The organism is Mesorhizobium sp. DCY119, assembly GCF_003590645.1.
GTDB lineage: Bacteria > Pseudomonadota > Alphaproteobacteria > Rhizobiales > Rhizobiaceae > Mesorhizobium_M.
Window position 1 is genome coordinate 2,769,866 of record NZ_CP031834.1, and the last position, 112,965, is coordinate 2,882,830.

Genomic DNA, 112,965 nt, shown 5'->3' on the forward strand with positions numbered 1-112,965 from the left:
AAGATGGTCAAGGTCTTCGTGGCCGTGAAGCGCAAGATGCAGCCCGGCGACAAGATGGCCGGCCGTCACGGCAACAAGGGTGTCGTGTCGCGTATCGTTCCGGTCGAGGACATGCCGTTCCTCGAGGACGGCACGCATGCGGATATCGTGCTCAACCCGCTGGGTGTGCCGAGCCGCATGAATGTCGGCCAGATTCTGGAAACGCATCTGGGCTGGGCTTGCGCCGGCATGGGCAGGAAGATCGGCGAACTGATCGAGGCCTACAAGGCTGGTGGCAATACCGACATCAAGCCGCTGCGGGACGAGATCGAGCACCTGATCCCGGACAACGACCGCAACGAGCCGGTTCGCCAGTTCGACGACGAGTCCATCGTTCGCCTCGGCGAGCAGATGAGGCGCGGCGTCTCCATTGCGACCCCGGTGTTCGACGGCGCGCATGAAGTCCACATCAACGAGATGCTGGAAACTGCGGGCCTTCACTCAAGCGGTCAGTCGCAGCTCTATGACGGGCGTACCGGCGAGCCGTTCGATCGCAAGGTGACGATGGGCTATATCTATATGCTCAAGCTTCACCATCTCGTGGACGACAAGATCCACGCGCGTTCGATCGGACCGTACTCGCTCGTTACCCAGCAGCCGCTGGGCGGCAAGGCGCAGTTCGGTGGCCAGCGCTTCGGCGAAATGGAGGTCTGGGCGCTCGAAGCTTACGGCGCCGCCTACACGCTGCAGGAAATGCTGACCGTGAAGTCGGACGACGTGGCAGGCCGTACCAAGGTCTACGAGGCGATCGTGCGTGGCGACGACTCCTTCGAGGCAGGCATTCCGGAGAGCTTCAACGTTCTCGTCAAGGAAATGCGCTCGCTGGGTCTCAATGTCGAACTGGAAAACACCAGGATCGACGAGCAGCCGACGCGTCTGCCTGACGCTGCCGAATAGGCGAATAAGGCGAACCGCGGAGCGCGATTGCTCTCTGCGGTTCGCCGATAAATTCATGCGGCCGCACGATCGGCCGCTCGTACGGATCCGGTGACGCCAGCGAAGCGGCGGCGATCGAGCGGATCACCCAAGGGGCTAAATCGCCCGGTAATATTCGAATAGGGGCCTTCGGTCCCGAGAAGGAGAACGGCATGAACCAAGAGGTCATGAATCTCTTCAACAACAACGCCCCGGCGCAGGTGTTCGATTCCATCCGGATTTCGCTCGCCAGCCCGGAAAAGATCCTGTCCTGGTCGTTCGGCGAGATCAAGAAGCCGGAGACGATCAACTACCGTACGTTCAAGCCGGAACGCGACGGGTTGTTCTGCGCGCGCATCTTCGGGCCGATCAAGGACTATGAGTGCCTGTGCGGCAAGTACAAGCGCATGAAGTACAAGGGCGTCATCTGCGAAAAGTGCGGCGTGGAAGTCACGCTGTCGCGCGTTCGCCGCGAGCGCATGGGCCATATCGAGCTCGCAGCACCCGTCGCCCACATCTGGTTCCTGAAGTCGCTGCCTTCGCGCATCGGCACGCTGCTCGACATGACGCTCAAGGATATCGAGCGCGTTCTCTATTTCGAGAACTACATCGTCACCGAGCCGGGCCTGACCGCGCTTAAGGAAAACCAGCTTCTTTCCGAAGAAGAATACATGATCGCCGTCGACGAGTATGGCGAGGACCAGTTCACCGCCATGATCGGCGCTGAGGCCATTCATGACCTTCTGGCCGGAATGGACCTGGAGAAGATCGCGGGCGACCTGCGCTCCGAGCTTGCCTCGACCACGTCGGAACTGAAGCAGAAGAAGTATCTCAAGCGCCTGAAGGTGGTCGAGAACTTCATGGAATCCGGCAACCGTCCGGAATGGATGATCATGAAGGTCGTTCCGGTCATCCCGCCGGACCTGCGCCCGCTGGTGCCGCTGGATGGCGGCCGCTTCGCGACGTCCGACCTGAACGATCTCTATCGCCGCGTCATCAACCGTAACAACCGCCTGAAGCGCCTGATCGAGCTTCGCGCGCCGGGCATCATCATCCGCAACGAAAAGCGCATGCTTCAGGAAGCGGTCGATGCATTGTTCGACAACGGCCGCCGCGGCCGTGTCATCACGGGTGCCAACAAGCGTCCGCTGAAGTCGCTGTCCGACATGCTCAAGGGCAAGCAGGGCCGGTTCCGCCAGAACCTGCTCGGCAAGCGCGTCGACTATTCCGGCCGTTCGGTCATCGTGACCGGTCCGGAGCTCAAGCTGCACCAGTGCGGCCTGCCGAAGAAGATGGCGCTCGAGCTGTTCAAGCCGTTCATCTACGCCCGCCTCGACGCCAAGGGTTACTCCTCGACCGTCAAGCAGGCCAAGAAGCTGGTCGAAAAGGAAAAGCCGGAAGTCTGGGATATCCTCGACGAGGTCATCCGCGAGCATCCGGTTCTGCTCAACCGCGCTCCGACGCTTCACCGCCTCGGCATCCAGGCGTTTGAGCCGATCCTGATCGAGGGCAAGGCGATCCAGCTTCACCCGCTGGTCTGCACGGCCTTCAACGCCGACTTCGACGGTGACCAGATGGCCGTTCACGTGCCGCTGTCGCTTGAAGCCCAGCTTGAAGCCCGCGTCCTGATGATGTCGACCAACAACATCCTGCACCCGGCCTCCGGCGCACCGATCATCGTGCCGTCGCAGGACATGGTGCTGGGCCTGTACTACCTGTCGATCGTCAACCAGAACGAGCCGGGCGAGGGCATGGTGTTTGCCGACATGGGCGAACTCCAGCACGCGCTCGAGACCAAGGCTGTTACGCTGCATGCCAAGATCCGTGGCCGTTTCCGTACGGTCGATGCGGAAGGCAACGTCGTGTCGAAGATCCATGACACGACGCCCGGCCGCATGATCATCGGCGAGCTTCTGCCGAAGAACGTCAATGTGCCTTATGAGACCGCCAACCAGGAGATGACCAAGAAGAACATCTCCAAGATGATCGACACGGTCTACCGCCACTGCGGTCAGAAAGAGACGGTCATTTTCTGCGATCGCATCATGGCTCTCGGTTTTGCCCATGCCTGCCGCGCCGGCATTTCGTTCGGCAAGGACGACATGCTGATCCCGGACGCCAAGGAAAAGCTGGTCGCCGACACCGAGGCGCTCGCGAAGGAATATGAGCAGCAGTACAATGACGGCCTGATCACTCAGGGCGAAAAGTACAACAAGGTCGTCGACGCCTGGGCCAAGTGCTCGGAAAAGGTCGCCGACGAGATGATGGCCCGCATCAAGGCCGTCGAGTTCGAGGACAATGGCCGTCAGAAGCCGATGAACTCGATCTATATGATGTCGCATTCGGGTGCGCGTGGTTCGCCCACCCAGATGCGTCAGCTCGCCGGCATGCGCGGCCTGATGGCCAAGCCTTCGGGCGAGATCATCGAAACTCCGATCATCTCGAACTTCAAGGAAGGTCTGACCGTTCTTGAATACTTCAACTCGACCCACGGCGCCCGCAAGGGTCTGGCCGACACCGCGTTGAAGACGGCAAACTCCGGCTACCTGACCCGTCGTCTCGTCGACGTGGCGCAGGATTGCATCGTCAACTCCGTCGACTGCGGCACTGACAAGGGCCTCACCATGCAGCCGATCGTCGATGCCGGCCAGGTTGTTGCTTCGCTCGGACAGCGTGTTCTCGGACGCACGGCGCTCGACGACATCAATCACCCGCTTACGGGTGACCTGATCGTCAAGGCCGGCACTCTGATGGACGAGCGTGACGTCGAGCAGATCGAAAAGGCTGCGATCCAGTCGATCCGCATCCGCTCGGCGCTGACCTGCGAAGTCAAGACCGGCGTCTGCGCCGTCTGCTACGGACGTGACCTTGCCCGCGGTACCCCGGTCAACCAGGGTGAAGCGGTTGGCGTCATCGCCGCGCAGTCGATCGGTGAGCCGGGCACGCAGCTTACCATGCGTACCTTCCACATGGGCGGTACGGCGCAGGTGGTGGACAGCTCGTTCCTTGAAGCCTCGTATGAGGGCAAGGTCGAGATCCGCAACCGCAACGTGGTTCGCAACTCCGACGGCCAGCTCATGGTCATGGGCCGCAACATGGCGGTCCTGATCCTGGACGAAGCCGGCAAGGAACGCGCCACGCACCGCGTCACCTATGGTTCGCGTATCTTCGTGGACGATGGCGACAAGGTGAAGCGCGGCCAGCGTATCGCCGAGTGGGACCCATACACCCGCCCGATCCTCACCGAAATCGAGGGCAGGGTGGTGTTCGAGGATCTGGTCGACGGCATCTCCGTTCAGGAAACGGCCGACGAATCGACCGGCATCACCAAGCGTGAAGTCATCGACTGGCGTTCGACCCCGCGCGGTTCGGACCTCAAGCCGGCGCTCGCGATCCATGATGCCAAGGGCAAGGTCGGCAAGCTCGCCAAGGGCGGCGATGCACGCTTCCTGCTCTCGGTCGAGGCGATCCTTTCGGTCGAACCAGGTTCCATGGTTCGTCCGGGCGACGTGATTGCGCGTATCCCGATGGAAAGCGCGAAGACGAAGGACATCACCGGCGGTCTGCCGCGTGTTGCCGAACTCTTCGAGGCTCGCCGTCCGAAGGATCACGCCATCATCGCCGAGATCGACGGTACGATCCGCTTCGGGCGCGACTACAAGAACAAGCGCCGCATCATCATCGAGCCGCATGACTCGACAATGGAGCCGGTCGAATACCTGATCCCGAAGGGCAAGCCGTTCCATCTTCAGGACGGTGATGCGATCGAAAAGGGCGACTACATCCTCGACGGCAATCCGGCGCCGCACGACATTCTGGCGATCAAGGGCGTGGAGGCTCTGGCCTCGTATCTCGTCAATGAAATCCAGGAAGTCTACCGGTTGCAGGGCGTGTTGATCAACGACAAGCACATCGAGGTGATCGTTCGCCAGATGCTGCAGAAGGTCGAGATCACGGCACAGGGCGACTCGATCTACATCCCGGGCGACCATGTCGACGTGATCGAGTTCGACGAGATCAACGACCGTCTGATCGAGGAAGGCAAGAAGCCTGCAGAAGGCCAGCCGGTGCTGCTCGGCATCACCAAGGCTTCGCTGCAGACGCCGTCCTTCATCTCGGCCGCCTCCTTCCAGGAGACGACCCGCGTGCTCACCGAAGCAGCCGTTGCCGGCAAGACCGACATGCTGCAGGGCCTGAAGGAAAACGTCATCGTCGGCCGTCTCATCCCGGCCGGCACAGGTGGCCAGATGAGCCAGATCCGTCGCATCGCGACGCATCGCGACGAACTTATCCTCGACGAGCGTCGCAAGACGTCCGGCGTGGAAGTCGCCGACCCGATGCTGACCGACATGGTCAACGCAGCTCAGTAAGCTTTTGGGCTGTTGGTAAAGAAATGCCGCCGGGGCGACCCGGCGGCATTTTTGTTTGAGCCCCGATGTCTGTGCGTTGCCGGACACTCCCATATGGGGGGTGACAGCGCATCAGCCGGAAGACGATACTAGCCGGAACGATTGCCGACGGTCGCAGATTCGGGCGGGAAGCCTGCGGCCAGAGTGATCCGAGTGGTTGATCCGTTCGCGGGATCTTGATGCAACAGAGGCAGTCCACTTATTCTGCCTCGGGGACACCGCCAATCTCTGTCCGGGGGCATGGCCGACAACAGGAGAGATGGCTGGGTGTGTTTCGACAATGTCGAACTGCATCGTCTCGTGTGTGACGGTTCCTTGCGCTGCATGGTTTTAGCGCGCAAGCTCGAGGGGGAAGGTTGAGAGATCAGTTTCAGACTACGCGGCTTCGATTGGAGGTCTAACCTCCATCTCCGCGCTTTGGCCGTCCGGCTGTGCCCCATCCGGACGGCCTTTTTGATTCTCGAATCAAGCGCCGAACGGCGCAGAGCCCCTTTCCAGGAACTCAGTTCGCTTCGTTGAAGGTCACGATGGACACATCACCTTCCAGCGCGCCCTGGAAAGCGGACAGATGCGGCTCGTCGTCGGGCTCGCCCTCCATATCGCCGATCTGGTCGAGCTCGGCTTCGGCATAGCCTTCCTTCGCCAGTGCCTCCAAAGCCCGGCGCACCGCCGAATCATCGTCCGGCGCGACCAGCATCACGTGGACACCTTCTGATTTTCCGCCTTTTCTGCGCCAGACTCGGCCTGTGATGATGGTTACGGGGCGTTCTTCGTTGTCGTTCATCAGTGATTCCATTATTCAGGCAGCTATTGTCGTTCTTGAGCGGTTTTTCGCATGAAGATCGGGCAGGGGACAGACAAAAGCGTGTCACTTTCTTTTTCGCAATTGCGAAATCACGAAAGAAAATGTCGCCGACCGCGCCAGAGCCGTTCAAGTCGCGGTTTTGTTAAGATATTTGGGCGGTCGGGCTTGACGATGTTCGAGGTAGCGCGTATTAGCCGCCTCGTCTGAACCCATGTGAGGTCTGGCTTTCCGGCGCGACACGCTCTGGAGTTTGCCTCAAACAAGGTTCGTTTTACGAGCGACTACACATTTCCGGCGTGCATGAGGCGGGTTCCGCTTCCTCTGCTTTTGTTCGGGCGCACCGCGAATTCGCGGTTTGTGGCCCGAATTTGCGTATGGAAATACCGCTTGAAGCCGCCCGTGAATGGGCCCGAGACACGGAATTTGAGAGACAAGAGGGTTTAATGCCTACCGTCAACCAGCTGATCCGCAAGCCGCGCATTGCGCCGGTAAAGCGCAATAAGGTTCCGGCCATGCAGGCCAATCCGCAGAAGCGGGGCGTCTGCACGCGCGTCTATACGACGACGCCGAAGAAGCCGAACTCCGCGCTCCGTAAGGTCGCGAAAATCCGCCTGACCAATGGCTTCGAAGTGATTGGCTACATTCCTGGTGAAGGTCACAACCTTCAGGAGCACTCCGTGGTCATGATCCGCGGCGGCCGCGTGAAGGATCTTCCGGGTGTGCGTTACCACATCATCCGCGGCGTGCTCGACACGCAGGGCGTGAAGAACCGCAAGCAGCGCCGCTCGAAGTACGGCGCCAAGCGTCCGAAATAAGGTTTACCGGCTCAGGCGCCTTTGTTGCCGAGCCTCGAAGTTGAGAGACGAGAACCATGTCCCGACGCCATAGTGCAGAGAAGCGTGAGATCAACCCGGACCCCAAGTTCGGCGATCTGATCGTTACGAAATTCATGAACGCCGTCATGTATGACGGCAAGAAGTCGGTCGCCGAGACGATCGTCTACGGTGCCCTTGATCAGGTTCAGGCCAAGACCAAGCAGGAGCCGGTGACGGTTTTCCATCAGGCGCTCGACAATGTCGCGCCGCACGTCGAGGTTCGTTCGCGCCGCGTCGGTGGTGCAACCTATCAGGTTCCGGTCGACGTCCGTCCGGAGCGCCGTCAGGCGCTTGCCATTCGCTGGCTGATCACTGCTGCTCGCAACCGTAACGAGACGACCATGGTCGACCGTCTGTCGGGCGAACTGATGGATGCTGCCAACAACCGTGGCACCGCCGTCAAGAAGCGTGAAGACACCCATAAGATGGCTGAAGCCAACCGCGCGTTCGCGCACTACCGCTGGTAACGGCGCGAACGGACTTACAGGAAGGCATCCATCATGGCCCGCGAATATAAAATCGAAGACTACCGCAATTTCGGCATCATGGCGCATATCGACGCCGGCAAGACGACGACGACCGAGCGCGTCCTCTATTACACGGGCAAGTCGCACAAGATCGGCGAAGTCCATGACGGCGCTGCTACCATGGACTGGATGGAGCAGGAGCAGGAGCGTGGTATCACCATCACCTCCGCTGCTACGACGACCTACTGGAAGGGTCGCGACGGCAAGATGCGCCGCTTCAACATCATCGACACGCCCGGCCACGTCGATTTCACCATTGAAGTCGAGCGCTCGCTGCGCGTTCTCGACGGCGCGATCGCTCTTCTGGATGCGAACGCCGGTGTCGAGCCGCAGACGGAAACCGTCTGGCGCCAGGCTGACAAGTATCATGTCCCGCGCATGATTTTCTGCAACAAGATGGACAAGATCGGCGCCGATTTCTATCGCTCGGCCGAAATGATCAAGACCCGTCTTGGCGCCACCGCCATTGTCATGCAGTTGCCGATCGGCGCTGAGACCGAATTCAAGGGCGTTGTCGATCTGATCGAGATGAACGCGCTGGTCTGGCGCGATGAGAGCCTGGGCGCTGCCTGGGACGTCGTCGAAATCCCGGCCGATCTCAAGGACCGTGCTGAAGAGTACCGCGAGCGTATGATCGAGACGGCCGTCGAAATGGACGAGACCGCGCTTGAGAACTACCTCGATGGCAAGATGCCGACGAATGACGAACTGCGCGCTCTGATCCGCAAGGGCACGATCGCCGTCAAGTTCTTCCCGATGTTCTGCGGCTCGGCCTTCAAGAACAAGGGCGTTCAGCCGCTGCTCGACGCTGTTGTCGAGTTCCTGCCTTCGCCGATCGACGTTCCGGCGATCAAGGGTATCGATCCCAAGACCGAAGCCGACATGGTTCGCCTGCCGAACGATGAAGAGCCTCTGTCGATGCTGGCCTTCAAGGTCATGAACGACCCGTTCGTTGGCTCGCTGACTTTCTGCCGCATCTACTCCGGCAAGGTCGCCAAGGGCGCTTCGCTCGAGAACACCGTCAAGGGCAAGAAAGAGCGCATCGGCCGCATGCTGCAGATGCATTCCAACTCGCGCTCCGACATCGAAGAGGCCTACGCCGGCGACATCGTCGCTCTGGCTGGTCTCAAGGAGACGACCACTGGCGATACGCTTTGCGATCCGCTGAAGCCGGTTATCCTTGAGCGCATGGAATTCCCCGAGCCGGTCATCCAGATCGCGATCGAGCCGAAGACCAAGGGCGACCAGGAAAAGATGGGCCTCGCGCTGCATCGCCTGGCTGCCGAGGATCCGTCCTTCCGCGTCAAGACTGACGAAGAGTCGGGCCAGACCATCATCGCCGGCATGGGCGAGCTTCACCTCGACATCATCGTCGATCGCATGAAGCGCGAATACAAGGTCGAGGCCAATGTCGGCGCGCCGCAGGTTGCGTATCGCGAAACCATCACGCGTACTCACGAGCAGGACTACACCCACAAGAAGCAGTCGGGTGGTACCGGTCAGTTCGCCCGCGTCAAGATCGTGTTCGAGCCGAACCCCGAAGGCGAAGATTTCGTGTTCGAGTCCAAGATCGTTGGCGGTGCGGTTCCCAAGGAATACGTACCGGGTGTCGAAAAGGGCATTCGCAGCGTTCTGTCGTCCGGTCCTTTCGCAGGCTTCCCGATGATCGCCGTCAAGGCGACCCTCATCGACGGTGCCTTCCACGATGTCGACTCCTCGGTTCTGGCGTTCGAAATCGCTGGTCGTGCGTGTCTTCGCGAAGCTGCCCCGAAGCTCGGCGTTCAGCTGCTCGAGCCGGTCATGAAGGTCGAAGTCGTGACGCCGGAAGACTATGTCGGCAGCGTTATCGGCGATCTGAACAGCCGTCGTGGCCAGATCCAGGGCCAGGAAAGCCGTGGTGTCGCCGTGGTCGTCAATGCGATGGTCCCGCTGGCCAACATGTTCAAATATGTGGACAGCCTGCGCTCGATGTCGCAGGGCCGCGCCCAGTACTCGATGACTTTCGACCACTACGAAGCGGTTCCGACTGCAGTGGCTCAGGAAGTTCAGAAGAAATACGCGTAATTCCGAGGAATTGCGTCTGTAAGTTAATTCAACGCCCTAACGGGCTGCAAGGAATGGAGACTTCACATGGCTAAGAGTAAATTTGAGCGCAACAAGCCGCATGTGAACATTGGCACGATTGGTCACGTTGACCATGGCAAGACGTCATTGACGGCTGCGATTACGAAGTATTTTGGCGAGTTCAAGGCGTATGACCAGATCGACGCTGCACCTGAAGAGAAGGCGCGCGGCATCACGATCTCGACGGCGCATGTCGAGTACGAGACGCCGAACCGTCACTACGCTCACGTCGACTGCCCCGGCCACGCCGACTATGTGAAGAACATGATCACCGGTGCTGCCCAGATGGACGGCGCGATCCTGGTTGTTTCGGCAGCTGACGGCCCGATGCCGCAGACCCGCGAGCACATCCTGCTCGCCCGTCAGGTCGGCGTGCCTTCGATCGTCGTGTTCCTGAACAAGGTCGACCAGGTCGACGACGCCGAGCTGCTCGAGCTGGTCGAGCTGGAAGTTCGCGAGCTTCTGTCGAAGAACGAATTCCCGGGCGACGACATTCCGATCGTCAAGGGTTCGGCTCTGGCTGCTCTTGAAGATTCCGACAAGAAGATCGGCGAAGACGCGATCCGCGAACTGATGGCAGCTGTCGACGCTTACATCCCGACGCCTGAGCGTCCGATCGACCAGCCGTTCCTGATGCCGATCGAAGACGTGTTCTCGATCTCGGGCCGTGGCACGGTTGTGACCGGCCGCGTCGAGCGCGGCATCGTCAAGGTTGGCGAAGAACTCGAGATCGTCGGCATCCGCGCGACGTCGAAGACGACCTGCACGGGCGTCGAGATGTTCCGCAAGCTGCTCGACCAGGGTCAGGCCGGCGACAACATCGGCGCGTTGCTGCGCGGCGTTGATCGCGAAGGCGTGGAGCGCGGCCAGGTTCTGGCCAAGCCGGGTTCGGTCAAGCCGCACAAGAAGTTCAAGGCCGAAGCCTACATCCTGACGAAGGAAGAGGGTGGCCGTCATACGCCGTTCTTCACCAACTACCGTCCGCAGTTCTATTTCCGTACGACGGACGTGACGGGCATCGTGCAGTTGGCCGAAGGCACCGAAATGGTGATGCCGGGCGACAATGTGACGGTCGATGTCGAACTGATCGTGCCGATCGCGATGGAAGAGAAGCTCCGCTTCGCCATCCGTGAAGGCGGCCGCACCGTCGGTGCCGGCGTCGTCGTCACCATCGTCGAATAAGTAATTAACCGATCTGTCGCGGGCGCGGTAAAAGCCCGCGCCGCGCCAGAACAAGGAAGTGACGCATGAACGGACAGAATATCCGCATCCGCCTGAAGGCGTTTGATCATCGGGTGCTCGACGCCTCGACGCGCGAAATCGTGTCGACGGCAAAGCGCACCGGCGCCAATGTTCGCGGGCCCATTCCGCTGCCGACCCGGATCGAGAAGTTCACTGTGAACCGCTCGCCCCACGTCGACAAGAAGAGCCGCGAGCAGTTCGAGATGCGCACGCACAAGCGTCTGCTGGACATCGTCGATCCGACCCCGCAGACCGTCGATGCTCTGATGAAGCTCGACCTCGCCGCAGGTGTCGACGTCGAAATCAAGCTCTAAGAGCTAACATGAGCCGGGCGAGCAGACCCAAACGGCTCCTCTGAAGGAAAACGAACCGATGCGTTCAGGTGTTATCGCACAGAAGTTGGGCATGACCCGCATCTATAATGATGCTGGCGAGCATGTGCCCGTTACGGTTCTCCGCATGGAGAACTGCCAGGTCGTGGCTCAGCGCACGAAAGAGAAGAATGGCTACACGGCCGTTCAGCTCGGCGTTGGTCTGGCCAAGGTCAAGAACACGTCGAAGGCGATGCGCGGTCATTTCGCTGCCGCCTCCGTCGAGCCGAAGTCGAAGGTTGCCGAATTCCGCGTGTCGGACGACAACATGCTTGACGTCGGCGTCGAAATCACCGTTGAGCATTACGTCCCCGGCCAGAAGGTCGACGTGACGGGCACCTCGACGGGTAAGGGTTTCCAGGGTGTCATGAAGCGCCACAACTTCGGTGGTGGCCGCGCGACCCACGGTAACTCGGTTTCGCACCGTGCACACGGTTCGACCGGTCAGCGTCAGGACCCGGGCAAGGTGTTCAAGGGTAAGAAGATGGCCGGTCACATGGGTGCTACCCGCGTGACCACGCAGAACGTCGAGGTCGTTTCGACCGACACGGACCGCGGCCTGATCCTGATCCGCGGCGCCGTTCCCGGCACCAAGGGCGCCTGGATCCTGGTTCGCGACGCCGCCAAGGAAGCACTGCCGGAAAACGCTCCGAAGCCGGCTGGCATTCGTGCCGGGCAGAAGACTGAAGCTTCCGCCAAAGAAGGAGCTGAATAATGGATCTCAAGATTTCAACGCTTGGCGGCGAAGATGCCGGCAAGGTGAAACTCTCCGAGGAGATTTTCGGCCTTGATCCGCGCGAAGACATTTTGCAGCGCGTCGTGCGCTGGCAGCTTGCCAAGAAGCAGCAGGGCACGCACAAGGCCAAGGGCCGCGCCGAAATCGCGCGTACCGGTGCCAAGATGTACAAGCAGAAGGGTACGGGCCGCGCTCGTCACCATTCGGCTCGCGCTCCGCAGTTCCGCGGCGGCGGCAAGGCCCACGGCCCGGTTGTCCGCAGCCATGAGCACGACCTTCCCAAGAAGGTCCGCGCTCTCGGCCTGAAGCACGCTCTTTCGGCCAAGCTGAAGGCGTCCAACCTGATCATCGTCGATGATCTGGCGATGTCCGAAGCCAAGACGAAGGCCCTGGTGACGAACTTCGCCAAGCTCGGCCTGACCAACGCACTGGTGATCGGCGGTGCCGAGCTTGACGTGAACTTCAAGCGCGCTGCGTCGAACATTCCGAACATCGACGTGCTGCCCATCCAGGGCATCAACGTCTACGACATTCTGCGCCGCGGCACGCTGGTCCTTTCGAAGGCCGCCGTCGAGGCCCTCGAGGAGCGCTTCAAATGACGGATCTCCGCCACTACGACGTGATCGTCTCGCCGGCGATCACCGAAAAGTCGACCATGGCTTCCGAACAGAACCAGGTCGTCTTCAATGTCGCCAAGAAGGCGACGAAGCCGGAAATCAAGGCTGCGATCGAAGCGCTGTTCAGCGTCAAGGTCACGGCGGTCAACACGCTGGTCCGCAAGGGCAAGGTGAAGCGTTTCCGCGGCACGATTGGCCGTCAGAGCGACGTGAAGAAGGCGATTGTGACGCTGGCCGACGGCCAGTCGATCGACGTCGCGACGGGTCTCTGACAGGCGCGAGGACAGAACAATGGCACTCAAGAAATTCAAGCCGGTAACGCCAAGCCTTCGCCAACTGGTCATCGTCGACCGCTCGGCGCTGTACAAGGGCAAGCCGGTCAAGGGTCTGACCGAAGGCCTGACCAAGTCGGGCGGCCGCAACAACTACGGTCGTATCACGGCTCGCTTCATCGGCGGCGGTCATAAGCGTTCGTATCGCATCATCGACTTCAAGCGTCGCAAGTTCGACGTGTCGGCGACTGTGGAACGCCTCGAGTACGATCCGAACCGCACGGCTTTCATCGCGCTGATCAAGTATGACGATGGCGAGCTGAACTACATCCTGGCGCCGCAGCGCCTCGCCGTTGGCGACAAGGTCATCGCCGGCGAGAGCGTCGACGTGAAGCCGGGCAATGCGATGCCACTGGGTTCGATGCCGGTTGGCACGATCGTCCACAATGTCGAGCTGAAGCCCGGCAAGGGCGGCCAGATCGCACGTTCGGCAGGTGCCTATGCACAGCTCGTCGGCCGCGATCAGGGCATGGCTATCCTTCGCCTGAACTCTGGTGAACAGCGCGTCGTGCACGGTTCGTGCATCGCGACTGTCGGAGCGGTCTCCAATCCGGACCACTCCAACATCAACGACGGCAAGGCAGGTCGCACTGTCTGGCGCGGCAAGCGCCCGCATAACCGCGGCGTCACCATGAACCCGGTCGACCATCCGCACGGCGGTGGTGAAGGCCGCACCTCTGGTGGTCGTAACCCGGTTACCCCGTGGGGCAAGCCGACCAAGGGCAAGAAGACGCGGTCCAACAAGGCGACCGACAAGTTCATCCTGCGCTCGCGCCATCAGCGCAAGAGCTAAAGAGAGGTAGTCTGACGTGACCCGTTCAGTTTGGAAAGGCCCGTTCATCGACGGCTTTCTTCTCAAGAAAGCCGAGAAGGTGCGCGAGGGCGGCCGTAGTGAAGTGATCAAGACCTGGAGCCGTCGCTCCACGGTTCTGCCGCAGTTCGTCGGCTTGACCTTCGGTGTCTACAACGGCCAGAAGCATATCCCGGTCTCCGTGTCTGAAGACATGGTCGGCCACAAGTTGGGCGAATTCGCCCCGACGCGGACCTATTACGGTCACGGCGCGGACAAGAAAGCGAAGAGGAAGTAACATGGGCAAGGCCAAAGCTCCGCGCAGGCTTGCTGACAACGAGGCGCGTGCGGTCCTCCGCACCATCCGCGTCAGCCCGCAGAAGCTGAACCTGGTTGCCGCGCTCATCCGCGGCAAGAAGGTCGCGACCGCGCTTTCGGATCTGGAATTCTCGCGCAAGCGCATCTCCGACACCGTCAAGAAGACGCTGGAGTCGGCGATCGCCAACGCGGAAAACAATCACGACCTCGACGTCGATGCGCTGATCGTTGCTGAAGCCTATGTCGGCAAGTCGATCGTCATGAAGCGCTTCCACGCCCGTGGCCGCGGCCGTGCAAGCCGCATCGAGAAGCCATTTTCGCACCTCACGATCGTTGTTCGTGAAGTCGAAGAGAAAGGGGAGGCCGCCTGATGGGTCAGAAAATCAATCCGATCGGTTTCCGCCTCGGCATTAACCGCACCTGGGACTCCCGCTGGTACGCAAACACCGGCGAGTACGGCCAGCTGCTGCATGAAGACATCAAGATCCGCGAGTATCTTAAGGAAGAGCTCAAGCAGGCTGCGATCTCGAAGGTCGTCATCGAGCGTCCGCACAAGAAGTGCCGCGTCACGATCCACGCTGCCCGTCCTGGCCTGATCATCGGCAAGAAGGGCGCGGACATCGAGAAGCTTCGCAAGAAGCTGATGGAGATGACCAAGTCGGAAACGCACCTCAACATCGTCGAGGTTCGCAAGCCCGAGATCGACGCGACCCTGGTCGCGCAGTCGATCGCACAGCAGCTCGAGCGCCGTATCGCGTTCCGCCGTGCGATGAAGCGCGCTGTCCAGTCGGCCATGCGTCTCGGCGCCGAAGGCATCCGCATCAACTGCTCGGGCCGTCTCGGCGGCGCTGAAATCGCACGTATGGAATGGTATCGCGAAGGTCGCGTGCCGCTGCACACGCTGCGCGCTGACGTTGACTACGGCACGGCCGAAGCCAAGACGGCTTACGGCATCTGCGGCGTCAAGGTCTGGGTGTTCAAGGGCGAAATCCTCGAGCACGACCCGATGGCTTCGGAGCGCCGCGCGACGGAAGGCGAGCACGCACATGCAGGCGAGCGTAACGACCGTGGCGGCCGCCGCCGCGAGAACGCCTGAGAAGCATAGGAATTTGGAGTAAGAACGATGCTGCAGCCAAAGCGCACAAAGTTCCGCAAGCAGTTCAAGGGCCGCATCCACGGCGCCGCCAAGGGCGGCACCGACCTGGATTTTGGTGGCTTCGGACTGAAGGCGCTGGAGCCTAACCGCGTCACCGCACGCGAGATCGAAGCGGCCCGCCGCGCGATCACGCGTGAAATGAAGCGCCAGGGCCGTGTGTGGATCCGTATTTTCCCGGACGTTCCGGTGACCTCGAAGCCTACCGAAGTCCGCATGGGCAAGGGCAAGGGCGCGGTCGACTACTGGGCGTGCCGTATCAAGCCGGGCCGTGTGATGTTCGAGATCGACGGCGTGTCCGAAGAAGTGGCGCGTGAAGCGCTGCGTCTCGGCGCTGCCAAGCTCTCCGTCAGAACGCGTTTCGTACAGCGTATAGCTGAATAGAAAGGTCACGAGTCATGAAAGCCGCAGAAGCACGGTCCAAGACCGCCGACCAGTTGAATGACGATCTGGCCTCGCTGAAGAAGGAGCAGTTCAACCTGCGCTTCCAGAAGGCGACAGGCCAGCTCGAGAAGACAGCCCGCGTGAAGGAAGTCCGCAGGGACATCGCGCGCATCAAGACCATCGCCGCCGAAAAATCTTCGGCCAAGAAGGCATAAGGACGAAAATCATGCCAAAGCGCATTCTGCAGGGCACCGTCGTCAGCGACAAGAACGAGAAGACGGTCGTCGTCAAGGTCGAACGGCGCTTCACGCATCCGGTCATGAAGAAGACCGTGCGTATGTCGAAGAAGTACAAGGCGCACGACGAAAACAACGCGTGCAAGGTCGGCGATCAGGTCTTCATCCAGGAGTCGGCGCCGATCTCCAAGGATAAGCGCTGGGTCGTCATCACAGACGCCCAGGCGTCGCAGTAAGTAAATTTTTGGACAGACCGGGTAGGGCGAGGGCTCTTCCCAGGAATGAAGAAGGCGGTCAGTCATGATTCAGATGCAAACAAACCTCGACGTCGCGGACAATTCCGGCGCTCGTCGTGTCATGTGCATCAAGGTGCTGGGCGGCTCGAAGCGGAAATACGCTTCCGTCGGTGACATCATCGTGGTGTCGATCAAGGAAGCCATTCCGCGCGGCCGCGTCAAGAAGGGCGATGTGATGAAGGCGGTCGTGGTTCGCACGGCCAAGGACATTCGTCGTCCGGACGGCAGCGTGATCCGTTTCGACAAGAACGCAGCCGTTCTCGTCGACAACAAGAAAGAGCCGATCGGCACGCGTATCTTTGGACCGGTTCCGCGCGAACTCCGCGCCAAGAACCACATGAAGATCATCTCGCTCGCGCCTGAAGTGCTGTAAGGAGCCGGAAAAATGCAAAAGATTCGCAAAGGCGACAAGGTCGTCGTTCTGGCCGGCAAGGACAAGGGCCGTTCGGGTGAAGTCGTCCGGGTCATGCCCAAGGACGACAAGGCAGTCGTTCGCGGCGTGAACATGATCCGCCGTCATCAGAAGCAGTCCCAGTCCCAAGAGGGCGGGATCATTACCAAGGAAGCGCCGATCCATTTGTCGAACATCGCGCTGGTCGACCCCAAGGACGGAAAGCCGACCCGCGTCGGTTTCCAGGTCCAGAAGGACGGGACCAAGGTGCGCGTGGCAAAGCGCTCGGGAGAAGTGATCAATGGCTAAGGCAGAATATCAGGCCCGCTTGCGCTCGGTCTATGACGAGACCATCCGCAAGGCGCTGCTCGAAGAATTCAAATACGACAACGAGATGGAAGTACCCCGTCTCGACAAGATCGTCCTGAACATGGGTGTCGGTGAAGCGACGTCGGACTCGAAGAAGCCTTCGGTTGCCGCCGCCGATCTGGCGCTGATCGCCGGCCAGAAGCCGGTCATCACCTATGCGCGCAATTCGATCGCCGGCTTCAAGGTCCGCGAGAAGATGCCGCTCGGCGCAAAGGTTACCCTGCGCAAGGACCGCATGTACGAGTTCCTGGACCGTCTGGTCACGATCGCGCTGCCGCGCGTCCGCGACTTCCGCGGCCTGAACCCGAAGAGCTTCGATGGCCGTGGCAACTACGCCATGGGCATCAAGGAACATATCATTTTCCCAGAGATCGCCTATGACAAGGTCGACCAGATCTGGGGTATGGACATCATCGTTTGTACGACTGCGAAGACGGACGACGAAGCCCGGGCACTGCTCAAGGCTTTCAACTTCCCCTTCCGCCAGTAACGGCAGCGAGAAAAGGAAAAATCTGAAATGGCAAAGACCAGCTCAGTCGAGAAAAACAACAGGCGTCGTAAGCTTGTCGAGCAGAGCGCTGCAAAGCGTAAGGCTCTCAAGGCGACGATCATGGACAAGAGCCTTCCGATCGAAGATCGTTTCCGGGCGCAGCTGAAGCTTGCGGCAATGCCGCGCAACACGTCCAAGACCCGCATTCGCAACCGTTGCGAGATCACCGGCCGTCCGCGCGCCTATTATCGCAAACTGAAGATGTCGCGTATTGCATTGCGCGAACTTGGCTCGCTGGGCGCTGTCCCGGGCCTGGTCAAGTCGAGCTGGTAAGGAGCACACGACATGTCACTAAGTGATCCTCTCGGCGATATGCTGACCCGCATCCGCAACGCCTATGGCCGTAAGAAGTCGAAGGTTTCGACGCCGGCCTCGCGTCTGCGTGCCCGTGTCCTCGACGTTCTGAAGGCGGAAGGCTACATCCGCGACTACAGCCAGGTCGACTATGACAATGGCAAGTCGGAAATCGAGATCGAACTGAAGTATTTCGACGGCGCACCGGTGATCCGTGAGATCGCCCGCGTGTCGAAGCCCGGCCGCCGCGTTTACGTGTCGGTCAAGTCGATCCCGCAGGTGGCCAACGGCCTCGGCATTTCGATCCTGTCGACGCCGAAGGGCGTGATGGCGGACCATGAAGCGCGCGAACAGAATGTCGGCGGGGAAATCCTCTGCCAGATATTCTGATCGGGCGAGCATAAGACAGAAAGAACGAGGACAACAACATGTCTCGTATTGGCAAGAAACCCGTTCCGTTGCCCCAGGGCGTGACCGCTTCCGTCGACGGCCAGACCGTCACGGCAAAGGGCCCCAAGGGCGAACTGAAGTTCGTGGTCAACGACGAAGTGCTGGTCAAGTTCGAGGACGGCCAGATCGCCGTTCAGCCGCGCGACCAGTCGAAGGTCGCCCGCTCCAAGTGGGGCATGTCGCGCACGCAGATCGTCAACATCCTCAACGGTGTTAAGGATGGCTTCGAGAAGAAGCTCGAGATCAGCGGCGTCGGCTATCGTGCGGCCCTGCAGGGCAAGAACCTGCAGCTCGCGCTCGGCTTCAGCCATGACGTGGTCTACCAGACGCCGGAAGGCATCACGATTACCGTGCCGAAGCCGACCGAAATCGTCGTCACCGGCATCGACAAGCAGGCGGTTGGCCAGGTTGCGGCCGAGATTCGCAAGTATCGCGAACCTGAGCCCTACAAGGGCAAGGGCGTGAAATATGCTGGCGAGAAGATCGTCCGCAAAGAAGGCAAGAAGAAGTAATTATAACGCCGCGGTGCGCGGTCGCGGGAGGCGCATTCGCCTACCGCACATGGCCGCACCCGTCCAAGAAGGCAAGGAACAGACATTATGGCTTCCAAGGAAACCACCCAGCGCCGCGCCGCGCGCGTTCGCCGTCAGATCAAGAAGGTCTCCGGCGACCGTCTGCGTCTGTCGGTCTACCGCTCGTCGAAGAACATCCATGCGCAGATCATCGACGATTCGAAGGGCCACACGGTTGCTGCCGCTTCGACCCTCGAAAAGGACATCAAGGGCTCGCTGAAGACCGGCGCCGATGTCGCCGCTGCTGCCGCCGTCGGCAAGCTGCTTGCCGAACGCGCCTCCAAGGCCGGCGTCAAGGAAGTCGTCTTCGACCGTGGCCCGTACATCTATCACGGCCGCGTCAAGGCGCTTGCCGAAGCCGCCCGCGAGGCCGGCCTGAGCTTCTGATCCGATTTGTTGCGAGGCGCGTGGCGCCTCGTCGCATGATCGACAGTTGAAATAAGTCCGGCTCTGTTATAGACGCCGGACTTCAGTTTTTAACCCCCGTGCTTCCGGAAAAAAACAAGGAACAGGATATGGCACAAGAACGTAGGGATGACCGCAACCGCGGCGGTCGTGACCGTGAAGAGCGCGACAGCGAATTTGTCGACAAGCTCGTCCACATCAACCGCGTCGCCAAGGTCGTCAAGGGCGGCCGGCGCTTCGGTTTTGCGGCACTCGTCGTCGTCGGCGACCAGAAGGGCCGCGTCGGCTTTGGTCACGGCAAGGCGCGCGAAGTGCCTGAGGCTATCCGCAAGGCAACCGAATCGGCAAAGCGCGACCTGATTTTCGTGCCGCTGCGTTCGGGCCGTACGCTTCACCACGACGTCGAAGGCCGCCATGGTGCTGGCCGCGTCCTGCTGCGCTCCGCCAAGGCTGGTACCGGTATCATCGCCGGTGGTCCGATGCGCGCCGTTTTCGAGACGCTCGGCATGCATGACGTCGTCGCCAAGTCGATGGGTTCGTCGAACCCGTACAACATGGTGCGCGCGACGTTCGATGCGCTGAAGAACCAGATGCATCCCAAGGATGTGGCTGCTCAGCGCGGCATCAAGTATTCGACCCTTCAGGCGCGTCGCGGCTCTGCCGTCGCCGCCGAAGAATAGTCGGACGGGCAAGGATTACGACCATGGCTAAGAAAGCTACCAAGACGATCACGGTCGAGCAGATCGGCAGCCCGATCCGCCGCCCGAAGGAACAGCGCGCAACGCTGGTCGGCCTCGGCCTCAACAAGATGCATCGCCAGCGTACCCTCGAGGATACCCCCTCGGTGCGTGGCATGATCGCCGCAGTGCAGCATCTCGTCCGCGTCGTGGACGAGAAATAAGCAGGGCGCAGGAGAAAGATCATGAAACTCAACGAACTGCGTGACAAGGACGGCGCAACCCATTCGAAGAAGCGTCTCGGACGCGGCATCGGCTCGGGTTCGGGCAAGACCGGCGGTCGCGGCGTGAAGGGTCAGAAGGCTCGTTCGGGCGTCGCCATCAACGGCTTCGAGGGTGGTCAGATGCCGCTTTACCGGCGTCTGCCGAAGCGCGGCTTCAACAACATCTTCGCAAAGAGCTTTGCGACGGTGTCGCTGGCCCGCATCCAGACTGCGATCGATGCCAAGAAGCTCGATGCCAAGGAAACCATTACGGCCGACGTGCTGGTCAAGGCCGGCGTTATCCGCCGCGCCAAGGACGGCGTGCGCCTGCTCAGCGATGGTGAACTGAAGAGCAAGGTCTCCTTCGATCTCGCCGGCGCCTCCAAGGCTGCCATCGAGAAGGTCGAAAAGGCCGGTGGCTCGGTGAAGGTGCCTGTAAAGGCAGCCGAGGCTGAGTAACAATATCGGATCAAGCGGCTGCCATCATCGGTGGCCGCTTGCATCTTTGCCGTCCGGAGCCTATCTCGTGGCTTCGTCGACACGTGCCGCCCGGCGCGGGCTTTCGAGCGTGACCAAGCGGAGACTTTTGCATGGCATCGGCTGCTGAACAACTTGCATCGAACCTGAATTTCGCAGCCTTCGCCAAGGCCGAGGATCTCAAGAAACGCATCTGGTTTACCCTGGGCGCGTTGCTGGTCTACCGGCTCGGCACCTACATTCCGCTTCCCGGAATCAATCCCGACGCATTCGCCCAGGCGTTCAATTCGCAGTCCGGCGGCGTTCTTGGCATGTTCAACATGTTTGCCGGTGGCGCAGTCAGCCGCATGGCGATCTTTGCGCTCGGCATCATGCCGTATATTTCCGCCTCCATCATCATGCAGCTCATGACGTCGGTCATTCCGTCGCTCGAAGCGCTGAAGAAGGAAGGCGAGCAGGGCCGCAAGGTCATCAATCAGTACACCCGCTACGGCACCGTGCTTCTCGCTCTCGTCCAGGCCTATGGTATTTCGGTCGGACTTGAGGGCGGCAACGGCATCGTCGCCGATCCGGGCCTGTTCTTCCGCGCCTCGACCGTCATTACGCTGGTCGGCGGCACCATGTTCCTGATGTGGCTCGGCGAGCAGATCACCGCGCGCGGCATCGGCAACGGCATTTCGCTCATCATCTTCGCCGGCATCGTCGCAGGCCTTCCGCATGCCATCAGCGGTACGCTGGAACTTGGCCGCACCGGCGCTCTGTCGACCGGCCTGATTCTGGCGATCATCATTCTGGCTATCGTCGTCATCGCGCTGATCGTCTTCTTCGAGCGTGCCCAGCGCCGCCTGCTGATCCAATATCCGAAGCGCCAGGTCGGGAATCGTATGTTCCAGGGCGATACGTCGCACCTGCCGCTGAAGCTCAACACGGCCGGCGTTATTCCGCCGATCTTCGCCTCGTCGCTGCTGCTCCTGCCGGCGACGGTTGCAGGCTTCTCGGCCACGACCAACATGCCTGCCTGGGCAAGCACGATCCTGGCCGCTCTTGGACACGGACAGCCGCTTTACATGGCTTTCTATGCCGCAATGATCGTGTTTTTCGCCTTTTTCTACACCGCGATCGTCTTCAATCCGAAGGATACGGCCGACCAGCTCAAGAAGCATTCCGGCTTCATTCCGGGCTATCGCCCAGGCGAGCGCACGGCTGAATATATCGACTACGTGCTGACCCGCATCACGGTCATCGGCGCCGTCTACCTCGTGCTTGTCTGCCTATTGCCCGAATTCCTGATTTCGGCCACTGGCGTTCCATTCTATCTTGGTGGAACATCGCTGCTCATCGTCGTCAGCGTCACGCTCGACACGGTTGCGCAGATCCAGGGTCATTTGATCGCCCATCAGTACGAAGGGCTGATCAAGAAATCCAAGCTTCGGGGAGGGAAGAGAACTAAATGAGGTTGATATTGCTTGGGCCGCCGGGAGCGGGCAAGGGGACACAGGCACAGAGGCTGGTCGAGAAGCACGGCATACCTCAACTTTCCACTGGCGATATGCTGCGAGCAGCAGTGCAGGCCGGCACCGAAGTCGGCAAGCGCGCCAAGGCTGTGATGGATGCCGGCGAACTCGTCTCCGACGCGATCGTCAACGCAATCGTCGCCGAGCGTATCGATCAGGCCGATTGCGCAACAGGTTTCATTCTCGACGGCTATCCGCGCACGCTGGCTCAGGCCGATGCGGTTCAGTCGATGCTGTCGGATCGTGGCCTGGCGCTGAATGCGGTGATCGAGCTTGTCGTCGACGACAAGGCGTTGGTCGGCCGCATTGTAAAGCGCGCTGAAGATGCCAAGGCCGCCGGCCAGCCGGTGCGCAAGGACGACAACCCGGAAGTGTTCGAAGAGCGCCTGCGGGAATATTACAAGAAGACAGCACCGCTCATTGGCTACTATTATGCCAAGGGCATGCTGAAGTCGGTCGACGGCATGGCGGAAGTCGAAACCGTCACTTCGCAGATCGAATCTATCCTTTCCGAAACGGTGAAGAGAAATAAAGTCAGTCAACCTGTTGACTGATTGACTCTTCTGGACTATAGCGGCCCGTCTCCCATTCAGGCGTCAGGTTGGCTTGTCCGTTAGGATGAGGCGCTCGCATTGAACCAGGAACACCCGCAAGGGCCGGTCTCCACCGGACGCGGGTCAACAATAACGCCGGCTTGACCGGCCCACATGGAGAAGAAAATGGCCCGTATAGCTGGCGTCAATATTCCGACCAACAAGCGCGTGATCATTGCGCTGCAGTACATCCACGGCATCGGCAAGAAGTTCGCCGCCGAGATCGTCGAGAAGGTCGGCATCCCGGCCGAGCGCCGCGTCAATCAGCTCACCGATGCTGAGGTTCTGGCGATCCGCGAAACCATCGACCGCGACTATCAGGTCGAGGGCGATCTGCGCCGCGAAGTTTCGATGAACATCAAGCGCCTGATGGACCTCGGCTGCTACCGCGGCCTGCGCCATCGCCGTTCTCTTCCGGTTCGTGGCCAGCGCACGCATACCAATGCGCGCACCCGCAAGGGTCCGGCCAAGGCAATTGCCGGCAAGAAGAAGTAATTTAGGGGATTAAGGGATAGGGGAGTGAGGCGGTAGGTTTTGGGTTCGTCCCTATTCCCTACAGCCTTATTCCCTTACTCCCCTCTCTCCTGGTGTAGCCGCTGGTATTACGGCGGTGACGAGATCAACTGAAAGGACCATCATGGCCAAGGAAGCCGCACGAGTTCGCCGCCGCGAACGCAAGAATATCTCGTCGGGTGTCGCTCACGTCAACTCGACCTTCAACAACACGATGATCACCATCACCGACGCGCAGGGCAACACCATTGCCTGGTCGTCGGCCGGTGCTCAGGGCTTCAAGGGCTCGCGCAAGTCTACGCCGTTCGCCGCCCAGATGGCTGCCGAAGACGTCGCCAAGAAGGCGCAGGAACACGGCATGCGCATGCTCGAAGTCGAAGTCTGCGGCCCGGGTTCGGGTCGTGAATCGGCTCTTCGCGCGCTGCAGGCCGGCGGCTTCACCATCACCTCGATCCGTGATGTGACGCCGATCCCGCACAATGGCTGCCGCCCGCGCAAGAAGCGTCGCGTCTAGTTTGTGATTTCATCGCCGCATAAGCGCATTGGGCGCTTGTGCGGTTTTTCCAGATCGCCCGCCACGATTGGATGGTGGCGGGGAACCGGAAGGAAGACAAAATGATCCAGAAAAATTGGCAGGAACTGATCAAGCCGAACAAGATCGAGTTCTCGTCGAAGAAAAAGACTTTGACCACTCTGGTTGCAGAGCCGCTCGAGCGGGGCTTTGGCCTGACGCTCGGTAACGCGCTGCGTCGCGTGCTTCTGTCGTCGCTGCGTGGCGCTGCCGTCACTGCAGTGCAGATCGACGGCGTCCTGCACGAGTTCTCCTCGATCGCCGGTGTGCGCGAGGACGTGACCGACATCGTGCTCAACATCAAGGAAATCGCCATCCGCATGGAAGGCGATGGCCCCAAGCGCATGGTTGTGCGCAAGCAGGGTCCGGGCGCTGTTCTGGCTGGCGACATCCAGACCGTGGGCGACGTCGAGATCCTCAACCCCGACCACGTCATCTGCACGCTGGACGAAGGCGCTGAAATCCGCATGGAATTCACCGTCGACACCGGCAAGGGTTACGTGCCGGCAGACCGCAACCGCGCCGAAGACGCGCCGATCGGCCTCATTCCGGTCGACAGCCTGTACTCGCCGGTCAAGAAGGTCTCCTACAAGGTCGAGAACACCCGCGAGGGCCAGGTTCTCGACTATGACAAGCTGACCATGACGATCGAGACCAACGGCTCGGTTACCGGCGAAGATGCCGTGGCTTTCGCTGCACGCATCCTGCAGGACCAGCTTGGCCTGTTCGTCAACTTCGACGAGCCGCAGAAGGAAGTTGCCGCCGAGCAGGTTACCGAACTGGCGTTCAACCCGGCGCTGCTCAAGAAGGTCGACGAACTCGAGCTTTCGGTGCGTTCGGCCAACTGCCTGAAGAACGACAACATCGTCTATATCGGCGACCTGATCCAGAAGACCGAAGCCGAGATGCTGCGCACCCCGAACTTCGGCCGCAAGTCGCTGAACGAGATCAAGGAAGTTCTGGCCGCGATGGGTCTCCATCTCGGCATGGAAGTGGCCGACTGGCCGCCAGAGAACATCGAAGATCTCGCCAAGCGTTACGAAGATCAGTATTGAGGCGTAGGCCTCGTGAACCAGGATTTGAAGGAGTAGGGCCATGCGCCATGGATTCGCCGGACGCCGGCTGGGCCGCAGCTCAAGCCACCGCCAAGCGATGTTTGCCAATCTGGCAGTTTCGCTGATCGAGCATGAGCAGATTACAACGACGCTTCCCAAGGCGAAGGACCTGCGTCCTATCGTCGAGAAGCTGGTGACACTGGGCAAGCGCGGCGACCTGCACGCTCGCCGTCAGGTCATCGCACAGATCGGCAACGAAGCCGTCGTCAAGCGTCTCTTCGACACGCTTGCGCCGCGCTATGCCACCCGCAACGGCGGCTATCTGCGCATCATGAAGGCTGGCTTCCGCCACGGCGACAACGCCGCGATGGCAGTGATCGAGTTCGTCGATCGCGACACCTCGGCCAAGGGTGCAGGCGACCGCGCCCGCGTCGAGGCTGAAGAAGCCAATTCGGAATCCGAAGCCGCATAATCGGCTTTTGCATCACCGAATTTTGCGAAGGGGCCTTGCGGCCCCTTTTGCTTTTTGGCGGGTTGCAGCGTTATCCTTGCCTATGACGATAAGATCGATTGCACCGGCCACAGTATCGATTGCTGCCTGCGTGATTGCCGTGATCGCAGCACTCATGATTTCGGTCGGCGCTTTGGCCGCGGGGGAGAGGGACGAGATGCTTTTGGAAGCTGCCGCTGCCGGCCAGGCCGATGAAGTACGCACACTTCTGGCGGAGGGCGCAAAGATCGATGGACGGGATCGTGCTGCGCGGACGCCTCTGTTGCTGGCAACACATGCAAACCACGTCGATGTCGCCAAGGCGCTCATCGAAGCAGGTGCGGATGTGAACGCCAAGGACGTCATCAAGGACACGCCGTTGCTCTATGCGGGTGCGGAAGGTCGCAATGAAATCCTGAAGGCGATACTTGCAAGCGGAAAGGCCAACCTGAAGGACACCAACCGCTACGGCGGCGTCGCCCTTATTCCGGCATCGCACCATGGCTATCCGGAAACAGTGCGCATTCTGCTCGAAACCGACATCGACATCGACCACGTCAACAATCTCGGCTGGACGGCGCTGCTGGAGGCGGTGATCCTCGGCGACGGCGGCCCTATATATCAGGAGATCGTCGGTCTGCTGGTTGATGCCGGCGCAAAAGGCATTCCCGATCGCGACGGAAAGACGCCGCTCGATCATGCGCGTGCGAGCGGTTTTCAGGAAATAGCGGCAAGGATTGAAGCTGGTCCGCGTAAATAAGGCTCTACGGTCGATTTAGATGCTTAAGCCTTTCATTTTGCACATTCATCGTGACAATGGCGCGCGCTTGCCCTGGAGGATTCGTATGGTCGCCAAAAGATTGCCGCTCGCCCTGATTGCCACCTGGCTGTCCGTTGCTTCCGCGTTCGGAGTCGGGACTGTCATGGCGCAGGAAGCACCGGCCCCGCAGGCTGCCCCTGCGCCGCAGGCAGAGCCCGCGCCGGCGCAACCGCCGGCAGCCCAGGCGCCCGAGACAAAGCAGCCGGAGCAGCCGGGCCTGAAGGAAGTGCTGAATGAGCTTCTGAAGAGCGTGGAGGAGCCGGCACCGCCGCCTGCACCGCAAGGACGCCGGCTGCCGTTCGGCCGCCCCGAAATCCAGCTTTCCTTCGCGCCGCTGGTCAAGGACACCGCGCCGGCCGTGGTCAATGTCTATGCCTCGCAGCAGGTACGTGTGCGCTCGCCCTTCGCCGGCGACCCGTTCTTCGAACAGTTCTTTGGCGGCCAGTTTGGCGGTCAGGCGCCTCAGCGCATGCAGTCTTCGCTGGGCTCGGGCGTTCTGGTCGATCCGAGCGGTATAGTGGTCACCAACAACCACGTCATCAACAACGCCGACGAGGTCAAGGTCGCGACATCCGACGGCCGCGAATTCACCAGCAAGGTGCTGCTCAAGGACGAGTCGCTCGATCTTGCCGTGTTGAAGATTGACGACAGCAAGCCCTTCCCATCCATTCCGATCGGCGATTCCGATGCACTGGAAATCGGCGATCTGGTGCTCGCCATCGGCAACCCGTTCGGCGTCGGCCAGACCACGACCAGCGGCATCGTTTCGGCGCTGGCCCGCTCGCACATCGGCGTGTCGGATTTCGGCTTCTTCATCCAGACCGATGCCGCCATCAATCCCGGCAATTCGGGCGGCGGGCTCATCAACATGACCGGCCAGCTTGTCGGCATCAACACCGCCATCTACAGCCGCAGCGGCGGCTCGATCGGCATCGGCTTTGCCATTCCCTCCAACATGGTGCGGGCGGTCGTCGAATCGGCCAAGCAGGGCAGGGACTATTTCGAGCGGCCCTTCATTGGTGCTGCCTTCGAGCCGGTCACGGCAGCGATTGCCGAGTCGCTCGGCATGCCCAAGCCGACCGGCGCGCTCGTTTCCTCGGTGATCCCCGATGGGCCTGCCGCCAAGGCCGGCCTGAAGCCTGGTGACGTGGTTCTGTCGCTCAATGGTGTTGCCATCGAGCATGTCGATGCGCTGGGCTATCGCCTCGCGACGATCGCCATCGACGCTCCCGCCAAGCTCAGCGTTCTGAGCCAGGGTGCCGAAAAGACAGTGGATATCACGCCCGTGCGGCCACCGGCAGACGCGACGCCGGCGCAGGTCACCATTGGTGGCCGCAGTCCTTTTTCGGGCACCAAGGTAGCTTCGCTATCGCCGCGGCTGGCACAGCAGCTCGGCCTTCGCGCTGAAACGACGGGGGTCTCGGTCGTTGATATCGACCGCAATTCGCCGGCAGCGCGTTTCGGCCTGCAGCCGCGCGATATCATCCGCGAGGTCAATGGCGAGGTCATAGACACGCCGCAGAAGCTGAAGCAGGTCGCGGAGCAGGACGCGCGCTGGTGGCGTTTCACGATCGAGCGTGACGGGCAGCTGCTGCGCCAGATGCTGCGTTACTGACGAGCACCCCATGGCCGACCTGTTCAAGGCCGACGAACCCGAAAAAGCGCCACCGGGGCGGCCGCTTGCCGACCGCCTGCGTCCGGCAAGTCTCGGCGAAGTCGTTGGCCAGGAACATCTGACCGGCGAAGATGGCGCGCTGACGCGCATGATCCGCTCCGGCTCACTCGGGTCGATGATCTTCTGGGGGCCGCCGGGAACCGGCAAGACGACCGTTGCGCGGCTGCTTGCCGGCGAGACCGGACTGGCTTTCGAGCAGATATCGGCGATCTTTTCAGGCGTCGCCGATCTGAAAAAGGTGTTCGAGACGGCAAGACTGCGTCGCACCAATGGCCGCCAGACCTTGCTCTTCGTTGACGAGATCCATCGCTTCAACCGGGCCCAGCAGGATTCCTTTCTGCCCGTCATGGAAGACGGAACGGTCATCCTCGTCGGCGCAACGACGGAAAATCCGTCCTTCGAGTTGAATGCGGCCCTTCTGTCGCGCGCGCGGGTGCTGGTGTTCCACTCGCTCGGCGAGGAGAGTATCGCGAAACTGCTTCTGCGGGCCGAGGAGGCCGAAGGCAAGGCTTTGCCGCTCGATGATGAGGCGAGGGCCGTGCTGATGCGCATGGCCGATGGCGACGGCCGTGCAGCGCTTACACTTGCCGAGGAAGTCTGGCGCGCCGCCAGGCCGGGCGAGGTTTTCGACGCCGAGGGCTTGCAGCGCATAGTCCAGCGCCGCGCGCCGATCTACGACAAGGGCCAGGACGGCCACTACAACCTGATCTCTGCCTTGCACAAATCGGTGCGCGGCTCCGATCCGGACGCCGCGCTATATTATCTCGCGCGCATGTTCGATGCTGGCGAAGACCCGCTCTATCTCGGCCGCCGCCTGGTAAGGATGGCTGTCGAGGATATCGGCCTTGCTGACCCGCAGGCGCTGGTCATCGCCAATGCCGCGAAGGACGCCTACGACTATCTCGGCTCGCCTGAAGGCGAACTGGCCTTCGCGCAGGCCTGCGTCTATCTCGCCACCGCGCCAAAATCCAACGCCGTCTACACGGCTTTCAAGGCAGCAACGCGCGCGGCCAAGGAACATGGTTCGCTTCTGCCGCCCAAGCACATTTTGAATGCGCCAACCAAGCTGATGAAGAGCGAGGATTACGGCGCGGGCTACCGTTACGATCACGACGAGCCCGAGGCCTTTTCCGGCCAGGATTATTTTCCGGAAAAGATGGGCCGGCAGACTTTTTACGATCCGCCCGAGCGCGGCTTCGAGCGCGATATCAGAAAGCGGCTCGACTATTGGGCGAAACTTCGGCGGGAAAAATCGGGTCGCGGCGATTGATCGTAATTTTGCCAAAGATTCGGCGCTGCGATGGCGCCGGTTGATCGGCAGGGTTTCAACGACTCGTCATCGACAGGTGCTTTGACAGGCTGATTTCTTAGATACTGCGCGCAATTTTTTTTTCGGTAAGACTCATGAACAAGAAGTCTCTCAAGACCGCTCGCAAGATCGGCATAGCCGTGCTCATTCTGGCAGTGGCTTTCTATTTCATCCCGATTATCACGGGTTTGTTCCTGCTTTGCGGGCTGATCGACGTGTTGCGCAACGATCGCAAGAACCAGAGATTGTTCAGCCTCTATTTTCTTGGCAACGGCATGTTCACCTGGCTGCTTTCGCCCTTCAACCTCTTCGTGGACCTGTTATCCTATAAGAACTGGGGCGTGTGGAAGCTGGAGCAGTTTCCGGATGATTATCGCCGCGAGGTGGATCAGGTTCTGGACGTCTTCAAGAGCCGGCAGGCCGAGATCATCGCCGATATCGACGCGAATTTCGAAAGCGGGCGTCGCGGCATGTATGTCTACCAGTGGTACGGCAAGCAGCACATCGACAACGTTCCCGAATTTACCCAGAAATTCAAATATATCAGGACGATAGCGGTGTCCGTTTTCTCGGGACGTGAATCGACCTCATACCATTTCGGTCCGCTGCGGCTGACCTTGCGCGTGCTCTACAATCTGGTTCCGGCAAAGACCGACCAGATCTTCATCGAATGCGGTGACGTCAAGCAGCTCTGGTATCAGAACCCGCTGTTCATCTTCGACGACACGTTGCTGCACCGCTCGGTCAACGAGCATGACGGCCGCCGCTATTGCGTGTTCATGGACATCATCCGCCCGTCTCCGGTTCCGGGCTTCCTGTCGGCAATGCTGTCGGTGATCTCGATCAGCGTCGATCGCATGAAGGCGATGTTCTACAAGAACTGGAAGATGATCGGTTCGCGCAAGCCAAAGGCAGCGGTGCCGGTGAAGTAGCGGTATCTTTCACAGCCGAACCCGATCCGCTATCAAGTCTGCCATGTATAATCTGGTCCTCGTCGCGATAGGCGGCGCCATCGGCGCGTCGCTTCGCCACCTCGTCAATCTCGCTGCGCTGAGGCTGGTGGGGATGACGTTTCCATGGGGCACCATGGCCATAAACATCGCCGGCTCCTTCGCGATGGGCGTGTTCATAGAGCTTCTGGCGCGGCGCTTCGATGCGTCGAACGAGATCAGACTGTTCGTGGCGACGGGCATTCTCGGCGGCTTCACGACATTCTCGGCATTTTCGCTCGATTTTGCCGTGCTTTGGGAGCGCGGAGCGGCACTTCCGGCGCTTGCATACGTGCTTGTGAGCGTTATCGGCGCTATTCTTGCCCTGTTTCTGGGATTGTGGCTCGTAAGAAGCGTCGGCTGATGCTATTGCGCCGGATTGAAACGGACATGGCACAATGGCAGGCGTAGAGCAGATCAAGGTCGAGGACGGCGAAACGGGCATGAGGCTCGATCGCTGGTTCAAGAACCACTTCCCCGGGCTTGGCTTCGGTCACCTTCAGAAACTGTTGCGCTCGGGCCAGGTTCGTATCGATGGCGGGCGGGCGAAGGCCGACACGCGCGTCGAGCCGGGCCAGATGATCCGCATCCCGCCGCTCGATGTTGACAAGAAGGGCGGCGAGGGCATGCTGACCGGCCACTCCATCCGCAACCAGGATGATGGAGACGTGCTGGCGCAGATGCTGCTTTACGAGGACCCGAAGGTTTTCGTCTTCAACAAGCCGGCGGGCCTGGCAGTGCAGGGCGGCTCGGGCGTTTCGCGGCATGTCGACGACATGCTGGAGGCCTGGCGCAGCAAGAAGGGCGAAAAGCCGCGCCTCGTTCACCGTCTCGACCGCGACACTTCAGGTGTTCTGGTGGTCGCGCGCACGCGGCTCGCCGCCATGAAACTGGCCGAGGCGTTCCGTGGCCGGGACGCGAAGAAGACCTATTGGGCGCTGGTCAAGGGCGTGCCGAAGAAGCGCGAAGACAAGATCTCGACCTGGCTGATCAAGGAACCGACGCCGGACGGTGACCGCGTGCGCGTCGCCCAGCATGGCGAGCGCGGCGCTGATCACGCCGTCTCCTACTATCGTGTGCTGGAACAGGCAGCGCAGAGCCTGGCATGGCTTGAGATGGAGCCGCATACCGGCCGCACGCACCAATTGCGCGTGCACGCCGCCTATATCGGCTGCCCGATCATCGGCGATCCCAAATATTTCGAGGCCGACACCAACTGGGATTTCCCGGGCGGCATGCAGAACCGGCTGCATCTTCACGCGCGCCGCATCCGCATTCCACATCCCGACAAGGGCGTAATTGACGTCACCGCGCCGATGCCGCCGCATATGCGCCAAAGCTGGAACCTGCTCGGCTTCGACGATGCGAATGGTGAAGAAGGCTAGTCATGCCCGTTTCCCGCCGTCATCGATGCCGCCTGGCTGCTAGTTCCCGTCCTGCTGGTGCTATGGGTCATGCATATGCCCGCTAAGATCGGGATGCGGAGGCTTTTCCCGGAGGACAGCAAGGGCATTTCCCGAGCTGACGGAGAGCTGGCGGGAGAGATCGAATTGCTCCGCGAGAAATCAGAGCAGGATCGTTAGCATTCATGTCCAATCTCGCGATCGATCGCCGCGATGCCATCGACATGGCGGCGGCAGCCATCATGGTTGGGCTCACCTTTTCGTGGGGACTGAACAGTGTCGCCGCGAAAATATCCTATGCAGGCTATGATCCGGTCTTCCTGTCGATTGCCCGCGCGATTATCGGTGGCGCGCTCGTGCTGGCCTGGTGCCGCTGGCGCGGCATCGCGCTCTTCGAGAGGGACGGCACGCTCGCTGCCGGAATTCTTGTCGGCGTGCTTTTCGGCCTCGAATTCCTGTTTCTCTATATCGGCCTCGATCACACGACCGTTGCGCGCAATACGCTTCTGGTCAACACAATGCCATTCTGGGTTTTGGTTGGCGGGCACTTCCTTCTGGGCGAGCGCATCACCACGCGCAAGCTGATAGGGCTGGTGCTGGCCTTTGCGGGTCTTGTCGCGGTTTTTTCCGACAAGCTCGGGGCAGGCGGAACATTGATCGGCGATCTGATGAGCCTTGGAGCCGGCATTCTCTGGGCTTTGACCAATATCGTCATAAAGCGTTCGAAGCTGGCGGGTACGGGCGCCGAAAAGCTTCTGCTCTACCAACTTGCCGGCGCGGCCGTGGTCGGCGCGTTTGTGCTGCCTTTCGCCGGCCCGTCCGTTCGCGAGTTTGCGCTGGTGCCGACACTGGCACTGCTTTTCCAGGCCGTCTACGTCGTGGCATTCACCTACGTGCTTTGGTTCTGGCTGTTGAGGCGCTATCCCGCATCCGGCCTTTCGAGCTTTGCCTTCCTGACGCCGGCTTTTGGCGTATTATGCGGTGGTCTCATTCTCGGTGAACCGCTCACCGTCAGGATATTTCTGGCGCTCGGACTGATTGCTATCGGCCTGATCGTCGTCAACAGGCCGCCGCGACGGCTACCTCAGTGAGTGCAAGATGCGTGAAATTCTGAACGATCTCGAAACCAGCGACCTGCTGTCGGACCCCGATCCGATCCGCCGGGCGCAAAGCCAGCTGAAGCGGCAGTTGCCGAAGCGGTTCTATAAAGCCGTCACGGTTGCACCCGTCGAGGACGGTTTTGCCGTGCATCTCGACGGCAAGCCTGTCCGCACGCCCGCCAAGGCGATCCTGACACTGCCGACCGCCAAAGCGGCCGAACTGGTCGCAGCAGAATTTTCAGCGCAGGAGGAAAACATCGACCCGACGACCATGCCGGCAATGCGGCTGGTCAACACGGCGATCGATGGCGTGGCGACCGACCCGCAGGCGGTTCTGGAAGACATCCTGCGCTTTGCATCGTCCGACCTTCTCTGCTACCGCGCCGAGGCGCCGGAAAAGCTGGTCGAACGCCAGGCGGAAGCTTGGGACGGCGTGCTGGATTGGGCGCGTGCTTCGCTTGGCGCGCGTTTCGTTCTGACCGAGGGCGTCATCCATGTTGAGCAGCCACGCGAGGCGATCGGCGCGATCGGCATTCATCTGAGCCAGCGCGCGGAGCCACTGAAGCTTGCCTCGCTTCATGTGATGACGACGCTGACGGGATCTGCCCTGTTGGCGTTGGCGGTCGAGACCGGTGAGATAGACGCCGAGACGGGCTGGAATGCCGCGCATGTCGACGAGGACTGGCAGATCGAGCAGTGGGGCCAGGATTCCGAAGCGGTCGCCCGGCGCAATTATCGCAAGCGCGATTTCATGGCGGCAGTCGCATTGCTTGAAGCGTTGAAAGCTTAAGTCAGCGTTCCGGCGTACCGGAACGCGTTCAATCCCGGATCGGAGGTTCAGCTCTTCAGATCGCGATCTGCGTTCTGAACGGCTTCCTCATGATACCAGGCGCTGCCGCAAGCAATATTGGGCAAACGCTTCGATACGAGCTCTGTAACCGAGCCAGTCTTTCCATGAAAACTATCAGCCGTTGAACGAACCTTCGCTTTGAAGGTGTAAATCTTGGCCGATTCACGATGAATGCCAGTAGTAGTCATTGCCGTGTCTCTCCCTCGACGGCGCGATAGCCGCATCGGATAAAGAGAAGATAGGGCGTGCATCAGTTTTGTGCAATATGAACAGTAAAATATCTTGTTTTGCTCATTTTTTGGGCGATCTTATATTTGCCGGTTCATGCAGCATCTTCGCGTTGTGTGCACTGCGATAGATCGGATCGCATCTGCGTGTATGGCAGCCCAAAGCATCGCCAGTTTTCGCCTGAGACACCTGCATTTCATCGGCCATTTTGTCGCAAGGGCGGGCTTTTCGCAGGGATTTTGCACCGGATTTTACCAAGCCGGCGCAAGTGGCACGCTAATTGCTTTTTCTGCGGTGAGGTACTCGGCCCATGACGGCCGGGCGCATTTCAGCGTTCCCTCAAAGATTAAGCGAACTGGTTACGAGAGGCCGGCATGACAAAATACAAGCTCGAATATATCTGGCTGGACGGTTACACCCCGGTCCCCAATCTCCGCGGGAAGACCCAGATCAAGGAATTCGATTCGTTTCCGTCGCTCGAGCAACTTCCGCTGTGGGGTTTTGACGGCTCGTCCACCATGCAGGCCGAGGGCCATTCGTCCGACTGCGTGCTGAAGCCCGTCGCGATCTATCCCGACCCGGCCCGCACCAATGGCGCCCTGGTCATGTGCGAAGTCATGATGCCGGATGGCGTCACCCCGCATGCATCGAACAAGCGCGCCACCATCCTCGACGACGAGGGCGCATGGTTCGGCTTCGAGCAGGAATACTTCTTCTACAAGGACGGCCGCCCGCTCGGCTTCCCGGAATCCGGCTATCCTGCTCCGCAGGGCCCATACTACACCGGCGTCGGCTACAAGAATGTCGGCGACATCGCACGCCAGCTCGTCGAGGAACATCTCGACCTGTGCCTCGCTGCCGGTATCAACCATGAAGGCATCAATGCCGAGGTTGCCAAGGGTCAGTGGGAATTCCAGATTTTCGGCAAGGGCTCCAAGCGCGCCGCCGACCAGATCTGGATGGCACGCTACCTCCTGCTGCGCCTATGCGAAAAGTACGGCATCGACATCGAGTTCCACTGCAAGCCGCTGGGCGACACCGACTGGAACGGCTCGGGCATGCACTGCAACTTCTCGACCACCTATATGCGCGAAGTCGGCGGCAAGGAGTATTTCGAGGCGCTCATGGCAGCCTTCGACAAGAACCTGATGGACCACATCGCCGTCTACGGCCCGGACAACGACAAGCGTCTGACCGGCAAGCACGAGACCGCGCCATGGAACAAGTTCAGCTACGGCGTGGCTGATCGCGGTGCTTCGATCCGCGTTCCGCACTCCTTCGTCAACAATGGCTACAAGGGCTATCTGGAAGATCGCCGCCCGAACTCGCAGGGCGACCCCTACCAGATCGCTTCGCAGGTGCTGAAGACGATCGCTTCGGTTTCGGCGGAAGCCAAGAAGGCTGCAGCGTAACGGGTTTTACCTGGTTCAATGAAAAGCCCGGCGGGAAACCGCCGGGCTTTTTGTATCTTGCAGCTCGTCACTCACGTCCAGACGAACTCAGATGCGCGATCATGTCGCTTGCGATGGGCGAGAGCTCATCCTCCGATCGAAAGCATATTTTCAAGCGCCGCGTCGCCCAGGCTTCCGTCAAGCGCAGCGAGGCTATCGCCATCGGCCGTTGGCATCTGCGGGCCGTGGTTTCTGGCACGATACCGAGGCCGACGTTGTGGCCCGCCAGGCGGCAGATGCCCTCGAAGGTGCGCACCCGCATCCGGAACTTCAGTTTGGTTCCCGTTCGGGCGGCCTGCGCCTCGATGTAATCCTGCAAGGCGCTGCCTTCGGCCAATCCGACGAACTCGTGTTGCAGGATGTCCGCGAACGCGATTTTCCGGGCAGTTGCCAGGGGATGGCTGCGCGGAACAACGACGACCAGCCTGTCGACCGCGAATGGGCGGAGCTCCAATCCGCTTGAATCGACGGCATCGGAAATGATGCCGATATCTGCAAGGCCAGCCGAGATGGCCTTTACGATCTCCGAGCTCTGGCGCTCCTTCAGATCGACATCGATCCGGCGGTGGGCTGCTAGCCAGGGACCGAGCCTGTCAGGCAGAAACTCCGTAATCGCCGCGGTATTCGCCAGCAGGCGGATCGTTGCCCGGCTCCCGTTGGCGTATTCGCCGAGTTCGCCCTGCATGTGCTCCATCTGGCGAAGGATGAGCCGGGCATGATGAGCGAGCGCATCTCCTGCCTCGGTGGGCGCCACGCCTCTGCGCCCGCGCTCGAGCAGCTGACGCCGCCGGCCAGTTCCATGCCGCGCAGGCGTTCGCTGGCTGCCGGAAGGGACAGGTGAGCTTCGGCTGCGCCATGCGTGATGCTGCCCGCCTGAATGACGGCAAGGAACAGGCGCAGGTCTGTGAGGTCAAAATGCATGGTGGCATGTTAGCGCGCGGTTAGCCTTCGGGCCAGCCGAAGGCTGCCTGCGGATCATCCGCATTGTGACTGGCGAAAAAGATGGCAAGGATGAGCCATGATGGACTCTTCGACATGGCTCATCGGCACTGTTGCCGCGACCTTCTTTCTCGCCGGTATCGTCAAGGGCGTTACAGGAATGGGACTGCCGACGGTTGCCATGGGCGTGCTGGGTGCGCTGGTTTCGCCTGTGGCAGCTGCAACCCTTCTGATCGTGCCGTCATTCGTCACCAATGCCTGGCAACTCTTTACCGGTCCGAGCCTGTGGCCGCTGATCGTGCGATTCTGGCCCATGATGGCGGCGATCGTCGCTGGCACGGTCGCAGGATCGTCGCTGCTGACAAGCGGCGATACGCATCTTGCCACGAGCTCTCTTGGCGCGGCGCTGTTGGTTTATGCCGCTTACACGCTCATGGCTCGTCAGCTTGCAGTGCCGTCCCGACTGGAGCGATGGCTGTCGCCTTTGATCGGGGTGACCACCGGCGTCGTAACGGGCGGCACCGGTGTGTTTGTCATTCCGGCAGTACCCTATCTCCAGGCGCTCGGCCTCGAAAAAGACGATCTGATCCAGGCCCTGGGGCTTTCCTTCACCGTTTCGACCATTGCGCTTGCAGCCAGCCTTACCTGGCACGGGGCGTTCCAGTTGGGGAACGTTTGGATGTCGGCGCTCGCTGTAGCGCCGGCTCTTGCCGGCATGTGGGTGGGGCAGGCGGTGCGCAAGAAGGTGAGCCCGACGGCATTCCGCCGCTGGTTCCTGTGCGGCCTGCTTCTGCTCGGCGCCGACCTGCTGATCAGGCCGTTGCTTTGATGCCGTTCAAGGTGGCCAGTTCGTGATTATGCGGATTTCTGTATGGGCAACCGGCGTTGCCGGACAGGTGCGTCAGTCCTGATGCTTTCCACGCGGACCGGTCGGCCGACATGGAAGCCCTGAACCTGATCGATGCCGAGTTCGCGTATCAGTTCCATCTGGTCTTCGACCTCCACGCCCTCGACCAGGATTTTGGGCCCGCGGTTCCTGAGCAGGCCGACAATGTCCTGGAGCATCGCCATGCCACGTGGCGAATTGCAGTCATGCAGGAAAGAGCGGTCGATCTTGACCGTGTCGAAATCGATGAGGCGCAGCCATGACAGGCCGGCAAAACCGGTGCCGAAATCGTCGAGCCAGATCTTGATGCCCAAAAGCTTAAGGTCGGAGATGCAGCGCAGAACATCGGAGTGCATCTCCATCTCCAGCCCTTCGGTGATCTCGAAGGCGAGGCGGTTGCCTGCAATGCCCGTTTCGCCAAGTATCGCGGCGACCGAGGTTGCAAAGCCGGGCGCCTTGAGCTGGATGGGCGAGACATTGACGCTGACGATGCGCGTGTGGTCGTTGGAAAGATATTCGCGGCACACCGTCCTTATCGCCCAGCGGCCAAGCTCCAGAATAGCCCCTGTCCGTTCTGCGACAGGAATGAACAGGCTTGGCGGGACGGAGGTTCCGTCCAGCATGTTGAGGCGCATGAGGGCTTCCAGCGCTTCGACCCGGCCGGTCTTGACGTTCTGGATAGGCTGGTAAACGAGCGAGACGAGATCTTTCTCTATCGCGATCTTCAGGAGGGCCGCGATGTTCTCGCTTTCGTCGCTGCTTTGCGGGTCGTTGGGATCGAAGAGTTTTGCGCAATTGCGGCCGCTGGCCTTGGCCAGGTAGAGTGCGCGGTCTGCTTCGTGGATGATCTTTTCAAGCTTGGCGCCCGTCTGATGCCGGGTGAAAGCGGCGCCGATGCTCACCGTGACGATCTGCATCCCGTCGCGGCGCTGGTCGTGCCTGAGCGCAAGATTCTCGATCGTGCTGCGTATTTCCTCGGCGAAGGCTTCCACCTTTTCCTGCCTGTCGAGCGAGGTGATGACGATGAATTCCTCGCCACCATATCGGCCGATCGAGGCATTGTTCGCCTCGATCGTCTTGCTGAGCGCGTCGGCCACGAGGATAAGGCAGCGGTCGCCTTCCTGATGGCCGTAGCAGTCATTGTATCGCTTGAAGAAGTCGACATCGATCAGCAGCACGGCGAAGCGGCGGCCTTGCTGTTGCCATGCGCCCCAATGGTCGCGCAACCGCTCATCCACGGCACGGCGGTTCTCCAGACCCGTCAACGGGTCTGTTCGGGAAAGCTTCAGCAGCGCCTTGCCCCGTTCGGTCGCTTCCTTGTGCTGCATCTTCGCTTCGAGCGCATTCAGGAAGACGTGGTATCGCTCCCTGTTCAGTTTCCAGTTCACATAGGACGTGAAGATGAAGCAGGAGATATGAAATATGCCGAAGGAAAGCTGATAGATCCGGTTGTGCGGGAACAGATAGAAAAGCACGGACAAGGACGCCAGCAGCATGACGCCCGAGACGAGAATGGAGAACTGAAACCTGAAGCTGAAAAACAGGTTGGCGCTCATCATGAAGATGGCCCCGAATACCAGATAGTATGAAATCGTCTCCATATGTCGCGTGGTGATGGCCGCGAAGAGCCAGCCGACATAGGCAAGAACCAGGGCCACCGCACAGGTAAGGTCCATACGGGCTGCAGGCGCATTCTCGCGATATTGCAATTCCACCATTATCAATGTGCTGATGCCGATGGTGAAACGCGCTGCGATTGCCGGCAGGGCGGCGTCGGGAATGAGCAGAATATCCGTAATCGAAAAGAGCAGATAGACGAGGACTGCGGCCCATAGGCCCTGGCGGATACCCACACGCTGCATTTCTTCGGTGTCTTTGCGGTAAAGCGTCCGCAGAAGCGCAGGCGAGGGACGCTCTACTCGTCCTTGCAGATCGCTCTCGATCGGGTCGGCCATCGTTTGTGTCATGCGCTTTCCATCGAAATGCGATGCACCAACGCCCGCCGACTAGGCTGCCTGTTGAACAACGCCTTCGCTGCTTCGAACACTATCCGCAATGCGGGAACCTTCAGACTGCGGGTCATTTTCGCGTCAGGAACACAAGTTTCCGTTAAACGCTGCGCCAATTCCGCGGCAGCGTTAGCAAACCGTGAAGAAAATCACTTCAATGTTATTAACCATGCGGCGGGGTTTGGCTTGAGTTGCGCTCGCGGTCGCCTAACATAGGTTAACAAATCGTAAACGCGGGGGCGTAAATTGCATGAATGAACCGCAGCCGGTACTGGATGGCGAAAGCCTTATCACCCCAACAGCCATCGCAGCCGACATGGCGGCCCTCTATCCTTCCCAAAGCAGTAGCGACCATCTCGCAACTGCGACGGCGGAACTCGGCCTTGTCCTTCATTCGGCACGGCAGTGGTTCGAGGCTGGCAATGATCCCGCGCAGACGATGCGCTGGACCGTCGAGGCGCTGCACAAGATGCGGCGCAAGGTCGACCCCGGTGTCTGGCAGGCGCTGATACCGCTGGCACAGGAACATCCCGTTGCCGATTATTTTCACCAGGATCCGTTTACGCGCTGGTCGTTCGAGAAGCCTCGCGGATACTCGGGCGATGCCCGGCTGCTCGACTTTATCTACCAGCACGAGAATATCCGGGAGGATGTGGCAGATGCCTCTCCGATCGGCAGCGCGCTTTACGCCTATAGCAAATATTACCCCTCATGCGTGGCGGTGCGCGAGCGGCGCGATCTCCTGGCTCAGTATGTCGACGAGATTGCCGAGGAGAGGGGCGACGGAACGGAAGTGCTGGCGATCGCCTCGGGCCATCTGCGCGAGGCCGGCAGTTCGGTCGCCCTGGAGCAGGGGCGTATAGCCCGCTGGGTCGCGCTCGATCAGGATCCGCTGAGTGTTGGATCGGTCGCGCGCGACTATGCCGGAACGCCCGTCGAGGCCATCGACGGCTCCGTACGCGGCCTGCTGACGGACGCCTACAAGCTGGGCACCTTCGATTTCGTCTATTCCGCCGGCCTCTACGACTATCTCACCGACGCCGTGGCGATCAGGCTCAACAGGCGATGCCTGCGCATGCTCAAGCCCAAGGGCACCTTGCTGTTCGCCAACTTCTCGCCTGAGCTGACCGACGACGGCTACATGGAAACCTTCATGAACTGGGCGCTGCTGCTGCGTACCGAAGCCGATATGTGGAAGATCATCAACGCCAGCGTTGACCGCAACACAGTCGATGCGGAGGTGTTCTTCGGCGAAAACCGCAACATCGTCTACGGCGTCATCCGCAAAAAGGACTGATATTCGACGGCGTGGCTCTGCCGGAAGCCTGATCAGGCCGCCGGCATCGCAACAAGCCTGTCAAACAAAAAACCCCGGCGTTTCCGCCGGGGTTTTTGTTTTCAGCGAACTGAGTTCGCCTTACACCGAATAGTACATGTCGTATTCGACCGGGTGCGGGGTCATTTCGAAGCGCATCACTTCGGCCATCTTCAGTTCGATATAGGCGTCGATCTGGTCGTCGTCGAAGACGCCGCCGGCCTTGAGGAAGCCGCGGTCCTTGTCGAGGCTCTGCAGGGCTTCGCGCAACGAGCCGCAGACGGTCGGGATCTTCTTCAGTTCCTTTGCCGGCAGGTCGTAGAGATCCTTGTCCATCGGCTGGCCGGGGTGGATCTTGTTCTTGATGCCGTCGAGGCCGGCCATCAGCAGGGCTGCGAAAGCGAGGTAGGGGTTCGCGCCCGGATCGGGGAAGCGGATTTCGACGCGCTTCGACTTCGGCGACGAGCCGAAGGGGATGCGGCAGGAGGCCGAGCGGTTGCGCGCCGAATAGGCGAGCAGAACCGGCGCTTCATAGCCGGGAACCAGACGCTTGTAGGAGTTGGTCAGCGGGTTGGTGAAGGCGTTGATGGCCTTGGCGTGCTTGATGATGCCGCCGATGTAGTAGAGGCAGTTTTCCGACAGGCCGGCATATTCGTTGCCGGCGAAGGTCGGCTTGCCGTCCTTCCAGATCGACATATGGACGTGCATGCCCGAGCCGTTGTCGCCGAAGATCGGCTTCGGCATGAAGGTTGCCGTCTTGCCATAGGCGTTGGCGACCTGATGCACGACATACTTGTAAAGCAGCATCTTGTCGGCGTTGCGCACCAGCGCGTCGAACTTCACGCCAAGCTCGTGCTGGGCAGCAGCCACTTCGTGGTGGTGCTTTTCAACGCGCACGCCCATTTCGGTGAGCACGGTCAGCATTTCCGAGCGCATGTCCTGGCACGAATCGATCGGCGGAACCGGGAAGTAGCCGCCCTTGACGCGCGGACGGTGGCCGAGGTTGCCGGTCTCGTAGTCGGTGTCGTCGTTGGACGGCAGTTCGGTCGAGTCGAGCTTGAAGCCGGTGTTGTAAGGGTCGGCCTTGTACTTCACGTCGTCGAAGACGAAGAATTCGGCTTCCGGGCCGACGAAGATGGTGTCGCCGATGCCCTCGGCCTTCATGTAGGCTTCGGCCTTCTTGGCGGTGCCGCGCGGATCGCGATTGTAGGACTCGCCCGAGACCGGATCGAGAATGTCGCACAGGATGACCATGGTCGACTGCGCGAAGAACGGGTCCATGTGGACGGTTTCCGGATCGGGCATCAGGACCATGTCGGATTCGTTGATGGCCTTCCAGCCGGCGATGGACGAGCCGTCGAACATGACGCCATCGGCGAACATGTCTTCCTCGACCTCGGAGATATCCATCGTCACGTGCTGGAGCTTGCCCTTCGGGTCGGTGAAGCGCAGATCGACGAACTTTACGTCGTTGTCCTTGATCTGCTTGAGAATGTCCTTGGCTGTCGTCATGTCGCGTTTCCTGTGATTTTAATGATGGCGTTGAAACGAAATTCCGTCGGCTTAGCCGATCAGATGGCGTCGATGCCGGTTTCGCCGGTGCGGATGCGCACCACTTCCTCGATGTTGGAGACGAAGATCTTGCCGTCGCCGATACGGCCCGTCTGGGCCGCCTTGCGAATGGCCTCGATCGCCGCTTCGACGGATTCGTCGCCCAACACAACCTCGATCTTCACCTTGGGAAGGAAGTCCACGACGTATTCGGCGCCGCGATAAAGCTCGGTATGGCCCTTCTGGCGCCCAAAACCCTTTGCTTCGGTGACGGTAATGCCTTGCAGGCCTGCTTCCTGAAGCGCTTCCTTCACTTCGTCGAGCTTGAAAGGCTTGATGATCGCTTCGATCTTTTTCATAAAAAATGCGGCCTCCGCTAGGGACTGTACGGGTGTCGCCCCGCTTGCGCATCACAAAGCAGGAAGCGTGCCAGATGCCCGCAGGCGCAACAAACCTTCTTCGAATCCGCAAAGATCGAAAAAATTTGCGTTTTTCAGGCAAAGCGCAGGGCGCTTAAGCGATACCCTGAATATCGCTTATCGGAGTGCTTTTGCAACGGGGTAAAATCTGTGCAATTCGCCTAAACTTTAGGCATTTGCTTTTTGTTTGCGCCGGTTTTCACACGCTGCACTGAGCATCTATCTTGTCGTCTTGCATTTCGACGCGCCGGCGCGGTGTGCTAATCATAATCTCCCCAAGGGCCGGACGGGCTGCTCGCATGTCGCATGAAATCCTGACACCCGATGAAATGGCCAAGGCCGATCGCCTCGCGATCGAAGGCGGACCTCTCGATGGATATGCGCTGATGCGCAATGCCGGTGCTGCCGTCGCCGCGCTCGTTCTGGCACGATTTCCGTCTGCGTCACCTGTTCACGTCCTTTGCGGGCCGGGCAACAATGGCGGTGATGGCTATGTCATCGCCCGATTGCTGGCCGAGGCTGGATGCGCGGTGGCGTTGTGGACCGAAGGAACGCCGAAACCAGGGAGTGACGCTGCGCTGGCGGCCGCAGATTGTCCGGTAGTTCCAAAATCATTAGCCGGCTTTGAAGTTGAGCGGCCCGCGCTTGTGATCGACGCGCTTTACGGGGCGGGGCTGTCGAAACCGCTTTCCGGGGAGGCGGCACGAGCAGCGCAGGTCACCGCGGACATGAATGTCCCGGTCGTTTCGGTCGATCTGCCGTCAGGCGTTTCCGGTGACAGCGGCATAGCGCTCGGCGAGGCATTTCAGGCGACGGTTACGGTCACCTTCGCGCGCAAGAAGCCCGGCCATCTGCTTCAGCCGGGGCGCAACCTCTGCGGCGAGGTTGTCGTTGCCGATATCGGCATCAGCGACGAGGTGATTGGCGAAGTTTGCGCGCGCTGCTTCGAAAGCACGCCGGCACTTTGGCTGGATCAATTTCCGATGCCTGCGACGGACGCCTACAAATACAGTCGCGGCCATGTCGGCGTCTTTTCCGGCGGACCTTCGGCGACGGGTGCTGCCCGGCTGGCGGCCATGGCTGCGGCGCGAGCCGGGGCAGGGGCGGTCACCGTGCTGTCCCCGTCGCTATCGCTCTCCGTCAACGCCAGCCATCTGACGTCGATCATGCTGCGCAAGGCCGACACGCTGGAGGAAGTGTTCGGCTTCCTCGATGCGCGCCACCCGGAAGCACTCGTTTACGGGCCTGGATTGGGACCGGAGCCGGGCGTCGGAAATTTTCTTCTCGACCTGCTGGCGGCGGCGGAGAATTCGCCAAAAGGTCTCGTTCTGGACGCCGACGGGCTGACCTCGCTTGCTTCGCAGCCGGAGGCATTGTTTGCCGCCTTGCATCGCGCCGGCGCGCCGCATGCGATCCTAACGCCGCATGAAGGCGAGTTTCGCCGGCTGTTTCCCGGCATTGCCGGCGACGAAAAACTGTCGAAGCTGGAGAAGGCCCGTGCAGCGGCGGCACTTTCCAACGCCGGGGTCATCTACAAGGGACCGGACACAGTGATCGCAGCGCCTGATGGGCGAGCCGCGATCAACTCCAACGGCACACCTTTGCTTGCGACGGCAGGTTCAGGCGATGTGCTGGCGGGAATCTGCGCCGGCCTGCTGGCACAGGGCATGCCTGCATTCGAAGCCGCATGCGCCGCTGTCTGGATACACGCTGATGCTGCGCAGCGATTTGGACCGGGACTGATCGCCGAGGATCTGCCGGTGGCACTGCTTTCTGTGCTTCGGAATTTGCGGGAGCCCGGCGCATTGCCTGTACCACCAGGCTCCCTAGCTGCGGGGTAAACCCTGAGCTAACACCGGAAAATCCGCATGCGCGCCTCAACGCCGTGGGCGTTCTTTCGTTCCGCTGCCTATCAAGAAGGAGGGGCAACTCCTGGCGGGCGGCAATCGGGATTCGACCATTCCTCGCAAGGAGAGCCCGGATCTTCTCCATTATTGTGCTTGGCCAGTTTGGAGAAGGCAAACGCAAAGCCCGCCAGAAGCACAAGCACCAGTGTCAGGCGTATTGCCATCATTCATCCTGGTTGGGTGGTATCCCCGCCACTCACCGGTTCGCGGCAAGTCTAGACGTTGTGAGATGAATTAAAACCCCGAGCCGTACACTTTTGATGCCTGAAGTTCGCCGCGGTCTCTGCGCCGTTGGCCTTGTCGCGCGAAAAGCGACGTTTTCGGAATCAGGCGTTGGCGCCGCCATCGATGGTCAATGCGGCTCCTGTCATGAAGCGGCCTTGCGGGCCAGCCAGCCACGCGACCAATCCGGCGATGTCGTCCGGGGAGCCGTATTTCGGTATCGCCATCCGGCCGCGCTGGGCGTCGGCATGGTCGCTGTCGGCTGGGTTCATGTCGGTGCTAGTGGAGCCGGGATGCACGACATTGACGGTGATGCCGCGCGGGCCGAGATCGCGCGCCAGGCCCTTGGTCAGGCCGACGAGTGCCGCCTTGCTTGCCGAGTAGAGGCCGATGCCTGCATCCGGCACGCGTTCTGCAAGATTGCTGCCGATCGATATTATGCGTCCGCCTTCGGGCATGACAGCTGCGGCTGCCTTCGATGCGATGAACGGAGCGCGGAAATTGACCGCCATCGTTTCATCCAGCTGTTCCAGCGTTACCGTGTCCAGTGGGCCGGCGTGCCAGATGCCGGCGCTGTTGACGAGGATGTCGAGGCGTCCAAGCTGTTTGATGATGGTCGCCACGGATGCCTCGACCGCCTGCGCGTCGGTGTTGTCCGCCTGTATCGCCAGGCCACGCCGGCCGAGAGCTTCGATCTCCTTCACGACGGCTTCGGCTTTTTCGGCCGAGCGCACATAGGTCAGCGCGACATCGGCACCGGCGCGGGCCAACTGCCTTGCGATCGCGGCGCCAATGCCGCGGCTGCCGCCGGTCACCAGTGCGACCTTACCCTGGAGTTCGACCGTACTTTCGTAGGTAGACATTTTGTTCACTGCCTTTCTGTATCAATCAATACAGAATAGTTGTCAGGCTTGCCGGTGGCGGTCAAGTCATTTATGTATCGATCATAACAGAAAGGTATTCGATGTCTCAGAAGGGCCGGCCACGCAGCTTCGATCGCGATGCAGCCTTGCGCCAAGCGATGCGCGTGTTCTGGCAGAAGGGCTATGATGGTGCGTCGCTGTCGGACCTGACGGCAGCCATGGGCATCAACTCGCCCAGCCTTTATGCGGCCTTCGGATGCAAGGAGGCGCTGTTTCGCGAGGCGGCCGATCTCTACAGCGCAACCGAAGGCATCGATATCTGGAAAGCGTTCGAAAGCCCGAGCACGGCGCGGGAAGCGATGGCGAATTTCCTGCGCGCCTCGGCGATCGCGTTCAGCGAGCCCGGTGATCCGAAGGGATGCCTGATCGTGCTTGGCGCGCTCAATCCCAGCGACGGCAATCTGGAGGTCTTCCGCGATCTGAGCCACAGGCGGCAGGCCAACGTGGAAGACTTCAAGAATCGCCTGAAGCTTGCAATCGAACAGGGCGAACTGCCGGCAACGGTTGATTGCGAGGCGGTCGCCGTCTTCTATCTCGCCGTCCAGCAGGGCATGTCGATCCAGGCGCGCGACGGAGCTTCGCGCGAAAGGCTGCTTTCGATCGGCGAGGGAGCAATGGCTGCGTGGGACGGCCTGACGTCAGGCTCGGCCAGCCTTAGCCCTTCACACGCTCCATGAAAGCCATCGCGCCATGCGGCGCATGGACCTTGCCTGAAGTGATGAAATAAACGAACACGTCGCGCGGCTTGACCGGCGCTTCGCTGGCCGGGTCGGCGCGCGGCAGATCGGCAGGCACGCCGCCCTGCGCCCATACTTTTGCGCGCGCAAGCCATTCGTCCAGCGCCTTCGGCGCGTAGCAGGTCGGAATATCGTCGGAACCGGTTTGCAGCCGTGCATAGACGAAATCGCCGGTGACGTCGGCAATGGCCGGGTAGGTTTCATGATCGGCAAAGACGATCGCGACGTCGTGCTTGCGCGCCAGCGCGACGAATTCCGGCACGACGAAACTCGGATTGCGCACCTCGACGCAGTGGCGCAATTTCACGCCGTCCTGCTTTTCCGGCAGCAGTTTCAGGAACGCGCCGAAATCATCCTCGTCGAACTTCTTGAACGGTGCGAACTGCCACAGGATCGGCCCGAGTTTCTCGCCGAGTGCTGCAACGCCGGACTCGAGAAACCGCATCATGGATTCGCCGGCCTCACCGAGCACCTTGCGGTTGGTGACGAAGCGATTGCCCTTCAACGCGTAGACAAAGCCGTCCGGCGCCTCATTGGCCCATTTGACGAAGGTCGGCTCCTTGAAGCTGGAATAATAGGTGCCGTTGACCTCGATGGTCGGCACCTGCCGGGTGGCGAATTGCAGCTGCTTGGCCTTGGACAGTTTTTCCGGATAGAAGGATGTGTCCCACGGCTCGAACGTCCAGCCGCCCATGCCGGCGCGGATTTTTCCGGAACTGCTCATTGCTTCTCCTCCGTTTCTTCATTCGGTCAAGCGACGTCAGTCGCCTTGGCGGTGCATCTTATGTCGGCGCAACGAAGAGCTGCGAGATTTCCTGAAAAACCGGCAGCGCTTCCAGCCGATCGCAATGGCTTGAGAGTGCGGGAAATGCCTCGAGGCCGGCGAGCTCAGGGTGCGAGTCCCGCATGTGCCTTATGGACGCCGCAACCGCGATGTCGGCATGGCCGATGCGGTCGCCGAACCAGTATTCGCCGGCGCGCCCGGCGCGGTCTTTCTCCAAAGCCGCGAGCGTCCCCTGGATCTGCTTCAGGCAGCGCGCTTCCCACAGGGGGGAGACGGTTTCATGCAGGCGGCGCTCGTAGAACAGGCTGACGGCCTTGTCGGCGAGGCCAGCCGCCAGCGTCGATATCCTGAGAGAACGCCGGCGCGCGGGTTCCGTGCGCGGATGCAGTGCGCGCTCGTCCGGCATCAGGCCGTCGAGATAATCGAGTATGCTGACACTGTCGACGAGCACGTCGCCATCATCGAGCACAAGCGTTGGCACGCGGGTCAGCGGATTGTATTCGGCGATCTTGTCGGCATCGCCGAACACCGACCAGGGCCGATGCTCGAACGGCAAGTCGTAAAGCCTGAGCGCAATGCCGACGCGGCGTACAAAGGACGAGTCATACTGCCCGATCAGGATCATTTCATCGTCCTCAAACAGCCATAGCCTGTCCGGCATCTTCCGCCGGGGCGACGTCCTTCGCCATATCGACGACTATCCAGCCGGGCCGAACGGGATTTGGCCGGCGGCCCGTCTCGTGAAAACCATAAGCCAGGTAAAGCGCGATGTTTCGTTCCATCCTGGCATTGGTATAGAGCCGTATTTCCGGCACGTCCGCCGCGCGCGTTCTGTCTTCCAGCCAACGCAGCAAAGTGAGGCCGAGGCCCTTGCCCTGGAAAGCAGGGGAGACTGCGATGCTGAAGATCAGCAAATGGTCTTCATGCATTTCGAAGACGGCAAGCCCTGCCAGTTCTCCATCGCTTTCCAGCAGCCAGACCTCGCCGTTCTCGACCCGGGGCGCGTAGTCCTCGGTAACCGGGATCGGCGGTGCGCCAAGCAACGCCGTGTAAGGCGCGTAGGCCTGCTCGGTGAGCGCTACGACGGCCGATAAGTCGCCGGAAAGTGCTCTTCTGATCTGCATAGAGGCCCTTTCCGACTACTCGCTTGATACGCGTGTTCTATTCCGCCGCCTCAGCCTTCCGGCCCGGACGCCGCCCCAAAAGCTCCTTGAGAAAATGTCCGGTGTAGCTGCGCGGTTCTTCGGCGATATCTTCAGGACGGCCTGAGGCAACCAGTTCGCCGCCGCCGTCGCCGCCTTCGGGGCCGAGGTCGAGCACCCAGTCGGAGGTTTTTATGACTTCGAGATTGTGCTCGATGACGACGACCGTGTTGCCCTGGTCGACGAGCTCATGCAGCACTTCAAGAAGCTTTGCCACGTCATGGAAATGCAAGCCGGTTGTCGGCTCGTCGAGGATGTAGAGCGTCTTGCCGGTGGCCTTGCGCGACAGTTCCTTGGCGAGCTTGATGCGCTGCGCCTCGCCGCCGGACAGCGTGTTGGCCTGCTGGCCGACATGGATGTAGCCGAGGCCGACCTTGGCCAGCGTTTCCAGCTTGTCGCGCACGCCCGGCACGGCGGCAAAGAACTCGACCCCTTCCTCGACCGTCATTTCCAGCACGTCGGCGATCGACTTGCCCTTGAAGGTGACGTCCAGCGTCTCGCGATTGTAGCGCTTGCCGTGGCAGACGTCGCAGGTGACGTAGACGTCGGGCAGGAAGTGCATCTCGATCTTAATGACGCCGTCGCCCTGGCAGGCTTCGCAGCGGCCGCCCTTGACGTTGAAGGAGAAACGGCCGGGCGCATAGCCGCGCGCCTTGGCTTCCGGCAGGCCGGCAAACCAGTCGCGGATCGGCGTGAAGGCGCCGGTATAGGTCGCCGGGTTCGACCGCGGCGTGCGCCCGATCGGCGACTGGTCGATGTCGATGACCTTGTCGAGGAATTCCAGCCCCTCGATGCGGTCATGATCGGCCGGATGCTCGCGCGAACCCATGATGCGGCGCGAGGCGGCCTTGAACAGAGTCTCGATCAGGAAGGTCGACTTGCCGCCGCCCGAAACGCCGGTGACGGCGGTGAAGGTGCCGAGCGGGATTTCGGCGGTGACGTTCTTCAGATTGTTGCCGCGCGCGCCGACGATTTTTATGCGCCGGCCCTTCTTCATCTCGCGACGATGCCGCGGCATGGAGATTTCGAGCTCGCCGGTGAGATATTTGCCGGTGATCGAATTGGGGTTGGCCATGACTTCGGCCGGCGTGCCTTCGGCAATGACATTGCCGCCATGGATGCCGGCGGCAGGGCCGATATCGACGACATAATCGGCGGTCAGGATGGCGTCCTCGTCATGCTCGACGACGATGACCGTGTTGCCGAGGTCGCGCAGGTGCTTGAGCGTGTCGAGCAGGCGGGCATTGTCACGCTGGTGCAGGCCGATAGACGGCTCGTCGAGCACATAGAGCACGCCGGTGAGGCCCGAGCCGATCTGCGAGGCCAGGCGAATGCGCTGGCTTTCGCCGCCCGACAGCGTGCCCGAATTTCGTGCCATGGTCAGATAATCGAGGCCGACATCGTTGAGGAAGCGCAGGCGCTCGCGGATTTCCTTGAGGATGCGCACCGCGATTTCGTTCTGCTTGTCGTTGAGCGAGGCCGGAAGGTCCTCGAACCAGCCATTGGCCTTGCGGATCGACAGCGCCGTGACCTCGCCGATGTGCTTGCCGGCGATCTTCACCGCCAACGCTTCAGGCTTCAGGCGAAAGCCGTTGCAGGTCGGGCAGGGCGTGGCCGACATGAAGCGCTCGATCTCCTCGCGCATCCAGGCCGATTCCGTTTCCTTCCAGCGGCGCTCAAGGTTCGGGATGACGCCTTCAAAGGTTTTCGTCGTCTTGTAGGAGCGAAGCCCATCGTCATATGTGAAGGCGATTTCGCGCTCGCCGGTGCCGCGCAGGATCGCTTCCTGCGCTTCAGCCGTCAGGTCCTTGAACTTGTCGCCGAGCTTGAAGCCATAGACTTTGCCGAGCGCTTCCAGCGTCTGCGAATAATAGGGCGAGGTCGATTTAGCCCATGGGCTGACGGCGCCGTCGCGCAGCGAGACATTGTCGTCGGGCACGATCAGACTGGCGTCGATGGCGCGCTGGTTGCCCAGGCCGTCGCAGGCCTGGCAGGCGCCGAACGGATTGTTGAAGGAGAAAAGCCGCGGCTCGATCTCCGGAATGGTGAAGCCGGAAACCGGGCAGGCGAATTTTTCGGAGAACAGGATGCGCTCATGCGTCTCGTTCTTCGACTTGTTGACGGAATCCTCGCCGGTCTGGCTGGCGTCCAGCGGTTTGTCGGCGAATTCGGCGACGGCCAGCCCATCGGCGAGCTTCAGCGCCGTCTCGATGGAATCTGCCAGGCGCGTTGCCAGATCGCCGCGCACGACGACGCGGTCGACCACGACATCGATGTCGTGCTTGTACTTCTTGTCCAGTGCCGGAACATCGGCGATCTCGTAGAAGACGCCATCGACCTTGACGCGCTGAAAACCCTTCTTCAGCAGCTCGGCCAGTTCCTTGCGGTACTCGCCCTTACGGCCGCGCACCATCGGCGCCATGATGAACAGGCGCGTGCCTTCTTCCAGCGCCAGCACGCGGTCGACCATTTGCGAAACCGTCTGGCTCTCGATTGGCAGACCCGTCGCCGGCGAATAGGGAACGCCGACGCGCGCGAACAGCAGACGCATATAGTCGTAGATTTCGGTGACGGTTCCGACCGTCGAGCGCGGATTGCGCGAGGTCGTCTTCTGCTCGATCGAGATAGCTGGAGACAGACCGTCGATCTGGTCGACATCCGGCTTCTGCATCATCTCGAGGAACTGACGCGCATAGGCCGAAAGGCTCTCGACATAGCGGCGCTGGCCCTCGGCATAGATCGTGTCGAACGCCAGCGACGACTTGCCCGAGCCTGAGAGGCCGGTCATGACGATCAACGAATCCCGGGGAAGGTCGAGATCGATGTTTTTCAGATTGTGTTCGCGCGCACCGCGAATGGAAAGATATTTATGATCGGCCATGCCGGTCCGCCGCCTCAATTCAAGAAAACTGTTGGATTGGCCCGTCTGTCCGGCCATCCCGTCATGTAGGTATTTTTGCCGCTCTGTCGAGGGACGCCCAACCCTCTCCGTCAGCAGGGTTTAGCCGCCTTTGCCCGCGGGGAGCAAGCGAAAAGAACAAAGGCCGAACACGCTCCTGACATATTGTGCATAAGCCATATGGCTTTGTTACAGGCCGATCACATTTTTGCCGGCAAGGCTTCGCGCGGTTGACGCCGAAAAATCGAAGGAGCAGACTTCCTATGTCATCTGGAGCCGAGCATCCTTCGATGTTCTTCGCAGCCGGTAGGCGGTTTGCGAGACGCCGCAAACCAGCGAATAAGCGCTTTGGAAGACTTTGGAGAAACTGACAGAGGAGCGAGGTATGACCCCACCTGACAGTCCCAAATGGCTCTGCAAATGCGCGGAGCCGCGCCAGGCATAAGTGCCCGGGCTTGCCCGGCAGACTGTGACCTGCCGTCCCCAAAAAAGAAAATCAGAGACCACTAGTCGGATCGTTGGCTGAAGCCGCGTAGCATCCGAAAGCAAAGCCGGTAAAACACTCCCGGCAGTTGGCAAAAATGTCATCAAAGCCTCGACCGCTCTTGAATGAGCGGCGAGGCTGTTTTCATGATCCCGACAGACATCCCGTCGAAAACGCAGTTTGACGCCACAATAACAAATCTCCGCCGCCGTGCCGCCTCACGGCTAACCGCGATTTGCCGCAATCGCTGAGGAAATGGCGCTCGCCAATGCCGACGTCCTTTTTCATCAAGACGAGGCATCGCCCGGTTTCGCGAGGCCTTGAGTATGACGGTGTTTGGGAAGCGGTCAGTGCCTGTGCGGGCGGGTGCCTGGATTGCGGCGGCTCTCGCACTGCCTCTGTTGGCGCTTGGTGCATTCCTTTGCGATCTGCAGCTTTCCGGAAATTTCCATACGGTCGTGCCCGGCGAACTCTATCGCGCAGCGCAGCCGACGCCGCGCCAGCTGCAAGAATACGCCGATAAATACGGCGTAAAGTCCGTCATCAACCTTAGGGGGCCGCATGATGGGTTCGCATGGTACGAAGCGGAGAAGGCGGAAAATGCGAAGCTCGGGATCAAGCAGATCGATTTTCGCGTCAGTTCGATCACCGAGATGGACAGCAAGGAGATCGCCAGGCTTGTTGCGATAATGCGCCAGGCGAGGAAACCGCTGCTCGTTCATTGTCAGTCGGGCGCTGATCGCAGCGGATTGGTTTCGGCGCTCTATCTGGCCGCGGTCAGCGGTGTAGATATCAAAGAGGCGGCGCGCCAGCTTTCAATCAGGTACGGGCATTTTTCGATGCCTTTCAGCCGTACCTACGCCATGGACCTGACTTTGGAGGCATTTGGTGCCGCATCCGCTCAACCCAGCAGCTAAGTTTCGATAATTGCGGCTTTCGGTTGAAAAAGACGTGAAATCGGATGGCGGCGCTTGAAATACGGTGAATTGCTGTATAGAACAAAATGAGAACAAACAACTTGTGGACAGAGCCTGAATTTCATCCCCGTTGTGGCCGGGATGGTGTCTATGGGCTAAGGTGTACCGGCAAATTTGCCGATTTTGTTAGGATAAGCGCGGAGCGGTGTCATGGCGGGTAGCGTCAATAAAGTCATTCTGGTTGGTAATCTCGGCGCGGATCCGGAAATCAGGCGGTTGAACTCGGGTGAGCCGGTCGTCAACATTCGTGTCGCCACCTCCGAAAGCTGGCGCGACAAGAATTCCGGCGAGCGCAAGGAAAAGACCGAGTGGCACAATATCGTCATCTTCAATGACAACCTCGCCAAGGTCGCCGAGCAGTATCTGAAGAAGGGCATGAAGGTCTATGTCGAGGGTCAGTTGCAGACCCGCAAATGGACGGACCAGACCGGCAATGAGCGCTACACGACCGAAATCGTGCTGCAGAAGTTCCGCGGCGAATTGCAGATGCTCGACGCGCGCGGGCAGGGCGGCGACGGCGGGCAGGTGAGCTATGGCGGCGGCGGTGGCCGTGGATCGGATTTCGGCCAGTCCGGCCCGAACGATGATTTCAACCGTGGCGGTGGCGGCGGTGGTGGAAACCGAGGCGGCGGTGGCGGTGGTTCGTCACGCGATCTCGACGACGAAATCCCGTTCTGAGTGACTTTTTCGCGGGGGCGTTCAACGCTCCCGCGAACCCGTTTTCTGTCTAGAAAGACTTTGCCGATAGTCTTTACGGCTGCCTTTGAAATCGATCAGCCTGCCGCCACCATTGCCTTGATGCCATCGGCAACGAACTGGACGGCCAGTGCCGCCAGGATGACGCCGAGAAGTCGCGTCAGGATCGAACGGCCGGTCTGGCCAAGCAGGCCGTCGATGCGCTCCGCCAGGATGAAAACGAGGTAGGTGAGGGCAAGGCACAGGAAGATGATGCCGACCAGTGCTGCCTGCGCGGCCCACCCCGGAAATGAGCCTGACAGCAGCACCGTCGCCGAGATGGCGCCTGGCCCCGCGATCAGCGGGATCGCCAGCGGAAATGCCGCAATGTTGTGGATGTGATCCTTGGTGATCGCTACGTCCGAAATCTTCTCCTTGCGGTCCTGCCGTTTCTCGAAAACCATCTCGAAGGCAATGAAAAACAACAGGAAACCGCCTGCGACGCGGAAGGCGGGCAGGGTAATGCCGAACACCGACAGGATCGACGCGCCGGCGACGGCAAACAGCGCCATGACGCCGAAGCCGATGACGCTGGCGCGGATCGAAACCTGACTGCGCTGCGCGCGTGTCATCCCGCGCGTGACCGCCAGGAAGATCGGCGCCAGCCCGGGCGGATCGATGGTCACCAGGAGCGTCACGAAGGCGTTGAAAACACTGTCGAAATTCGGCATTCCGTGTCCTCCTGCAGGCAGGCTACATTGCCGGCTTTCCGCGCGCCAGTCCCCTCACGGCAAGATCAGGGCAAAGGCCTCCTGATTTCTTGGGAGGCATATTTTCGACATGGTGTCGCAGGATTGCCCGAATCTCCGGTATCCATTTGAATTTGTGGCGAAAAACAGTTCTGGAAAAAAGCGCTCGGTATTGGTGAAATCGGTATCGTTCCTATATAAGAGGGCAGTGATTCTCCTAGTTTAAGTGATCCGATTTGACCGACCAGAAATTACCGGGTGGACCCGGCGGCCCCTCCGATATCGAGCCTATCTCGATCATCGAGGAGATGCAGCGTTCCTATCTCGACTATGCGATGAGCGTCATCGTCAGTCGTGCGCTTCCGGACGTTCGCGACGGGCTGAAGCCGGTTCACCGGCGTATCCTTTTTGCCGCCCATGAAAGCGGCTACCACTGGAACCGCAAATATGTGAAGTCGGCGCGCCCGGTCGCCGACGTCATGGGTAAATACCATCCCCACGGCGACGCCTCGATCTATGACGCCTTGGTTCGCATGGCGCAGGATTGGTCGCTGCGCGTTCCGCTGATCGACGGGCAGGGCAATTTCGGCTCCATCGACGGCGATCCGCCTGCGGCGATGCGCTATACGGAATCGCGCCTGACCAAGGTCGCGCACGAGCTTCTGGAGGATATTGACAAGGATACCGTCGATTTCCAGGAAACTTACGATGCGTCCGGTCGCGAGCCCCGCGTTCTGCCTGCGCGCTTCCCCAACCTTCTGGTCAATGGCTCCGGCGGTATCGCCGTCGGCATGGCGACCAACATTCCGCCGCACAATCTGACCGAAGTCTGCAACGGCGCCATCGCCATCATCGACAACCCGGCGATCGATCTGCCGGCGCTGATGGAAATCATTCCCGGCCCGGATTTCCCGACCGGCGGCATCGTTCTCGGCCGCTCCGGCATCTATAATGCCTATTCGACAGGGCGCGGCTCCATCGTCATGCGCGGCAAGGTCGCCATCGAAGATATCCGCAACGACCGCGAAGCCATCATCATCACCGAAGTTCCCTATCAGGTGAACAAGTCGACGATGATCGAGAAGATGGCCGAGCTCGTGCGCGACAAGCGCATCGAGGGCATTTCCGACATTCGCGACGAATCCGACCGGCAGGGTTACCGCGTAGTCATCGAGTTGAAGCGCGATGCCGTCGCCGACGTCATCCTCAACCAGCTTTATCGCTTCACGCCGCTTCAGACGTCCTTTGGCGCCAACGTGGTTGCCTTGAACGGTGGCAAGCCGGAAATCCTGACCCTGATCGACATGCTGAAGGCCTTTGTGTCCTTCCGCGAGGACGTCATCAGCCGCAGGACGAAATTCCTGCTGCGCAAGGCGCGCGATCGCGCCCATGTCTTGGTCGGCCTGGCGATTGCCGTCGCCAATATCGACGAGGTCATCCGGGTGATCCGGCAGGCGCCAGACCCGCAGACGGCGCGCGACCAGTTGATGGAGCGCCGCTGGCCGGCCCGCGATGTCGAGTCGCTGATCCTGCTGATCGACGATCCACGCCATCGCATCAATGATGACGGCACCTATAATCTTTCCGAGGAACAGGCGCGCGCCATTCTGGAACTGCGTCTGCAGCGCCTGACGGCCCTTGGCCGCGACGAGATCTCGGACGAACTCAATACCATCGGCGACGAGATCAAGGATTACCTCGACATCCTGTCGTCGCGCGCGCGCATCCAGCAGATCGTCAAGGACGAGCTGGCCGCGGTTCGCGACGAGTTCGGTACTCCGCGCCGCACCGAGCTTAGCGATGGCGGCTCGGACATGGACGACGAGGATCTGATCCAGCGCGAGGACATGGTCGTCACCGTCAGCCATTCCGGCTACATCAAGCGCGTGCCGCTTTCGCTCTACCGGGCACAGCGCCGCGGCGGCAAGGGCCGCTCCGGCATGTCGACCAAGGACGAGGATTTCGTCACGCGGCTGTTCGTAGCCAACACGCATACGCCGGTGCTGTTCTTCTCCTCGCGCGGCATCGTCTACAAGGAAAAGGTCTGGCGCCTGCCGATCGGCAATCCGCAGTCTCGCGGCAAAGCGCTGATCAATATGCTGCCGCTGGAGCAGGGCGAGCGCATCACCACGATCATGCCGCTGCCGGAGGACGAAACGAGCTGGGGCGAGCTCGACGTGATGTTCGCCACCACGCGCGGCACCGTCCGCCGCAACAAGCTCAGCGACTTCGTCCAGGTCAACCGCAACGGCAAGATCGCGATGAAGCTGGAGGAGGCGGGCGACGAGATTCTCGGCGTCGAGACCTGCACCGACAATGACGATGTGCTTTTGACCGCAGATACCGGCCAGTGCATTCGCTTCTCGGTGGGTGACGTTCGCGTCTTCCAGAGCCGCAATTCTGTCGGCGTTCGCGGCATCAGCATGGGCGAGAAGGACCGCGTCATCTCGATGGCGATCCTCGAACATGTCGATGCGGATGCGCCCGAACGTGCGGCTTATCTCAAGCGTTCGGTTGCCGAGCGGCGGCTGGCCGCCGATGCAACTGCCGGCGAAGAGGAGGAGATCGCGCTGACCAACGAGGAAGTCGGCGAGGAAGCCGATATCTCCGAGGAGCGCTACCAGTTCCTGTCGCAGCATGAGCAATTCGTGCTGACAGTCACCGAATACGGCTACGGCAAACGCTCATCTTCGTACGATTTCCGTCTGACGGGGCGTGGCGGCAAGGGTATTCGTGCCACTGACGTGTCGAAGGTCGCTGAAATCGGCCGCCTCGTCGCGACCTTCCCGGTCGGCAACGAGGACCAGATCATGCTGGTTTCCGATGGCGGGCAGGTCATCCGCGTGCCGGTCAACGGCATACGCTTCGCCAGCCGTGCCACCAAGGGCGTCACGATCTTCAATACGGCAGATGGTGAGAAAGTCGTCTCTGTCGAGCGCATTTCCGAGCCGCAGGGCGACGACGAGCCTGACGAGATCGTTGCTTCAGACGGAACGGTTGTCGAAGGTGTTACGGAAATTGCGCCCGAAGACCAGGGCCCGACAGAGTAATACCAGGAAATCCTGAAGTATTGCTCCCGCGTTCAACCACCTCGCCGGAATACGGTGAGGTGGTGGTTCCAAGAGATCAGCGGGGACCGAAACCGTTCGAGCGAGCCTTCTGCTCCTGAAGGCGCATGCGCTCCGACTCCTGATGGATGCCGAAAGCGGTTGCGATCAACATGGCGATAGTCATTGCAGCAGCGAGCATGTAAATCATCATGGTCTTGTTCTCCTGACCTCGATAACGATGATGTGGCGATTTGGTTTCATGTTTTCCAGATCACGCTACTTCGCATTGCTTGAACTTGTCGTGATCGCTCCGTTCATCAGGCGTTCATTCTGCGGCCGCGAGCAGATTGCCTTTGCTCACGCTGCCCGCTAGAAACCACGCCATGACAGAGCGCATCGCCATCTATGCCGGGTCGTTCGACCCTTTGACCAACGGCCATCTCGACGTGCTGAAGGCCTCGCTTGCCATCGCCGACACGGTGTTTGCGGCAATCGGCATTCAGCCTGCGAAGAAGCCGCTGTTCTCCTTCGAGGAGCGCGTCGACCTTATCGAGCGCTCGACCGCGACCGAATTCGGCAAGGATGCCAAGCGTATCAAGGTCGTTGCCTTCGAGGGGCTGGTCATCGATGCGGCGAAGAAAAACGGCGCTTCGATCATGATCCGCGGCCTGCGCGACGGTACCGATCTCGACTACGAGATGCAGATGGCCGGCATGAACGAGACCATGGCGCCCGATCTGCAGACGATATTCCTGCCGGCCAGCCCGTCGGTTCGCACGATTACCGCCACACTTGTCCGCCAGATAGCGTCGATGGGCGGCGATATCCGGCCGTTCGTGCCTAAAGTGGTCGCCACCGCGCTGACTGCAAAATTCGCAAAGTAAAGGGAGTGGAGATGTCCATGCAGCTGAGAAAGCTTGCTTCGTCGTTCGTCGTCATCGCCGGCCTTGTCGGCTCTTCCATCTCCGCCTTCGCGGCCGAGCCGGAAAACACCATGGTCATCAGCCTTAAGGGTGGCGACGTGACGATCGCGCTTCGGCCCGACCTCGCACCGAAGCATGTCGAGCAGATCAAGGCACTGGTGCGCGAGGGCGCCTATGACAATGTCGCCTTCCACCGCGTCATCGACGGCTTCATGGCCCAGACCGGCGACGTTGAGTTCGGCAACATGAAGTCCGGCTACGATCCGCAGCGCGCCGGCACCGGCGGCTCGAAAAAGCCCGACCTTCCGGCCGAATTCTCCTCGAGCGAACATTTCGTGCGCGGCACGGTCGGCATGGCCCGGGCCCAGAACCCGAACTCGGCGAATTCGCAGTTCTTCATCATGTACGCACCCAATCCCGGCCTCGACGGCGACTACACCATCGTCGGCAATGTCGAGAGCGGCATGGAATTCGTCGATGGCATAAAAAAGGGTGATGCGGCTGCCAACGGGGTTGTCAGCAGTCCCGACCGCATGATCAAGGTGCGCATCGCCGCCGACGGCAAGTAAACTGAAATTACGAAAAAGGAAATTTGTTATGGCCGAAATCAAGGATCGCGAAAACGCGCTCATCATGGAAACCACGAAGGGCAAGGTTGTTATCGAACTTCTGCCCGACCTGGCGCCCGGCCATGTCGGCCGCATCAAGGAACTGGCGCGTGAAGGTGCCTATGACGGCGTCGTCTTCCACCGCGTCATCGAAGGCTTCATGGCCCAGACCGGCGACGTCAAGTTCGGCAAGTCCGACGGCCCGAACTTCAACCCGGCGCGCGCCGGCATGGGCGGCTCCGACAAGCCGGACCTGAAGGCCGAGTTCTCCAACATGAACCACGCGCGCGGCACCTGCTCGATGGCCCGTGCCCAGAACCCGAATTCGGCGAATTCGCAGTTCTTCATCTGCTTCGAAGACGCCGGCTTCCTCAACCGCCAGTACACGGTTTGGGGCCAGGTCATCGAAGGCATGGACAATGTCGACAAGATCAAGCGCGGCGAGCCGGTTCAGGATCCCGACAAGATCGTGTCGCTGAAGGTCGCGGCCGACGTCGCGGAATAACAGGCAAGGCAGGCCGTTATGGCGGGGGTTCTCTGGTCACTGATCGGCATACTGGCTGGCGCGTTCATCGCCATCCAGGCGCCGATCAATTCCGAGCTCAGCAAAGGGCTCGGACTTCCCGTCGCTGCGGCCGCCTTTTCCTTCCTGTCCGGCGCGATCGTGCTCGGCATCGTTTCCTTCGCCATCACGCGCGCGCAAGGGATTTCGCTTGATTGGCGCGCGCCGGCACCCTGGCTGTTCGTCGCCGGGGGCATGCTTGGCGGTGCCTATGTCACCAGCGCCACCATTCTGACGCCCAAGCTGGGTGCAGCGGCATTGATGGCGTTTCTCGTCACCGGCCAGTTGCTTGCCGGCATGCTCATCGACCGCGTCGGCTTCCTCGGTGTTGCCGTCCGCGAAATCTCGGTGGGGCGCATCGCCGGAGCGCTGCTGCTGCTCGCCGGGGCGCTGATGATCCGCATCTACTGATGCGCGTCGATCTTTTCGATTTTGAACTCCCGGAAGAGCGCATCGCTTTGCGCCCGGCTGAACCGCGCGATTCCGCGCAGATGCTGGTCGTCAGGCCAGGGGAAGCTCTGGAGGACAGGCATGTCGGCGACCTGCCGCAGCTGCTTCAGCCCGGCGATCTGCTGGTTTTCAACGACACCAAGGTCATTCCGGCGCAGCTGAAAGGTATAAGGCGGCGCGGTGAGGCTGCAGCGCATGTCGATGCCACGCTGCACATGCGCACCGGCCCGGATCGCTGGCTGGCTTTTGTCCGTCCGGGCAAGCGCGTGGCCGCAGGCGACCGCATCCATTTCGGCCATGACGGCAGTTCCTGCTTTCTCGGCGCGCTCGACGCAACCGTGCTCGAGAAAGGCGAGGGCGGCGAGGTGCTGCTCGGTTTTGACCTCTCCGGCCCCGTATTGGACGAGGCGCTGCATAGCGTCGGCCACATCCCGCTGCCGCCTTACATCGCCTCTAAGCGCCCCGACGATGCCCGCGATCTGGCCGACTACCAGACCGTCTATGCCCGCGAGGAGGGTGCGGTTGCCGCGCCGACCGCCGGGCTGCATTTCACGCCGGCGCTTTTCGATGCGCTCGACAAGCGCGGCATCGAGCGGCATTTCGTGACGCTGCATGTCGGTGCCGGCACGTTCCTGCCGGTGAAGGTCGATGACACCGCCGATCACAAGATGCATGCCGAGATCGGCCATGTCTCGGAAGAAACGGCGGATGCGATCAACAAGGCGCGCAAAGAAGGCCGCCGCATAGTCGCCGTCGGCACGACCTCGCTGCGCCTGCTGGAAAGTGCCGCCAGCGAAGACGGGCGCCTGGCGGCATGGTCCGGCCCGACTGACATCTTCATCACGCCGGGCTATCGCTTCCGTGCCGCCGATGTGCTGATGACCAATTTTCACCTCCCGCGCTCGACACTGTTCATGCTGGTCTCGGCCTTCGCAGGAACGGACACGATGCGCGCGGCCTATGCGCATGCCATCGAAAACCGCTACAGATTCTACTCCTACGGGGATTCCAGTCTCCTGTTCAGGATGGAGGAGAGCGATGGACGATGATCTCGATGTAATGGACCGGCCCGCTTTGGTAGCGGAAGTCAGGAAATTGCGGGCAGGCATTCGCCAGCATCGTGATTCCACGGGCCACGACCTCTGCTGGCATCACCCTGGCCTCTGGGCGTTGTTGCCGGAGAAGACGGAACCGGCGATTGCCGTGCCGCCCTGGCCGAAATTCATGCGCGGCTGCATCCGCTATCGCCAGTCGCTTGACGAACAGGCCGCCGGCGCCCCAATCCACGACAGGGAATTTGATGTCTGACACCTTCGGTTTCCGCGTTCTGGCCACCGACGGCAAGGCCCGGCGCGGCGAGATCACCATGCCACGCGGCACCATCCGCACGCCTGCTTTCATGCCGGTCGGCACCGGCGGCACGGTCAAGACCATGTATATGGACCAGGTGCGCGGTCTTGGCGCGGACATCATCCTCGGCAACACCTATCACCTGATGCTGCGGCCGGGTGCGGAGCGTGTCGCGCGCCTTGGCGGCCTGCATGAATTCGCCCGCTGGCCCTATCCCATCCTGACCGATTCCGGCGGTTTTCAGGTCATGTCGCTGTCGAAACTGCGCAAGCTGAGCGAAAAGGGCGTGACTTTCCGCTCGCATATCGACGGCGCGGCCTATGAAATGTCGCCCGAGCGCTCGATCGAGATCCAGGGCCTGCTCGATTCCGATATCCAGATGCAGCTGGACGAGTGCGTCGCGCTGCCGGCCAAGGACAAGGACATCGAGAAAGCGATGGAGCTTTCATTGCGCTGGGCCGAACGCTGCAAGGTGGCCTTTGGCGATCAGCCGGGCAAGGCGATGTTCGGCATCGTGCAGGGCGGCGACAAGCCGGCATTGCGCGTGCGCTCGGCGCAGGCACTGAGCGGGCTCGGGCTGAAAGGCTATGCTGTCGGTGGTCTGGCGGTCGGCGAGCCGCAGGATGTCATGCTCGACATGCTCGACGTGACCTGCCCGGAACTGCCCACCGAAAAGCCACGCTACCTGATGGGCGTCGGCACGCCTGACGACATCGTCAAATCCGTGGCGCGCGGCATCGACATGTTCGACTGCGTCATGCCGACTCGCGCCGGCCGCCATGGGCTTGCCTATACGCGGCGCGGCAAGGTCAACCTCCGCAATGCCCGCCATGCCGACGATCATCGCCCGCTCGACGAGGAAAGCGATTGCCCGGCAGCGCGCGATTATTCCCGCGCCTACCTCCATCACCTCGTCAAATCGCAGGAGGCATTGGGCGCCATGCTTTTGACCTGGAACAATCTTTCCTACTATCAGCGCCTGATGCAGGACGTTCGCGCCGCCATCGAGGCCGGAGCCTTTGTCGATCGCACGGCCGAAATTTCGGAAGGCTGGGCAAGGGGCGATATTCCGGCGCTGTGAATGATATTAGGTGCTGAATGAATTCGCCGCCCGCAGGCTGACACCGGTGATGCGGAACACACCGTCCGGCTGCAGTTCCAGCGTATAGACCGCCTCATAATCCTTGCCGTCCGCACCGACGATAATCACCTGCTGGATGATCGAGGTCGGGCTGAGTTCCTGAACCTTGCCGAAGGCATAGCTGCGCGGCTGATGAACCGGCTTGTAGGCGCCGGTCACCATGTTCATGAAGTTTTCCAGCGTCGGGAAGATGCGTTTCACATTGGGTGCGGCGAAACTGTAGGCGGCGGCGTTGTCCCCGGCGCGGAACGCCTTGAGTTGACTATCGATCGAGCTTTGGGCTGCTTTGATCTCGGTATCGCCGGCAAAGACCATGGAAGTGTAGAGCGCGGGAATGATTGCAAGAGCTAAGAGGCTTCGGCGCATGAATTCTCTCCCGTCCTATCGAGCGCAATGCCGCAGCTCGGCATCAATGCGCCGGGCTTCAGTCTAACATACGCAAGGCGCGGCCTCCCGGTTTCATCCGGCAGCGAGATTCGCTTGCCAGTACCGCTGACGGCCATGCCGACTTTGCCCAAGCGATTTTCAAACCCCGTAGGCAGCATGCCTATATTCTGGGCAAAAGGCGGAAGATGTATCGCGTTGATCATGGAATGTGCGATTGCGCTTGCTTTTCTTCTTCGACCTCATTTCAAATGAGGTTCAGAGGGGAGTGCGCGATTGGCTGCATTCGACGAAATGCTTCCGGAAACTACCGGATTGCGAAAACCATACACGGGCTATGACGACTGGTTCAAAGACCAGGATGCGGCCCGATTGACCGAAAAAATGCGCGATGCCGAGCGCGTTTTCCGCAAGACCGGCATCACCTTTGCCGTCTATGGCGAAGAAGAGGCTGCCGAGCGGCTCATTCCATTCGATATCGTCCCGCGCATCATCTCGGGCCAGGAATGGCGCCGGCTGACGCAGGGCATAGAGCAGCGCGTTCAGGCGCTGAACGCCTTTCTCGACGATATCTATCACCGCCAGGAAATCCTGCGGGCAGGGCGCATACCCCGCGAATTGATCGCCAGCAACGTGGCCTTCCTGCCGGAAATGATCGGCGTGCGGCCGCCGGGCGGCGTCTATACCCACATCATCGGCACTGACATCGTGCGCATCAATGAGAACGAATTCTACGTTCTGGAAGACAATGCGCGCACGCCCTCCGGCGTTTCCTACATGCTGGAAAACCGCGAAACGATGATGCAGCTCTTTCCCGAGCTGTTCCAGCGCATCAAGGTACGGCCGGTCGAGAATTATCCGCAGCTTCTGCGTCAGTCCCTGAGCGCCGTGCGCCCGGACGGGGTGAAGGACGCGCCGACGATCGCGGTGCTGACACCGGGCAGCTTCAACTCGGCCTATTTCGAACATGCCTTCCTAGCCGACCAGATGGGCGTGCAGCTTGTCGAAGGACAGGATCTGCGCGTCGTCGATGGCCATGTCGCCATGCGCACGACCGAAGGCTACAAACAGATCGACGTGCTCTATCGCCGCGTCGACGATGCCTTCCTCGATCCGCTGACATTCCGCCCGGATTCGGCGCTCGGCGTGCCGGGCATCATGGATGTCTACCGTGCCGGCAACATCACCATTGCCAACGCTCCAGGCACCGGCATTTGCGATGACAAGGCGATCTACTCCTACATGCCGGAAATCATCGAGTTCTATACCGGTCGCAAGGCGATGCTGGGCAACATCCCGACCTGGCGCTGCTCGGAGCCGGACAGCTTGAAATATGTGCTGGAACATCTCGATGAGCTCGTGGTGAAGGAAGTTCACGGCTCCGGCGGCTACGGCATGCTGGTCGGGCCGGCGGCGAGCAAGAAGGAATGCGAGGCGTTTTCGCAAAAGCTGAAAGCACGCCCGGCCAACTACATCGCCCAGCCGACGCTTTCGCTGTCGACCTGCCCGATCCTGACCGAAAAGGGCCTCGCCCCGCGCCACGTCGATCTCAGGCCTTTCGTGCTGGTTTCCGATCGCATCCAGATCGTGCCCGGCGGGCTGACGCGGGTGGCGTTGAAAGAAGGCTCGCTGGTGGTGAATTCCTCGCAGGGTGGCGGCACGAAGGATACGTGGGTTCTGGATGACTAAGTGAGTAGTGAGTAGTGAATAGTGAGTGGTGAATAGTGGAACAGCAGGGGAATCTGGAGATTGATCGGGAGGGTCATCGGACGCCTGTCACCTCCTATAGAGATTTGCTTGTCTGGAAGGCCGCCATTGAGCTTGCTGTTGCGTGTTATTCTGCAACCAAAGCATTCCCTGCCAGCGAAACATACGGGATGACTTCGCAGATCAGACGGTCGTCTACATCCATCTCCGCGAATATCGCTGAAGGGTATGGAAGGGAGCAGAGGGGCTCGTTCGTCCAGTTTCTTCGGGTTGCACAAGGGTCTCTCAAGGAATTGGAAACGCATCTGATACTGTCAGAGCGGCTGGAACTTATGGTGAGAAAAGATACCGCCCAACTGCTCAGCCAATCGGAAGAGTTGGGAAAAATGCTGCGCTCCATGATCCGCAGCCTGCAAAGAAAGTCGTGAGATGGGCCGCATTCACTATTCACTACTCACTACTGACTATTCACTCTGCGACGGAACCGCCTGATGCTTCTCGGACGCACCGCAAACGGCATTTACTGGATGAATCGCTATATCGAGCGGGCCGAGAATATGGCGCGCCTGATCGATGCCGGCATGCGCATGGCGCTGACCCGGACGTCGAGTTCGGCAGACGAGTGGACCTCCGTCATCCTGAGCGCCGGGGTTGAGGCGACATTTCGCGAGCGCCATGATGAGTTCAGCGCCGAAACGGTCACCGATTTCCTTCTGCGCGACACATCCAATCCGTCGAGCGTGATGTCGGCGATCGAAACGGCCCGCAACAACGGCCGCATGGTGCGTACCGCACTTACGCGCGAGACCTGGGAAAGCATCAACGAGGCCTGGATGTCGCTGAAGCGCATGCTGGGCAGCCCGGTCGACCAGCGCGACGTGCCGGCGGTGCTGGACGCCATCAAGCGCGAGACGGCGCTGATCCGAGGCGCTTTCCACGGCACGATGCTGCGCAACGAGATCTTCGATTTCTCCCAGATCGGCACCTTCGTCGAGCGGGCCGACAACACGGCGCGCATCCTCGACGTCAAATATTACGTTCTGCTGCCGTCGATTTCCTGGGTCGGGTCGACGCTGGACAACTACCAGTGGGAATCGATCCTGCGCTCGGTGTCGGCGCATCGTTCCTATCGCTGGGTTTATGAAGCCGACTACAGACCGGCCAATATCGCCGACTATCTCATCCTGAATAACCGCATGCCGCGTTCGCTTGCCTATTGCTATCGCAACATCGCCGAGAGCCTGGCCTATCTGGCTGACGATTATGGCGAACTCCACGCCTGTCACAAGACGGCGGGTGAAACCATGGCCAAGCTGGAAGTCGGCAACGTCAAGACCATCTTCGATGCAGGCCTGCATGAATTCCTGTCGTGCTTCATCCGCGACAATTACCGCCTCGGCGACGAAGTAGCCCAGAATTACAGGTTTCATTGATGCGCCTCAAAATCACGCATCGCACCGAGTACCACTACGACATGCCTGTTCATTACGGGCTGCAGCGGCTGCGGCTGTTGCCGCGAGACGGCAAGACGCAGTCGGTGCTGTCGTGGAACGTTGCGGTCGGCGGTGCGCGCGAGGAGGTGCGGTTTTCCGACCAGTTCGGCAACGACACGCGGCTGGTCAGCATCGAAGGCGATCCGCGTGTCGTGAGCGTCGAGGCCACGGGCGAGGTCGAAACGCATGACACCGCCGGCGTGAGCGGGCCTCACAGCGGTTTTGCGCCGCTCTGGCTGTTCAGTCATGCGACGCCGTTGACGGAGGCTGGTGAAGGTATCCGTCAACTGGCGTCGTCGGTGGGGCCGGGCGCCGAGATCGATCGCCTCCATCAATTGTTGGGTATGGTGCGAGAGCGTGTCGACTATGTCGTTGGCGCGACCGACGCCGAAACCACGGCGGAAGAGGCGCTGAAACAGGGCCGCGGCGTCTGCCAGGATCATGCCCATGTGTTTTCGTCGGCCGCACGGCTGCTCGGCATGCCGGCGCGCTATGTCAGCGGCTATCTGATGATGGACGGCACCATCGAGCAGGTGGCGAGCCATGCCTGGGCGGAGGCCTTTGTTCCCTCCCTCGGCTGGGTCGCGTTTGACGCCGCCAACGGCATTTCCCCAGACGAACGCTATGTGCGACTTGCGACAGGCCGAGATTATCGCGATGCTATGCCGGTTTCCGGGATTCGCTTGGGACAGGCGTCGGAACAGCTTGCGGTTCACATCACGGTCGAGCAGTAATCCCGGTATTGTTTTAGAATACGGGATTCCATGACTTACTGTGTCGGCCTCAAGTTGGATCGTGGTCTGGTGTTCATGTCGGACACCCGCACGAATGCCGGAATGGACAGCATCTCCACCTTCCGCAAGATGCATGTCTGGGAAAAGCCGGGCGAGCGGGTCATCGTCTTGATGTCCGCCGGCAACCTTGCAACGACGCAAGCCGTGGTCAGCCTGCTCGAGGAGCGCTCCAAGGCGCCGGAGGAACGCTCTTCCGTCGTGCTTGAAACGCCGTCGATGTATCAGACGGCACGGCTGATCGGCGATGTCGTCAAGGAAGTCATCGCTCACGCATCGCCGACAGGTGAGAGCGCCGATTCCTACTTCAACGCCTCCTTCATCCTCGGCGGCCAGATCAAGGGCAGCCCGCCGCGCCTGTTCATGATCTATCCGGAAGGCAACTTCATCGAATCCACGGATGACACGCCGTTCTTCCAGGTCGGTGAAACCAAGTATGGCAAACCGATCATCGTGCGCGCTTACGACCGCACCATGAGCTTCGAGGAAACTGTCAAGCTTTTGATGGTGTCCTTTGATTCCACACTGAAATCCAATCTTTCGGTCGGCCTTCCGCTGGACCTCCTTCTTTATGAAAACGACACACTCGCGGTTAAGCTGAAAAAGCGCATCGCGCTCGACGATCCCTATTACCGGACGATCTCGGACGGCTGGTCGAATGCGCTGAAGCTGGCGTTCAAGAGCCTGCCTGATTTCCCCATCTGATATCGACCGGCGTTTTGCCGGTGGGAGGAAGCACTTGGACGCCAGGGAATTTCGCGATTGGTCGCTGAAGGCGGCCGAATGGGGCGCGGACTATCGCGAGACGTTGCGCGAACGGCCAGTGCGGGCGCAGACCCAGCCCGGCGAAATAGCAGCAGGCATCGCCCTTTCGCCGCCGGAAGCACCCGAAGCGATGGAGGCGATTTTCGCCGACTTCGAGGAGAAGATCCTGCCGGGCATGACGCATTGGCAGCATCCGCGCTTCTTCGCCTATTTCCCGGCCAATGCAGCGCCGGTTTCGGTGGTGGCGGAATATCTGGTCACCGTCATGGCGGCGCAATGCATGCTGTGGCAGACGTCGCCCGCCGCAACCGAACTCGAAACGCGCATCATCGACTGGCTGCGCCAGGCACTGGGCCTGCCGGAAGGGTTTTCCGGCGTGCTGCAGGATTCGGCATCGTCGGCTACGCTGGCCGCCGTGCTGACCATGCGCGAGAGGGCGCTCGACTGGCAGGGCAACAAGCAAGGCCTGTCTGGCCAGCCGCGCATCCGCGTCTATTCCTCGGATCAGGTCCATACCTCAATCGACCGGGCGATATGGGTTGCGGGCATCGGCGAGGAAAATCTTGTCCGCATCCCGACTGCCGGGCGCTGGCGGGCGATGGATGTGGCAGCCCTTGAAGCGGCAATCGTTGCCGACAAGGCGAACGGCCTGCTTCCCGCTGGCATCGTCGCCTGTGTCGGCGGCACCAGCACCGGTGGCACCGACGACATCGCCGCGGTCGCGGCAGTGGCGCAGAAATATGGACTTTACCTGCATGTCGATGCCGCCTGGGCCGGCTCGGCGATGATCTGCGAAGAATTCCGGCATTTCTGGGCCGGTGTCGAGCATGCCGATTCGATCGTCTTCAATCCGCACAAATGGCTGGGAGCGCAGTTCGATTGCTCGGCGCAGTTCGTGCGCAATCCCGACGACCTCGTCCGCACGCTGGCGATCAAGCCCGAATATCTGAAGACGCACGGCAAGGACGGCATCGTCAATTATTCTGAATGGTCGGTGCCGCTCGGCCGGCGTTTTCGTGCGCTGAAACTATGGTTCCTGCTGCGCGCCCATGGCCTTTCCGGCCTGCGCACCATGATCCGCAACCACGTCGCCTGGGCGGAAAATCTAGCCGCGCGGATTGCCGCCACGCCGGAGTTCGAACTCGTCACGGAGCCCATGCTGTCGCTATTCTCGTTCCGGCATATACCGGCAGGCGCGACCGACCTCGACGAGCACAATTTGCGCCTTATCAACGCGATCAATGATGACGGCCGCATCTATCTCACGCAGACGCGGGTCGACGGTCATTTTGCCATCCGTTTTCAGGTCGGCCAGTTCGAGGCCACCGAGCAGGATGTGGACACGGCCTATTCGGTTATCACCGAGATAGCGGCTTCGCTTCGGTGAGGGCACTTCCCAATTCGCCAGCTATGTTTTTGCGGCGTTTCGTTTTACCTTGATTATTGCCTCAAACGAAGATCGGAGAAGCAGCGTGTTCCTGTCGACGCGGCATTCGGAAATCATACAGTTGGCCAAGGATTCCGGCCGCGTTCTCGTCGACGATCTGGCGGCGCATTTCGGCGTGACGCCGCAGACCATACGCAAGGATCTCAACGATCTATGCGACCAGCGCCTGCTGAGCCGCATCCATGGCGGGGCGCTGTTTCCCTCCGGCATCGAGAACATGGAATATGAGGCCCGCCGCAAGATTGCGGCGGAGGAGAAAGACGCGATCGGGCGCGCAGCCGCCAAGCTGATCCCTGATAACGCTTCGCTCTTCATCAACATCGGCACGACGACGGAAGCCGTAAGCCAGGCGCTTCTGGATCATTCCGGCCTGATGGTCATTACCAATAACATCAATGTCGCCAACAGGATGCGCGTTTTTCCTGAGATCGAGGTCGTGATCGCCGGTGGCGTCGTGCGCGGCTCGGACGGCGGCGTCGTCGGCGAAGCGGCGGTGGATTTCATAAAGCAGTTCAAGGTTGACTACGCGGTCATCGGAGCGTCGGCAATCGACCACGACGGCGCTCTGTTGGATTTCGATTTCCGCGAGGTGAAGGTGGCGCAGGCGATCATCGCCAATGCGCGTCATGTCATCCTCGTCGCCGACGCGACCAAATTCGAACGCACGGCACCGGTGCGGATCGGGCATCTGTCGCAGGTCGATTCCTTCATCACGGATCGCTGCGACATCGAATCCGTGCGTTCGATTTGCCAGGAGTCGGAAGTCCAACTGATCGAGACCACGCGCTGATGCCGTCGCTATGTCTCCACCCATTTTCGTTGACATTCGTTTATCTTTCGAATTGATAGAAAATAGTTTCGCGCTTCGGAAAAGCGCGGAATGAAGAAGTTCGGGCCGTCGCTGTTCTCGGCGCCGAGACAAAGAGGGGGAGATGATGGCTGGATTGGTGCTGGCGATCGATCAGGGCACGACGTCGAGCCGTGCGATCGTTTTCGATGCGGCGATGAAGCCGATCGGCACCGGTCAACAGGAATTCACCCAGCATTTCCCGGCTTCGGGCTGGGTCGAGCATGATCCGGACGAGATCTGGCAAAGCGTGGTCAGCACCTGCAAGACGGCGCTCAGGAAGGCAAAATCCACTGCCGGCGACGTCTCGGCCATCGGTATCACCAATCAACGCGAAACCGTCGTGATATGGGAAAAGGCCACCGGCAAGCCGATCCACAATGCCATCGTCTGGCAGGACCGCCGCACTGCGCCGCTCTGCCAGAAGCTGAAGAAGCAGGGGCTTGAACCGCTTTTCTCGCGAAAGACGGGTTTGCTGCTCGACCCGTATTTCTCCGGCACCAAGATTGCCTGGATCCTCGACAACGTCAAAGGCGCGCGCCGGCGGGCCGAAAAGGGCGAATTGCTGGCGGGTACGATCGACAGTTTCCTGATCTGGCGGCTGACCGGCGGCAAGGTTCACGCGACGGACGCGACGAATGCCTCGCGCACGCTCGTCTACAACATCCGTTCCAACGAATGGGACGCCGAATTGCTGAAGATCCTGCGCATTCCGGCGGCACTTCTGCCGGAAGTGAAGGACTGCGCCGACGATTTCGGCGTCACCGACAAAAAGCTTTTCGGCGCGGAAATTCCGATTCTCGGCGTTGCCGGTGACCAGCAGGCGGCGACGATCGGCCAGGCGTGTTTCGAGCCCGGCATGATGAAGTCGACCTATGGTACCGGCTGCTTTGCGCTTCTGAATACCGGCGCTGACATGGTGCGTTCCAGGAACCGGCTGCTAACGACGATTGCCTATCGCCTCAATGGTGAGACGACCTACGCACTTGAAGGCTCGATCTTCGTGGCAGGCGCTGCCGTTCAGTGGCTGCGCGACGGCATCGGCGTCATCGGCAAGGCCGAGCATAGCGGCGTTCTGGCGGCGAAGGCCGACGATACGCAGAACGTCTATCTGGTGCCGGCCTTTGTCGGCCTTGGCGCACCGCATTGGGATGCCGAGGCACGCGGCGCGATATTCGGGCTTACGCGCAATTCCGGCCCGGCCGAATTCGCGCGCGCCGCACTCGAATCGGTGGCTTATCAGACGCGCGATCTGCTCGATGCGATGCGCAAGGACTGGAAGGGCGGTTCGAAGCAGACAGTGCTACGTGTCGACGGCGGCATGGTCGCCTCGGACTGGACCATGCAGCGGTTGGCCGACATCCTCGACGCACCGGTCGACCGGCCGACCATTCTGGAAACCACCGCGCTGGGCGCCGCATGGCTGGCCGGTTCGCGGGCAGGGGTGTGGCCCAAGGCCAAGGCCTTTGCCAAGTCGTGGGCGCTGGACCATCGCTTCAAGCCGCAGATGGACGAGACCGTGCGAGCAGCCAAGCTGAAGGGCTGGCGCAATGCGGTGAAGCGGACGTTGTCTCAGGATGGAACGGAATCACATAAAAAAGGCCCGCGCGGTTAGCGCGGGCCTGATTTTCGTGAAGGTCGATATTAATAGGGCGAATAGCACTGCTGACGCGGGCCGCCATAGGGCTGGAACGTGTTGTCATAAGCCCGATACGAACGGTAGCGGTTATAGCACCAACGCACATGGGCGTTGCCGCCACCGCGATATTCACGAACCGGCGGCGGTGCTGCTATCGCGCCACCGACGATTGCCCCGGTGATGAATGCGGCAGCCGGGAACCAGTAGCCGTTATATTCGCGGTAGCCGTGGCGATAGTTTCGATAGCCGCGATGCCCGCGATAGTAGCTGTAGTCGCCGCGGCGTTCGAAACGGCGTCCGTCACGGCGCCCATCGCGCCAGCCCCGACGGAAATCGCGCCTGTCGCCACGGAAGTGCCGTGCGGAAGGAATGGCCCTGCGGTAAGGGTCGTATTGTACCTGCTGCACGTCGGACTGCGTTGTCGCCGCCGGCGGCACATAGGCAGGTGCTGCGCTGGCTTCCGGTATGGCCGGCATAATCGCGAAGGACAATGCAAGCGCCGAAGCGCAAAGGCCTGAGAGAAATTTCTTCATGGTGATCTCCTCGCAAAGGGTGAATTTGTCCCTTGTGCCCCAAGCAACGTGCAAACGGCGCGATTGGTTCCAGCCGAATGCAAGTGATTGAAACGCAGTGATTTATGGCGCGCGATCGGGCCCGGCGCAAGAATGCCGCGAGCACGAAGTCGCGAGCGCGAACAAAGGCTGCTGGACAATGCTTTTTCCGGTTGACCGGCAGGGGCACTCTCCCTATGTTCCGCCGCAATTTCGAGGCGACTTTTGTGCGCTGCGAAAACACTCGTTGCGGCTTTCTGCCGCCCGCTCTGAAATCGATGCATACGGATAACGTGGGCATTTCCGGCTTGCCGGAGTTCGGGGCATTCGTTCTGACAGGGACACGGGTGATTGGTGAAGGGCTGGTAGCTCAGATGGTAGAGCACGGAACTTTTAATTCTGGGGTCATGGGTTCGAGTCCCATCCAGCCCACCAACACCAATATCAGCCTTTGATTTCGCAGGCTGCGTATCTCAGGAAAGAGCGCATTCCCTCATGGCTTGGGTCGGTGCGCGGGCATCGCACGCGGTCACTGGGTGTCGAGCATTTCGGCCAAACCGGGACGATCGCCGACCTCTACAGGCATTACGGGATTGACGCCGCAGGCATTCTGAAAGCTGCCGAGGTGCTCGTGCCCGGCAGGCCCATTCGGCATGCGTTCAATTAAGCTCAGCCCGACATACAAAAATCGAAATTGAAGTAGCTTAGCGTTCGCCTGCTATCCGTAATGCTGCTGCAATCTCCGCAGGTGCAAGGACGGTCAAAAAAGGCGCGACCGCGATGCGGATTTTATTGATCGAGGATGAGAAGGCACTAGCGGAAGCGCTTACGGGAGCGCTGCGTAAACAGGGCATCGTCATAGATCACACCATGCTGCTCGCAGATGCGATCGAGCTGTCACGCCAATACGTCTATGACGCAATTCTTTTGGACCGCCGCCTACCTGATGGCGACGGTCTCGGTTTCATCCCGAAGCTGAGACTGGCTGGCATCGATACGCCGATAATCGTTCTTACGGCACGAAACGAGCCCAAAGAGCGCGTTGAGGGTCTCGATGCCGGCGCGGACGATTATCTGGGCAAACCCTTTCTGATCGACGAGTTGATGGCCCGCCTGCGTGCGGTGCTGCGCAGGCCGGCAAGTCTGGCAGAACCAGAAATCACAGTCGGCCGGGTGACCGTCGATCCGCTGCATTTCAACGTGACCGTCAATTCCAGTCCGGTCGATATACCGCGAAGAGAACTTATGGTCCTTGCCGCGCTGGCAAAGCGGAGCGGAAAAACCGTTCTTCGCTCCACCTTGGAAGCTGCCGTCTACAACTATGAAGACGAGATCCAGTCGAACGCGCTCGACACCCATATTTCGCGCCTGCGCAAGAGGTTGCTCGAGGCCGGCGCCGGAGTGGCCATCCACAGCATAAGAGGCGTCGGATATCTCCTGAAGGAAGAGTGATGTCGGAAGGAAATACGTCGCTCAGGTGGAAGCTAAGCTGGCAGCTCAGCGTTACGTTCGTCGCGATTGTCGCGCTGTTGATTGTCGGCCTGGCGTTCTATGGGGCAACAGTCCTTTCCCCCAATCTGGTCCTTGAGAAGAAAGTCTCGCTGGCCATGGAGGATGCGATCGTCCTTGATCCCCAAGGGCGCCTCGAAATACGTGACACGCCGGGTCTTCGGTCCATCAGGAGCCAGACCGAGGGCTTGTGGTACGTCGTTGCGACTGCTCGTGGCGAGATGGTTTCCTACGGCGATATACCTGCGTCCTATGCGGATCTTGCACCCTTTGTGTACCGGTTTCATGAGGCCGACATCAGGGGAGCTGCCGACACAAGCGAAATCGCCTCGATCGAAACCGTCTATTCGGCTGCCGGCGAGGTAAGAATAATGCTTGGAAAGACGTCCGGAACGGATTGGGTCGTCCCCGTTCTTCTTGTCGAGCTGAAACCCATATACTTGCCTCTGCTCGGTCTTACGCTGCCTGCGATATTCCTGGCCGTACCCCGCATTGTCCAACGTTCGCTCAGTGGTGTGAATGATGTCGCCCGCAGGGCGGCGGCGATCGAACCGCGCAGCCGTGGCGCAAGACTTCCGACCAAAACTGTTCCTCGAGAAGTTGCCCCGCTGATTGTGGCGTTCAACGGAGCACTTGAGCGTCTTGACGCCGAATTCCAGAAGAGACAGCGCTTTCTGGTGGATGCTGCTCATGAGTTGCGCACGCCAATAGCGATCATGCAGATCAGAATCGAAGGCATGGCAGAGGGGCAGGACCGTCAGCGCCTTTTGAAAGATGTCGCGCGGTTGGGGGGAACCGCCGAACAGCTCCTCGATTTCGAGCGAAACGACCTGAATGAAGACCCCTTCGAAACGATCGACCTGGTCGACATCGCCAGGATGGCGGTTGCCGACCTCGCTCCCCTTGCAATCGCAGCCGGATACGAAATCTCGTTCCACAGCGACGCAGACAGGTTTGAGCGGCAGGGCAGTCCATCTGCAATGACGCGAGCTGTCAGCAATCTGGTTCGCAATGCCATTGATCACGCCGGCAATGCCGGCATGATCTCAATATCTGTCTCTGCGGATGGACACGTCGAAGTCGCGGATCAAGGACCGGGAATACCCTTTGACCAGCGGGAATTGGTGTTCGAGCCCTTTTATAGGGTTACCCCACGATCCACAGGCGCCGGGCTCGGACTGAGCCTTGTCCGGCAGATCGTCACCAACCACGGCGGCCAGGTTCTGCTTGATAGCGGGACGGCCGGAACGAAGCTGACAATCCAGATTTGATTAATCAGGGAGTGATGGAGCGGTCTGCGCCGTGAGTGTTGTAACCGGCTTCTTGCCGGATTTGTCGGTCCAGGTAGGTGGAGCACCGAACTTGTCCGCCACCATTCCGGCTATGCCGGGGGATCGCCCGAAAGCCTCACAGGCGGCATATTTCGGTTTGCCGCCAAGCATAGATTTCATTTTCTGACCCGAAGGTATCGATATCTGAAACCCGGAGGCGTCCTTGCCCGTGACAAGCATCCTGGAAAAATCATTTCCGAATGTAGTGGCCAGGCTGTAGGCGTCGCCAACTTCGGAGACCCTGGGATTGTTCGTGATGGAATTCGCTCCACGCGACCAGACGATCGCAGCGCGCTGGATACCATTACGATCGAGCGCCTCGGCCTCAACCGCGAGGCCTCCCAGGCCCATCGGCAGGCGAGGGATGCTGACCGGCAATACGGCGCCGCTGCCCAGCGTTACGGCTGTCGAAACGCCTGCCATCGTCTTATCAGTCGGCACCAGGTCGGCAACCACTGCTCGCACGGTCAAGTCGGCGGGCTGTCCCGTTGGCACGACCTGATACTTATCGCTCAGAGCAACACACATCGCCCGATCCAGAGCATTCGCCACCAGTGCCCGGTCTTCCCTCTGCTTTACCCGGGCAAAGGCGCCGGGCGAATATGAAGTCGGTGAAATACTGACGGTTTTCACGCCCGCCAAGGCCGGCCCATCCACGAAGGAGCGCGACTTGCCGAGCTTGCCTTTGACAGCACCAAGGCTGCCATAGGATGTCAACGTTCCCGCTTCCTTGAGCGGAACTGTGCTGCAGCCCGCCATGACCAGCGTCACGGGCAATGCGATGCATGCAATTTTCAATTGGGACAAGCAGATAGGGCCGATCGCCAGCTTGCGTGGCTCGGATATTGCGGTGCTGCACATATGTATCAGGCTTCCTGTGAACGATGTCTCGGAAGACCCTGTGAGTGCAACATTGCCGCATCATTACGGGCGGATGACCAGCGCCAAACGCTTCTCCAATTGCTGGTGGAGGATAAACATCGACCTCCGGCAGCTTCTCAATAGCGAAGCAGTCTTTCACCAGATGCCAGGGACCAGTCTCCACCGCACTCGACGGGAATAATCGTCGTATCCGGGAAGCTCGACCCGCAACAGGCGGTCTTCCCATGATGTGCGCAAGACAAGGATTGCCGCCGCCAGTGCAGCGGGAATGAGCGCCCAGAACGAACCCAGCGCAAGCGCCATGCCGAAGAACAACAACAACGCGGCGATATAGCCGGGATGACGCATGAAACGGTAGGGACCGGTATCAATCACGCGCTGATGCCGTTCGGACTGGATTCGAACACCCGGTTCGAAGAATGGATTCACCGCCTGCGCCCATGCCGTAACCGCGATGCCCGCCAGCACAGCGACATAGCCCGATAGCACCACCCAGGCCGGGACTGTCGACCAGTGGAACCGCCCGGCATCGAGCGCCGCAACCGGCAGAACCGCCACCATTGCCGGCAGGATGACTGCAAGCAGCGCCTTGTCCCAGCTTTTCGTGCCCGCCTGAAACCGGCTGCGTGCTCGGTAGATTATGGGATTGACGCGGGCGAGTACGAGGGCAGAAGCGCCAAAGCCCAAAATCAGAACTGCAAGGAATATCCATCCAGGCCACCAGGCGATCGTGCCGGCAGGCAGGAAGATCAGTCCAAGCAGTGCAAGAGGCAGGCCGATTGCATAGGCAACGGCCTTACTGCGCGACATCGCGCTAGGCTCCCGTGGAGTTTCGGTTTGTTCCATGTTGCTCACTCCTTCGCGAGGACTGTTTCCAGCGCAGCTTTGGTCGTCGCGGGAATGCGGATCGGTCGGACCTCAGGATCGCGGCTTCTGCGAGCGCCACTGCTTGAGCGCTGTCTCCATGGCCTGACGTATCGCTAGATAGAACTCGGCCATTTCGCCAAGGCGGTCCTGCGTAGGGCCTGAGGCGACGGAAGCGGCACCGCTCTTCAGGAGATCGGCGAGCGCGTCGAGCAAACGGTTCTGCTCGGTCAGCATGCCCTCGTAATTGTCGGACACTGTGTACGAGACGCGTTTGCTTCCGCGCTCGCCATGCCGTTGGGCGAGCATATAAGTTTCCAGCAATCGCGCGGCGACGCTTGCACTGCTCTTGCTGATCTCGAGGTCGGTCGTCATGCGGTCGAGGCCGACCGGCTCGGCGCAAAGCAGCAGATAACCGTAGAGGCGTGCTGCCGTCTGGGGCACACCCCAGGGGATCAGCAGTCGCGCCGCATCCTCGATGAAGCGTTGTTCTGTGGTCGTCAGGCGCTTGTTTGATATATTCGGCATATTCCGAATATATCGTATTGGGAGTGTATGTCCACTGAGCAACGCTTCTGCGACTGAGCTAAGGGGTTTGGGTAACCGGGACCGAAGCCCCGTGGGGAGCGCGCGTAGGCGTTATGCGTACGCCAAAAACCAATTGCGAAATAAAATCAGTCGATCTAGCTTATAACTGATTGCATAACACAATCAGACCGTACGGATGTCCCGTGTAGAGGAGAGATAGTGGTATGGCCAAACTCGTTTTCGGAATGAACCAGTCCCTGGACGGCTACGTCGACCATATGGCGTTTGCGCCAGGCCCCACGCTTTTCCGCCACTTCATCGAGGAGGCTCAGGGGCAGGCAGGCAGTGTCTATGGTCGCCAAATGTATGAGGTCATGCGTTACTGGGACGACGATCATTCAGAATGGGGGCCAGACGAACAAGCCTTTGCGGCGGCGTGGCGGAAACAGTCGAAATGGGTCGTCTCCCGCTCGCTGAAGTCAGTCGGCCCAAATGCCTGGCTTGTCGGGGATGATCTCGAGGGCGCGATCCGCGAGCTGAAAGCCGAGCGCGAGGGGGAGATCGAAGTTGCCGGCCCGGATTTGGCACACAGCCTCACCCAACTTGGCCTCATCGACGAGTATCGAATCTACCTGCATCCCGTCGTAGTTGGCCACGGCAAACGATATTTCGCCGGACCCCGACCGCCGCTCCGCCTGATGACACATGATCGAATTGGCGAGGATGTGATCAGGTTGACCTATGTTCCTGCCTGATCTCGCGACCCGCCGCATGGAAATGGCCGGTGAAGTCTGCTTTTGGTCGGGCAGCGGTGAACGCGTCAATCACGTTGCGCTATTCATATTCTCAAGACCGAGGCTCTGGCCGCGTAGGCGGATTGCGTCGCGGGAGGGTGGGGCGCCGAACATGCGGGCATACTCGCGGCTGAACTGCGAGGCGCTCTCATAGCCGACGCTGTAGGCAGTGCGCGTGGTGTCCGCGTTGACCACCATGAGCCGGCGCGCCTCCTGAAGCCGGAGGACCTTCTGGTATTGCAGCGGGCTGATCGCGGTAGCCGCCTTGAAGTGCCGGTGGAAGGACGCGGGGCTCATGCCGGCAATTTCGGCCAGCGCTTCTACGCGTATGGGTTCGTCGAAATGTGCCCGAATCCATGTGATCGCCTGCCTGATCTGCGACAGCCGGCTGTCGTCCTGGGCGATCTGGCGAAGAACGCCGCCCTGCGGACCTTGCAGGAGCCGGTACAGAATCTCGCGCTCGAGCATCGGCGCCAGCACCGGGGCATCCTCGGGCGCCTCCAGCAGGGCCAGAAGCCGGGACCAGGGATCGAGCAATTGCGGTGTGACCGGGCTGACCCCGAAGCCGGCAATCTGCCCGTCAGGCTGGGCCGGTAAATCGGCGACAAGCGAGGCGATCATGTCTCGGTCGAGCGCAAGGCTGGCGCAGACATAGGGGCTGTCGGCGTTTGCCTCGACGATCTGGCCCGAAACCGGCAATTCGAGTGAGGCAATGAAGTATGAAGCCGGATCGTACCGCAGCAGGCGATCGCCGATCATCACCTGCTTTGCCCCTTGCAGGACAAGACACATCATCGGCTGATAAACGGTCGACGTCGGGCATGTGACCGACCTCGCGACGAAGAGCGAGAGGCGCGGAAGGATTTGCGCTCGCCCAGTGTCGCCGGCGTGACGCTCGGCCAGACTGCACATTTTCATCAGTTGCTGCTGCATGGAACCATAATTGGTCCTTCTTCCCGGCCCAAACAAGCCGGTGCCGCCTTCCAATCGGACGGTTTGATAGAAATAGGCAAGAGATCGATACGATCGGGCGCAGCGCGCACGCGTCGCATTCCCAAATAAGGGCAACCAGACGTGCTGGCCGGCGTTGCGTCGACCGCTTCACGCCAAGGCGCTGTGGGCAAAAAACGAAGACATGGTCGGCGAACGCTTCTGACCATCACCGATCATAATCCACGACAGGAGTTTTTGATGAAAACCACCGGATATGCGGCAACCGACGCCAGCCTGCCCCTCGCACGCTATGAGTTTGCGCGCCGGGACCTGCGCGCAAACGACGTTTCGATAGAAATCCTCTATTGCGGTGTCTGCCACTCCGATCTTCACCAGGCGCGCAACGACTGGGGCGCGACGACCTATCCGATTGTACCCGGCCATGAGATCGTCGGCAGGGTGGTCGCGGTCGGCAAGGATGTCACCCGCTACAAGGCGGGCGATACCGTCGCCGTCGGCTGCATAGTCGACAGCTGCGGCAGATGCGACCAGTGCCTCAAGCATGAGGAACAGATGTGCCGCAACGTGGTAACGCAGACCTACAATGACCGCGACCGGATCACCGGCGAGCCCACCTATGGCGGCTATTCCAAGCATATCGTCGTGCGCGAGGAGTTCGTGCTGGCGATACCGGAGGGACTGGATATTGCCCGGGCGGCACCGCTGCTCTGCGCCGGCATCACGACCTATTCGCCGCTGCGCACCTGGAATGTCGGGCCGGGCAGCCGGGTCGGCGTCATCGGGCTCGGCGGGCTTGGCCACATGGCGGTCAAGCTGGCCATCGGGCTCGGCGCGGACGTGACCGTCATCAGCCGCACCGAAGCCAAGACCGCGGACGCGCTGGCACTCGGCGCCCATCGCGTGCTCGTCTCAGGGGATGATGCGGCGATGGCGGCGGCTGCCAATGCATTTGACCTGATCATCGACACCATTCCGGTGCGCCACGACCTGTCGCCCTATCTTCCGCTGCTCGATGTCGACGCGACCCTGGTGATCGTCGGTCAGCTCGGGCTGATCGATGAGCACAGCACGCTGCCGCTCCTGATGGGACGCCGCCGCATCTCGGGCTCGCCGATCGGCGGAATCGCGGAAACACAGGAGATGCTCAACTTCTGCGGCAGGATGAACATCCTTCCCGATTGCGAGATGATCGCCATTCAGGACATCAATGCAGCTTTCGAACGGGTGGAGCGTGCCGACGTGCGCTATCGGTTCGTCATCGACATGGCGTCGCTCGAAGCGGCTTGAGGTACCGACCCCCGGTCGGGTCGTCAGCGGCTGGGGCCATGTGACCAATGAACGCGAACAGGGCGCTTGTTGGTCACAAACCCTGTCTTTCCCACTCCGGTCGAGGGATATCGCGGGCTCAGCCGACCTGCGCGACGCAGGCAATATGTTCTTCCGATTTGATCAAGCGTATGGGCACGCCATACGCCTTGAAAAGCGTCTCCTCCGTCAGCATTTCCATGGTCTTTCCGATCGACGGCGGGTGATTTGGCGAGAGGATCAGGGTCTGGTCCGCCAGGCTGAATGCCTGATCGGGCGCGTGGGTGGTGAAGATGACGGCGAGACCGTTTTTCGCCAGCCGCCGCGTCAGCGAGAGGAAGCGGGCCTGATTGGCGAAATCGAGATGCGCGGTCGGCTCGTCGAGAATCATCAGTTTCGGAGCCTGAACCAGTACGCGCGCGATCTGCACCAGTTGCCGCTCTCCACCACTGATTTCGGTGTAGGCAGCATTGGCGAGATGGGCGATGCCGAGCGTCTCCAGGGCGTCGTCCACAAGAGCGTCGACGTCCTTGCCCGGTGTGTCGAACCATCCCAGATGCGGGGCACGGCCCATTTCGACGATGGTGCGCACGGAGAAGGCGAAAACCGTCTCGTCGCTTTGCGGGACCAGTGCCAGCCGTTTGGCGATTTCGGTGCGGGGAAGTGTCGAGATCGGTTCCTCGCCAAGCTTCACCGTCCCGGATGTCGATGGTGTCAGTCCGGCGAGGCAGCGAAGCAATGTCGACTTGCCGACGCCGTTTGGCCCGAGCACGCAGATGATCTCGCCAGCAGAGATTTTCAGGCTGAGATCGCTGAATGTCGGCTTGCTTCTGCCTGGATAGGTAAAGCCGATCTGCTCGGCGGCAAGGATCACGCCCATCCCAACCGTCCGCGTCCTAGCAGAAGAATGAAGACCGGCGCGCCGATCAATGCAGTGAGTATGCCGAGCGGAACTTCGGCTGCCGTCATGATACGGGCCAGATCGTCGATGATGAGCAGATAACAGGCTCCAAGCGACAAGGTGGCAGGAAGAAGCCGCCGGAAGTCCGGCCCGACGATAATCCGCGCAAGGTGCGGGATGACCAGCCCGACCCAGCCGATGATACCGCTGATGGAGACCGTCGAAGCGGCAATGAGGGTCGAAAAGAGAATGACGACGAGCCTCAGGCGATTGGCTTCGACACCCAGGATACGCGCCTGCTCATCGCCCATTGCAAGAATATTGATGCGCCAGCGCAGCAGCAGAAGCACGGTCGCGGACGGCACAACGACCGCCAGGACGGGAACCATGTCCGCCGTCGAGACCGACGACAGCGAGCCCAAGAGCCAGAACTCGATGACCGGGAGTTTCGAATTGGGGTCCGCAACGTATTTGAGGAGAGAGAGGAGGGCAGTGAACAGCGAACCGACGATGATGCCGCCCAGCACCAGGACGATCGTCGAATTCATCCGGTAAAGCCGGCTCATGGCAAAGCAGAACGCAACCGCTAGCATCCCGAAGACGAAAGCTGAGAATTGGGTCGCGTAACGCTGCCCGAAAAGGAGAATGGCGAGGGCCGCGCCGAAACCGGCGCCTGCCGAAACGCCTAGCGTAAATGGCGAAACGAGCGGGTTGCGAAAGACACCCTGATAGCACGCGCCGGAAATTGCCAGCCCGCCGCCGACGACCATGGCGGCCCCCACGCGCGGCAGCCTGACATCGAAAACGACGGATTCTACGACGGCCGGCCAGTCCGGCGTTATCGGCAATATCTGGGCCGCGATGACCTTGATCACCATCATTGGCGCAACGGGATAGCGCCCGATGAGAAACGAAAGCAGAAACAGCGCCACCGGAAGCAGGATCAGGAAGATCGTCAACAACCGGTTGGCTGGCGCGTGCTCAGCAGGAGGCATCGCCGGAGCCTAGTTCGGGCCGGTATAAGCCTGACCATAGAATTGCTGGTAATAGGCATCGACTTGCTTCTGCATGTCGATATCGGCGAACCGCTCGGGATAGAGCTTCTTGGCCATCCACAGTTCTCCCAGCGCGAAGGCCTCGGGCAGCGGATAGCCCCAGGGCTTCACATATTCCGGCGTGATGTAGATACGGTCGTTCTTGACCGCGTCGAGGTGCTGCCAGGCGGCGTTCTTGCGGATTTCGTCGGCCACCGGCGCGTAGCGGTCCTGCACGAAAATCACCTGCGGATTCCAGGCGAGCACGTCTTCCATCGATACCTTGGTCGCGCCGCGCACGCCGGCAGCGACATTGATGCCGCCGGAGCGCTTCGTGATCACACCGGTATATTTGCCGGAACCGTACGTGCTCATATCCGGGTTCGCCATATAGAGGCGCACGCGCTCCGTGTCGGGGATCGAAGCCACCCGTTCCTCCACCAGTTTGCGCTGCGCAAAGGCATAGTCGATCAGCCGGTCGGCCCGCTCGCTTTCGCCGACGATGTCGCCGATCAGTTTGATGCCGGTCTTCAGCCCTTCCGAATAGGCATAGTCGTCGTCATCAAAGGTCGGATTGAGCTTTGGCGCTTCGATGCCTTCGCCTTTCGACAGCGAAATGGCGACGACGGGCAGGCCGACCTTCGACAATTGCTCGATCATTTCTGGCGGCGCATAGTTCGTGACGAAGACCACGTCCGGCTTGAGCTGCAGGACCTCTTCGACATTCACCGTCGAAAGATCGCCGGGCATCGGCAGGTTGGCGAGCTGCGGGGCATATTTGTCGAGACCGGGAATGAGGCTCGGCCATTTGCGCAGAACCCCGACGATCTTGTCAGCGGCGCCAAGCTCGACAAGGAGGTCGAGCGTCTGGTGCTGCAGCACGACGATGCGCTCGACCTTGTCTGGAATGGTCACCGAGCGGTTGAGCTGGTCGGTGATGGTGCGGGTTTCCGCTGCTGACGCTTCGCCCGTCGCGATTGGAAGCGACCACAAGGCAAAGGCGGTGACGAGCGCCACAAAATTTCTGCGATGAAAAGACATTCCCATCCCCATGCTGTGAAATATCGACGAGGAGCCGAGGCGGCTCGATATATTTCTACGCATATAGCGTTGGGTCTTGCGCAGCAATGCCGTTCCGCACCAAGGATGCGTCGGATCTGCAACTTTCTATTGCTCCAGGTCAGGCACCCGCCGGCAAGGCTACCGGCTTGAAACCGAATTCCTGCAACAATTTCTGGCCGGGACCGGACATGATGAAAAGGGCGAAGGACAAGGCTGCCGGGCGGCAGTCATTGATGGCTGTAAGGCCATATTCGGGCACGACGTTCACCGCTGCCGGAATTTGGACAATCTCGACCTCGGGCACTTCTGCGGCGAGCCGCTGCATGCCTGTGAGATAACCGAGAAAGACGTCGGCTGTCCCAGCCGCCAATGCGTCAGCTACGGGGCCATAGGGGCCGGACGTTGCCACCGTTTCCGAGCCGCCGACCAGTTTCAGGGCCTTGGCGTCGAGGATGCGGAACGAGCCGGTCGCATGCTCTTCGAACCTACGAAAGATAGCCCAGGCATAATCGCCTGACGGGTCCTTGAGCGGCGTCGACGTTCCGATCTTGAGGGCAGGGTCAAGCAGTCGTTCGACGAAGTTTTCCGTCGTCACGCCGGCATCCCGGCGAACCAAAGCCGACATCGTGTTGCGGGCAAAGACGACCGGCGGCCCGGACAATCCCAGTTGGGCAAGGTGCGATGGATGGCCGAAATCGGCGGACAGAAACAGATCCGGCCGATCGCCGTCCTCGATGCGCTGCCGGAGCAGACCCGCTGGCCCATGCCTGACCTCGACGGCAATACCAGTCATTTCGGAAAAAGCAGAAACGAGTAAGGGCAGGACATAACGGAGGCTGCCCGCCGCATAAACGCGAATGGACGATTGATCGGATGATGTTTGCACGGCAGTCGCTTTCAAACTTTAACGTCACTATCCGCGCCGCAGAGCTGCGAGGATAGACTGATGATCGTTACTCGATACCCCCGGTCACGGCAAAGGCGCCGGCCACGCGACCGTCCTGCAGGCGCATAATTGCGGTCACGATCGAGCCGTAGGAACCTCGCCAGACACTATGGACGGCCTTGTGTGTGTCGGATGAAACGAGCGCTCGTCCGCTGAAGCTCGTGCCGATTCGCTGCATTTCGACCGGTTCTCCGTTGACATGAACCTTCACGCTGGCTGTGTCGGTCTCGATCGCTCCGACCGAATGCGCGTCGAGCGTGACGACTATCTCATCCTGGTTGCCCACATGGCGTGTCTCAGCGCGAAGCGTGATGACCAGCGGCTGCGTTTCGATGGCATCGAACCTTGCCCGGCTGGGAAAAATGTCGTCGGGGAGTTCCGGCGTCCGCGGCGGACGGGTCCGTCGCGCGGTCGATCGCTCGAAGTCCCCTGCAATCCGAAGCAACCTGGTATCGTCATAGGCCTTGCCCGCGAATGTAAGGCCAACCGGCATGCCGATGTCGGCCATCGTGCCCATCGGAACGGTGACGGTGGGAATGCCGAGATGCCGCGGCACGAGGTTTCCGTTGGCGACCCAGGTTCCATTGCGCCAGGCGAGGACCGCGGAAGCCTCGTTCACGTCCGCGTCGGCCGGTCCGACGTCGGCTGCGGCAGGAAAAACCACGGCGTCCAGCCCCTGTTCATCGAGCCAGTCCTCGAAATCGATGCGCCGCGTCGCCTCAAGGCCTTTCAGGCCGCGCTCCAGCCCAGGGACGTTCTCGAACGGCGTTACGCCGCGCTTTGCCCGTTCGACATAGTCTGCGAGATCGAAGTCGTCGCCATAGCGGTCCGGCAGCGTGCCGGGCGACTGCGGAAATATCTTCGCGCCGTCGACAGAGGCCAGGTTCGGGATCGCTGGATCGGCATTCGCCCGCAGAAAATCGTCCCATGCCCAGACGCACAGGTCCCAGATTTCGCGCTCGGCGAATTCTTCGGGAACCAGGCCGCGATCCACCATGGATTTCGCGCCGGGCCGGTCGCGCTCATAATTGGAGACGACGGGGAAGTCGACTTCCACCACCGTTGCGCCGAGCCGCCTCAGATCCGCTGCCGCCTGTTCCCACAGATCGAGGACGGAGGCGCGTGTTTCGATGGGAGCGTCAGCGTCGCTGTCGCGGCCGATATACATGCGTGGCACGCCGAGCCGCACGCCTTGCAATGATCCTTCCAGATTGAGATCGCTGTAGCGCGGTGGACGTATGGCCGAACTCGACGGCAAGTCGACCCATGGCTGCGCGCGCCAGAAATCGCCTCTGGTCGTATGATCGTCCTCGACAATCACGTCGAGCAACTCAAGCATATCCGGCATGCTTCGCGTGTGCGGAACAACCACATCCATTGTCGGAACGAGCGGCCAGTTGCCGCGCACCGAAATGACGCCCCTCGACGGCGTATAAGCCACCAGCGCGTTGTTGGATGCCGGCGCGCGGCCCGAAGACCATGTTTCCTCGCCCAACCCGAATGCCGCAAAGCTTGCAGCCGTCGCCGTGCCCGAACCGTTGGAAGACCCGGAAGCGAAGGCCGCCGTCAGGTAGTCGGCATTGTAGGGGCTTTCCGCCCGCCCATAGACGCCGCGCTGCATTCCGCCATTTGCCATCGGCGGCATGTTGGTGAGCCCGATGAAGACCGCTCCGCCCGCCCGCAGTCGCTCGATGGTGAAAGCATCCTCGTTGGCGACCAGATGTTCGAATGCAGGCGACCCGGCCGCTACCGTCAGGCCTGCGACCTTGTAGCTGTCCTTCGCGGTATATGGGATGCCGTCCAGCGGCCCCAGCGTGGCGCCGGATTTGCGACGCAGATCGGATGCGGCAGCTTCTTCGAACATATCGGGATTGAGGACAGGAACGGCGTTGAGGGCGATGCCGTGCCGGTCAAAATAGGCGATCCGCCGCAGATAGGCGCCGACCAGTTCCACACTGGTTACGGTCCCGGCATCGAGCGCCTGCCTGATTTGGTCGATGGTCGCTTCAACGATGTGGAGACCGTTATGCGTCATGGGACTTTTTCCGAAGTTCTGGGGGGCAGCCGGTAATCGCCGGGAAAACTGGATCCGATAAATGATTTTGCTCAATCCTGCGGGCGGATATGACGATACTCTGAACATCGGGCGGCGTTTCGTATAGCCACGAACGGGAAAAGCAGTGGCCATTGGCACCGAGGCTTCTGCATTTCACCGGTCAAAACAGCACGAACGCCAAACCACTATCGAGAAAATTGGAGATCGCCATGTCAGCCAATATTCCTACGACCGCTTTGCCTTCCGGCGAGCTGGTTCCAGTGCTCGGGCAGGGCACATGGTTCATGGGCGAGGATCGCCGCAAATCCGGGCAGGAAGCCGATGCGCTGAGGCTTGGCATCGATCTTGGCATGACCTTGATCGACACCGCTGAAATGTACGCAAGCGGCGGCGCCGAAGAGGTTGTCGGCGAAGCGATCGCAGGCCGGCGCGACGAGGTGTTCCTGGTGAGCAAGGTGCTTCCCTCAAACGCTTCGCGGCGGGGAACGATTCTCGCCTGCGAACGCAGCCTCAAGCGGCTTCGCTCCGAAACGATCGACCTCTATTTGCTTCATTGGCGCGGCAGCTACGCGCTCGAAGAGACCATTGCTGCTTTCGACGATCTTATCCGGGCAGGGAATATCCGAAGCTGGGGCGTCAGCAATTTCGACACCGACGACATGGAGGAAATCGTCGCGCTATCCGGGGGCGACAAGGTCGCCAGTAACCAGATCCTGTACAATCTCGCGCGGCGCGGACCGGAATTCGATCTGATGCCGTGGTGCCGGGCCCGAAACATTCCGCTCATGGCCTATTCGCCGATCGAGCAGGGGCGGTTGCTGCGAAACGCGACACTTGCCGAAGTCGCAAAGGAGTACGGTGCGACGCCGGCCACCGTGGCGCTTGCCTGGGTGCTGAGCCATGATGGCGTCATCGCAATTCCGAAATCCAGCAATCCTGAACATTTGCGCGACAACAGGAAAGCGGCCGATCTCAAGCTGACGGCAGAACAACTGGCAAGGCTGGACCGGGCTTTCCCTGCGCCGGGACGCAAGACCGCGCTCGAGATGCTGTAGAGTTCGTCAGTCAATCACGGCTCGGCGTGATGGCAGCGGACGTAGGTGGCGTCCAGCAGCTGCGGTTCCGGGGCGGTCGTGCGGCAAAGCTCGGTCGCCAGCATGCAGCGCGGATGGTAGCTGCATCCTGTCGGCGGATCGATGGGGCTCGGCAGGTCGACCACCGCCGGAACGCGGTCGCGGTTCGGCCTTTCAAGGTCCGGCACTGTGTCGAGCAGGAAGCGTGTGTAAGGATGCTTCGGCCGCTCGAACAGGTCGTCGGTCGCGGCTTCTTCGACAATGCGCCCGAGATACATCACTGCGACGCGGTCAGAGACGTGGCGAACCGCTGCCAGATTGTGACTTATGAACAGATAAGTCAGTCCAAGTTCCCGCTGCAAGTCCTTGAGTAGGTTGAGAATTTGCGCCTGGACGGACACGTCGAGTGCCGAGGTCGGCTCGTCGCAGATGAGAAATTCCGGTTCCGCCGAAAGCGCCCGGGCGATTGAGATGCGCTGGCGCTGTCCGCCGGAGAATTCGTGCGGATAACGTGCAGCGTCCCGCCAGGACAAGCCAACGATCTCCAGCAATTCGCGCACCCTCAGATCGGTCTCGCCACCGGCCCGGCGCAATCCGAGGTGGCGGATCGGCTCGGCGATGATGTCGCCGACGCGCCAGCGTGGGTTCAGGCTGGCATAGGGGTCCTGAAATATCATCTGCGTGCGCACGCTGCCGTCACTGCCGCTCCCTGTCGCAAAGGAGAGGCTGCCGCGAGTCGGCTGGTAGAGCCCGACGACCAGACGCGCCAGCGTCGACTTCCCGCAGCCGGACTCGCCGACGATCGAAAAGGTCGTGCCGCGCGGGATGGCGAAGCTCAGGCCGTCGACCGCCTTCAAGGTTCGTTCCGGCTTGCGCATGACGGTTCGGTCAAACCATGACGGCGAGACGTCGAAATGGCAGGCTATGTCTTCCACACGCAGTGTCGGCTGTGCGAGCGCACCCATCACGCGGCCTCCACGGCTTCGGCCACAGCCAGCTTCCAGCAGGCGACCGAGCCTCGTCCATTCGGCAAGAGCCTGGGCAGATCGCTGCGGCAGCGCGCATCCGCGATTTCGCAGCGTGGATTGAACGCGCAACCGGCTGGCATGGAATTGAGGCGCGGCATGGCGCCATCGATCTGGGCCAGACGCTCGTGACGCGCAGCAAGGCTCGGAATCGAGCCGATCAGGCCGCGCGTGTAGGGATGCTGCGGCCGCTTGATTATGTCCTCGACCGGTCCGATTTCGACAATGCGTCCCGCATACATCACCGCCACACGATCGGCGGTTTCGGCGATCACGCCCATGTCATGGGTCACCAGCATGATGGCCGTGCCGCGTTCCCGGCAGATTCGCTTGAGCAGTGCCGTGATCTGCGCCTGGATGGAAACGTCGAGCGCCGTCGTCGGCTCGTCGGCGACGACAAGTTCCGGTTCGGCGGCGAGCGCGAGTGCGATCACCACACGCTGCCGCATCCCGCCCGAGAATTGATGCGGGTACTGGCCGACACGAAGCTCCGGCGAGGGGATGCCGACCTCGTTCAGGAGGTCGATGGCGCGCCTTGCAGCCTCATTCCGCGACAGCGGAAGGTGGCAGCGTATCGTTTCCACAAGCTGATCGCCCACGGTGAGGAGCGGGTTCAGCGATGTGAGCGGGTCTTGAAAGATCGCGCCGATGGTCTTGCCGCGCAGCGCCATCAATTGCCGCCTCGGCAGATTGTCGATGCGTTTGCCACTGACATGGATCTCGCCGCCCGCGATCCTGCCCGGCGGTTCGAGCAGGCCGATCACGGCAGCACCGGTCAGGGATTTTCCTGCTCCGGATTCACCGACGACACCCAGTATCTCGCCGCGCCTGATCGACAGGCTGACACCGCGAATTGCCGTCAACACGCCGCGCCGCGTCGGGAACTCGACGAGCAGATCGCGAATGCTGAGTACCGGCGGGTCGAGCGGGGGCTCATTTGGCGCAAACGCGGCGTTCATGGGGTCACTCCGTCTCGAACAAGGCGGCACCCTCGCGGGCGACGACTTTTCCGCGTTTCATCACCAGCGGACGAGGGCGGCGCGAGACGACCGCCTCGGCCAGTGTCTCGCCTTCGATCAACACAAGATCGGCGGCATCGCCGACAGCAAGGCCGTAATCCTGGCAGCCCATGACGGCAGCACCGCCGGTGGTCACCACCTCGACGGCGCGGCGAATTTCGTCGTCACGGTCGAGATCGTTGCGCATGCCGAGGAAGATCGCGCGCTCCAGCATGTCGGCATTGCCGTAGGGGCTCCAGCAGTCGCGAATCCCGTCCGAGCCGGAGCAGACCGTGATTCCGGCATCCAGGGTGCGGATCAGAGGCGGGCAGGGATAACCGGCCGGTCCCGTGGTCATGATCGCGATGCCTGCGTCAGCCAGTTCGTCGAGCAGATTGCCGATGGCAAGGTAGTCGTTGTGGCCGAGGCAGAAGGCATGGCTGACGGTCACCTTGCCGGCCATCGCGTGAGCGCGCGTACGGTCGATGATAAGGCGCATCGAGAACGCGCCAAGCTCGCCCAATTCATGCAGATGGATGTCGATCGGCTTTCCATGCTTTTCGGCGAGCGCGAAGACCACATCGAGATGGCCTTTCGGATCGAGGTCCATCGAGCAGGGATCGAGCCCGCCGACGACCTCGGCGCCGAGGCTCAACGCCTCGTCCATCAGTTCCTTCGTTCCCTGGCGGATAAGCATGCCGGACTGGGGGAAGGCGACGATTTCGAGGTCGATCACGTCAGCATATTTTTCGCGCGTCGCCATGACACCCAGCACGCCGTTCAGGCCGTGTTCGGTGTCGATGTCGACATGGCTGCGGATGTGCGTGGTGCCGTGTGACACCGAAAGCGCTACCTGCCGCGCCGATTGGCGCGCTGGGTTGAGGCCGAGCCGCGCCTTCGAGTTGCGCTCATTGGTGATCTTGTCGATCAGGGTGGAACCGACATTGTTGTGGTTCCAGGGCATGCCGAACAATGTCTTGTCGAGATGGGTGTGTGCCTCGACAAAACCTGGCAGGACGATCGCCCCCTTTCCGTCGATCGTTTCGACCTCAGAGGTGGTCGAAGTGGCCTGAGCGATGCGTCCATCAGCAATCGTCAGGTCAATTGCGGTTTCGCCCCAAGGCCGCACATTTTTCAGGATCAGTGTTTCGCTCATGGTCAGCCTCTTGGTCAGCGGAGTTTCGGGTTGAGGGCGTCACGCAGCCAGTCGCCGAGAAGGTTGACGGCGAGGATGATCAGGCTGAGTTGCAGCGCCGGGAACAGCACGACCCACCAGCTTCCGGAAAAGAAATACTGGTTGCCGATGCGGATCAGGGTGCCGAGCGAAGGCTGGGTTACCGGCATGCCGACACCGAGAAAGGAAAGGGTGGCTTCCGCCAGGATGGCGAGGCCGAGGTTTAGCGTTGCCGTCACCAGCACGGCGGTCATGACGTTGGGCAAGATGTGCGTGAGCATGATTCGCAGAGGTGGCAACCGCAGGATGCGGGCGGCCAGCACATATTCCTTGCGCGCTTCAACCATGGTCGAGGCGCGCACGATGCGGGCGTACTGAACCCATGAGGTGATGGCGATCGACGTGGTCAGGATGACCGGCGTGAAGGCGTCCCGCATCGAAACGGGCAGGAGTTCGCGGAAGATCGCGCTGACCAGGATGGCGACGAGCAGCGTCGGTATCGAGAGCACGAGATCGCCGATACGCATCAGCAGATTGTCGATCCGGCCGCCGACATAGCCCGAAGTCAGTCCGACCACGATGCCGATCATCACCGACACGATAACGCTGGCAAAGCCGATCATCAGCGAAATGCGCGAGCCGTAGAGAATAGCCGAAAAGATGTCGCGGCCTTGCACGTCGGTGCCGAGCACGTATGGCGCTTGGCCCTCAGCGGTCCAGATCGGCGGGAGTTCCGCCTTGTCGAGGTAGAGCTGCGTCAGGTCGTAGGGGTCCTGCGGCGAGAGCAGCGGTGCGGCGATGGCGGTCAGCGCAATGACGAGTAGCACGATCGCCGATATGACCGCCGAGGGGGTGCGCAGGAAGCCATAGACCAGATCGCCATCGAGAAAGGCCTTCAGGCGGGCAAGCCGAGGCACGGCCGGCATCTTCGCTGTCTGCTCAACGGACATTGCTGCCTCCCGCCGTCCCCGTCTGCCGCAGGCGCGGATCGACGGCTAGGTAGATGAAATCGACTATGGTGTTGAGCGTGATGAAGATGACCGAGACGATCATCAGATAGGCCGCCATGACGGGGATATCGATGAACATCACCGCCTGCACGAACAGCAATCCCATGCCGGGCCACTGGAATACGGTCTCGGTCACCAGGGCAAAAGCGATGAGGTCGCCGATCAGCATGCCGGTCATCGTCACCACCGGCATCATGCAGTTCCTCAAGGCATGGCGGAAATGCACGATGCGGTCGGGAAGGCCCCGGGCACGCGCGAATTTGACATAGTCGGTTCGCAGCACCTCCAGCATTTCGGCGGTAACCAGGCGCATGATGAAGGAGATCTGGAACAGCGCCAGCGATGTTGCGGGCATTATGAGTGCCAGCCTTCCCGATGGGGTGAGCAGGCCGGTCGACCACGTGCCGAACTGCACGACCTCGCCACGCCCGAAGGCCGGGAGCCAGCCGAGCTGCACCGAAAACACCAGGATCAGCACGATGCCGATGACGAAGGCCGGCACGGAAACGCCGACCATGGAGATCATGCGGGCAACGCGCGCCGCCGGGTTCTTCGGGTTGATCGCAGCAAAGACGCCTAGCGGCACGCCAATCGCCAGCGCCAGCACGGTCGAGACCATGACAAGCTCGAATGTCGCCGGAAAGCGTTCGGCGATGAGCGACATAACTTCACGCTGGTTGCGGAACGAGATGCCGAAATCGCCCTGCACCGCGCGGGTGACGAAGGAGAAGAACTGCATGACGACGGGCTGGTCGAGACCGAGGCGAAGCCGCAGCGCGACGCGTTCTTCCTGGCTTGCCTGTGCGTTGAGCATCAGCTGGACCGGGTCGCCCAGAAACTGGAAGATCATGAAGGCGATGAAGGCGACGACAAGCATGACAAGCGCTGCATTGCCGATGCGTTTGACGATGATGGCGAGCATGTCTGCCGTCTCCTGACGGGTTTCAATGAGGCCTGAACCGGGCTGACGCCCGGCTGATTTCGTCCGGCCCGGAGTGCCCGGGCCGGAGGCGGAAGATCACTTCATCTTGGTCAGCCAGTGGCGTGGCTTGTTGTCGGTCAACTGGACGAGGCTTTCGACTTTCGAGCCGGTCGCCCATGCCATGGGCTGCTGGTGCAGCGGCAGGAAGGCCACGTCGTCCTTGATCTTGGTCAGTGCCTCGCTCTGGAAATCCAGGCGCTTTTCGCGGTCGAGTTCCTTGCCGGCGGCATCGATCAGCGCATCGACCTCCGGATATTTCCATCCGCCCCAGTTGAACACACCAGACGTGCCCGTCTTGGAATGCACGACCTGCACGAGGATCGAGTAGCTGTCGATCATCGGCTCGTTGGCCCAGCCGAGTATGCCGACATCGAACTTGCCGCTCTCGAATTTCGCCGTCTGCAGGCTGGTCGGCGCAACGTCGAGCGTTGCCTTCAGCCCGACGCGGGCCCACATCGAGGAGACCGCCTGGCAGATCTCCTCCTCGTTGACGTAGCCGTCGTTCTCGCAAACGAAGGAGAAGGTGAAGCCGTTGGGATATCCTGCCTCCGCAAGCAGCTTCTTGGCGGCATCCGGGTCATAGGGCAGGCGCGAATCCAGCGCTTCCACGTAACCGGGAATGGCAGGGGCAACCATCGACCCGGTGTTGCGCGACAGGCCGCGCATCACCTTTTTCTGCAAGGCGTCGATGTCGATCGACTGGTACATCGCCTGGCGAACCTTGATGTCGTTCATCGGGTTCTTGTCGGTAACGTCGGATGCAATCGTCTTGTCGGTCCGGTTGAAGACGAAGAACACGGTCCGCAATTCATTGCTTGCCAGCACCTTGATGTCTGACGAAGCCTGCAGGCGCGGAATGTCCTGGAGGGGCGCGGAATTGGTGAAGTCGATCTCGCCCGACAGAAGGGCTGCAACGCGCGTTGCCGCCGAGGTGATCGGGGTGAAGACGATCTTGTCGATGTTGTGCCGCGGCTTGTCCCACCAGGCCTTGTTGACCTCGAATACGGTCTCGGCATCGGGCTTGCGCGATACGATCTTGAACGGGCCGGTGCCGTTGGCGTGGGCCGTGGCATAGCCTTCAACGCCCTTGCCGACATCCGTCGGAGCCTCGGCCTTGTTGGCGACCAGCCATTCCTTATCGAAGATGACGATGTTGGTGAGATCGTTGAGCAGCAGCGGGTAATTCGGCGTGGTGGTGATCTCGACCGTGAAGTCGTCGATCTTCTTTGCGCTCTGGTAAGCCGGCAGATTGCCTCGCAGAGGCGAGGCCGGGTCACTGACGCGCGTCAGCGAAGCGAGCACATCGTCGGCGGTGAATGGCGCGCCGTCATGAAAGGTGACGCCTTGGCGCAGATGAAAGCGCCAAAGCGTCGGAGACACGACTTCCCACGACGTGGCAAGCGCCGGCGCGATCTGCAGGTTGTCGTCGTAGCGCACCAGTCCTTCATAGACATGGTTGAGCACGGCGATGGTGAAGGTGTCTCCGTAGGAATACGGGTCGAGCGAGACGACGTCGCGCTGGGCACCCCACTTGAGAACATTTTCGGCGGCTGCCGAGAATGTGGTGAGCGTTAGCGCCGCGATGCAGGCAACGGACGTCTTCAAGAACGATTTCATTGCAGCCTCTCCATTGTTTTTTATCAAATCTGAATTTGCCGTCCAGATAGGCGTTCCCGTGGATTGCACTTAATTTGAGCTTGTTGTGATTATTTTTTATGCAATCTGTATCCACTTGATAAACGATAGTGTATACTGTTTAATGGCGCAAGAGAAAACATTTGGTATCGATCCTGTACGCAGATTGGGAACACGCCATGGTTGACACTGGCACCGGGTATTCGGATAAATCGCTGCACCATGACCTCACAGGAAATCACGCCGACCAAACGCGCGAGCCGCGCCGGCAATCTCGCAGACGGCGTCTATCAGGCGCTGAGACGAGCAATCATCGAACAGGCGATCGCACCGGGCACGAAGCTGCCGGAGGATTCGGTCGGCGAGAGTTTTGGCGTCAGCCGCACGGTCGTGCGCAGCGTGCTTGCCCGCTTGACTGTGGAGGGCCTCGTTTCGCAGCAGCCCAACAAGCGTGCGACGGTGGCCTCACCGAGCCTTGCGGAGGCGCGCGGCGTCTTTCAGGTGCGGCGCAGCCTGGAGCGGACGGTGATCGAGACGCTCGCCGGACGCATGACGCCCGCCATGACGGAAAAATTGCGGTCGCATGTTGCGGCGGAAGAACGGGCACAGGGACGCGACGGACCGGAGTCGATACGGCTCGCCGGCGAATTCCATACGCTGCTTGCGGATATGACGGGCAACGAGCTTCTCATTCGCTATGTCGCGGAAGTTGCATCGCGCTGTTCGCTGATCCTTGCCCTTTACGGCCGTCCGCATTCATCGGAATGCGCGGTCAACGAGCATCAGATGATCATCGACGCGCTTGTTCGCGGCGACGAGGAAACGGGCATCAGGATCATGGACGAGCACCTGACCGCCGTCGCGACACGAGGTCTCCTCGACCTGAAGCCGGCGCGCGAGCGCGAGCTGAAGGATTTGCTGGCGGATTACCGGCCGCTCGCCGCAAAGAGCTAAGCCAGCGCCTTTCCCCACAAGCTGAAGAGCGGCGCGCAAAAGCCGCCGCTTCTGCCATTCCGTTCTCATTCGACATTCGCACATGCGCTTACCCGCGCGTGGGCGTTGCGATTTTCTTGTCTCAACTTTCCTGAAAGCACGCTCATGACCAACAAGACCAGTTTCGATTTCGAACGAATGTCCGAACGCGAGAAGTACAAGCTTCTGATCGGCGCGGTGGTGCCGCGTCCGATCGCGCTGGTGACGACGGTGGATCTGAACGGGCGCGTCAATGCCGCTCCCATAAGCTTTTTCAACTGCCTGTCGGCCGAGCCCGCGATTCTTGCGCTCGGCGTGGAAAATCATGACGATATGTCCTTCAAGGACACCGCCTGGAACGTGCGTACGACCGGCGTCTTCACGGTCAATATCGTCTCCAGCACGATGCTCGACGCCATGAATGTCTGCGCGGTGCCGTTTTCATCGGATATCGATGAACTTGCCGAAGCCGGGCTGACGGCCATTCCCGGATCGAAGATCGCAGCGCCCCGCATCGCGGAATCGCCCGCCGCCTTCGAATGCCGCAACTATGTGACGCTCGGCGTCGGCAATTCGCGCGAGGTCATCCTCGGTGAGATTGTCGCGGCCCATATCCGCTCCGACATCGTCAATCCCCGGCTGCATGTCGATCCCGTCGGCTTGGACGCGATCGGCCGTATGGGCGGTCACGGCTATGCACTTTCTCGCGAAACCTTCGACCTTCCGACCATGAGCGTCTCACAATGGGAAGAACGCAAGCGCAAGCCCGCGGCCGAATAGGGAACGATGATGATGAGCGAAGGCAAGCGCACGCTGATGACCGCCGCCTGGGTGGTCGGCCATGACGACGGCCGCCATACGCTGCTGCCCGGCGGAGAGGTCGTCTATCAGGATGGCGAAATCCTCTTTGTCGGTCACGGCTTCGCCGGCGAAGTGGATGAACGGATCGACTGCGGGCAGGCTCTGATCGCTCCCGGCTTCATCGATCTCGACGCCTTGTCCGATCTCGATACGACGATCCTGTCTTTCGACAACCATCCGGCGTGGCGCAAGGGCCGCGTCTGGCCGAAATCCTATATGGAGGCCGGGCCTTATGAGATGTATTCGCTTGATGAGCTGGTGTTCCAGAAGCGCCATGCCTTTGCACGCCTGATCCGCAATGGCGTAACGACCGCTCTGCCGATTGCCTCGCTCTATTATCGCGAATGGGGCGAGACGGTGGAGGAGTTCGAAGGGGCGGCTGAAGCTGCCGCCGATCTTGGCCTGCGCGTCTATCTGGGCCCTGCCTATCGCACCGGCAATCCTGTCGTGGTGGAGGAGGGTAAGTTCGAACTGTTCTTCGACGAGCCGCGCGGACTGAAGGGGTTGGTCGACGCAATCTCCTTTTGTGAGCGGCTGGATGGCCGGCATGGCGGCCTTGTCCGCACCATGCTCGCGCCGGACCGTATCGAGACCTGCACCGCCGAACTGCTGAGACGCACTGCCGCCGCGGGCAGAGACCTGGGCGTGCCGGTGCGGTTGCACTGCTGCCAGGGCGGTTTCGAGCGCGAGACCGTGCGGCGACTGCACGGCATGACCTCGATCGAATGGCTGGATAGCCTGGATTTCCTCACCGAGAAGACCCTGCTGCCGCACGGCACCTTCGTCAGCCCATCGCGCTTCGTGCCGGAGCCGGGGCGCGATCTCGAAATTGTCGCCGAGGCCGGCTCGGTCATCGTGCATTGCCCGCTGGTCGCAGCCCGCTTCGGTGACGGGCTTGAAAGTTTCAGCAGCTACCGCGAGCGCGGCCTTCGCATCGGGCTTGGCACGGACACCTCTCCACCTGATATGCTGCTCAATCTGCAGATCGGCCTGATGATCTGCCGCTTTGTCGAGGGGAAGGCTGAGGCAGCCCGCGCCGAAGACTATTTCGATGCCGCCACCCTTGGCGGAGCGGATGCTCTTGGCAGATCCGATCTCGGCCGGCTCGCGCCAGGCTGTCGCGCCGACATGGTGGTCTGGGATCTGGCAAACCCCGATATCGGCCAGGTCATCGACCCGATCCAGACGCTCTTGATCTCGGCGTCGGGCCGCGATGCCCGAACCGTCATCATCGACGGTCGAATGGTCATGCGCGACCGGCATATTCCGGGGATGGATTTCGCTGCCGACGCCGTGCGGGCGCAACGCCAGTTCGAGGGGCTGGTCGCAAAATATCCCGACCGAACCTGGGCTCATCCTGCGGCTGAGGAAATCTTTTCGTCGGCTTACCGTATCGTCCGATCAACCGATGCAGCGCAAGGCTGAGCGCAGAAGGGCACTTTCCATGCGTATTCTTGTCGTCAATCCGAACACGACCGAGAGCATGACCGCGACGATCGCCGATGCAGCGCGGGCTATAGCCTCCGGCGGAAGCGAGATCGTTGCGGTCACGTCGCGCATGGGGCCGGTTTCGATCGAGGGATATTACGATGAAGCACTGGCCGTTCCCGGCATGCTGGCAGAAATCGCCTCGGGAGAACGTAACGGAGCAGACGCCGCCATCATCGCCTGTTTCGACGATACCGGCCTGGACGCCGCGCGAGCCATGGCAAACATGCCGGTGATCGGCATATGCGAAGCCGCACTAGTCACCGCTGCCTTTCTGGCCCCGCGCTTCTCTGTCGTGACCACGCTTGAGCGTTCGCGCATTCCGATCGAGCATCTCGTGCAGCGATACGGCATGGCGGGCAGGGTGCGCGTGCGTGCGGCCGACATTCCTGTTCTTTCGCTGGAGGATCCGGCCTCCGGTGCAAAGGCCAAGCTGACGGAGGAAATTCGCCGGGCGCTTGATGAGGACCGCGCCGAAGCTATCGTTCTGGGATGCGCCGGCATGGCGGACCTTGCACGAGCATTCCAGGCCGAGTTCGGCGTGCCTGTGATCGACGGGGTCAGTGCGGCCGTCAAGCAAGCCGAGGCGCTCGTCTCGCTGGGGCTCCAGACCAGCAAGCGTGGTGCCTATGCCCGCCCTGTCATCAAGCCTTATGTCGGCGCCCTGAGTTCTTTTGCGCCGCAAGTCCTCTAGTTTCCTAGTTTTCCGATCGATTGGTCTGTCCCGAGGCGACGATCTGCCACGCAGTCGTGATTGGAGACGACGCCTTCTGACGGCTATATGCAGCGCAAACGTAATTGTTGCGGGGAATCATGGCGTTGGATGTCAGCTATCTCAGTGCGGTCGGGGCAGGGGCGCTTTCGTTCCTGTCGCCCTGCGTGCTGCCGCTGGTGCCGCCTTACCTCTGCTATATGGCTGGCGTTTCGGTCGATGATTTTCGTGCCGAGGGTGGAAAGGTCGCGAAGTCGGCCACGCGAAACGCACTTCTGATAACGTCGGTCGCCTTCGTCCTGGGCTTTTCCACCGTATTCGTGGCGCTCGGCGCCGGCGCTTCGACGATCGGACGGCTTCTGCGCGTCTGGCAGGAGCCCTTGGCTATGGCCGCCGGCGTCCTCATCATCCTGATGGGGCTAAATTTTCTCGGCATTCTGAAAATCCCGTTGCTGTCGCGCGAGGCGCGCTTCCAGTCGGAAGGCAAGCCCGCCAGTACAGTCGCCGCGTACGCCATGGGACTCGCTTTCGCTTTCGGCTGGACGCCATGCATCGGGCCGGTGCTTGGACCGATCCTGACGCTTGCCGGTGGACGCGAGACGGTAAGCGAAGGGGCGCTGCTGCTGGCGGCCTATTCGCTCGGGCTCGGCATACCTTTCCTGCTGGCGGCGCTGTTTTCAGGGGCCTTCATGCGCTTTCTCGGCAAATTCCGCGTGCATCTTGGCCGCGTCGAGAAAGTCATCGGGGCGCTTCTGGTATTGGCCGGCGTGTTCTTCCTCACCGGCGGGGTCCAGAGCGCATCCTACTGGCTTCTGGAAACCTTTCCGACGCTCGGCAAGCTGGGCTGACGCATTGTAACTCTGCCAACGCATCGAATTTCAGCCGCATTGGAGCAGGAAGGAAGCAGTGCTAGAACTGCGACGAATCTTCCTGTTTCTTTCCGGAAATCGCCATGACCGCTAGATCCTGCCTGTCGATCATCCTTGCCGCCGGCGAGGGCACGCGCATGAAAAGCGCCTCCCCCAAGGTGCTTCACAAGATAGCCGGCCTGCCGATGGTCGCCCATGTCGCCAACGCTGCAAAGGCCGCCGGCGCCGGCGATCTCGCTCTGGTTGTCGGCTTCGGGGCCGAGCAGATGCGGGAGGCCGCAGCCTCCTTCGCGCCGGGCACCGAGACCTTCGTGCAGGAGGAACGGCTCGGTACGGCGCATGCGGTGCTTGCCGCGCGAAAGGCGATCGCGCGCGGCTATGACGATATCCTCGTGCTGTTCGGCGATACGCCACTGCTGGAGGCGGATTCGCTTTCTGCCGCACGGACGAAACTCGGGGAAGGCGCTGCTGTGGTCGTCATCGGCTTTCGCCCGCCCGATCCTTCCGGCTATGGCCGCCTGATCGAAAAGAACGGCAAGCTAGTCGCGATCCGGGAAGACAAGGATTGCAGCGACGAAGAGCGCAAGATCGGCTTCTGCAATGCCGGCATCATGGCCATTTCGGGTGCGCACGCGCTGAAACTGCTCGACGCCGTCGGCAACAAGAATGCCAAAAGCGAGTATTACCTCACTGACATCGTGGAAATCGCCGATGCAGCCGGCCTGGCAGTGGTGGCGACCGAAGCCAGCTTCGAGAGCGTGCTCGGCATCAACAACCGCGCCGAACTCGCCGAGGCAGAAGCCATCTGGCAGAAGCGCAAGCGCCGCGAAATGATGCTTTCCGGCGTGACCATGATTGCGCCCGAGACAGTCTTCTTCTCGCACGATACGGAAATCGGCGCGGAAACCATCATCGAGCCGAGTGTCTTTTTCGGCCCCGGCGTGAAGGTTGCGTCAAACGCCAAGATCCATGCCTTCAGCCACATCGAAGGGGCTCTTATTGGCCCCAGCGCCGATGTCGGACCGTTCGCGCGACTGCGGCCAGGCGCCGATCTCAGGGAAAAGGCCAAGGTCGGCAATTTCTGCGAGGTCAAGAAGGCGACGATCGAGGCCGGCGCGAAGGTCAATCACCTCACCTATATCGGCGATGCCCGCGTCGGGCAGGGCGCCAATATCGGGGCGGGCACCATCACCTGCAATTACGACGGCTACTCGAAATTCTTTACCGATATCGGCCCCGGCGCCTTCATCGGCTCGAACTCCTCGCTCGTTGCGCCGATCACCATCGGCGAGCGCGCCTATGTCGCATCCGGCAGCGTCATCACCGAGGATGTGCCGGCCGACGCCTTGGCATTCGGGCGGGCGCGGCAGAAGACCTTGCCGGACAAGGCACGCGAATTGCGCGAACGCCGCGCCAATGCAGCGAAAAAGTAACCCGAAGCGGTTATTCGAAGCGCATGCGCTGGACGCTGTGGAGGTCATCCTCCATAGCCATAAAGCTGATACCAAAGGATACGGAATGTGACTTCCGCGCGGCCGCCACACTGACTAGATAGCGGCAGGGGAAGTTTGCGGGAACAGGGGCAACCGGACCATGTGCGGAATTGTTGGGATCGTCGGCCGGACATCGGTAGCGCCGCTTATCGTCGACGCATTGAAGCGGCTTGAATATCGCGGCTATGACTCGGCGGGCGTAGCGACCGTCGAAGGCGGCCAGCTTGGCCGCCGCCGCGCCGAAGGAAAGCTCGTCAATCTCGAGCAGAGGCTCAAGGCGGAGCCGCTCGACGGCAATATCGGCATTGGTCATACGCGCTGGGCCACCCACGGCGTGCCGAACGAGACCAACGCGCATCCGCATTTCTCAAATGGTGTCGCCGTCGTCCACAATGGCATCATCGAGAATTTTGCCGAATTGCGGAACGAGCTGAAGGCTGACGGCTACGAATTCGTTTCCCAGACGGACACCGAAGTCGTGGCGCATCTCGTCTCGCGCGAACTGGCGCGGGGCGCTGATTCCGTCAAAGCCGCCCATAACGCGCTGAAGCGCCTTGAAGGCGCATTCGCGCTGGCGATCATGTTCCAGGGCGACGACAACCTGATCGTCGGCGCTCGCAACGGCCCGCCGCTGGCGGTCGGACATGGCGAGGGCGAGATGTATCTCGGCTCCGACGCCATCGCGCTCGCTCCCTTCACCAATTCGATCACCTATCTCGAGGATGGCGACTGGGCGGTCGTGCGCCGCAACGAGGTCGGTATCTTCGACATGGACGGCAATGCGGTCGAGCGTCGGCGGCAGCAGTCGCTCAGCACGAGCTTCATGGTCGACAAGGGCAACCGCCGCCATTTCATGGAAAAGGAAATCCATGAGCAGCCGGAAGTCATTTCGCACACGCTGGCGCATTACGTCGATTTCACCGACGGCATTTCGAAGCCGATGGATCTGCCGTTCGATTTCGCAAAGCTCGACCGCCTGGCGATTTCGGCTTGCGGCACGGCCTATCTCAGTGGGCTGATCGGCAAATACTGGTTCGAGCGTATCGCCCGCCTGCCGGTCGATATCGATGTCGCATCGGAATTCCGCTACCGCGAAATGCCGATCTCGAAGAACAGCGCCGCCTTCTTCATCTCGCAGTCGGGTGAAACCGCCGACACGCTGGCCTCGCTGCGCTACTGCCGCAAGGCCGGCATTCCCATCGGGGCCATCGTCAATGTCCGCGAATCCACCATCGCGCGCGAATCCGACGTGATCTTGCCGACCCTTGCCGGACCTGAAATCGGCGTTGCCTCGACGAAGGCATTTACATGCCAGCTTTCGGTTCTTGCATCGCTTGCCGTGCGTGCAGGCGTAGCGCGCGGGACGATCTCGCGCGAGCAGGAAAAGACGCTGGTGCGCGAACTGTCCGAAGCGCCGCGTTTCGCCAACCATGTGCTCAAGCTCGAGGAGCAGATCGAAAAGATCGCGCGGGAACTTTCGCGCTACAAGCATGTGCTCTATCTCGGCCGCGACACCAACTATCCGCTCGCCATGGAAGGCGCGCTGAAGCTCAAGGAAATTTCCTACATTCACGCCGAGGGCTACGCCGCCGGCGAGTTGAAGCACGGGCCGATCGCGCTGATAGACGAGAACATGCCGGTCATCGTCATCGCCCCGCATGACCGCATTTTCGAGAAAACCGTGTCGAACATGCAGGAAGTCGCTGCACGCGGCGGCAAGATCATCCTGATCACCGACCAGAAGGGCGCCGATCAGGCCGCGATGAAGACGATGGAAACGATCATTCTGCCCGATATGCCGGAGATCATCACGCCGATCGTCTATGCGTTGCCAATCCAGATGCTCGCCTACTACACGGCTGTCTTCATGGGCACGGATGTCGATCAGCCGCGCAATCTGGCAAAGTCGGTTACCGTCGAATAACGAAAACGCCGCTTCCGGTTGGCGATGTCGATCTTGGCATCTGCAGCATCACTGCTGCTGACAAAACCGTGTCCGGCAAATCGTAAAAACGATTCCCACCACTCGGGGTGATGGTCTAAGACTATCGAGGGGGCGCTGCGGGTATGCGGCGCGACGCTGTCTCAGCTGAAAATCGGAAGCGCTGCATGGGTCGTCTGCGAAACTATTTCCTCACCGGCTTCATCGTGACGGCGCCGCTGGCGATCACGGCCTATCTGGCATGGTCGTTCGTTGGCTGGGTCGATTCCTGGGTAAAGCCCTACATTCCGTATCGCTACAATCCCGATCACTATCTGCCGTTCGCCGTGCCGGGCTTCGGGCTCATCGTGGCACTGCTGCTGATTACCCTTGTCGGGTTCCTGACCGCGAATTTCATCGGCCGTTCGATCGTGTCGCTGGGCGAGCGGGTTCTGGGTCGGATGCCGCTTATCCGTAGTATTTACAGTAGCTTGAAGCAGATTTTTGAGACGGTTCTTTCGAACAAGAACGAGATGTTCCGCACCGTTGGAATGGTCGAGTACCCCCGCAAGGACGTGTGGTCGATCGTCTTCGTCGCCGGCGAGAAACGCACCGAGATCAATGACAAGCTCGACCAGAATGACGACCCGCTGATTGCCGTCTTCATGCCATGCACGCCCAATCCTACGACCGGGTTCCTGATGTATGTGCCAAAATCCCAGGTTATCGTCCTCGACATGAGCATCGAGGACGGGGCAAAGCTCATCGTTTCCGCGGGACTGGTGACGCCCGACATGAGCAAGAAAATGGTCAAGATTAAAGGCAAGAAGGTCGTATCGATAGCCAATCCGACCCTTGAGGAAGTCGCTCAGCCAGCTCTCAACAGCCGCACCGCCTCGTCGCGCCCGAACAAATAGAGCAGCATCCGTATCGCCTGGCCGCGTGGCGATTTGAGGTCCGGATCGCGCGTCAGCAGCAGGCGGGCGTCATCGCGGGCGATTTCCAGCAGATCGGCATGCGTCTCGATGCGCGCCACCTGAAAGCCCGGCGTGCCGGACTGGCGCGTGCCCAGCAGCTCGCCTTCGCCGCGCAGTTTCAGATCCTCTTCCGATATGCGGAAGCCGTCCTCCGTCTCGCGCATGACCGAAAGGCGGCGTTTTGCGGTTTCGCCGAGCGGGTCCTTGTAGAGCAGCACGCAGGTCGAAGCCTTGGCGCCGCGCCCGACACGCCCGCGCAACTGGTGAAGCTGGGCGAGGCCAAAGCGCTCGGCATGTTCGATGACGATGATCGTCGCATCCGGCACGTCGACGCCGACCTCGATTACCGTGGTGGCGATCAGGATGCGCGTCTCGCCCTCCTTGAAGGCGCGCATCGCCTCATCCTTTTCCGCGCCCTTCATGCGGCCATGGACGAGGCCGATCGCATCACCGAAAACCGGCTTCAGCGAGGCAAAGCGATCTTCCGCCGACATTAGTTTGATCTCTTCGGATTCTTCCACAAGTGGGCAGATCCAATAGACTTTCTGGCCGTCGGCTACCGCATCGCGCATGCGGCCGACCAGTTCGTCGAGCCGTTCCAGCGGCAGCGTAACGGTGCGTATCGGCTGGCGGCCGGCCGGTTTTTCGGTCAAGCGTGAGACATCCATGTCACCGAAGGCGGACAGAACCAGCGTGCGCGGTATCGGCGTTGCCGTCATTACCAGCATGTCGGGCGCATCGCCCTTGGCGGTGATTGCCAGCCGCTGGTGCACGCCAAAGCGGTGCTGTTCGTCGACCACGACCAGCGCAAGATCGCGGAACTGCACGGTTTCCTGGAACAGCGCATGGGTGCCGACGACGAGATTGATCGCGCCGTTTTCCAGTCCGGCGAGGATTTCTGCGCGCTCGCGACCCTTTTCTCTCCCCGTGAGCACGGCAACGCGCAGGCCCATCTTTTCGACCAGCGGCGCGATGGTGGCAAAATGCTGGCGCGCGAGGATTTCCGTCGGTGCCATCAGGGCGGCCTGTCCGCCGGCCTCGACGGCGCGCGCCATGGCAAGCAGCGCCACTACCGTCTTGCCGGAGCCGACATCGCCCTGCAGCAGGCGCAACATGCGCTCGGGTTTTTGCAGGTCGGCATCGATCTCGGCCAGCGCCTGCGTCTGCGATTGCGTCAGCGCATAGGGCAGGGCGTTTCGCAACGCCGCGATCAGCCGGCCGTCGCCCGCAAGGGGCCGGCCGGAAAGCCGCCGCACCGTCGCGCGCACCAGCGCCAGCGAAATCTGCCCTGCCAGGAACTCGTCATAGGCGAGCCGGCGCCAGGCTGCGCTGTCTGGCAGGACATCGATTGGATCGGCGGGGTTGTGGATGCGGCTCAACGCCTCGCCAAAGGCGGGAAAGCTTTGCCGGCGCATGACATCCGGGTCGAGCCATTCGGGTAGCGCCGGCACCCGCTCAAGCGCCTGGCCAATGGCGCGGCGCAGCACTTTTCCCGACAGTCCGGCCGTTAGCGGGTAGACCGGCTCGACCAGCGGCAGGCTTTCGGTATCGCCGGCGCGTGCGATATGGTCGGGATGGACCATGCTCGGCCGGCCGTTGAACCATTCCATGCGGCCGCTGACGACGACATCCTCGCCGACCGGCATCGCCTTTTCGAGCCAGCCGGTGTTGGCATGGAAGAATGTCAGCGCGATCTCGCCGGTGTCGTCGAAGGCGTAGACCCTATACGGCACGGATTTGTGGCCGCGTGGCGGCGGCTGGTGCCGGTCGATGCGCACTTCCAGCGTCACGATCGCGCCGGAGGGCGCCAAAGCGATTCCGGGTCGGTTGCGCCGGTCGATCACCGAATGCGGCAGCGTGAAGATCAGGTCACCGGCGCGGGCATCGCGATCCGAAATATCGGCGGGCACGACCTTCTTGATCAGTTCGGCAACCTTCGGCCCAACACCGGCAAGCGACGTGATGGAAACGAAGAGCGGGTCGAGACTATTGGGACGCACGGCTTTAGGCTCCCGACGATTGGGAGGGTTGGAGCGCAGGTCCGGAACGGGCGAAATTTGTCAGCATGATTTCCACCAGCCGACTCTTAGGCACTGCGAGAGCGGTTGCAAGGCTGACAGGCAGCGTCATCCACGCTATATGCGCCGCTCGGCAATCAGGAATGCGAAACAATGACAGGCATGACGCGATCAAGTGACGGGCTCGATGCGCGCCGGCGCAAGCTTCTGTTCCGTTCGTGGCATCGCGGCATGCGCGAGATGGACCTGATTCTCGGCGCTTTCGCCGATACCACCATCCATGCCTTGTCCGATTCCGAACTCGACGCATATGACGCGGTGCTGGAACTGCAGGACGCCGACCTGTTGTCTTGGATCACCGGCGAGCAGACCATTCCGCCGGAACACGACACGGCGATGTTTCGCAAGATACTGGCATCGCGCCAGGCCATGAGTTTCTGAGAATGAGCCTGATCAAGAAAATCGGCCTACCCAAGGGCGGCACCGGCCAGTTCATCGTCGATGGCATCGCCGACGGCTATGAAGCCTTCGCGCTTGCGCAGGCGGTTGCCGAGACCGCCCCCGATGCGCCGGTGATCTTCGTTGCCCGCGACGGCCAGCGCCTACCGGCAATCGTCGAGGCGCTTGCCTTTGCCGCTCCCGAACTGCCGGTGCTGGAATTCCCGGCATGGGATTGTTTGCCTTACGACCGCGTCTCGCCCGGAGCAGACGCCGCCGCCCGCCGCCTCGACGCCATGGCGGCAATGACCGCGCTGGCGAAGAAGCCGCACCGCGCCGTCATCCTCACCACCGCCAACGCGCTTCTGCAGCGCATTCCGCCAGCTGCCGCAATCGAGGCGCAGACATTCCACGCCAGGTCCGGCAACCAGATCAACATGAACGCGCTCATTTCGCGGCTCGAGAATTCCGGATTCGACCGTGTCGCCACGGTGCGCGATGTCGGCGAATTCGCCGTGCGCGGCGGCATTCTCGATCTCTTCGCGCCGGGCTCGACCGAGGCGCTGCGGCTCGATTTCTTCGGCGACACGCTGGAATCGATCCGCGCCTTCGACGTCGCCACCCAGCGCACCACCGGCCAGCGCAAGGCGCTGACGCTTCAGCCGATGAGCGAGGTGGCGCTGACGCCCGAGGCGATCAGCCGCTTCCGCCGCTCCTATATCGAGGCGTTCGGCGCACCGGCGCGCGATGACGGGCTTTATGCTGCCATCAGTGAGGGCAGGCGCTTCGCCGGCATGGAGCACTGGCTGCCCTTCTTCTACGAGCGGCTGGAGACGATTTTCGACTACCTGCCGACCGCGCCTTTCGTGTTCGACCATCTCGCCCGCGAGGCGCTTGTCGAGCGCCATACGCTGATCGTCGACTATTACGAGTCCCGCAGGCAACAGGCGGACGGCGCGCTGAAGGATGCCGTGCCCTACAAGCCGGTACCGCCGGCCCGGATGTATCTCTCGCCCGACGACGTGACGGCAGCGCTGGCAGACCACGCCGCGATCGAATTCACGCCCTTCGACACGCCCGACACCGGCGGCCGCAAGCTGCTGCATGGCGGCTCGAAGGCCGGTCACAGTTTCGAGCTCGAACGCGCCGATCCCAACGCCAATGTCTTCGAGGCGGCGGTCAAATATATCGGCGACGTGCGCGCCGCCAAGCGCCGCGTCGTCATTGCCGGCTGGACGGAAGGTTCTCTCGACCGGCTCGGCCAGATTCTTGCCGAGCACCACCTCGGCAATCTGACGCCTGTCGCCACCCTGGCGGATGTCGAGAAGCTGACAGCGGGGCAGGCGGGTCTTGCCGTGCTGCCGCTCGAATCCGGCTTCGAGACGGACGGGTTCGTCGTCGTCGCCGAACAGGATATTTTGGGCGACCGCCTGGTGCGGCGCTCGAAGAAGCGCAAGCGCGCCTCCGATTTCATCGCCGAAGCCGCCTCGCTCTCGGCCGGCGATATCGTCGTTCATGCCGATCACGGCATTGGCCGCTTCGTCGGCCTGCGCACCATCGAGGCGGTCGGCGCACCGCATGACTGCCTCGAAATCCACTATGCCGGCGACGATCGCCTGTTCCTGCCGGTCGAAAACATCGAGCTCCTGTCGCGCTTCGGCTCGGATTCGGCGGAAGCCCCGCTCGACAAGCTCGGCGGCGGTGCATGGCAGTCGCGCAAGGCTAGGCTCAAGCGCCGGCTGCTCGAAATGGCCGGCCAGCTCATCCAGATCGCCGCCGAACGCCAGATGCGCGCGGCCCCCGCGCTCAACCCACCGGACGGGCTCTATGGCGAGTTCGCCGCGCGCTTCCCCTATGAGGAGACCGACGACCAGCAGCGCGCCATCGATTCCGTCATGGACGATCTTGGCGCCGGCCGCCCGATGGACCGGCTGATCTGCGGCGATGTCGGCTTCGGCAAGACCGAAGTGGCGCTGCGCGCCGCCTTCATTGCCGCGATGGAAGGGTTTCAGGTTGCCGTCGTCGTGCCGACCACGCTTCTGTCGCGCCAGCATTTCAAGACGTTCACCCAGCGCTTTGCCGGCCTGCCGCTGGTCGTGCGCCAGGCGTCGCGGCTGGTTGGCGCAAAGGAACTGGCCGAGACCAAGAAGGGGCTCGCCGAAGGAACGGTCGATATCGTCGTCGGCACCCACGCGCTGCTCGGCGCATCGATCTCCTTCAAGAATCTCGGCCTGCTGATCATCGACGAGGAGCAGCACTTTGGCGTCAAGCACAAGGAGCGGCTGAAGGAGCTCAAGAGCGATGTGCATGTGCTGACGCTGTCGGCAACGCCGATCCCGCGCACGCTGCAACTGGCGCTGACCGGCGTGCGCGAACTGTCGCTGATCGCCACGCCGCCGGTCGACCGCATGGCGGTGCGCACCTTCATCTCGCCCTTCGACCCGCTTGTCATCCGCGAGACGCTGCTGCGCGAACGCTACCGCGGCGGCCAGAGCTTTTATGTCGTGCCGCGCATCTCGGACCTCACTGAAATCAAGCAGTTCCTGCAGGAATCTGTTCCGGAACTTAAGGTCGCGACCGCCCACGGCCAGATGCCGCCGGGCGAGCTCGACGACATCATGAACGCATTCTATGACGGCCAGTACGACGTTCTGCTTTCAACGACCATCGTCGAATCCGGCCTCGATATTCCGACGGCCAACACGCTGATCGTGCACCGCGCCGACATGTTCGGCCTGGCCCAGCTCTATCAGCTGCGCGGTCGCGTCGGCCGCTCGAAAGTGCGTGCTTATGCGCTGTTCACGCTGCCGGCCAATCGCAAGCTCACCGACACCGCCGACCGCCGCCTGAAAGTCCTGCAATCGCTCGACACGCTCGGCGCCGGCTTCCAGCTGGCCAGCCACGATCTCGACATTCGCGGTGCAGGCAATCTTCTGGGCGAGGAACAGTCCGGCCACATCAAGGAGGTCGGCTTCGAGCTCTACCAGCAGATGCTGGAGGAGGCGGTCGCCGAAATCCGCGGCACCGGCGAGGTCATCGACGGCGGCTGGTCGCCGCAGATCACGGTCGGCACGGCAGTCATGATCCCCGAATCCTATGTGCCGGACCTGCAATTGCGCCTGGCGCTCTATCGCCGCCTGGCCGATCTCGATTCGCCCGAAGAAATCGACGGTTTCGCCGCCGAGCTCATCGACCGCTTTGGCCCGCTGCCGGAAGAGGTCCAGCATCTGTTGAAGATCGTCTTCATCAAGGCGCTGTGCCGCAAGGCCAATGTCGAAAAGCTCGACGCCGGGCCGAAGGGCGTGGTCATCCACTTCCGCAAGCGCGAGTTTTCCAACCCGGCGGGTCTGGTCAAGTACATCTCGGAGCAGGGGTCGCTCGCCAAGATCAGGCCGGACCAGAGCGTCGTCTTCATCCGCGACTGGCCCAACGCCGAAAAGCGCCTCGCTGGCTCGGCAGTGGTGATGACGCAACTGGCGCGGCTGGTGGAGAAGGCGGCCTAGGCGTTTGGCAGGCTTTGTGAGAGCTGCTTGTCAACGCGGAAGGTTGGCGGTGGCCGCGAAGTTCGTCATCCCGGAAACCGGAGCGAAGCGCAGGTTATCCGGGACCCATTGGCCGCAGTATCGGCAGGCACGGCCCGGTCCTGATGTTGGCGCGCGTTCGGCACCGCTGAAGCTCCTTTCCATTCCGGCATGGGTCCCGGGTCTCCGCATTCGCTTCGCTCATGCTGCGCCCGGGATGACGAAGAGAGGACAGCACTTCTAACGTCAACCTTGGCGATTGGCGGCGCCAACCATGAAGTCGTCATCCCGGAAACCGTAGCGAAGCGGAGGTTATCCGGGACCCATTCCGAGCATCGGCAGGCACGGTCCCGTCCTGATATTGACGCGCGTTCAGCTGGCGACTTGCACGAGAGTTCTGCAAAGCAACCCTTCTCTCCAACACAAGTGATTTGAGCCTAGCATTCCATGACATCCGTCATTCTCGACCTCGTGAGCGAGCGTTAGCGAGCGGAGAGTGTCGGGAATCCATGCCGGAACATCGATGAAGCCGCTGCGGTGCAGAACTGCCGAAGCTGAAGCTCGCGAACTGGGGGAAAGATTCACCGCAAATCTCCACCCAACCCATTGTTTCCATTCACATCACACATTTTTTCACCCCCAATCTTTCCACACCCCAAGACACCGCCGGCATAATCCCTCCATCGCTCTTGCGGGACCGGGTTCTGGAACCGGGATCGGGGAGAGCGGCGGTGACCTCCCGCCCTGGTGTGGTAGCCAGGAACCCGAGGGCCCGACACAGGCCGGCGTCCTGCGGCCGCATGCCCTGGCTGGAAGCTGCAGGTGAAAACCTGTGGCGGAAGGACCAAGGGCAGATCGCGCAGGATGCGGAGAACCCGCGGCGTCTTGTCCATGGAATGTACATGGAGCGGGCGTTGTGACCGGCCAACTTCGGGACAGACACCGAGACGGGCGGTCGAAAGATCGCAGAAAAATACAAAAGATGAGCGAGATTTCGGCCGCCCGTCTTTCCCGGCTCTTTGACAATGGCCAGATGCGAAAGCAGGCGTGGCGATGAACAGGTGCGTCCTTCGAGGCTCGCTAACGCTCGCACCTCAGGATGAGGGAGGGTGTGCCGGCAGAAGTCCTTTTCATGAAGGGTAGGAACGTCTCAGGATCAGGGAGGGTGGGCCGGTAGAGGCGATCCATTCTGAAATGTGCTCGCATCTCAGGAAGAGGACCGCAGTGCGCCATCCCCCATCCTTGAAGTGTCAAAGATCGCAAGGCGCCAACCTCCCTCATCCTGAGGTGCGATCCTGAGCTTGTCGAAGGGGAGCCTCGAAGGACGCACCGGAGTGCACCCGGGGACAGTTTACGTGTCTGCCCCGGAAAGGCGCGGCGGTTGCGATCTCGCGCAAGGGGCAAAAAGTAAACTGTCCCGGCGCCTCAGCCGGCCGCCGTCTCCAGCTCCCCGCGCGCCTTGGCACCAGCGATCTGGCGGATGGCGTCGGCCAGGGTGTCGCTCTCCTGCGCACCCATGACAGCGTATTTGCCCTCGAGCAGGAAGCACGGCACGCCGGTGATGCCCATGCGCGACGCGGTGGCGGCCTCGTTGGCAACCGCGTCGCGGTCGGTGTCGGTGGCAAGCATTGCTTCAACCACCGGCGCATCCATGCCTGCCTCACGCGCGGCTTCGGTCAGAACGGCGTGGTCGCCGATGTTCTGGCCCTCTTCGAAATAGAGCTGGAACAGCCGCCGTGCGAGCTTGTTCTGCACTTCCGGGCCGGCAGCCGAGGCCCAGCGCATGACGCGGTGAGCGTCGATGGTGTTGGGAGAGACCTTGATGGCGTCGAAATCGAAGTCGATGCCTTCGGCAGCCCCCAGCGGTTCGATATTGGCGTGGATCTGGCGCAGCCGTTCCTCGCTGCCGAACTTCGCCAGCATGTATTGCTTGCGGTCCTTGCCTTCGAGCGGAATGGTCGGGTCGAGCTGGAACGGCCGCCAGCGTATCTGCACATCGACTTCGGGCACGGCGGCAACGGCCTTGTCGAGCCGCTTCTGACCTATGAAACACCAGGGGCAGACGGCGTCGGAGACGACATCGATGGTGATGGATTGCTTTTCGTCGCTCATCGGGAAATCCTCCTTTGCCGTCAATTCGGCTTCTGCCACCAGGTCGGGAAATGGTTACCGAATATAGGAGTCTTTGCCGGGTGTTCCAGATTGGCCCAATAAGCGAGGAATTCTTTCTTGTTGTGCTGCATCGGCACCATATAGGCCCCGGAAATCAGCAGGCGGTCGAGCGCGCGCACGGCAGCGACGTAGCTGTCCTTGTCGCGAGCATGCAGCATCGCCTCGATCATCGCATCGACTGCCGGATCGGCGACACCAGCCAGATTGAACGAGCCGGGGACGTTCGCCGACTCGGAACCCCAGCGGAACGTGAGTTCGATGCCGGGTGACAGCGTGCCGAGGAAGCCCGTGGAGCCGAACAAAACGTCGAAGTCGAAACGCTGCTTGCGCATCTGGATCTGGTCGGACTCGAGCGCGCGGATGTTGACGTCGATGCCGAGTTTTTCCAGCGAGCGCTGATAGAGTGCGGCAAGCCGCTCCTCGGTCTGCGATGTGGTCAATATCTCGAAGCTGAACGGCTCACCGTCGGCGCCGACAAGCTTGCCGCCTTCGACGCGGTAGCCCGCACTTTCCAGGAGATCGAGGGCAGCCTTCAGCACCTTGCGGTCGCGGCCGGAGCCATCCGTCACAGGCGGCTGGTAGGTGCCGTCCATGACGTCCGCCGGCACCTTGCCGGGGAAGGGCGCAAGAAGCGCGCGTTCTGCCTCGCTTGCCGGGCGTCCGAGCGCGGAAAGCTCGGAATCCTGCCAGAAGCTCGCCGTGCGCTTGTACTGGCCGTCGAACATGTTCTTGTTGGCCCATTCGAAATCGTAGAGCATGCCGAGCGCGCGGCGCACCCTGACATCGGCGAATTTCGGCAGCCGCGTGTTGAACAGGAAGCCATTGACCACCGGCGGCAGGCCGCTCTCGAAGTCTTCGGTGACGACCCTGCCGTCCTTGAGGGCCGGAAAATCGAAGCTGCGCTCGCGCTTGACCGGGTCGGCCTCGGCGAAGGTCGAGCAGATGCCTTTCTTGAAGGCCTCGAACATAGCGTTGGCATTCAGGAAATATTCGAGCGTGACGCGGTCGAAATTGTCGATGCCACGCTTCACCGGCAGATCTTTGGCCCAGTAATCAGGGTTGCGCTCGAAGACGATGCGCTGGCCCGGTGCCACCTTGCCAACCCGGTATGGCCCGCTGCCGATCACCGGCTTCAGCGTCGTCTGGTCGAAAGTCTCCTTGTTGAAGAAGTGCTTCGGCACGATCGGCGTCATCGCGATGATCAGCGGAAATTCGCGGTCGGCAAGTTCGTTGAAAGTGAAGCGCACGCTGAGATCGCCGGTCTTTTCAAGCTTGGCGATCTTCTTCATGCGGTCGCTGTAAGGGGGGCGGCCTTTTTCCGTGTAGACCTCGTAGGTGAAGATAACATCGTCGGCCGTCACGGGTTCGCCGTCGGACCACTTTGCCTTCGGGTTGAGGTGGAATTCGACCGATTTGCGATCTTCCGGCATGTCGATCGACTCAGCCAGCAGGCCGTAAAGCGAAAAAGGCTCGTCCATGCTGCGCTGCATCAGCGATTCGAAGACCAGATTGCCGTAGATCGTGTCGATCATGCCGCGCGCCGTGGTGCGCAGGCTCTTGATGATGAATGGGTTCAGATTGTCGAAGCTGCCGACCACACAATAGGTGACGCTGCCGCCCTTGGGTGCATCCGGATTGACGTAGGGAAAATTCGAAAAATCTTCAGGCAGGGCCGGCTCTCCCTGCATCGCAACCGCGTGCTTCGGCTCGGCCAGTGCCGCAGCCCCAAGCGCCGGCAACAAGGCCATGGCGGCACAGAGCGATAGAAACATGCGGCACATTGGTAGTTAGCCCTCACTCGAACATTCTGGATGATTCGAATAAGAATCTATCACGGCGGCACTATTGTGAGGTTAGAGTGGAAATTGCCACCAATAATCGCCGCAACCGGGCTGG

Annotated in this window: 113 protein-coding genes and 1 tRNA gene (1 of these 114 running past the window's edge); 80 read left to right on the plus strand and 34 right to left on the minus strand. The window is 61.0% G+C overall.

Annotated features, from left to right (window positions below; translation table 11 throughout):
* Positions 1–936, plus strand: partial view of a DNA-directed RNA polymerase subunit beta gene (rpoB, locus tag DZG07_RS13470; protein WP_119817793.1) — the end only. Its footprint begins 3,207 nt before the window's first position; the window shows 936 of its 4,143 coding nt (coding positions 3,208–4,143); its start codon lies beyond the left edge, outside the window; the stop codon is at positions 934–936.
* Between the two features lie 191 nt (positions 937–1,127).
* Complete coding sequence (rpoC, locus tag DZG07_RS13475; RefSeq protein ID WP_091918818.1) at positions 1,128–5,324, plus strand: DNA-directed RNA polymerase subunit beta'; 4,197 nt, start codon at positions 1,128–1,130, stop codon at positions 5,322–5,324.
* A gap of 541 nt (positions 5,325–5,865) precedes the next feature.
* Here rpoC and DZG07_RS13480 read toward each other — a convergent pair.
* Positions 5,866–6,147 (minus strand): transcriptional regulator, encoded by a 282-nt coding sequence (locus tag DZG07_RS13480; RefSeq protein ID WP_091918821.1) that lies wholly within the window; start codon positions 6,145–6,147, stop codon positions 5,866–5,868.
* Positions 6,148–6,611: 464 nt separating this feature from the next.
* On the opposite strand from DZG07_RS13480, the gene rpsL reads away from it, so the two are divergent.
* The 39 genes from rpsL (at position 6,612) to DZG07_RS13675 (ending at position 33,439) form a co-directional block, all read left to right on the plus strand.
* Positions 6,612–6,983 carry a 30S ribosomal protein S12 gene (gene rpsL / locus DZG07_RS13485; protein ID WP_008837709.1) on the plus strand — a complete coding sequence of 124 codons (372 nt, stop codon included), beginning with the start codon at positions 6,612–6,614 and terminating at the stop codon, positions 6,981–6,983.
* Positions 6,984–7,039: 56 nt separating this feature from the next.
* Positions 7,040–7,510 carry a 30S ribosomal protein S7 gene (gene rpsG / locus DZG07_RS13490; RefSeq protein ID WP_056116530.1) on the plus strand — a complete coding sequence of 157 codons (471 nt, stop codon included), beginning with the start codon at positions 7,040–7,042 and terminating at the stop codon, positions 7,508–7,510.
* 33 nt (positions 7,511–7,543) lie between these two features.
* The gene (gene fusA, locus DZG07_RS13495) at positions 7,544–9,634 is read left to right on the plus strand and encodes an elongation factor G (protein ID WP_091918819.1); all 2,091 of its coding nucleotides are present in this window, start codon (positions 7,544–7,546) and stop codon (positions 9,632–9,634) included.
* Positions 9,635–9,700: 66 nt separating this feature from the next.
* Positions 9,701–10,876 (plus strand): elongation factor Tu, encoded by a 1,176-nt coding sequence (tuf, locus tag DZG07_RS13500; protein ID WP_091913560.1) that lies wholly within the window; start codon positions 9,701–9,703, stop codon positions 10,874–10,876.
* 65 nt (positions 10,877–10,941) lie between these two features.
* Positions 10,942–11,250, plus strand: a complete 309-nt coding sequence (rpsJ, locus tag DZG07_RS13505) for a 30S ribosomal protein S10 (RefSeq protein WP_006205468.1) — start codon at positions 10,942–10,944, stop codon at positions 11,248–11,250.
* 58 nt (positions 11,251–11,308) lie between these two features.
* The gene (rplC, locus tag DZG07_RS13510; RefSeq protein WP_091913561.1) at positions 11,309–12,022 is read left to right on the plus strand and encodes a 50S ribosomal protein L3; all 714 of its coding nucleotides are present in this window, start codon (positions 11,309–11,311) and stop codon (positions 12,020–12,022) included.
* Positions 12,022–12,642, plus strand: coding sequence for a 50S ribosomal protein L4 (gene rplD, locus DZG07_RS13515; protein ID WP_091913562.1), 621 nt, complete (start codon positions 12,022–12,024; stop codon positions 12,640–12,642). Before rplC ends, rplD begins: the two co-directional genes overlap by 1 nt.
* The gene (locus DZG07_RS13520) at positions 12,639–12,932 is read left to right on the plus strand and encodes a 50S ribosomal protein L23 (protein WP_091913563.1); all 294 of its coding nucleotides are present in this window, start codon (positions 12,639–12,641) and stop codon (positions 12,930–12,932) included. Before rplD ends, DZG07_RS13520 begins: the two co-directional genes overlap by 4 nt.
* Before the next feature lie 19 nt (positions 12,933–12,951).
* On the plus strand, positions 12,952–13,785 hold the full coding sequence (rplB, locus tag DZG07_RS13525) for a 50S ribosomal protein L2 (RefSeq protein ID WP_091913564.1): 834 nt from the start codon (positions 12,952–12,954) through the stop codon (positions 13,783–13,785).
* 16 nt (positions 13,786–13,801) lie between these two features.
* On the plus strand, positions 13,802–14,080 hold the full coding sequence (gene rpsS, locus DZG07_RS13530; RefSeq protein WP_091913565.1) for a 30S ribosomal protein S19: 279 nt from the start codon (positions 13,802–13,804) through the stop codon (positions 14,078–14,080).
* 1 nt (position 14,081) lies between these two features.
* Positions 14,082–14,471: a 50S ribosomal protein L22 gene (gene rplV / locus DZG07_RS13535; protein WP_091913566.1), complete on the plus strand. Its 390-nt coding sequence runs from the start codon at positions 14,082–14,084 to the stop codon at positions 14,469–14,471.
* The gene (gene rpsC, locus DZG07_RS13540; protein WP_091913567.1) at positions 14,471–15,196 is read left to right on the plus strand and encodes a 30S ribosomal protein S3; all 726 of its coding nucleotides are present in this window, start codon (positions 14,471–14,473) and stop codon (positions 15,194–15,196) included. The genes rplV and rpsC overlap by 1 nt, the downstream gene beginning before the upstream one ends.
* 27 nt (positions 15,197–15,223) lie before the next feature.
* Positions 15,224–15,637: a 50S ribosomal protein L16 gene (gene rplP / locus DZG07_RS13545; RefSeq protein WP_091913568.1), complete on the plus strand. Its 414-nt coding sequence runs from the start codon at positions 15,224–15,226 to the stop codon at positions 15,635–15,637.
* 14 nt (positions 15,638–15,651) lie between these two features.
* On the plus strand, positions 15,652–15,852 hold the full coding sequence (rpmC, locus tag DZG07_RS13550; protein WP_091913569.1) for a 50S ribosomal protein L29: 201 nt from the start codon (positions 15,652–15,654) through the stop codon (positions 15,850–15,852).
* Between the two features lie 11 nt (positions 15,853–15,863).
* Positions 15,864–16,109: a 30S ribosomal protein S17 gene (gene rpsQ, locus DZG07_RS13555; protein WP_091913570.1), complete on the plus strand. Its 246-nt coding sequence runs from the start codon at positions 15,864–15,866 to the stop codon at positions 16,107–16,109.
* Positions 16,110–16,173: 64 nt separating this feature from the next.
* A complete protein-coding gene (gene rplN, locus DZG07_RS13560) occupies positions 16,174–16,542 on the plus strand; it encodes a 50S ribosomal protein L14 (protein ID WP_006205457.1) in 369 nt (122 codons plus the stop codon).
* A gap of 12 nt (positions 16,543–16,554) precedes the next feature.
* Positions 16,555–16,869 (plus strand): 50S ribosomal protein L24, encoded by a 315-nt coding sequence (gene rplX, locus DZG07_RS13565; RefSeq protein WP_091913571.1) that lies wholly within the window; start codon positions 16,555–16,557, stop codon positions 16,867–16,869.
* On the plus strand, positions 16,862–17,419 hold the full coding sequence (rplE, locus tag DZG07_RS13570) for a 50S ribosomal protein L5 (RefSeq protein ID WP_091913572.1): 558 nt from the start codon (positions 16,862–16,864) through the stop codon (positions 17,417–17,419). The genes rplX and rplE overlap by 8 nt, the downstream gene beginning before the upstream one ends.
* Before the next feature lie 27 nt (positions 17,420–17,446).
* Entirely contained in the window at positions 17,447–17,752 is a 306-nt protein-coding gene (rpsN, locus tag DZG07_RS13575; protein ID WP_119817796.1) for a 30S ribosomal protein S14, read from the plus strand.
* Between the two features lie 12 nt (positions 17,753–17,764).
* Positions 17,765–18,163, plus strand: coding sequence for a 30S ribosomal protein S8 (gene rpsH / locus DZG07_RS13580; protein ID WP_091913574.1), 399 nt, complete (start codon positions 17,765–17,767; stop codon positions 18,161–18,163).
* Positions 18,164–18,201: 38 nt separating this feature from the next.
* Positions 18,202–18,735, plus strand: coding sequence for a 50S ribosomal protein L6 (gene rplF / locus DZG07_RS13585; protein WP_091913575.1), 534 nt, complete (start codon positions 18,202–18,204; stop codon positions 18,733–18,735).
* A gap of 87 nt (positions 18,736–18,822) precedes the next feature.
* Positions 18,823–19,182, plus strand: a complete 360-nt coding sequence (rplR, locus tag DZG07_RS13590) for a 50S ribosomal protein L18 (protein WP_091913576.1) — start codon at positions 18,823–18,825, stop codon at positions 19,180–19,182.
* Positions 19,183–19,310: 128 nt separating this feature from the next.
* Positions 19,311–19,880 carry a 30S ribosomal protein S5 gene (rpsE, locus tag DZG07_RS13595; protein WP_091913577.1) on the plus strand — a complete coding sequence of 190 codons (570 nt, stop codon included), beginning with the start codon at positions 19,311–19,313 and terminating at the stop codon, positions 19,878–19,880.
* Positions 19,881–19,903: 23 nt separating this feature from the next.
* Positions 19,904–20,101: a 50S ribosomal protein L30 gene (rpmD, locus tag DZG07_RS13600; RefSeq protein ID WP_091913578.1), complete on the plus strand. Its 198-nt coding sequence runs from the start codon at positions 19,904–19,906 to the stop codon at positions 20,099–20,101.
* 21 nt (positions 20,102–20,122) lie between these two features.
* Positions 20,123–20,599 carry a 50S ribosomal protein L15 gene (rplO, locus tag DZG07_RS13605; RefSeq protein WP_091913579.1) on the plus strand — a complete coding sequence of 159 codons (477 nt, stop codon included), beginning with the start codon at positions 20,123–20,125 and terminating at the stop codon, positions 20,597–20,599.
* Between the two features lie 131 nt (positions 20,600–20,730).
* Positions 20,731–22,071 (plus strand): preprotein translocase subunit SecY, encoded by a 1,341-nt coding sequence (gene secY, locus DZG07_RS13610; RefSeq protein ID WP_091913580.1) that lies wholly within the window; start codon positions 20,731–20,733, stop codon positions 22,069–22,071.
* The gene (locus DZG07_RS13615) at positions 22,068–22,685 is read left to right on the plus strand and encodes an adenylate kinase (RefSeq protein ID WP_091913581.1); all 618 of its coding nucleotides are present in this window, start codon (positions 22,068–22,070) and stop codon (positions 22,683–22,685) included. The genes secY and DZG07_RS13615 overlap by 4 nt, the downstream gene beginning before the upstream one ends.
* Positions 22,686–22,850: 165 nt before the next feature.
* Positions 22,851–23,219 carry a 30S ribosomal protein S13 gene (gene rpsM / locus DZG07_RS13620; RefSeq protein ID WP_091913582.1) on the plus strand — a complete coding sequence of 123 codons (369 nt, stop codon included), beginning with the start codon at positions 22,851–22,853 and terminating at the stop codon, positions 23,217–23,219.
* A gap of 142 nt (positions 23,220–23,361) precedes the next feature.
* The gene (gene rpsK / locus DZG07_RS13625; RefSeq protein WP_091913583.1) at positions 23,362–23,751 is read left to right on the plus strand and encodes a 30S ribosomal protein S11; all 390 of its coding nucleotides are present in this window, start codon (positions 23,362–23,364) and stop codon (positions 23,749–23,751) included.
* Between the two features lie 101 nt (positions 23,752–23,852).
* Positions 23,853–24,863 (plus strand): DNA-directed RNA polymerase subunit alpha, encoded by a 1,011-nt coding sequence (locus tag DZG07_RS13630; RefSeq protein ID WP_091913584.1) that lies wholly within the window; start codon positions 23,853–23,855, stop codon positions 24,861–24,863.
* Positions 24,864–24,903: 40 nt separating this feature from the next.
* Complete coding sequence (gene rplQ, locus DZG07_RS13635; protein ID WP_091913585.1) at positions 24,904–25,335, plus strand: 50S ribosomal protein L17; 432 nt, start codon at positions 24,904–24,906, stop codon at positions 25,333–25,335.
* A 196-nt stretch (positions 25,336–25,531) separates the two neighbouring features.
* Complete coding sequence (locus DZG07_RS13640; RefSeq protein ID WP_245429488.1) at positions 25,532–26,113, plus strand: ankyrin repeat domain-containing protein; 582 nt, start codon at positions 25,532–25,534, stop codon at positions 26,111–26,113.
* 85 nt (positions 26,114–26,198) lie between these two features.
* The gene (locus DZG07_RS13645; RefSeq protein WP_245429489.1) at positions 26,199–27,788 is read left to right on the plus strand and encodes a DegQ family serine endoprotease; all 1,590 of its coding nucleotides are present in this window, start codon (positions 26,199–26,201) and stop codon (positions 27,786–27,788) included.
* 10 nt (positions 27,789–27,798) lie between these two features.
* Entirely contained in the window at positions 27,799–29,118 is a 1,320-nt protein-coding gene (locus tag DZG07_RS13650; protein WP_119817802.1) for a replication-associated recombination protein A, read from the plus strand.
* A 134-nt stretch (positions 29,119–29,252) separates the two neighbouring features.
* Entirely contained in the window at positions 29,253–30,089 is an 837-nt protein-coding gene (locus DZG07_RS13655; protein WP_091913588.1) for an aspartyl/asparaginyl beta-hydroxylase domain-containing protein, read from the plus strand.
* Between the two features lie 43 nt (positions 30,090–30,132).
* Positions 30,133–30,510 carry a fluoride efflux transporter CrcB gene (gene crcB / locus DZG07_RS13660; RefSeq protein ID WP_119817805.1) on the plus strand — a complete coding sequence of 126 codons (378 nt, stop codon included), beginning with the start codon at positions 30,133–30,135 and terminating at the stop codon, positions 30,508–30,510.
* Between the two features lie 34 nt (positions 30,511–30,544).
* Positions 30,545–31,531 (plus strand): RluA family pseudouridine synthase, encoded by a 987-nt coding sequence (locus tag DZG07_RS13665; protein WP_091913590.1) that lies wholly within the window; start codon positions 30,545–30,547, stop codon positions 31,529–31,531.
* A gap of 203 nt (positions 31,532–31,734) precedes the next feature.
* Entirely contained in the window at positions 31,735–32,640 is a 906-nt protein-coding gene (locus DZG07_RS13670; protein ID WP_119817808.1) for a DMT family transporter, read from the plus strand.
* A gap of 7 nt (positions 32,641–32,647) precedes the next feature.
* Positions 32,648–33,439, plus strand: a complete 792-nt coding sequence (locus tag DZG07_RS13675; protein ID WP_091913592.1) for an ATP12 family chaperone protein — start codon at positions 32,648–32,650, stop codon at positions 33,437–33,439.
* Between the two features lie 47 nt (positions 33,440–33,486).
* Here DZG07_RS13675 and DZG07_RS13680 read toward each other — a convergent pair whose 3' ends face one another.
* Positions 33,487–33,687: a DUF2735 domain-containing protein gene (locus DZG07_RS13680; RefSeq protein WP_162931619.1), complete on the minus strand. Its 201-nt coding sequence runs from the start codon at positions 33,685–33,687 to the stop codon at positions 33,487–33,489.
* A 414-nt stretch (positions 33,688–34,101) separates the two neighbouring features.
* Between DZG07_RS13680 and DZG07_RS13685 the strand changes: the two genes are divergently transcribed.
* Positions 34,102–35,139: a glutamine synthetase beta-grasp domain-containing protein gene (locus DZG07_RS13685; RefSeq protein ID WP_091913594.1), complete on the plus strand. Its 1,038-nt coding sequence runs from the start codon at positions 34,102–34,104 to the stop codon at positions 35,137–35,139.
* A gap of 67 nt (positions 35,140–35,206) precedes the next feature.
* On the opposite strand, the gene DZG07_RS13690 is transcribed toward DZG07_RS13685, so the two are convergent.
* Positions 35,207–35,863 carry a LysR substrate-binding domain-containing protein gene (locus tag DZG07_RS13690; RefSeq protein ID WP_348626374.1) on the minus strand — a complete coding sequence of 219 codons (657 nt, stop codon included), beginning with the start codon at positions 35,861–35,863 and terminating at the stop codon, positions 35,207–35,209.
* A complete protein-coding gene (locus DZG07_RS24410; protein WP_348626375.1) occupies positions 35,752–36,099 on the minus strand; it encodes a LysR family transcriptional regulator in 348 nt (115 codons plus the stop codon). Before DZG07_RS24410 ends, DZG07_RS13690 begins: the two co-directional genes overlap by 112 nt.
* Positions 36,100–36,196: 97 nt before the next feature.
* Here DZG07_RS24410 and DZG07_RS13695 point away from each other — a divergent pair, with 97 nt between their 5' ends.
* A complete protein-coding gene (locus DZG07_RS13695; RefSeq protein WP_119817810.1) occupies positions 36,197–36,946 on the plus strand; it encodes a sulfite exporter TauE/SafE family protein in 750 nt (249 codons plus the stop codon).
* A 26-nt stretch (positions 36,947–36,972) separates the two neighbouring features.
* On the opposite strand, the gene DZG07_RS13700 is transcribed toward DZG07_RS13695, so the two are convergent.
* Positions 36,973–38,970, minus strand: a complete 1,998-nt coding sequence (locus tag DZG07_RS13700; protein WP_091913597.1) for an EAL domain-containing protein — start codon at positions 38,968–38,970, stop codon at positions 36,973–36,975.
* 292 nt (positions 38,971–39,262) lie between these two features.
* Here DZG07_RS13700 and DZG07_RS13705 point away from each other — a divergent pair, with 292 nt between their 5' ends.
* Complete coding sequence (locus tag DZG07_RS13705) at positions 39,263–40,309, plus strand: class I SAM-dependent methyltransferase (protein ID WP_119817813.1); 1,047 nt, start codon at positions 39,263–39,265, stop codon at positions 40,307–40,309.
* 120 nt (positions 40,310–40,429) lie between these two features.
* On the opposite strand, the gene glnA is transcribed toward DZG07_RS13705, so the two are convergent.
* Together glnA and DZG07_RS13715 are read right to left on the minus strand one after the other, a co-directional pair.
* The gene (gene glnA, locus DZG07_RS13710; protein WP_091913599.1) at positions 40,430–41,839 is read right to left on the minus strand and encodes a type I glutamate--ammonia ligase; all 1,410 of its coding nucleotides are present in this window, start codon (positions 41,837–41,839) and stop codon (positions 40,430–40,432) included.
* Positions 41,840–41,898: 59 nt separating this feature from the next.
* Positions 41,899–42,237, minus strand: a complete 339-nt coding sequence (locus tag DZG07_RS13715; RefSeq protein ID WP_091913600.1) for a P-II family nitrogen regulator — start codon at positions 42,235–42,237, stop codon at positions 41,899–41,901.
* Positions 42,238–42,596: 359 nt separating this feature from the next.
* Between DZG07_RS13715 and DZG07_RS13720 the strand changes: the two genes are divergently transcribed.
* A complete protein-coding gene (locus tag DZG07_RS13720) occupies positions 42,597–44,138 on the plus strand; it encodes an NAD(P)H-hydrate dehydratase (RefSeq protein ID WP_119817815.1) in 1,542 nt (513 codons plus the stop codon).
* 392 nt (positions 44,139–44,530) lie between these two features.
* Here DZG07_RS13720 and DZG07_RS13725 read toward each other — a convergent pair whose 3' ends face one another.
* Complete coding sequence (locus DZG07_RS13725) at positions 44,531–45,289, minus strand: 3-oxoacyl-ACP reductase family protein (RefSeq protein ID WP_119817818.1); 759 nt, start codon at positions 45,287–45,289, stop codon at positions 44,531–44,533.
* A gap of 101 nt (positions 45,290–45,390) precedes the next feature.
* Between DZG07_RS13725 and DZG07_RS13730 the strand changes: the two genes are divergently transcribed.
* Positions 45,391–46,026 (plus strand): TetR/AcrR family transcriptional regulator, encoded by a 636-nt coding sequence (locus tag DZG07_RS13730; protein WP_119817821.1) that lies wholly within the window; start codon positions 45,391–45,393, stop codon positions 46,024–46,026.
* On the opposite strand, the gene DZG07_RS13735 is transcribed toward DZG07_RS13730, so the two are convergent.
* Genes DZG07_RS13735 through uvrA form a run of 4 tightly spaced genes read right to left on the minus strand, consistent with a single transcriptional unit; the run spans position 46,004 to position 50,953 of the window.
* Complete coding sequence (locus DZG07_RS13735) at positions 46,004–46,810, minus strand: DUF72 domain-containing protein (RefSeq protein WP_091913604.1); 807 nt, start codon at positions 46,808–46,810, stop codon at positions 46,004–46,006. The two genes, DZG07_RS13730 and DZG07_RS13735, sit on opposite strands and share 23 nt — an antisense overlap.
* A 58-nt stretch (positions 46,811–46,868) precedes the next feature.
* Positions 46,869–47,495: a glutathione S-transferase family protein gene (locus DZG07_RS13740; protein ID WP_119821717.1), complete on the minus strand. Its 627-nt coding sequence runs from the start codon at positions 47,493–47,495 to the stop codon at positions 46,869–46,871.
* A gap of 10 nt (positions 47,496–47,505) precedes the next feature.
* Positions 47,506–47,994 carry a GNAT family N-acetyltransferase gene (locus tag DZG07_RS13745; RefSeq protein WP_119817824.1) on the minus strand — a complete coding sequence of 163 codons (489 nt, stop codon included), beginning with the start codon at positions 47,992–47,994 and terminating at the stop codon, positions 47,506–47,508.
* 37 nt (positions 47,995–48,031) lie between these two features.
* Positions 48,032–50,953, minus strand: a complete 2,922-nt coding sequence (gene uvrA, locus DZG07_RS13750; protein WP_119817827.1) for an excinuclease ABC subunit UvrA — start codon at positions 50,951–50,953, stop codon at positions 48,032–48,034.
* A gap of 828 nt (positions 50,954–51,781) precedes the next feature.
* On the opposite strand from uvrA, the gene DZG07_RS13755 reads away from it, so the two are divergent.
* Entirely contained in the window at positions 51,782–52,372 is a 591-nt protein-coding gene (locus DZG07_RS13755; protein ID WP_119817830.1) for a dual specificity protein phosphatase family protein, read from the plus strand.
* 210 nt (positions 52,373–52,582) lie between these two features.
* Positions 52,583–53,110: a single-stranded DNA-binding protein gene (gene ssb / locus DZG07_RS13760; protein ID WP_091913608.1), complete on the plus strand. Its 528-nt coding sequence runs from the start codon at positions 52,583–52,585 to the stop codon at positions 53,108–53,110.
* 95 nt (positions 53,111–53,205) lie between these two features.
* On the opposite strand, the gene DZG07_RS13765 is transcribed toward ssb, so the two are convergent.
* On the minus strand, positions 53,206–53,838 hold the full coding sequence (locus DZG07_RS13765) for a MarC family protein (RefSeq protein WP_119817833.1): 633 nt from the start codon (positions 53,836–53,838) through the stop codon (positions 53,206–53,208).
* Positions 53,839–54,092: 254 nt separating this feature from the next.
* Between DZG07_RS13765 and gyrA the strand changes: the two genes are divergently transcribed.
* Positions 54,093–56,906: a DNA gyrase subunit A gene (gyrA, locus tag DZG07_RS13770; protein WP_119817836.1), complete on the plus strand. Its 2,814-nt coding sequence runs from the start codon at positions 54,093–54,095 to the stop codon at positions 56,904–56,906.
* A gap of 76 nt (positions 56,907–56,982) precedes the next feature.
* Here gyrA and DZG07_RS24345 read toward each other — a convergent pair whose 3' ends face one another.
* The gene (locus DZG07_RS24345) at positions 56,983–57,117 is read right to left on the minus strand and encodes a hypothetical protein (RefSeq protein ID WP_091913611.1); all 135 of its coding nucleotides are present in this window, start codon (positions 57,115–57,117) and stop codon (positions 56,983–56,985) included.
* A gap of 172 nt (positions 57,118–57,289) precedes the next feature.
* On the opposite strand from DZG07_RS24345, the gene coaD reads away from it, so the two are divergent.
* Genes coaD through tgt form a run of 7 tightly spaced genes read left to right on the plus strand, consistent with a single transcriptional unit; the run spans position 57,290 to position 61,880 of the window.
* Positions 57,290–57,790, plus strand: a complete 501-nt coding sequence (gene coaD / locus DZG07_RS13775) for a pantetheine-phosphate adenylyltransferase (protein WP_091913612.1) — start codon at positions 57,290–57,292, stop codon at positions 57,788–57,790.
* A gap of 11 nt (positions 57,791–57,801) precedes the next feature.
* A complete protein-coding gene (locus tag DZG07_RS13780) occupies positions 57,802–58,398 on the plus strand; it encodes a peptidylprolyl isomerase (RefSeq protein WP_175544311.1) in 597 nt (198 codons plus the stop codon).
* 28 nt (positions 58,399–58,426) lie between these two features.
* Positions 58,427–58,942 (plus strand): peptidylprolyl isomerase, encoded by a 516-nt coding sequence (locus tag DZG07_RS13785; RefSeq protein WP_119817839.1) that lies wholly within the window; start codon positions 58,427–58,429, stop codon positions 58,940–58,942.
* Positions 58,943–58,960: 18 nt separating this feature from the next.
* Positions 58,961–59,410 (plus strand): DMT family transporter, encoded by a 450-nt coding sequence (locus DZG07_RS13790; protein WP_091913615.1) that lies wholly within the window; start codon positions 58,961–58,963, stop codon positions 59,408–59,410.
* Positions 59,410–60,498 carry a tRNA preQ1(34) S-adenosylmethionine ribosyltransferase-isomerase QueA gene (gene queA / locus DZG07_RS13795; RefSeq protein ID WP_119817842.1) on the plus strand — a complete coding sequence of 363 codons (1,089 nt, stop codon included), beginning with the start codon at positions 59,410–59,412 and terminating at the stop codon, positions 60,496–60,498. The genes DZG07_RS13790 and queA overlap by 1 nt, the downstream gene beginning before the upstream one ends.
* On the plus strand, positions 60,488–60,757 hold the full coding sequence (locus DZG07_RS13800) for a hypothetical protein (RefSeq protein WP_091913617.1): 270 nt from the start codon (positions 60,488–60,490) through the stop codon (positions 60,755–60,757). Before queA ends, DZG07_RS13800 begins: the two co-directional genes overlap by 11 nt.
* Positions 60,750–61,880 carry a tRNA guanosine(34) transglycosylase Tgt gene (tgt, locus tag DZG07_RS13805; protein ID WP_119817845.1) on the plus strand — a complete coding sequence of 377 codons (1,131 nt, stop codon included), beginning with the start codon at positions 60,750–60,752 and terminating at the stop codon, positions 61,878–61,880. The genes DZG07_RS13800 and tgt overlap by 8 nt, the downstream gene beginning before the upstream one ends.
* A 6-nt stretch (positions 61,881–61,886) precedes the next feature.
* Here the strand turns inward: tgt and DZG07_RS13810 are convergent, their stop codons facing one another.
* On the minus strand, positions 61,887–62,306 hold the full coding sequence (locus tag DZG07_RS13810) for a DUF4864 domain-containing protein (protein WP_119817848.1): 420 nt from the start codon (positions 62,304–62,306) through the stop codon (positions 61,887–61,889).
* A 294-nt stretch (positions 62,307–62,600) separates the two neighbouring features.
* On the opposite strand from DZG07_RS13810, the gene DZG07_RS13820 reads away from it, so the two are divergent.
* From DZG07_RS13820 to glpK, 8 genes are all read left to right on the plus strand, one after another.
* Positions 62,601–64,013: a circularly permuted type 2 ATP-grasp protein gene (locus tag DZG07_RS13820; RefSeq protein WP_162931620.1), complete on the plus strand. Its 1,413-nt coding sequence runs from the start codon at positions 62,601–62,603 to the stop codon at positions 64,011–64,013.
* 35 nt (positions 64,014–64,048) lie between these two features.
* The gene (locus DZG07_RS13825; protein ID WP_348626376.1) at positions 64,049–64,459 is read left to right on the plus strand and encodes a four helix bundle protein; all 411 of its coding nucleotides are present in this window, start codon (positions 64,049–64,051) and stop codon (positions 64,457–64,459) included.
* 63 nt (positions 64,460–64,522) lie between these two features.
* Complete coding sequence (locus DZG07_RS13830) at positions 64,523–65,464, plus strand: alpha-E domain-containing protein (RefSeq protein ID WP_119817857.1); 942 nt, start codon at positions 64,523–64,525, stop codon at positions 65,462–65,464.
* A complete protein-coding gene (locus DZG07_RS13835) occupies positions 65,464–66,258 on the plus strand; it encodes a transglutaminase family protein (RefSeq protein ID WP_091913622.1) in 795 nt (264 codons plus the stop codon). Before DZG07_RS13830 ends, DZG07_RS13835 begins: the two co-directional genes overlap by 1 nt.
* 30 nt (positions 66,259–66,288) lie before the next feature.
* Positions 66,289–67,020 (plus strand): proteasome-type protease, encoded by a 732-nt coding sequence (locus DZG07_RS13840; RefSeq protein WP_091913623.1) that lies wholly within the window; start codon positions 66,289–66,291, stop codon positions 67,018–67,020.
* Positions 67,021–67,054: 34 nt separating this feature from the next.
* Entirely contained in the window at positions 67,055–68,467 is a 1,413-nt protein-coding gene (locus DZG07_RS13845) for a pyridoxal-dependent decarboxylase (RefSeq protein WP_119817860.1), read from the plus strand.
* 85 nt (positions 68,468–68,552) lie between these two features.
* Positions 68,553–69,317, plus strand: coding sequence for a DeoR/GlpR family DNA-binding transcription regulator (locus tag DZG07_RS13850; protein ID WP_119817862.1), 765 nt, complete (start codon positions 68,553–68,555; stop codon positions 69,315–69,317).
* A gap of 145 nt (positions 69,318–69,462) precedes the next feature.
* Complete coding sequence (gene glpK / locus DZG07_RS13855) at positions 69,463–70,989, plus strand: glycerol kinase GlpK (RefSeq protein WP_119821719.1); 1,527 nt, start codon at positions 69,463–69,465, stop codon at positions 70,987–70,989.
* A 29-nt stretch (positions 70,990–71,018) separates the two neighbouring features.
* On the opposite strand, the gene DZG07_RS13860 is transcribed toward glpK, so the two are convergent.
* Positions 71,019–71,546: a BA14K family protein gene (locus DZG07_RS13860; RefSeq protein WP_091913627.1), complete on the minus strand. Its 528-nt coding sequence runs from the start codon at positions 71,544–71,546 to the stop codon at positions 71,019–71,021.
* 377 nt (positions 71,547–71,923) lie between these two features.
* Between DZG07_RS13860 and DZG07_RS13865 the strand changes: the two genes are divergently transcribed.
* The 3 genes from DZG07_RS13865 (at position 71,924) to DZG07_RS13880 (ending at position 74,344) form a co-directional block, all read left to right on the plus strand.
* A tRNA-Lys gene (locus DZG07_RS13865) sits at positions 71,924–71,999 on the plus strand.
* A 345-nt stretch (positions 72,000–72,344) separates the two neighbouring features.
* Positions 72,345–73,016, plus strand: coding sequence for a response regulator transcription factor (locus DZG07_RS13875; protein ID WP_119817868.1), 672 nt, complete (start codon positions 72,345–72,347; stop codon positions 73,014–73,016).
* The gene (locus tag DZG07_RS13880; RefSeq protein WP_119817871.1) at positions 73,016–74,344 is read left to right on the plus strand and encodes a HAMP domain-containing sensor histidine kinase; all 1,329 of its coding nucleotides are present in this window, start codon (positions 73,016–73,018) and stop codon (positions 74,342–74,344) included. The genes DZG07_RS13875 and DZG07_RS13880 overlap by 1 nt, the downstream gene beginning before the upstream one ends.
* Here the strand turns inward: DZG07_RS13880 and DZG07_RS13885 are convergent, their stop codons facing one another.
* The 3 genes from DZG07_RS13885 to DZG07_RS13895 form a co-directional block, all read right to left on the minus strand.
* A complete protein-coding gene (locus DZG07_RS13885) occupies positions 74,345–75,163 on the minus strand; it encodes a DUF3313 domain-containing protein (RefSeq protein WP_245429644.1) in 819 nt (272 codons plus the stop codon).
* A 258-nt stretch (positions 75,164–75,421) separates the two neighbouring features.
* On the minus strand, positions 75,422–76,096 hold the full coding sequence (locus DZG07_RS13890) for an isoprenylcysteine carboxylmethyltransferase family protein (protein ID WP_119817877.1): 675 nt from the start codon (positions 76,094–76,096) through the stop codon (positions 75,422–75,424).
* Positions 76,097–76,204: 108 nt separating this feature from the next.
* On the minus strand, positions 76,205–76,678 hold the full coding sequence (locus DZG07_RS13895) for a hypothetical protein (protein ID WP_119817879.1): 474 nt from the start codon (positions 76,676–76,678) through the stop codon (positions 76,205–76,207).
* 224 nt (positions 76,679–76,902) lie between these two features.
* On the opposite strand from DZG07_RS13895, the gene DZG07_RS13900 reads away from it, so the two are divergent.
* Positions 76,903–77,433 carry a dihydrofolate reductase family protein gene (locus tag DZG07_RS13900; RefSeq protein WP_119817882.1) on the plus strand — a complete coding sequence of 177 codons (531 nt, stop codon included), beginning with the start codon at positions 76,903–76,905 and terminating at the stop codon, positions 77,431–77,433.
* 69 nt (positions 77,434–77,502) lie between these two features.
* On the opposite strand, the gene DZG07_RS13905 is transcribed toward DZG07_RS13900, so the two are convergent.
* Positions 77,503–78,459 (minus strand): AraC family transcriptional regulator, encoded by a 957-nt coding sequence (locus DZG07_RS13905; protein ID WP_245429490.1) that lies wholly within the window; start codon positions 78,457–78,459, stop codon positions 77,503–77,505.
* A gap of 204 nt (positions 78,460–78,663) precedes the next feature.
* On the opposite strand from DZG07_RS13905, the gene DZG07_RS13910 reads away from it, so the two are divergent.
* The gene (locus DZG07_RS13910; protein WP_091913635.1) at positions 78,664–79,713 is read left to right on the plus strand and encodes an NAD(P)-dependent alcohol dehydrogenase; all 1,050 of its coding nucleotides are present in this window, start codon (positions 78,664–78,666) and stop codon (positions 79,711–79,713) included.
* 118 nt (positions 79,714–79,831) lie between these two features.
* On the opposite strand, the gene DZG07_RS13915 is transcribed toward DZG07_RS13910, so the two are convergent.
* The 5 genes from DZG07_RS13915 to DZG07_RS13935 form a co-directional block, all read right to left on the minus strand.
* On the minus strand, positions 79,832–80,611 hold the full coding sequence (locus tag DZG07_RS13915; RefSeq protein ID WP_119817885.1) for an ABC transporter ATP-binding protein: 780 nt from the start codon (positions 80,609–80,611) through the stop codon (positions 79,832–79,834).
* Positions 80,602–81,627, minus strand: coding sequence for an iron ABC transporter permease (locus DZG07_RS13920; RefSeq protein WP_119817888.1), 1,026 nt, complete (start codon positions 81,625–81,627; stop codon positions 80,602–80,604). Before DZG07_RS13920 ends, DZG07_RS13915 begins: the two co-directional genes overlap by 10 nt.
* A 9-nt stretch (positions 81,628–81,636) precedes the next feature.
* Entirely contained in the window at positions 81,637–82,707 is a 1,071-nt protein-coding gene (locus DZG07_RS13925; RefSeq protein WP_119817891.1) for an ABC transporter substrate-binding protein, read from the minus strand.
* Between the two features lie 139 nt (positions 82,708–82,846).
* Positions 82,847–83,614, minus strand: a complete 768-nt coding sequence (locus DZG07_RS13930) for an extracellular solute-binding protein (protein WP_162931621.1) — start codon at positions 83,612–83,614, stop codon at positions 82,847–82,849.
* Positions 83,615–83,681: 67 nt separating this feature from the next.
* Positions 83,682–85,709, minus strand: a complete 2,028-nt coding sequence (locus DZG07_RS13935; RefSeq protein ID WP_119817896.1) for an amidase — start codon at positions 85,707–85,709, stop codon at positions 83,682–83,684.
* Positions 85,710–85,939: 230 nt separating this feature from the next.
* Here DZG07_RS13935 and DZG07_RS13940 point away from each other — a divergent pair, with 230 nt between their 5' ends.
* Positions 85,940–86,785 carry an aldo/keto reductase gene (locus DZG07_RS13940; protein WP_119821723.1) on the plus strand — a complete coding sequence of 282 codons (846 nt, stop codon included), beginning with the start codon at positions 85,940–85,942 and terminating at the stop codon, positions 86,783–86,785.
* 14 nt (positions 86,786–86,799) lie between these two features.
* Here the strand turns inward: DZG07_RS13940 and DZG07_RS13945 are convergent, their stop codons facing one another.
* The 6 genes from DZG07_RS13945 to DZG07_RS13970 form a co-directional block, all read right to left on the minus strand.
* Positions 86,800–87,768 carry an oligopeptide/dipeptide ABC transporter ATP-binding protein gene (locus tag DZG07_RS13945; RefSeq protein WP_091913642.1) on the minus strand — a complete coding sequence of 323 codons (969 nt, stop codon included), beginning with the start codon at positions 87,766–87,768 and terminating at the stop codon, positions 86,800–86,802.
* Positions 87,768–88,787 (minus strand): ABC transporter ATP-binding protein, encoded by a 1,020-nt coding sequence (locus DZG07_RS13950; protein ID WP_119817899.1) that lies wholly within the window; start codon positions 88,785–88,787, stop codon positions 87,768–87,770. The genes DZG07_RS13945 and DZG07_RS13950 overlap by 1 nt, the downstream gene beginning before the upstream one ends.
* Positions 88,788–88,791: 4 nt before the next feature.
* A complete protein-coding gene (locus tag DZG07_RS13955; protein ID WP_091913644.1) occupies positions 88,792–89,982 on the minus strand; it encodes an amidohydrolase family protein in 1,191 nt (396 codons plus the stop codon).
* A 14-nt stretch (positions 89,983–89,996) separates the two neighbouring features.
* Complete coding sequence (locus DZG07_RS13960; protein ID WP_119817902.1) at positions 89,997–90,950, minus strand: ABC transporter permease; 954 nt, start codon at positions 90,948–90,950, stop codon at positions 89,997–89,999.
* Entirely contained in the window at positions 90,940–91,932 is a 993-nt protein-coding gene (locus tag DZG07_RS13965; protein ID WP_091913646.1) for an ABC transporter permease, read from the minus strand. Before DZG07_RS13965 ends, DZG07_RS13960 begins: the two co-directional genes overlap by 11 nt.
* A 96-nt stretch (positions 91,933–92,028) precedes the next feature.
* Complete coding sequence (locus DZG07_RS13970) at positions 92,029–93,609, minus strand: ABC transporter substrate-binding protein (protein WP_119817905.1); 1,581 nt, start codon at positions 93,607–93,609, stop codon at positions 92,029–92,031.
* 240 nt (positions 93,610–93,849) lie between these two features.
* On the opposite strand from DZG07_RS13970, the gene DZG07_RS13975 reads away from it, so the two are divergent.
* The 8 genes from DZG07_RS13975 to DZG07_RS14010 all read left to right on the plus strand — a co-directional run bounded on the left by DZG07_RS13975 (position 93,850) and on the right by DZG07_RS14010 (position 102,860).
* On the plus strand, positions 93,850–94,581 hold the full coding sequence (locus DZG07_RS13975) for a GntR family transcriptional regulator (RefSeq protein WP_091913648.1): 732 nt from the start codon (positions 93,850–93,852) through the stop codon (positions 94,579–94,581).
* A 144-nt stretch (positions 94,582–94,725) separates the two neighbouring features.
* Positions 94,726–95,379 (plus strand): flavin reductase family protein, encoded by a 654-nt coding sequence (locus DZG07_RS13980; protein WP_119817908.1) that lies wholly within the window; start codon positions 94,726–94,728, stop codon positions 95,377–95,379.
* A 6-nt stretch (positions 95,380–95,385) separates the two neighbouring features.
* The gene (locus DZG07_RS13985) at positions 95,386–96,885 is read left to right on the plus strand and encodes an amidohydrolase family protein (RefSeq protein WP_119817911.1); all 1,500 of its coding nucleotides are present in this window, start codon (positions 95,386–95,388) and stop codon (positions 96,883–96,885) included.
* Positions 96,886–96,904: 19 nt separating this feature from the next.
* The gene (locus DZG07_RS13990; protein WP_119821725.1) at positions 96,905–97,642 is read left to right on the plus strand and encodes an aspartate/glutamate racemase family protein; all 738 of its coding nucleotides are present in this window, start codon (positions 96,905–96,907) and stop codon (positions 97,640–97,642) included.
* A gap of 119 nt (positions 97,643–97,761) precedes the next feature.
* Positions 97,762–98,508, plus strand: a complete 747-nt coding sequence (locus tag DZG07_RS13995) for a cytochrome c biogenesis CcdA family protein (protein ID WP_119817914.1) — start codon at positions 97,762–97,764, stop codon at positions 98,506–98,508.
* Positions 98,509–98,612: 104 nt separating this feature from the next.
* Positions 98,613–99,962, plus strand: coding sequence for a bifunctional UDP-N-acetylglucosamine diphosphorylase/glucosamine-1-phosphate N-acetyltransferase GlmU (gene glmU, locus DZG07_RS14000; RefSeq protein WP_119817917.1), 1,350 nt, complete (start codon positions 98,613–98,615; stop codon positions 99,960–99,962).
* Between the two features lie 160 nt (positions 99,963–100,122).
* Positions 100,123–101,946, plus strand: a complete 1,824-nt coding sequence (glmS, locus tag DZG07_RS14005; RefSeq protein WP_119817920.1) for a glutamine--fructose-6-phosphate transaminase (isomerizing) — start codon at positions 100,123–100,125, stop codon at positions 101,944–101,946.
* Positions 101,947–102,131: 185 nt separating this feature from the next.
* Entirely contained in the window at positions 102,132–102,860 is a 729-nt protein-coding gene (locus DZG07_RS14010; protein ID WP_091913655.1) for a DUF502 domain-containing protein, read from the plus strand.
* On the opposite strand, the gene recG is transcribed toward DZG07_RS14010, so the two are convergent.
* The gene (gene recG, locus DZG07_RS14015; protein ID WP_119817923.1) at positions 102,812–104,920 is read right to left on the minus strand and encodes an ATP-dependent DNA helicase RecG; all 2,109 of its coding nucleotides are present in this window, start codon (positions 104,918–104,920) and stop codon (positions 102,812–102,814) included. The genes DZG07_RS14010 and recG overlap by 49 nt on opposite strands.
* Positions 104,921–105,091: 171 nt before the next feature.
* Here recG and DZG07_RS14020 point away from each other — a divergent pair, with 171 nt between their 5' ends.
* A complete protein-coding gene (locus DZG07_RS14020; protein ID WP_119817926.1) occupies positions 105,092–105,379 on the plus strand; it encodes a succinate dehydrogenase assembly factor 2 in 288 nt (95 codons plus the stop codon).
* 2 nt (positions 105,380–105,381) lie between these two features.
* Positions 105,382–108,879, plus strand: coding sequence for a transcription-repair coupling factor (mfd, locus tag DZG07_RS14025; protein WP_119817929.1), 3,498 nt, complete (start codon positions 105,382–105,384; stop codon positions 108,877–108,879).
* Between the two features lie 1,443 nt (positions 108,880–110,322).
* Here the strand turns inward: mfd and DZG07_RS14030 are convergent.
* Positions 110,323–111,009, minus strand: coding sequence for a DsbA family protein (locus DZG07_RS14030; protein WP_119821727.1), 687 nt, complete (start codon positions 111,007–111,009; stop codon positions 110,323–110,325).
* 20 nt (positions 111,010–111,029) lie between these two features.
* Entirely contained in the window at positions 111,030–112,850 is a 1,821-nt protein-coding gene (locus tag DZG07_RS14035) for an extracellular solute-binding protein (RefSeq protein ID WP_119817931.1), read from the minus strand.
* Positions 112,851–112,965: the final 115 nt, after the last annotated feature.

Bases quoted from the DNA above. Each gene is read 5' to 3' on its own strand.
- rpoC (WP_091918818.1), top strand. From the start codon at position 1,128: ATGAACCAAGAGGTCATGAATCTCTTCAACAACAACGCCCCGGCGCAG.
- DZG07_RS13480 (WP_091918821.1), bottom strand. From the start codon at position 6,147: ATGAACGACAACGAAGAACGCCCCGTAACCATCATCACAGGCCGAGTC.
- rpsL (WP_008837709.1), top strand. From the start codon at position 6,612: ATGCCTACCGTCAACCAGCTGATCCGCAAGCCGCGCATTGCGCCGGTA.
- rpsG (WP_056116530.1), top strand. From the start codon at position 7,040: ATGTCCCGACGCCATAGTGCAGAGAAGCGTGAGATCAACCCGGACCCC.
- fusA (WP_091918819.1), top strand. From the start codon at position 7,544: ATGGCCCGCGAATATAAAATCGAAGACTACCGCAATTTCGGCATCATG.
- tuf (WP_091913560.1), top strand. From the start codon at position 9,701: ATGGCTAAGAGTAAATTTGAGCGCAACAAGCCGCATGTGAACATTGGC.
- rpsJ (WP_006205468.1), top strand. From the start codon at position 10,942: ATGAACGGACAGAATATCCGCATCCGCCTGAAGGCGTTTGATCATCGG.
- rplC (WP_091913561.1), top strand. From the start codon at position 11,309: ATGCGTTCAGGTGTTATCGCACAGAAGTTGGGCATGACCCGCATCTAT.
- rplD (WP_091913562.1), top strand. From the start codon at position 12,022: ATGGATCTCAAGATTTCAACGCTTGGCGGCGAAGATGCCGGCAAGGTG.
- DZG07_RS13520 (WP_091913563.1), top strand. From the start codon at position 12,639: ATGACGGATCTCCGCCACTACGACGTGATCGTCTCGCCGGCGATCACC.
- rplB (WP_091913564.1), top strand. From the start codon at position 12,952: ATGGCACTCAAGAAATTCAAGCCGGTAACGCCAAGCCTTCGCCAACTG.
- rplV (WP_091913566.1), top strand. From the start codon at position 14,082: ATGGGCAAGGCCAAAGCTCCGCGCAGGCTTGCTGACAACGAGGCGCGT.
- rpsC (WP_091913567.1), top strand. From the start codon at position 14,471: ATGGGTCAGAAAATCAATCCGATCGGTTTCCGCCTCGGCATTAACCGC.
- rplP (WP_091913568.1), top strand. From the start codon at position 15,224: ATGCTGCAGCCAAAGCGCACAAAGTTCCGCAAGCAGTTCAAGGGCCGC.
- rpmC (WP_091913569.1), top strand. From the start codon at position 15,652: ATGAAAGCCGCAGAAGCACGGTCCAAGACCGCCGACCAGTTGAATGAC.
- rpsQ (WP_091913570.1), top strand. From the start codon at position 15,864: ATGCCAAAGCGCATTCTGCAGGGCACCGTCGTCAGCGACAAGAACGAG.
- rplN (WP_006205457.1), top strand. From the start codon at position 16,174: ATGATTCAGATGCAAACAAACCTCGACGTCGCGGACAATTCCGGCGCT.
- rplX (WP_091913571.1), top strand. From the start codon at position 16,555: ATGCAAAAGATTCGCAAAGGCGACAAGGTCGTCGTTCTGGCCGGCAAG.
- rplE (WP_091913572.1), top strand. From the start codon at position 16,862: ATGGCTAAGGCAGAATATCAGGCCCGCTTGCGCTCGGTCTATGACGAG.
- rpsN (WP_119817796.1), top strand. From the start codon at position 17,447: ATGGCAAAGACCAGCTCAGTCGAGAAAAACAACAGGCGTCGTAAGCTT.
- rpsH (WP_091913574.1), top strand. From the start codon at position 17,765: ATGTCACTAAGTGATCCTCTCGGCGATATGCTGACCCGCATCCGCAAC.
- rplF (WP_091913575.1), top strand. From the start codon at position 18,202: ATGTCTCGTATTGGCAAGAAACCCGTTCCGTTGCCCCAGGGCGTGACC.
- rplR (WP_091913576.1), top strand. From the start codon at position 18,823: ATGGCTTCCAAGGAAACCACCCAGCGCCGCGCCGCGCGCGTTCGCCGT.
- rpsE (WP_091913577.1), top strand. From the start codon at position 19,311: ATGGCACAAGAACGTAGGGATGACCGCAACCGCGGCGGTCGTGACCGT.
- rpmD (WP_091913578.1), top strand. From the start codon at position 19,904: ATGGCTAAGAAAGCTACCAAGACGATCACGGTCGAGCAGATCGGCAGC.
- rplO (WP_091913579.1), top strand. From the start codon at position 20,123: ATGAAACTCAACGAACTGCGTGACAAGGACGGCGCAACCCATTCGAAG.
- secY (WP_091913580.1), top strand. From the start codon at position 20,731: ATGGCATCGGCTGCTGAACAACTTGCATCGAACCTGAATTTCGCAGCC.
- DZG07_RS13615 (WP_091913581.1), top strand. From the start codon at position 22,068: ATGAGGTTGATATTGCTTGGGCCGCCGGGAGCGGGCAAGGGGACACAG.
- rpsM (WP_091913582.1), top strand. From the start codon at position 22,851: ATGGCCCGTATAGCTGGCGTCAATATTCCGACCAACAAGCGCGTGATC.
- rpsK (WP_091913583.1), top strand. From the start codon at position 23,362: ATGGCCAAGGAAGCCGCACGAGTTCGCCGCCGCGAACGCAAGAATATC.
- DZG07_RS13630 (WP_091913584.1), top strand. From the start codon at position 23,853: ATGATCCAGAAAAATTGGCAGGAACTGATCAAGCCGAACAAGATCGAG.
- rplQ (WP_091913585.1), top strand. From the start codon at position 24,904: ATGCGCCATGGATTCGCCGGACGCCGGCTGGGCCGCAGCTCAAGCCAC.
- DZG07_RS13640 (WP_245429488.1), top strand. From the start codon at position 25,532: ATGCTTTTGGAAGCTGCCGCTGCCGGCCAGGCCGATGAAGTACGCACA.
- DZG07_RS13645 (WP_245429489.1), top strand. From the start codon at position 26,199: ATGGTCGCCAAAAGATTGCCGCTCGCCCTGATTGCCACCTGGCTGTCC.
- DZG07_RS13650 (WP_119817802.1), top strand. From the start codon at position 27,799: ATGGCCGACCTGTTCAAGGCCGACGAACCCGAAAAAGCGCCACCGGGG.
- DZG07_RS13655 (WP_091913588.1), top strand. From the start codon at position 29,253: ATGAACAAGAAGTCTCTCAAGACCGCTCGCAAGATCGGCATAGCCGTG.
- crcB (WP_119817805.1), top strand. From the start codon at position 30,133: ATGTATAATCTGGTCCTCGTCGCGATAGGCGGCGCCATCGGCGCGTCG.
- DZG07_RS13665 (WP_091913590.1), top strand. From the start codon at position 30,545: ATGGCAGGCGTAGAGCAGATCAAGGTCGAGGACGGCGAAACGGGCATG.
- DZG07_RS13670 (WP_119817808.1), top strand. From the start codon at position 31,735: ATGTCCAATCTCGCGATCGATCGCCGCGATGCCATCGACATGGCGGCG.
- DZG07_RS13675 (WP_091913592.1), top strand. From the start codon at position 32,648: ATGCGTGAAATTCTGAACGATCTCGAAACCAGCGACCTGCTGTCGGAC.
- DZG07_RS13680 (WP_162931619.1), bottom strand. From the start codon at position 33,687: ATGACTACTACTGGCATTCATCGTGAATCGGCCAAGATTTACACCTTC.
- DZG07_RS13685 (WP_091913594.1), top strand. From the start codon at position 34,102: ATGACAAAATACAAGCTCGAATATATCTGGCTGGACGGTTACACCCCG.
- DZG07_RS13690 (WP_348626374.1), bottom strand. From the start codon at position 35,863: ATGCAGGGCGAACTCGGCGAATACGCCAACGGGAGCCGGGCAACGATC.
- DZG07_RS24410 (WP_348626375.1), bottom strand. From the start codon at position 36,099: ATGCATTTTGACCTCACAGACCTGCGCCTGTTCCTTGCCGTCATTCAG.
- DZG07_RS13695 (WP_119817810.1), top strand. From the start codon at position 36,197: ATGATGGACTCTTCGACATGGCTCATCGGCACTGTTGCCGCGACCTTC.
- DZG07_RS13700 (WP_091913597.1), bottom strand. From the start codon at position 38,970: ATGACACAAACGATGGCCGACCCGATCGAGAGCGATCTGCAAGGACGA.
- DZG07_RS13705 (WP_119817813.1), top strand. From the start codon at position 39,263: ATGAATGAACCGCAGCCGGTACTGGATGGCGAAAGCCTTATCACCCCA.
- glnA (WP_091913599.1), bottom strand. From the start codon at position 41,839: ATGACGACAGCCAAGGACATTCTCAAGCAGATCAAGGACAACGACGTA.
- DZG07_RS13715 (WP_091913600.1), bottom strand. From the start codon at position 42,237: ATGAAAAAGATCGAAGCGATCATCAAGCCTTTCAAGCTCGACGAAGTG.
- DZG07_RS13720 (WP_119817815.1), top strand. From the start codon at position 42,597: ATGTCGCATGAAATCCTGACACCCGATGAAATGGCCAAGGCCGATCGC.
- DZG07_RS13725 (WP_119817818.1), bottom strand. From the start codon at position 45,289: ATGTCTACCTACGAAAGTACGGTCGAACTCCAGGGTAAGGTCGCACTG.
- DZG07_RS13730 (WP_119817821.1), top strand. From the start codon at position 45,391: ATGTCTCAGAAGGGCCGGCCACGCAGCTTCGATCGCGATGCAGCCTTG.
- DZG07_RS13735 (WP_091913604.1), bottom strand. From the start codon at position 46,810: ATGAGCAGTTCCGGAAAAATCCGCGCCGGCATGGGCGGCTGGACGTTC.
- DZG07_RS13740 (WP_119821717.1), bottom strand. From the start codon at position 47,495: ATGATCCTGATCGGGCAGTATGACTCGTCCTTTGTACGCCGCGTCGGC.
- DZG07_RS13745 (WP_119817824.1), bottom strand. From the start codon at position 47,994: ATGCAGATCAGAAGAGCACTTTCCGGCGACTTATCGGCCGTCGTAGCG.
- uvrA (WP_119817827.1), bottom strand. From the start codon at position 50,953: ATGGCCGATCATAAATATCTTTCCATTCGCGGTGCGCGCGAACACAAT.
- DZG07_RS13755 (WP_119817830.1), top strand. From the start codon at position 51,782: ATGACGGTGTTTGGGAAGCGGTCAGTGCCTGTGCGGGCGGGTGCCTGG.
- ssb (WP_091913608.1), top strand. From the start codon at position 52,583: ATGGCGGGTAGCGTCAATAAAGTCATTCTGGTTGGTAATCTCGGCGCG.
- DZG07_RS13765 (WP_119817833.1), bottom strand. From the start codon at position 53,838: ATGCCGAATTTCGACAGTGTTTTCAACGCCTTCGTGACGCTCCTGGTG.
- DZG07_RS24345 (WP_091913611.1), bottom strand. From the start codon at position 57,117: ATGATGATTTACATGCTCGCTGCTGCAATGACTATCGCCATGTTGATC.
- coaD (WP_091913612.1), top strand. From the start codon at position 57,290: ATGACAGAGCGCATCGCCATCTATGCCGGGTCGTTCGACCCTTTGACC.
- DZG07_RS13780 (WP_175544311.1), top strand. From the start codon at position 57,802: ATGTCCATGCAGCTGAGAAAGCTTGCTTCGTCGTTCGTCGTCATCGCC.
- DZG07_RS13785 (WP_119817839.1), top strand. From the start codon at position 58,427: ATGGCCGAAATCAAGGATCGCGAAAACGCGCTCATCATGGAAACCACG.
- DZG07_RS13790 (WP_091913615.1), top strand. From the start codon at position 58,961: ATGGCGGGGGTTCTCTGGTCACTGATCGGCATACTGGCTGGCGCGTTC.
- queA (WP_119817842.1), top strand. From the start codon at position 59,410: ATGCGCGTCGATCTTTTCGATTTTGAACTCCCGGAAGAGCGCATCGCT.
- DZG07_RS13800 (WP_091913617.1), top strand. From the start codon at position 60,488: ATGGACGATGATCTCGATGTAATGGACCGGCCCGCTTTGGTAGCGGAA.
- tgt (WP_119817845.1), top strand. From the start codon at position 60,750: ATGTCTGACACCTTCGGTTTCCGCGTTCTGGCCACCGACGGCAAGGCC.
- DZG07_RS13810 (WP_119817848.1), bottom strand. From the start codon at position 62,306: ATGCGCCGAAGCCTCTTAGCTCTTGCAATCATTCCCGCGCTCTACACT.
- DZG07_RS13830 (WP_119817857.1), top strand. From the start codon at position 64,523: ATGCTTCTCGGACGCACCGCAAACGGCATTTACTGGATGAATCGCTAT.
- DZG07_RS13835 (WP_091913622.1), top strand. From the start codon at position 65,464: ATGCGCCTCAAAATCACGCATCGCACCGAGTACCACTACGACATGCCT.
- DZG07_RS13840 (WP_091913623.1), top strand. From the start codon at position 66,289: ATGACTTACTGTGTCGGCCTCAAGTTGGATCGTGGTCTGGTGTTCATG.
- glpK (WP_119821719.1), top strand. From the start codon at position 69,463: ATGGCTGGATTGGTGCTGGCGATCGATCAGGGCACGACGTCGAGCCGT.
- DZG07_RS13860 (WP_091913627.1), bottom strand. From the start codon at position 71,546: ATGAAGAAATTTCTCTCAGGCCTTTGCGCTTCGGCGCTTGCATTGTCC.
- DZG07_RS13875 (WP_119817868.1), top strand. From the start codon at position 72,345: ATGCGGATTTTATTGATCGAGGATGAGAAGGCACTAGCGGAAGCGCTT.
- DZG07_RS13880 (WP_119817871.1), top strand. From the start codon at position 73,016: ATGTCGGAAGGAAATACGTCGCTCAGGTGGAAGCTAAGCTGGCAGCTC.
- DZG07_RS13885 (WP_245429644.1), bottom strand. From the start codon at position 75,163: ATGGCGGGCTGCAGCACAGTTCCGCTCAAGGAAGCGGGAACGTTGACA.
- DZG07_RS13890 (WP_119817877.1), bottom strand. From the start codon at position 76,096: ATGTCGCGCAGTAAGGCCGTTGCCTATGCAATCGGCCTGCCTCTTGCA.
- DZG07_RS13895 (WP_119817879.1), bottom strand. From the start codon at position 76,678: ATGCCGAATATATCAAACAAGCGCCTGACGACCACAGAACAACGCTTC.
- DZG07_RS13900 (WP_119817882.1), top strand. From the start codon at position 76,903: ATGGCCAAACTCGTTTTCGGAATGAACCAGTCCCTGGACGGCTACGTC.
- DZG07_RS13910 (WP_091913635.1), top strand. From the start codon at position 78,664: ATGAAAACCACCGGATATGCGGCAACCGACGCCAGCCTGCCCCTCGCA.
- DZG07_RS13915 (WP_119817885.1), bottom strand. From the start codon at position 80,611: ATGGGCGTGATCCTTGCCGCCGAGCAGATCGGCTTTACCTATCCAGGC.
- DZG07_RS13920 (WP_119817888.1), bottom strand. From the start codon at position 81,627: ATGCCTCCTGCTGAGCACGCGCCAGCCAACCGGTTGTTGACGATCTTC.
- DZG07_RS13925 (WP_119817891.1), bottom strand. From the start codon at position 82,707: ATGTCTTTTCATCGCAGAAATTTTGTGGCGCTCGTCACCGCCTTTGCC.
- DZG07_RS13935 (WP_119817896.1), bottom strand. From the start codon at position 85,709: ATGACGCATAACGGTCTCCACATCGTTGAAGCGACCATCGACCAAATC.
- DZG07_RS13940 (WP_119821723.1), top strand. From the start codon at position 85,940: ATGTCAGCCAATATTCCTACGACCGCTTTGCCTTCCGGCGAGCTGGTT.
- DZG07_RS13945 (WP_091913642.1), bottom strand. From the start codon at position 87,768: ATGGGTGCGCTCGCACAGCCGACACTGCGTGTGGAAGACATAGCCTGC.
- DZG07_RS13950 (WP_119817899.1), bottom strand. From the start codon at position 88,787: ATGAACGCCGCGTTTGCGCCAAATGAGCCCCCGCTCGACCCGCCGGTA.
- DZG07_RS13955 (WP_091913644.1), bottom strand. From the start codon at position 89,982: ATGAGCGAAACACTGATCCTGAAAAATGTGCGGCCTTGGGGCGAAACC.
- DZG07_RS13960 (WP_119817902.1), bottom strand. From the start codon at position 90,950: ATGTCCGTTGAGCAGACAGCGAAGATGCCGGCCGTGCCTCGGCTTGCC.
- DZG07_RS13965 (WP_091913646.1), bottom strand. From the start codon at position 91,932: ATGCTCGCCATCATCGTCAAACGCATCGGCAATGCAGCGCTTGTCATG.
- DZG07_RS13970 (WP_119817905.1), bottom strand. From the start codon at position 93,609: ATGAAATCGTTCTTGAAGACGTCCGTTGCCTGCATCGCGGCGCTAACG.
- DZG07_RS13975 (WP_091913648.1), top strand. From the start codon at position 93,850: ATGACCTCACAGGAAATCACGCCGACCAAACGCGCGAGCCGCGCCGGC.
- DZG07_RS13980 (WP_119817908.1), top strand. From the start codon at position 94,726: ATGACCAACAAGACCAGTTTCGATTTCGAACGAATGTCCGAACGCGAG.
- DZG07_RS13985 (WP_119817911.1), top strand. From the start codon at position 95,386: ATGATGATGAGCGAAGGCAAGCGCACGCTGATGACCGCCGCCTGGGTG.
- DZG07_RS13990 (WP_119821725.1), top strand. From the start codon at position 96,905: ATGCGTATTCTTGTCGTCAATCCGAACACGACCGAGAGCATGACCGCG.
- DZG07_RS13995 (WP_119817914.1), top strand. From the start codon at position 97,762: ATGGCGTTGGATGTCAGCTATCTCAGTGCGGTCGGGGCAGGGGCGCTT.
- glmU (WP_119817917.1), top strand. From the start codon at position 98,613: ATGACCGCTAGATCCTGCCTGTCGATCATCCTTGCCGCCGGCGAGGGC.
- glmS (WP_119817920.1), top strand. From the start codon at position 100,123: ATGTGCGGAATTGTTGGGATCGTCGGCCGGACATCGGTAGCGCCGCTT.
- DZG07_RS14010 (WP_091913655.1), top strand. From the start codon at position 102,132: ATGGGTCGTCTGCGAAACTATTTCCTCACCGGCTTCATCGTGACGGCG.
- DZG07_RS14020 (WP_119817926.1), top strand. From the start codon at position 105,092: ATGACAGGCATGACGCGATCAAGTGACGGGCTCGATGCGCGCCGGCGC.
- mfd (WP_119817929.1), top strand. From the start codon at position 105,382: ATGAGCCTGATCAAGAAAATCGGCCTACCCAAGGGCGGCACCGGCCAG.
- DZG07_RS14030 (WP_119821727.1), bottom strand. From the start codon at position 111,009: ATGAGCGACGAAAAGCAATCCATCACCATCGATGTCGTCTCCGACGCC.
- DZG07_RS14035 (WP_119817931.1), bottom strand. From the start codon at position 112,850: ATGTGCCGCATGTTTCTATCGCTCTGTGCCGCCATGGCCTTGTTGCCG.